Raw genomic sequence first — 115,343 nt, forward strand, 5'->3', positions numbered from 1 at the left:
AATTTGGCCCGTCCCGCGCAAGAAATCGAGTACTTGCGCGGCAATTTCTTCCTCACGCATCGCTGCTTCGATGTGAACGATCTCCCCCTCACGCGCCGCGTCCTTCGGCAGAGCCTGAAAAACACCCGCGCGAGCCGTAGCCATCTGCGGCCGGTATTGCTTGCAGAGGATGGTCGCCATCATCTTCTCCGAGAACGCCGGTCGGCTTGCCAGCAGCAGCCTCGATGGAGGCGGCTCCACATCAAGCTGCGTCGTGTCGGCGGTTAGCCCCGTGGGCAGGTGCGTCGCGATCGCGCCTGCCAAGTCCCGGCCCGTGGCAGTCGCGCCGAACAGAACGATTTCGGGCTTCGCTTCCTCGATCAGCTTCAAGCAGACTCGACTATATGGCCGAGTCCTGTAAACGCGAAGCTCTGGCGCTTCGCACAAATACACCCGATCCGCGCCGTAATGAACGGCTTCCTCTGCAAGGTGAGCTACCCCATCGCCGATAACTAGCGCCATAAGCGGCACATCAAGCTTCGCCGCCAGTTTCTTGCCCTCGCCTAGCAGCTGCCAAGAAACTTTCTTTGCTTCACCGTCTCTTTGCTCTACGACGATTAAAACACCTCGATAAGCCGACCAATCTGGCATGGAGTGATCGGTTTGTTCGGCTGACTGTTCATTTGACATTCGATTTCCCACTTTCCCTTATGAAGTCCAGCCTAAACGCTCAGGGAGCTCTTTCTCCCACAATTGATCAGCTAATTGCTCCGCCGCCGCATCTGGCGTCTCATAGACGATCATTCTTGTTTTGACTGCCTTTACTTCAGGCACCCACGTTTTCGCTACAATTGTCGGTGATCCTTTTAGCCCGATTTTCGCCCGTTCCAAATCTGGGAAATCTGCAGTCGTCCAAATGACTGGCTTATAACGAGCCGCTCGGATCATTCCTGGCATAGAAGCTCGCCGGATCCTATTTAACTCTTTAAGCGCTGTAATCAACACTGGCATGCTTGTCTCTACGACTTCAATGCCATCTTCCAAAAGGCGATGCACCTGCACTTTGCGCCTAAACTCGTCAACTTCAACCACTTTATTGACATAAGTAAGCTGCTCCAAGTCTAATCTGCATGCGACCCCTGGACCCACTTGCCCCGTGTCACCATCCAACGTTTGTTTACCGCAGAAAACAATATCGATCGGCCCCCACGTCTCCGCGATTTTGCGAATTGTACGAGCAACCACATAAGACGTAGCCAGCGTATCCGCACCGGCAAAACCGCGATCCGTAACCAAGACAGCTTCATCAGCGCCTAACGAAATGCATTCTTTTAGGCCTTTCTCTGCCGGTGGGGGTCCCATCGTTACGACAGTGATTCTTGCACCCTGTTCGTCCTTGATTCGCAATGCTTCTTCCAAGCCATGCATATCATAGAAGTTAACAATGCTGGGTACCCCTTGGCGAATCAACGTATTATTTTTAGGATCAATCCGTATTTCCCTGCTGTCAGGAACCTGCTTGATACACACAACAATATGCAGCATCTTTGTATCCTCCAGTTCAATAGCGAAATCGTACCCTGCATCCTTCCTCACTTCTCTCATGAGCTCATCCACGTACAGCTGCATCTTTGTGAATTTTGTCACGTAAGATTACATGTCCAATTGCTTATAGACCGTTATGCTTACAAGATAACCTACAACATTATATGCGTAATTGGCTGAAGTATGACACACTCTTTTATTCAAGTTTCCACTCCTTTTTTACTTTAAATAGAATTTTACTCAAAATATTTCGAAATGGTTCCTGCAAATGAGCAGGTCATACATTACGCACAAAAACGCCTCCAAAACCACTAACCAAGTGGAGATGGAGACGTTTAGAGATAGGAAAATTACCGTGTTATTTGACTTGCCATAATGCTGGTACGTTCGCGGGCTCCCAACCAGTTAATGAAGTATGCGGTTGGCGGCATTCATATACGACATTGTTGTAGGTGACAAGATCACCTGCAAGGTATGCCTTATTGACGATCCAAGCCGATGCGCCTGTATCTGCACTGGTCGTAGCGCTTAGCGAACTGCTAGCAGCCGAGAGATTGCCTGCGGCATCGCTTGCCTTCACAGTAAACGTATAGGCTGTGCTCGCCGTTAATCCAGTAACCGTGTAGGTTAACGATGATCCCGAAACTGTTGTCACTAACGCCGTACCACGGAACACTTGGTAACCCGTGACACCTACATTATCGGTCGAAGCGTTCCAGGCAAGCGCGAGGCTAGAGGACGTCGTTGCCGTTACACGAAGGTTTCCAGGCGCTGTCGGTGCTTGGGTATCTATTGTCCCTCCTGTGGTCGTAGCACTAATCGTATTGCTTGCTGATGAAATATTGCCAGCAGCATCTTTAGCTTTTACCGAATAGGTATAAGCTGTATTAGCCGTTAACCCGCTATCCGTATAGCTTAAGGTTGTGCCTGACACAGTCGCCACTAACGCCGTACCTCGATATACTTGGTAGCCAGTCACTCCCACATTGTCTGTAGAAGCATTCCATCCAAGCGTAACACTTGTAGATGTAGTAGCAGTAGCTAGCAAATTGCTAGGACTTGTTGGTGCTGTTGTATCCGTGCCTGTTCCATTATTGACTAGGTTTACATCAATAACATTATAGAAAGCGTTGCCTGTATCTGCAATTTCCCATACACCTAGAATCAAATAATAGCCACTACGATCTGTCGGTACATTACATTCATGGTTGACCGTTTGGCCAGGAATAGCGCCACCATCGTTCACATAGCAGAAAGGAGTTGGATCGAGGTCAGCCCTGGCAAGCGGTTTATTGGGATCCCAGCCTTTTTTCGTGATATAGTACTTCCACTCCGAAGTGGCGTGACGGGCAGTCAAATGCCATGTGAATGTATTTTTACCGCCGTTCATCGTTACTTTTTTCCATCGATCAGGGGTTTGCGCATAAAGTTCTGGATATTTACCCGCACCTGCAATTTTACCATCTTCAGGCCCTGATTGCGGAAAAGAACCGATGGCTTCCAAGCTCTGAGGTTCGTATTGAATTTGACCGCAGTTCGTGTTTTGACCTTGTTGACATAAGGATGAGCGGCTCGCAGGCGACTCCAAATAACCATGTGCTGACGCGTTTCCTGCAAATATTCTTGTAAAAGCCGCTACTCCTAATATCAGAACGAATGCCACAAGAAGTTTTAACCCTATTGATTTCGAATACTGCGATGCAATAGCCACATTAACTTCCTCCTTTAGAGCGAATGGGATGCAAGATTTGAAAGCGCCTTCTCGAGACTGTAATCTATTAAATCCTCCTTCCCTGCGTGTGAGCGTAAAAGTCTTACAACACATATATTATTCCAATTAAGTTTACTATTAAAAGGATAAATATCCACTTTATGGGGATATTTATCAGCCAACTGTCAAAGCTAATGAACGGCACGTCAAACAACCAAGACATTTCGCCTTGGTTCCGACACCTATCCTTCCATCGTGCTAGCTCTAGTACGTCATCATTTGCTCAAACGCCAAATCCGCCATGTAAGCTTTAGCAAGCTCGGATTTTCCAGAGGTTAAGAACATTCGAACAAGTGAACTGCTTGTCAACATATTTGCCATGATAGGTGACAAATATATGGTATCCGCATTTGTAGTTGTTCTCATATATTGCTCAAGTTTTAACTCGTATTCAAGGTCTGTAGCATTGCGAATTCCCCTAATGACAGCCTTAATTCCGTTATTATTCACATAATCGGCTACAATTCCCTCGAAAGCAATGATTTTAATATTTCTGCCTTCCGGAATAGATAATCGCACCAATTCTGTGCGTTGTTCAATCGTAAAATGATGCTTCTTCGACCTGTTATTTGCAACGAGAATATGCAGCTCATCGAATAAACTAGTCGCTCTTTCAATAACCGATGTATGACCTAATGTAATCGGATCAAAGCTTCCTGCATACGCGACTCTCATCCTTGTTCCTCATTTACCACGACCGAATCTCGAATTGTTTCAAAGGTAATTGGCTTATAGTCCCAATGCTCCACACAAACGTTAAAATAATTTAAACCTTCGTATTTCTGACCATGAATGTGGCCGTGAACATTCACAAAAGGCATGTGCTTGTTCATATACATAGGTTCATGCGTCAGAAAAAAGAAATTATTATAAATAATCGGATGCTCACTCACCTCGTCGAAACCCGCTTCCAACCACCAAGTTCTCGACCTGCCTCGATCATGATTACCTAGAATAAGCACTTTGTAGCCATGAAGCTGACTAACGATATCCTTTGTTCTTTCATTATTAAGAAATGAAAAATCGCCAAGATGAAACACCTTATCCTCTTTATTCACGGCGGAATTCCAGCTTTCAATCATCTTGCTGGTCATCTCTTCCGCATCACGAAAGGGTCTAGATTCAAAATCAATGATGTGTTTATGTCCAAAATGATGATCTGATGTAAAAAAAACATTTCCCATCTCATTTCCACCTTCCTGTAAAATCGATCATCAATGCTTAAGATAACTTATCATTGTAAACTAATCGTTGCTAGTTCGCATCAGATTGTTTCTTTAAACTTTGATTATACGAACCATTCGCTAATAAGTACAAGGTGGTATAGAACATCAACATGACAAGTCCAACCAGTAGACAAAAAATAAGAGATTCTTTATTCATCGTCTTATCGATAACCTGAAGCAGCCGATTGTTTAATAAAGCATCCCAGCTATTCAAGCGGTACTCCCTGCCTAGTAAAATGCCATACCCCGTTAATAATGAGGCTATTGCAATCATAACCCATGATAAGAATCGATTAAACCTTACCATACATACGCGTTGAAAAAAATACATGGAGCTGCATCCAAGGAAAATGCCGATCCACGAGAACAACACCATGATAAAAAAATCATACCAATAAGCAAAAGATAATCTGCCGTTTTGTATATAAATAGATTTTCTTACCGTCAAATGGATAAGGTCCGTAATGATATAGGGGGCATTTGGAAGAAAAAGAATCCACAGTCCACCAAGCAGTACAATGAACAGTGAAGTTAGTTTAGTAGCTTTCTGGCTATGTATGCGAGAGGCAGCTAAAGAAATAACATAGGGAATCCAGGCTAAAAATAAGTTCCAAAGTAAAAAATCATAATACGTTTTATTTCTAAACAAATAATAAACAACGATGCCTATGGTCGTTAAGATCCCCAAGAATACAGTTAAATTACGTGCATTCAATGCTTTCAACAATTCCCCTACTTTCATTGGCTGCTAGAGTCTTGATAAAGCTCTTCTTTCCGCTTGCGGTTTGCAACCTTCACATACGCCAACAACTTTACCCATTTCCGTCACGTAAAATGATAAACGCTTTACTTTCTTATGACAAAATGAGCAGGCCTTTTTACCCTCTTTCCCTATGCTCTTTTTTTTACGATTGATCGGGATGACTTTGTTGGTGGCAACCTTATTTCTCGCTTTAAACACAAGTTTATAAATAGCAATAATCATAAAAATACTAATAAGGATAATAACAGTTTGAACCATTTTTTTATCCTCCAATCTTATTCGTCCCTGTTTGAGTCATGTCGTGTTTTCCTTATCGCTCTTAACCCTATAATACCATGTTTAACCATATAGATCATGAGTCCTATTTCGCATATAAAATAACACTTCTTAATGATCCTTTCGTTCATAGAACTAATTAGATCATCGAGAAGTGCTTCTTTGATAATTATTTTCTGCACATTTCAGTAACGTACCCTTTTTTGAAGATATAATCCCACTGCTGCCTACAGTCTATTCGTTCAACGTCTCTTCTTCTACTTCGTATATGCACCGGAATCTTTCAGTTTCAGGATATTGCTCGCCCAAGCTGTTGATTATAAAGCCAATGCTTCGATAAAACTCAACGGCTTCCTCATCCGTTTCCGCAATAAGGGTAACAGGCTTCATTTCTTCAATGGTTTCCAAAATAATCCCACGACCGAAACCAACACCCCTGCTCTCCGGCCCGACAGATAAGTGCGTAATTACCAACTCCCGCTCCTTATTCAAACGAAAACCGATGATACCTACCATAACGCTTTCTGATTCATAGCCAAACAATAATAGACTATCATCAGTTTCGTACTGCTGAATGGTTTGTTCCAATCTGTCTGGGTCAGGGAATACACTATAACTTAGCAGCTCCTGAATGAGCTCCTCATGCAATCTTAATTTCACATTAGTAAGCATACCTATCCACTTCTTTCTCATAGCTTCTTACACCGAATCTTAATTAAAGCATTTTTATACGAATAGGTCTAGAGCAGGATCATGAATTCTTAGCGAATAAGCTAAGCTTAAATAAGCTCTCGCAGCTTAAGCAGATGATCGATATGAGCGATCGGTTGAATCCCCTTTTCCTCCATAAGATCACTAATATTCCCATAGCTAATAAAAGGAATTCCCGCTTCCTTGGAGGCTTGCCCATCAATCCATGAGTCTCCGACTGAAATCCATTCCTTTATATGAGGGAAATGCTGCTTCGCAGCATGATAACCAGATGGCGAGGGCTTCATAGCCTCCATTTGCTCTCTCCCAACAATGAAATCGAAATACTGGATAATCCTAGTTTGCTCAAGTGCTTGTTTAGCAGCCTGATACGAATTATTCGTCACAATAACAAGCACGAATTGGGCATAGAAATCCTTTAATAATTCAGTAGCACCAGGCTCCAGTCCGGCACTTTCCATACCAAGGACCTCATGATGAACAGCAATGTTCATCATCTCTTCAAACAGCGCATGCGAGACACCCTTCTTCTTTACATACTCAATCAACATGGATGCTGTGTACGGTTGGCAAACGAAATCATTAGGTACCAATCCATTATTTTTTAAAAAGCTAGCAATCTCACTTTTCATTGCTTGAAAATCAATGTTAGACTTAAGCAGCGTATTATCCATGTCAAACATGATGCCTTTACCTTTATACATAGGCCCCATACACACTCCAATAGGATTCAAATTAATTCCAGTAGATACAATTCCACTCAGTATGAAATCCTCATTTTTCAAAATTTTATCTCATTCGACATTATTCGCTTTTATGATACAAATAACGCTATATACAGGTGAAATTGAGCCAATTATAATAAAAAACAGATTAAATTGTATACAACTAGCCTACCATTTTAGAATAAAATAGATAGCTTTTATAAGATAAAAGGAGGCATTCATGCATCACGCTTTGACTAGTCATTACAATATGTACTTAGTCCTGCTATCTTTTACAATTGCTTTACTTGCTTCTTACACATCACTTAATTTAGCTAAAAAAATGTCCACATCACAAGGGTGGCATCAGAAGCTGTGGATCCTCTACAGTTCGATTGCCATGGGAGTCGGCCTCTGGGCCATGCACTTCATCTCATTACTTTCCTATCCTTTTCCTAGCGGGATCACGTATCACATTCAAACTGTCATGATCTCCTTACTTCTCGCAATCATTGGACCCATTATTGGTTTCTTCGTGACGTTTCGTTCAAAGCTAATGCCAGCCAAATTAATTATTAGCGGAACCTTCATGGGATTCGCGATAAGTGCAATGCATTACATTGGTATGGCGTCTCTCCGTGAGGTAACGATTTCCTACCTCCCTGTTCCTTTTACATTATCAATCTTTATCTCCATCTTGGCTTCTATGAGTGCTCTCTATATTACTTCGATTCAGAACCTAAGATTCAAGATAGGCGGCATATTAATGGGAGTAGCCGTCACAGCGATGCATTACATCGGCATGTCAGCGGCGGTCATCAGTTATCCAACTGCGTTACCCGAAGGGAATATATTCGCATCGCGATTGGGACATTTCGAAATGGCGATGTTTATAGCGTTTGGAACGATTCTTCTTCTTGCCGTAAGCCTAACCAGCTCACAGAAATCCGATCAGCGTTTCGTTGATCACACCTTACTGAAAGCCTCCATACTGGACTCATCCCTCGATAGCATCATGATGTTTAATCACCGAGGGTGGATTATTGAATTTAACCCTGCGGCCGAAGCCACTTTTGGATGCTCCCGCAAAGATGCGCTAGGTCGAACTTTACTTGATTTTTTATTTCCTTTCGATCAAGATGGCCGAGGCGCAGCCACTCTGTATCGACTTCTTACCCGTAAAGATGACTCGATCTATGGAAAACGTGTAGAAATGACAGCTTACCGATCGGATCGCACCGAATTTCCTGCAGAAATTACGATTACGGGGACGCAGTTTGCAGGCAAGTCAATCTATACGGCCAATGTGCGAGACTTGACTGAGATCAAACAGTCAGAAACCCAAATAAAACAACTGGCCAACTACGATTTATTAACGAATTTGCCGAATCGCAGTCTCTTTGGCCAGCTCTTTCTTGAAGCCATAGCGAATGCTAAAAGCAGCAAAACAACCCTAGCCCTTCTCAGCTTTAATCTGGATAATTTCAAGCTTATCAATGACACATATGGGCATTCGATCGGTGATCAAGTCCTGCAGAAATTCTCAGCTTTGTTATCCACTGATTTGAAACCTGGATACACACTAGCACGCTTAAATGGCGATGAATTTGTTATTTTGATGCCGCAAGAAAACTGGGAATCTACCTCCAAAATTGCTGAGAACGTAATTGAGCAACTGACGGTCCCTTTACTTGTCGAAGGGCACCAACTGTGTATTTCGACTAGTATCGGCATAGCCTTGTATCCGATAGATGGTCAGTGTTCAGAAAGTCTGCTAAAAAAAGCAGACTCGGCGATGCATGCAGATAAATTAACCGTCTACGCGTAACAAGCAGCTCCATCCAATTCCCTGATTGAGATTCAAGTATTGGATGACACTTAACAACCGTATTCACACTCCCTGTTTGTTCATGGAGCGAATCGCGAATGGAATCGCTAGCGCCGCCAAGCTGGCAATGAGTCCGAAAATGAACATACTATGAATGCCAGTAAAAAAATGGCTTGATTTGGTTAAAATTGCCCCCATAATCGTTACACTAACCGCTGTTCCAATATTACGTGAAAACAACTGTAAGGAAGTCGAAACGCCTTTTTGATGTGCCTCTACAAGCTGCTGTGAGCCGATGGTCGAAATGGTGAAAATAAGCCCGAAGGCAACGCCTAGTACCATTAATGCGATAAAAGAATACCAAAACGGTGAGTCTTGACGAAGAAAAAATAACATAAAAGCTGTTATTACAAGAAACAGATTACCTATAATGAGAAGCTTTTTATATCCGAAGCGTAGTACCCATTTGCCACTAGGCACAGCGACTGCCATCCAACCAATGGAAGTAGATAACAAAGCAATACCGCTTATAAATAGGGAATAGCCTTGTGTTTGCAGAAACAACGGCATAAAACTCGATGTGCCGAATAACGCAGCGCAGCTGAGGAATGATCCAGCAATCATGATCGCTACTGGACGATTGCGAAGTAGATTTAAGGGAACGATTGGCGCACTTTGTTTTTGCTCGTAGAAATAAAAAACAACCATTAACAACACACCTATCGTGCCGTAAATATAGTTGTAACGTTCCACAGCGGTTGTAAGCAGCAGCAGCGAAATACCACAGGCAAATAATAGTGCTCCCCCGTAGTCGATAGAAGACCGCTTGGATTGATATACTTCTTTATAAGGCAGCAAGGCAAAGAGCGCTACGAGACAAATAGGAATGTTAACGAAAAAAATCCATCGCCAGCTTAAATACGTGACGAAAAATGTACCAAGAAGGGGGGCCAGTATTGCAGATAGACCCCACATTCCCGTGAAGAAGGCTTGAACTTTACCTCGCTGCTCCACAGTAAATAAATCACCTGCGATAATGGATGGAAATGGCATCATGACACCTGCCCCTATCCCTTGAACCGCTCTGAATAGGATAAGCTGAACCATCGTTTGAGATAATCCACAGAGCACAGAGCCTCCCAGAAATAACACAATTCCCGCAGCATAAATGCGTTTGCGTCCAAAAAGATCCGACAATCGGCCTGCGACAGGTGCCAAGACAGTCGAAAGTACCATATAAGAGGTAAACGCCCAAGCATACAAGTCGTTACCGCCAATTTCATTCACAATAATAGGCATAGTCGTATTGGCAATCGTGGCATCCATGGATGCCACTAACATCGCGAGCACAATGCTGACCATAACCGTAGTTCGATTACTCATCTACTGCTCCTCCCACTCCATGTTAGTTCCAAATCTTCCTCACATTGTAACTGAAAACAAAGCCTATTGTACATAAAGCAAATCAGACACATAGCGGAAATAAACTGTCACTTCAATCTTATTGCACAATATACTGAAAAGCTGTGGAATTAAAAGTTTTTCTTTACAAAATCGATTCACATGACTTAAAATTAATCCAATTTGAATAGTGGGAATTAGAATGGGGACATGACAACATGACTTTGAGTATCTTACTGATGGGGGTGTTGGTCGGTTTTCTAGTCGGATTAACCGGTGTTGGCGGCGCATCCTTGCTCACCCCGGTGTTAGTTATGATCGGTATTCATCCTTCCATAGCAGTAGGAACCGACCTTCTCTATAACTCCATCACGAAGCTTTTTGGCACGATCCAGCATTGGCGGCAAAAAACAATCGATTTTAAGCTCGTTAAGATGCTGGCCATGGGTAGTATACCTGGCGTCATTTTAGCAGTTACTTGCCTAAAATTGTTTGAGTCGAATTATCTCAATCAAGAAATGATCATCAAGCATGCACTTGGCTATGTATTAATTCTGGTTGCGCTAGCTACTATGTTTAAAGTGTTCTTCGGGCATAAGCTAAAAGAAAATCGTTGGCAGCTCAAGAGCTTGGCGGAAAAACGCGGATTAACCATTACTATTGGAGCCGTGCTTGGCTTCATCGTGGGACTAACGTCCATCGGTTCAGGATCGTTGTACGCTATTGCGATGCTGTATTTCTTCCGCATGAGCACGGCGCAGCTCGTTGGTACGGATATCGCTCACGCATTCTTCTTAGCGACTACCGCGGGTCTTCTACATGCCAGTATGGGGAATGTCAATTACATGCTTGTTCTGAATCTGCTCATTGGCTCCATTCCTGGTGTGCTTATCGGCAGCATGCTGTCTGCCAAAGCACACACGAATTTGCTTCGTACGATTATCGCCAGCCTTGTATTACTTAGCGGTATTAAGCTACTCTAGCTGACAAATAAGTTGCTATTGATCTTTCTTTGACTACCGCAGCGTCATTTCCTTAGTAAACCAAAGTTTATAGCTCAACGCGCTTAAAATAATACTTGTAATTGCCGCTGCTGCTGTAAATGCGCACAAAATCAAAATCTGATACCGAACTGCGTCGATGGGGTTCGCGCCCGCAATGATCATTCCTGTCATCATGCCGGGCAGTTGTACAAGTCCAACGGTTTTCATACCGTCAATGGTTGGTATCATGCTCGCTTTCACTGAGCGCTGCAGCGCCTGTTGGATCGCCTGTCTAATGGACGCTCCGAGTGCCAGCAAGGCCTCAATTTCTCCACGAGAGGAGGCCACCTCTCGATTCATATGATTGAGGAACAAACCGCATACAATCATCGAAGTGCCTATCGTCATCCCGCTAATCGGGATGATATATTGTGTCGTTGGTTGAATAATACCTAAACCAAGCATTAGGGAGAGCGTTAGCGTTTCTGTCGCACCTATTGCGACTGCGATTCGCCAGTGAACACCCCGCAAGCCTTCTCCACGCTTGCCAGCATTATGAGAGGCAATGAAAATCATAACTGCAATTATCGTTACAATAAGTCCTAGATTCGCAGATTGGAAAACATAATGCAGCACATAACCAATAAAGAGCAGCTGCAGGGCGCCTCTAATTGTGCCAAAAGCGATGTCCTTCTCCAATCCAAGCTTTTGCCATCTGGATAAAGCCATCGTAAGGACAACAAAGGTCATGGTGAAGCCTAATGCTAATGTGGACATTATTCTTGTCCTCCTTCGCTGGCTCCCGATAAACCAGAACGTTCTATGACCACTGCGGTGCTACCTTCCACCAAGGTGCCGCCTTCCAATATCCAAAGGCGATTGCTAACCCTTCGTGCTTGCTGCTCTTCATGCGTTACCCACACGAGCGAAAGTCTCTCCTGCTCACACCATCTCATTAGTAAACGCTCAACAGCCTGCTTGCTCTGTCCATCTAATGCAGAGGTGACCTCATCCAAAAGCAGCAAGTCAGGTCTCAACAGCAAGGATCTTACGAGCTGAAGACGCTGTTTTTGCCCGCCGGATAGATCGGCTGCTTTTTGATTCCAATCCAGTTCGCCAAGTCCGACCTGCTCCATTAACTCAAGCGCTAGGGGTTTATCGAATTTACGCTGATGAAGTTTGCTCGCTACGGCTAGGTTGTCTGCAACGGTTGTTGGCAGCATCACTGGAAGCTGTGGGACGTAGCACACTTTTTTTCGCCAATCGCTCGGGTGCCAACCTGCTGATTCCTTACCATGCAGCGTTAGTCTGCCGCTATCGATGAGATCCAAGCGGGCTAATAGGCGGAGCAAGGTGCTTTTTCCTTGACCTGAAGGACCAAGCATAGCAATACGATCACCCATGAGAATTGTCGCATTTATTCGGTCAAACAAAGGGATTTGCCCTCTATTTGGATGTTTCTTATGTAATTGTTCAATCTCAAAAATCTTTTGCAGATGAAGTCACTCCTCAAACATTTTGCTACCTTCGTCATGACTGATAATGGTTTTCATTATAACACACCCCCTTACAAGTGGCCCATTTTATACAAAAATGGATACTGCCTACACCACGAAAGACAGATTGCTCATATTTTGTGAAGAAGACCCCACCTCGCGACAAAGGAACTACTGCTCATGCAGCGACTAATGTGCAAAGGAAAAATTCACCGTGCTACGGTAACGGAAGCGGATCTGGAATCTAATCATGTCATATGCGATTGCGGAAGCACACTGCTGGCGGACTATGATCTAAGAGCAAACTGCTTACACGTTAACTAAGGAGGCGCTTACAGCACGTGTTCAATATGGCGCAGCAACATTTCTTGTAGATGGCTTCATACACGAGGCCGCGGCGATAATCGAAGCAGGCAAAGATGAACAAGGCTGGGTTAATGTCAGCACATTGAAAGAAGCCGGACGGGTGGAAGGCAAGAAGACAATGGGATTTGAACTTGCGGAGCAGTTGTGGTCGCGCCACAGCCTGCGGGCGTACAGGCCAGCCCGATAGGCATGCGAGTGTCTGAGCCTCCGGATTTAGCGTTTATCTTATCGATCCTGGAGAAAAGCGGTCGGACAGCTTTATCGCTAAGCAAAAGCCAAATTGCCAACGCAGCCAAGTGCTTGGGCAGCCAAGGCATTTCCTCCTCGCCTGAGGGAACCGCGACTTGGGCAGGGGTATGCTCGCATGCTGCGATACAGGCTGGCTGCGACCGACCGACTCGGTCGTTGTGTTCAACACGTCTCATACGTTGAAATAAGTGATTTTGCATGCGACGACTCCCTGCCAATCATAAAGAGCTACAATGATTATCTCAATCATATACAGTAGTTGCGCGTCCGATTGGATATGCATGAAATAAGCCTTCATGAATTGAAAAAAACAGCCAAGGGCAGTCCCCTGGCTGTTCGCACGTTTAGTTATTTTCGTTATTTTCGTTAGTTCCGTTAGACCCTAATCCGTTTTCTTCATACAGTCGGTACATCGCTTGAATCAGAGGCTCGGCCGGGTCACGATTCAGCAAATAAAGCGTCATTAAATATTGTAGCGGCATTGCACACGTGTTATTTCCCTCTTCAACCACGACGAAGCCAGCCTCAAGGACAGGACCGTGTTCTTCATGAAGCTCCAAATCCACATAGATTTTCTGATCAGGGAATTCTTCACGTACCATGTTCGCACAGTAAGGAACGATATGCTTATCGAGCAATGCTTTGGCATCGTCTTCCGATTGCGGCGGATCAGGCAGCGGATGGCTATCTGGGCTCCGCAGCAAATCAACGAAGAAGGATGACAACCAAATTCCAGCATTCGGATTGTTTTGAAAATTACGCATGATTTCATTTAGGAAAAATCCGCATGAGCACGTTTTTTCATCTTTTTTAAGTGTGAAAGCAAACATTGGACCATACGTCGGATTATTGCCAATTTGCCCGTCAACTTCATAGTCTTCGTATTGATCTTTCAATACTTGTTGGATGTGCTGAAACCATGTTACGATCACTTGACCCTGTTCGAGCTCTTGATCTTGCGCTTGTTGTTCGAGATCAAGACCAGCTTGAGTCTCCGTATTTTTTTCGGTCATTGGGTTTAAAGCCTCCTGAATCATTCAAATTCGCACGAATATTTCTATTGTACCGCATTTGTCCAAGTTCAGAAAGCTATTGTTGCTAGTAGGGGCGAATTCGAACAACACCAATCTCTGAAGCATTAACAGATATCGCGTTGCCGCCCTGTCCGATGGAGGCTTTCGCCGATTGTCTTACGCGAACTTTCGTTTTTCCAATGCTGGAACTTTGTTGTTTCGTAGCTTTACGCCGCATGAACGTTCACCCTTTATCAGCTAGCTCTCTCTGATTAGAGTAGGGGATGAAGCTCAGCGCTTCTTTGCTTTTTTAAAGATTTGCACGTTGATGGCATTACTTGCCAAAGCATTTCCTTGCTGGGCAGTCGCTTTTCAGATTGGTGAATATTGATAACAATAACGTTTTTTTGCCTACACGATACTGATACGTTTTCACATGTGCACGAATCATCTGCCTCATCCTCCTTCGATGCTCACCTATCCTCACTCCTCAGGATAGGTAAGTGAAGAATAGCTTTTTCCCGACAATTGCTACATACGATTTGGTGTAGGAAGCCCAAGTATTTGTAATACTTGATGAAGTGTCTCTTTATACGCTTGTGTAATCCACAGACGATGGGAAATAAGTTCAACTGTTCCCTTCAACACAGGACAAGTGCCATAAAAATGATTAAAGAGGGCTGCCAGCTCGAAGGCATACTGGCAAATAACACTTGGCGCTAACTGCGTAATGGCATTATCCAGTGTCTCAGGCCAATAAGCGAGATGTCTGAGGAGTTTATACTCAGATTCTTCAAGCTTATCTGCATCTAACTGCCATGCTATCCCTTGCACGTGCGGCTCTCTTTTGGCTTTATCCAAAATACTATTCGCTCTTGTATAGGCATAAAGCACATAAACGCCAGAATTGCCTGTTACCTCAGTCGCTTGCTGAATATCAAGAATAACTTCGGTTTGCAAGTGGTATTTGAGCAAATAATAGCGAATAGCTGCTGCAGCGATTGATTTGCTGGATATCCCCGCTTTTCTAGAACGCTTAGCATCAATGACAATTTCCATGTGGTCGAGCAGATCGGCCACTTTGATTCCAATACCCTGACGACCGGACATGGCGTAAGAGCTTTTGCCATCAGAGATATCTATGCCTAGTCCTGCGGCTGTATCGGGACTTAAGGAAACAACGCCATAACTCACGTGTTTAAGCTGATTGGCTTGCTTCTCATAGCCGAGCACTTCGAGCGCCAGCTTAACCATTGCTTGCGGGTATTGCTGACGATGATCAATGACATTGATCACCATATCGGCACGGCCGATTGCCTTCTTGCTGCCTACTGGCGCTGTTGACCATAGACCTGTCTCCCACTTTTTATAAACAAAATCATTCTCTAGGATGCCGAATTTCCACAGGTGATAAGCAATATCCTTAGCGGTATACGTTAGAATGCCATTCGAACGCACAAGTACTTTATCTGCCTGATAGTCAGAACCCTCTATAGGATCTGCGCTGTCGCTACTGTGCTTAAGCACCCAACATCCCGTAAGCTTTCCCTCCGTTACTTTGTGAAACATGCCTGTTTGCTGCAAGAGCTTGAAAGCCGTGTCCCAGAATCCTTCCCTAACAATGCTGCTCTCCCATACAAGCACATCATAGCCGATGCCAAAATGCTTCATTTCTTCAAGTTGCTCGCGAACAATTCGTTCAGCAACGAGAGCCCCGACCCACGCAAGATTTGAATGACCTGCCTCTAACGCATGAAGCACAACTGAGCGTTCCTCCACAAGTGATGGATTTACTTGATAAATCTGATTAACCTTGGCATAGGTATCCCAGCAGAAATCACCGAAACGTTCATAAGGCTGCTCGGTTCGCGTATGTAGAATCCCTACGACCGTATCGGCTAACTGATTTCCTAAATCATCGATATAATTGTGGACCTCAACCTGATAACCCGCTTGGCGCAGCATACGCGAAAGTGAATCTCCAATGACAGAATTTCTCAAATGTCCGATATGAGCCGCTTTATTGGGATTAATAGAGGTATGTTCCACAAGCACCTTTTTGCGCGTCATTGAATCTTTCAGCGGTTTAGCCGTATGGAATTCTTGGGATGCCCATTCTTGCCAATCTACATAAAAGTTCAGAAAACCGGGCTGAGCAACAACGATTTGGGAGAACAATCGTTGTATCGATCCACTCTTCTCCATGCGTTCCTTTAACGACACCGCGATTTGCATGGGAGGCTTGTGCAGGTGTCTGGCCAGCAGCATTGCGATGTTCGTGCTGTAATCACCATGCTCCTTGTTTGCCGGATGCTCCGTTATTACTTTCAACTGTGGAGGACTCGCAAGTCCATGCTCATGCAATAGGGCGACTGTCTGAGCTTCAATTTCGGCGATTAAATCGTGATGCATCATGGTAAGTTCCTCCCAAATTTGTTGTTGAAACGCAAAAAAGCCCTCGTCTCCAATAAAGAGACGAGAGCCATTCATTCCCGCGGTACCACTCTAAGTGTCCGACCTATGGGATCGGACCACTCCTTCGATAACGGCTAAAGCCGGATCTTCCTACTATTCGTTTCAGAAGACCATCTCCCAGGCCCGTTTCGTTCTTGGCATTCGTACCGGTTCCCACCAATCCCGGCTCGCTGCGACTGTCCGACAAGAACTACTTTCCTGTTCAGTAATGTTAATTATTTAATTATGAATTTCACTGAATATTAAGTTATTTATACAGGATCGCTAAATTGTTGTCAAGACTCATATAAGCGCACATCATAAATTTATCCTTTAACCACAGCTATTATTACCTATTAAGACTTGTTTCTAGCAGCAATCGTACAAGAATGGCATCTCCACTCGCAGATACTTTCACTTCTGCATACTTTGCATTCCTTTCATAGTCATGGCCTGTTCCCTCTGGGATGAAATACGTTTCGATGCCGTATTCTACACTGTTCATGCCTCGGAGCGATCCATTCAAACGAATTTCCCCAGGACCAAGCGCTTCTCCTTTTGTATACATGCGGCGGAATTCAAAGACATCGGTAGAGGCTTTTGGAGCGAGAACAACGGTAATTTTTTTATTGGAAAAAGAGCGATCACTCCATTTTTTTCGTGGCTCTGGTTCAGAAATCGCATATCGCAAACGCACATAATCTCCCTGCATCATGGAACGAGGATCCAGTGGCTCAAGTTGAAGCTTGATCAGCTGCCCATGCGCGAGCAACCACTCACTTTTCCCTATTTGCAAAGACATCGCAATGATTTGAAGCAGTACGAGTACCATAATTAACAAACGGTTGCTTTTAACCCTACGCGAGGCTTCTTCCGAATCCTCCATTTCAGGTTGCCCCTTTCGCCTTTCATACCAAAAAGTAAGGGCCAAGATAAGAGCACCAATGATCGCAAAGCTTAAAGATTTATGAAGGAGCTTCCAGGCCAGATCATAATATTTGCACACGAGAAAAGCGACCCAAAACCCAAGCCCCCAACGATATATCCAAGTCACTTGTCGTTGTTTACTGATAATTAGCACCAAGACGATTGTGATAAAGAAAAGTACGTTACTGACATAATACCCTACAGCTTCGGTAATAAAGGTGAGCATGAAAAACGCAAACAGAAAAGAAGGAAAACTTGCGAGCAGAAGTGGTTTTTTTACATCCACATGCCGTATCCGCATACCAACTATAAATACAATAAGCAATAGTAAGACCAGACTTACAAACACCATTTCTGGCTCATCATACAGATGGTTCAGTAAAAGAGCCATGATCGTTTCGCCCACAAAGAAGAAAAAGATACGCTGCACCGTTCCCGAAATAAAAACAAAAGTGATCATACTTAAGGCTAGGAAAACAATTTGCATCAAAATGTTATCCATAGCCACGGCAGCTCCCACCCCTAATAAGAATCCGCTGCACATCAGTGTATATCTCACAAGACTATTCAGATTCTTCAGTGCGATCATCGTTATAATAGTAATCAATCCATAACCATATAGGAGATACGAAGGGTTTTCAATGTCTAAGACCAATATCACAAGGCCAATAATACACAGACTGCCTAGCAAAGTGCCTATGACAACGACGGATACAGTAACAACGCGAATGACCCATTTTGTAAAATCCCCATCATGCTTTACTTCAGGTATTGACTCACCTTCCGAGTTAACGATTAAGTTCCATGTACGAATGTACTGCACAAACTTCACATTAGCAGCAATTAGAATAATGACAAACAACAAACCAAACAAGAAAAACAGTTCATGATAAAATTTCACCGTAAGTTCAATAAATTTCAACGTAATCATAGCTGAAACCCAAAGCCCTGAAGAAAGTAGAAACATTTTATTTCTTGTCCTATACGTATATGAAATAGCTGATAGCAGAACGACCACCAAAGGCAAGTTCATCACCACGCCATATTGCTCGAACACAATTGAATTCGATAGCCACAGCATGATTGCCATACTGACTTGGAAAGAGATCCACTTTATGAAAGGAGTCTGCAGTCGTTTACGTTCAGCGAACACATACAAACAGCCATTAACAAGAGCTACTACAAGCCAAATAACAATTACAATGCCTTCCTCATTCGGATTCCCCCCCCATTCAGGGAAATAATAAAGCATATAGGCCATATGCCCTAACAGATAAGCAAGCACATAAAACGGCTGCCACCTCGTCAATAACGCAAGTAAAAGAGCGGGAATCATCCAGATAGCAAACAAACTGTAGCTGTCCGCATGAGAATTGTAGGTTTGCCCAATTAGCGCAATCCCTACGCCAAATGAAACACAACTTGCAAACAAGCTTAAACGGCTCAGAAAAGCGCGTCCACTTTTTCTAGATAACCACACCGATAATCCATAGAAGCCTAGAATAAGCAGAAAAACAGGAACAAATTTCTCAGTACGATTTAACGCCTGCCAGTTTGTTGCGTAAAAATAACCAATCGCCGTTAAAAGCAAGCTCACACCCAACACATAACCTAACCCAATCGTAACCCATTTTGATTTCATCTTCGGTGTCCTCCCCTGCCTGACTTACTTCTTCATCTTACATCATGGACAATAATTGAAAAGTACTATGTATCTCTAGTACCAAGTATTAACCCATTCTAGTTTAACTGAATCCATATGCTTGCTGATACGTATACACCTGGAAAGGAGTTGTATTTCAGATGATGTTTGATCCTATCGTGCAGCGCCAGCCAGAAACGAGAGAGGAGCTGCAAACAGCGCTGCGACAGATTGAAGCGTGGGAAAATGATCAGAAAGACCTGTGGTTTTGGGAGAAAATCGGACGAATTCCTTTTCTGTTATTGGACCGAATCACCCCTAAATTTTTACACAAAAAAGTGGAAGAAGCGTTGAATGAACTTGGCAATTACATGCAGGCCGGCGGCCGCTATTTAATTTCTGAAAAGGGAACACTGAAAAAAATTGCAACTCATGCTGTGCGGGGCGAGGCCACGGTGTTAAATAAGAGCGAGCTAACCATTGAAGAGGTGCGTTCATTACCGCTTAACGTCCTCGACGAGACAGCTCAAGAGATTATTGAAAGCAGTACGAAGATTGCGACTCTACAAGGCGCCACGACAGGCATTGGCGGTATCCTCACGCTTGCCATCGACATACCGGCCATACTTGGCCTTTCGTTAAAGGTCATTCAAGAGATCGCCATCTGTTATGGCTATGATCCCAAAGATAGACAGGAACGCATTTTCTCCATCAAATGCTTGCAATTCTCTTCCTCGGATATCGTTGGTAAGAAAGCGATTCTTGAAGAGCTTGCAGACTATTCTTCTGACAAGGAGCAGACGCAAATGATTTCCCAGCTCCAAGGCTGGCGCGAGGTATTCACTACTTATCGCGATAATTGGGGCTGGAAAAAGCTATTCCAGCTCATACCCATTGTCGGCATTGTTTTTGGCGCATGGATTAACCGGGGGACGCTGCAGGATGTCGGTGAAGCAGCCCGAATGCTTTATCGCAAGCGACGAATTTTGGAACGACTGAACAGCTTAAACTAAAGTAAAATAACAGGCTTCTGAAAGCTCCCACATTCTATACGGAAAATAAAATGGATATAAAGCACGCATCCGTTATAATGAAATAATGAACCATTTTAATTAATAGCGAATAAGGGAGCATGGCAATGGATTTCAAATTAGATCGAATTGAAAATAAAATCGAGTTTTTTCAAGCTTATGATCTTCAAACTTTGGAGAAAAAGATTGATGACCAAATTGACAATAACAAAGCGTTATTGCTAGATGTGTTCGCCATCCAGCATCATGTCGTATTCGACCCTAATGCGGGAAAAATGCTTTATAGTGCTGTCGTCCATTTCAAGGTAAAATAAAAAACCGTAGTCTTGGAAACATCCAAGACTGCGGTTTTTTGTCCGACTATAGCTTACGAGCTAAGCGGAAGGCCATGCTTCTCAAACAGATTAACCATAATAGCCCTCGCTTCCGCTTCATCTGGGCCATGAATCTCAAGGTGGTACACTTGATTACTGAAAAGTGTGATACTTAAGCCAAGAATACTTTTCACATCGATGAATCGGTTGCCAACTTTCATTACAATGCTCGATTTGAATTGGTTTGCCGCCTGATTAATTTCTACAATAGCCTTTGTTTCTAAACCGCCCATATGATCCCTCCGTCCTCACGATGTGTTTATGCTAGATCGACTTGATTTGTCTCTTCCTTCTGCTTCTTTTGCATCAACTTGCCAACAACGATAACAGCCGCAGCAAGCAGAATTGGCAGGGCATAATGCAGGACTGGATGAACGGATACCATACGAGCAGCAATCGCTTTATCGCTCATAATCATTTCTCCTGACGTATAACCGAGCAAGCCAACCCCAAGCACAACGATGATTGGAAAACGGTTCATAAGCGTCATCAACAGCTTACTACCCCAGATAATTAATGGAATACTAATGGCTAGTCCGATAATAATGAGCATCATTTGTCCGTTAGCTGCACCAGCCACGGCAAGTACGTTGTCCAGACTCATGACTAGATCGGCGATAAGAATGGTTTTGATAGCTGTCCCCAGATGTTGGCTAGAAGCAAGCTTCTCTTCCTGCTCCTCGTTTTTCATCAATTTCAGGGCAATCCAGATCAATAACAAGCCACCGATGACTTGGACGAACGGAATTTGGAGCATCCATACCGCCACAAAGGTTAATATAACTCTTAGTGCGATAGCACCAAAACTACCGAAGAAGATTGCTTTCTTCTGTTGATCGACCGGCAAATTGCGGCAAGCTAAAGCGATTACGATTGCATTATCACCACTTAATACGATGTTAATAACAATAATTTTTAACAGTCCTAAAAGCAGCCACTCCAGATCCATACTCTTCCTACCTTCCACTCTCTTTATTCTCTTGCTGATTTGGTAATGAGCAGCGTTCCCCAACGATCGAAATTCCGTGGAATAATTCGTGCGATGCTTGGAATCCTATACAGCTTGTTTCATTCATGAGCAGTTACGACAGAAGCGATTGCTGCAGAAACCGCAAGCTTCACTTTCTCATTGATCATAGACCCCCGCAGTCCAAGGCTGCTCGAAATATACCTGGAAAGCATAACACATAATTGATCGGATTAGAAAAGTCCGATTTTTCAGTCGCAACACGCCTGCTATATCATCAATTCATCAGGATGAATTGATGGTATCGGATTAGCCCTCACGAAAATAATCGGTCGTGCAGCCGTTATCTCTACGCAGCCTGGTTCAGCACGCCTCCAGTGGACAAACCGATGAAAACCTCAACACCAGTTCTAGTAAAGGAAACCCCTAATTAGGTTGGAAAGCAACTGATCATAATCAGGGCTTGACCCATTCTAACAGGGGTTTCGTTTGTCCAAATGGATTATCCTTCTTCGTTCACAAGGACATTTTTACCTCTCATTTTCAAAACTAAGGGGATCGTCAGCCACAGGACGCCAATAATCAAAAATGCGAGCGATACCGGCTTTTGCAAGAAAATCATGAAATCTCCATTGGAAATCGTAAGCGCTCTGCGCATGTTATTTTCCATCATCGGCCCGAGGATAAGACCTAGCACCAGCGGCGCCAACGGATAATCGTTCTTGGACAAGAAGTAACCGACCAGACCACAGCCCATAACGAGCAGCAAGTCAAATGTCGAGTATTGAACTGCATATACACCGAATACAGAAAAGACAACGATTAGTGGAATTAAATATTTTGTAGGTGTTTCTATGACTTTAGCGAACACTTTAACCAGCGGCATATTAAGAATAAGCAGCATCAAATTACCAACAAACATACTAGCAATAACGCCCCAGGCAAGCTGTGGGTGATCTTGGAATAGCAAGGGACCCGGCTGCACGTTGTACATAATAAAAGCGCCCATCAGAATCGCTGTCGTACCAGATGATGGGATACCCAACGTCAACAGTGGAATCATTGCTCCGCCAGAAGCCGCGTTATTAGCAGCTTCTGGCGAGGCTACGCCCTCAATCGCTCCTTTGCCAAACTTCTCTGGGTTTTTACTGATTTTTTTCTCTACAATATAGGCGAAAAAAGAAGCCAGAATCGCGCCTGCTCCAGGCAGCAGACCAATGAAGAAACCAAGCACCGAGCCGCGTGCGATCGGAGCGGCGCTGTCTTTCAAATCCTGTTTGGTTGGCAGAATCCGATTGATTTTGGCCATCTCTCCGTCATTGCCTTCTCGTTGGAGAATCGTCTTGAACACTTCACCGACTGCGAAAGTACCAACAGCAACGGTTAGGAACTCCAGACCTTGATATAATTCAGGAATATTGAACGTAAAGCGCTCCACGCCAGATACGCTATCTATCCCGATTGTTGCGAGCAGAAGGCCGAACGCGGTCATCATTAACGCTTTCACCATGGATTTGCCAGCAAGACCGCTGATAGCAAGCAAACCAAGCACCATGAGAGAAAAGTATTCGGCAGGGCCGAACTTAATCGCTACAGCAGATAAAGGACGCGCCAAGAAAATGAGGCCGATTAACGAAATGATGCCTGCCGCGAACGAACCGATCGCTGAGATCGCAAGCGCTGCGCCTGCTCTGCCCTGTTTGGCCATTTGATAACCGTCAAGTGTTGTAACGACAGATGAAGATTCGCCTGGCGTGTTCAGCAGGATAGACGTGGTCGATCCTCCGTACATCGCTCCGTAATATACCCCCGCAAGCAGGATGATGGAGCTCGTCGCTGCTTCCTCAGGCCCTAATCCTGCGGTCATCGTCGCTGTTATTGGAATTAGCAGCGCAACACCGCTCATCGGCCCGATTCCCGGAAGCACGCCTACAACGGTGCCAATTAAAACACCCAAGAAAACAAACACGACATTGTGCCACTGCATAGCAGTGCCTAGACCATGAAGTACATAGTCAACTGTACTCATCTTATATTCCCCCTATAAAGTTGCTCCCGCGAACGTTCTTCGTAAGCTAGGTTTAGAAGCCTAACCAAGCTGGGAACCCAGGAAGTGAACCATCCAGCAAGTTGACATACAGATAATAGACCCCATAAGAAAAGCCAGCTGCGATGAGCAATGAAACCCACACCCTGCCTCTTTGCATCGTTTGAAACCCGATCATTAAGAAGAGAAACGTTGTGATGACGAAGCCGACATCTTCCAAAAAATAAGCATATAAAACTGCAGAGATGAAAATAATGCCAAATCTTTTGTAATCCAAGTTTTCTTTACGCTTTTCCGCTTGCTGCTTACGAAACGTTTCATAGATAAGGCGTACGCTCAATAATGCCAAAATCGCGCCCAGAACCATTGGGAATATGTTGGCGCCTACATTACTGCCATAAGCACTTGTTGAAATACTTCTGGAGCCAATAACAAATGCTAGACCAATAGCGAAAAAAGCAATTCCGGAGTAACGATCAAATGCCGTATTCATCTCTCTGCCCCTCCTACCTTAAAGCGGTTCTTATTTTTGCATGCCAAGCGCAGTCAGGATATCTTTTAATTGCGTTTCTTGCTGGCCAAGGAAATCTTTAAATGCGTCAGCCTTCTTATAATCCGTTTCCCAATTGTTCGCTTGCAATTCTTTTTTCCAAGCGTCAGACTGAACCATTTTGCTAATTGTGTCTTCCCAGTATTTCTTAGCATCGGCGCTCATGTTCTTAGGTCCGAAGAACCCGCGCCAGATTAAGAATTCAGCATCAACGCCTTGTTCCTTCATCGTTGGCACATCTTTCATGCTTCCGCCAAGTCGTGTCGGAGCCGCTACGGCTAGTACGCGAATTTTACCGGCTTTCACGTATTGGTCTAATGAGGACGCATCCGTCCCGAGCACATCGGCATTCCCGCCAAGTAATGCAGTTACCGCTTCCCCACCTCCATCGTAGGACACATATTTGACCTTTTTCGGATCAATGCCGTACTTAAAGGCTGGCAAAATGGAAACAAGATGATCCATGGAGCCCGGAGCAGAGCCGCCCGCAACTGTTAATTTTGTTGGATCTGCTTTCATATCATCAAGCAGCGATTTCAAGTCTTTATATTTGGAATTAGCCGCTACGGCAACTGCGCCATAATCTTTTGTCAATTGGGCAAGTGGCGTTGTATCGTTGTAGCCGTAAGGGGTATTGCCCTCTTTTTTCAAATGATTAATAAGAATTGGCGGTGAGCTGACAAACAGTTTGTAGTTGTCCTTCACATCTTTGGTCGCGTATTCCGCCAAGAACACCGCGCCACCTCCGCCTGGTTTGTTTTCAACGGACACCGGCTTATCGACTGCCTTCGTCTCCGAAAGTACTTTGGCTATTGTTCGCGCAGTCATATCCCAACCACCACCCGCACCTGATGGCGCGATGATGCCGATCGCCTTCTCTGGGTATTTGGATGCCGCTTGCGTTGGGGCCGTTGATTCTTTCCCCTTCTCTGCAGTTGCGTCTGTTGGTTTATCAGTACCGCTGCCGCAAGCAGCAAGACTTACAGCCAATACACTAATCGTAGTTACTTTCCAAGAAGCTGTTAGTAGTTGTTTTATCAAAATAAACCCCTCCATATGTTTGGTTTGTAATTTTGTATGCGCTTTCTTTGAAGCGTTTTCAGAATATCACCTGTATATTATTTAGGGAAGTTTAACAAAATTAGTTGTAATAACTTCGTTTTGGACATTTTGTTCATATTGTTCACGGCGACAGAGCATTTCCATCCGTCCCAATGATAACGCTTTATGATACAATACTAGCAAAAACGGGGGGCCTAACAGGGTTATGAGGCTGCAAACGAAGCTCATCTTGATTATTTGTTCATTACTTGTATTCGTCATTGTAAGCCTGGGAAGCATGTTCTACTACATCATGACTTCTGCGCTTGAAGATCAGATCGGAACACGCGCGTTGAAAGTTGCCGAAACCATAGCCAGTATGCCCGAAATACGCCATGCTTTTCAAACGTCAGATCCTTCTCCAATCATTCAACCTATTGCTGAAAACATTCGAGAGAAAATCGATGCTGAATATATTGTGGTCGGGAACCGTGAAGGGATCCGCTACTCTCATCCGCTTCCTGAGCGAATCGGCAAAGAAATGATCGGTGGTGACAATGGGCCTGTGCTAGAAGGTGAATCCATTATTTCCAAGGCCATCGGGTCGCTAGGACCTTCTCTACGTGGCAAAGCACCGATATTTGGCGAAGGCGGTCATGTTATTGGGATTGTGTCCGTCGGCTTCCTCACCGAGGATATTGAGCTGATAACCGATGTTTATCAATCAAGAATCGAGCTGGTTTCTTTGATCGTTCTCGCTGTAGGCCTCCTCGGTTCTGTGCTCATCGCCCACAACGTAAGGCGCTCCATTCACGGACTAGAACCCAAAGAAATCGGCGAACTCTATACCGAAAAGAAAGCCATCTTAGAATCCATTCGCGAAGGGATTATAGCCGTGAACCGAGATGGCATCATTACGATGGCTAACCGTTATGCGCTGCAGCTTCTGGAGCTGCCAATCCGTGCAAAAATCACGGGGAGACACATTGAAGATGTCATCCCGAATACGCGTTTGTACGAAGTTGTACGCACCGGTGAAGCTGAATTCGATCACGAAATGCTTATTGGCGATCATGAGGTCATTGTAAACCGTGTACCCATTATTAATCGAAAAACCGGTGTCACCGGCGCTGTGTCCAGCTTTCGCAGCAAATCAGAGCTTTACCGACTTACGGAGGAACTTTCACAGGTTAAGCAATTTGCCGAAGCGCTTAGAGCTCAGACGCATGAATTTTCGAACAAGCTGTATGTGATCTCTGGGCTCATTCAGCTTGAGTCCTACCAAGAAGCCGTCGAGCTCATTTCAAAAGAAGCAAATGTGCATCAGAATTGGGTGCAGTTCATTATGAGGGAAATTCCTGATCCCATGATCGGCGGGCTGCTTATTGGCAAATTTAATCACGCCCAAGAATTAAAGCTCATCTTCGAAATCGATCACGAGAGTTCGTTTGGCGACATTCCTGAACACATCGATCGCAAATTGCTCATCACGATCATTGGAAACCTTATTGATAATGCAATGGAGGCCGTTCTTGCCAGCGGTGATGAACGGGAGCCGCACGTAAAATTGTTCTTGACGGATCTGGGAGAGGATTTAATTATTGAATGCGAGGATCGTGGAATAGGAATCCCTGAGGAAACGGCGAAGGTTGTTTTTGAGAAGGGTTTCTCAACCAAAGCAGGAGCGAATCGCGGCATCGGACTTGCTCTCGTACAGCAAGCCGCCCTCAAGCTGAACGGCTATATCACGTTTCACAAAAACCCAGGTGGCGGTACGATATTTACCGCTGCCATTCCAAAAAATTCACCTGAGAGGAGCCGCGACACCCATGAGCACGCTACTTCCGAATCCAATCATTGAAGTATTGATTGTCGAGGACGACGTGAAAATTGCCGAGATTAATCGGCGCTTCATAGAGAAGGTCGATGGCTTCCATGTTATCGGCATCGCAACGGATGAGATTCAAGCCAAAGAGCAATTGGAAATTCTAACGCCAAATCTTGTTCTGCTTGATGTTTATTTCCCGAATGCGAACGGTTTAGCTATGCTATCGTTCATTCGGCAGCACTATAGAGATACCGACGTCATTATGATTACTGCGGCCAAAGAGATCGATGCCATACGCGAAGCGGTTCGCAGCGGAGCCTTCGATTACATCATGAAACCGCTCGTCTTTAACCGACTGCAAGAAACGCTCCTGCGTTATCTAGATTTTCAACGTGAACTGCATCGCTTGAACGAAAATGGCTCTATCAATCAAAGTGACGTCGATCGCTTACTGTCAGGTTCATCCAAAAAAGATTCCGCACCAGGCGCTGCTTTCCTGCCCAAAGGCATCGACAAATTGACGCTTGTGAAAATCGTTCAAGCCATCTCCAACACGCCAGATGGCCTTACTGCCGACCAAATCGCTAAATTAATCGGGGTTAGCCGTTCAACAGGTCGGCGGTATTTAGAACACCTCGTGAGCGCAGGCGATGTTTATGCCGATGTTTCCTACGGGGTCGTCGGACGACCAGAACGGGTTTATCGGAAGAAGATAACGGGTTAGACACCTTTCAACTTAGGCATTCCCTCCCAATGCGCCCTAAATTTCGCGAATCTCCCACATTGAGTTTTAGGCCCTATAACGCTTATAATATAACGAGAAAAAAGTTTATAAGAAAAGGTGTCATTCATGAGCATATTAAACGTAGAAAGACTAAGCCACGGTTTTGGAGATCGCGCAATCTTCAACGATGTATCCTTCCGCCTACTTAAAGGAGAGCACATCGGACTCATCGGCGCAAATGGAGAAGGCAAGTCCACCTTCATGAACATCATTACAGGCAAGCTCCAGCCGGATGACGGCAAGATCGAATGGTCCAAACGGATGCGCGTTGGCTACCTCGATCAGCATGCAGTGCTTAGCAAGGGCCTAACCATTCGCGACGTCCTGAAGGGAGCCTTCAAATACCTGTTCGATATGGAACAAGAAATGAACGACATGTATGCGAAGATGGGTGATGTCTCTGAGAAGGAGCTTGAACAGCTGCTCGAAGATGTAGGAACGATTCAAGATACATTAACAAGTCAAGATTTTTATATGATCGATGCCAAGATCGAAGAAACTGCTCGCGGGTTGGGACTTACCGACATTGGTTTGGATAAGGACGTCAACGACCTTAGCGGTGGACAACGGACGAAGGTGTTGCTTGCCAAATTGCTGCTCGAAAAACCGGACATCCTCCTCCTCGACGAGCCAACAAACTATCTCGATGAACAGCATATCGAATGGCTGAAACGCTACTTGCAAGAATATGAGAATGCATTTATTTTAATTTCGCATGATATTCCTTTCCTTAACAGTGTCATTAACCTGATTTACCATATGGAAAATCAAGGGCTCAACCGTTATGTTGGGGATTATGAATATTTCCAGCAGGTTCACGAAATGAGAAAGCAGCAGCTTGAATCCGCCTATAAGCGTCAACAGCAGGAAATCGCTGATTTGAAAGACTTCGTAGCCCGTAACAAAGCAAGTGTAGCAACGCGGAACATGGCAATGTCCAGACAAAAGAAACTCGACAAGATGGATGTCATTGAGCTCGCTAAAGAAAAACCGAAGCCACAGTTCAACTTCAAGGAAGGCAGAACCTCCGGCAAGCTGATTTTTGAAGCTACGAATCTCGTTATTGGCTATGAGGATCCTTTATCAAGACCACTCAATCTCCGAATGGAGCGCGGTCAAAAAATCGCCCTTGTTGGGGCGAACGGGATCGGTAAAACGACGCTGTTACGGAGTATATTAGGCGAAATTAAGGCTTTGTCCGGCTCCATTCAGCTTGGCGAGAACCAGCAAATTGGCTACTTTGAGCAGGAAATGAAAGAAACAAATTATAATACTTGTATCGAGGAAGTATGGAAGGAGTTCCCTTCCTACTCACAATTCGAGGTACGTGCAGCACTCGCCAAATGCGGCCTTACAACCAAGCATATCGAGAGTAAAATTGCTGTGCTTAGCGGCGGTGAGAAGGCGAAAGTGCGTCTCTGTAAGCTCATCAACCGCGATACAAACTTACTCGTATTCGATGAGCCTACCAACCATTTAGATGTGGATGCTAAGGATGAGCTGAAGCGTGCTCTCAAGGCCTACAAAGGCAGTATTCTGCTGATTTCCCACGAACCTGAATTTTATCGCGATGTTGTTACAGATATATGGAATTGTGAATCATGGACGACAAAGGTATTTTAAATGACAGCCTTCGATAAACTGCGCAATTAAACAGGCGTCTCTTCTTATGAGAATTTTCATTCCCAAGGAAGAGGCGCCTATTGTATACATTTTCGAGTCCTAAGCTCAGAGCTTCAACATAAATTGAAGCTGTCTATCGTCATATCCCGGCAAATGTTCATGACCGAAATCAGGGAAGATCTCCAATTGTTTATTCGCCTTGATTTTGTTGTAAGCCGCAAACTGCGTCGAAGGCGGGCATATGGTATCGCTAAGACCGACCGCCATCAACACTTCCCCTTGAATGCGCTCCGCAAGGTGTTGAATGTCGATGTAGCCTAGCTTAAGGAACGTTTCCTTTTCATGCTTATGCTGCGGATCAAACTTACGGAAGTAATCCTTCAGCTCTACGTAAGCATCCTTGGCCAGATCCATCTCCCAGACGCGCTGATAGTCGCTGAGGAAAGGATAAACAGAGGATAACCGCTTAATCCGAGGTTCTAAGGCCGCACAGGCAATAGTCAGAGCTCCACCTTGTGAGACGCCCATAGCCCCAACACGCTCCGGGTCCACCTCTGGCATATTCATTGCAATACTTGCCAGCTGTGCGGTGTCGAGGAAGATTTGCCGAAACAGCAGCTGGTCCGGGTGATCATCCAATCCACGAATAATATGACCGTTCAACGTATTTCCTTTGATCCCACCTACATCTTCTGAGCCTCCCCCTTGTCCGCGACAATCCATGGCAAACACGGAAAAACCAAGAGATACATAGGCTAATTTGTTGGTCCAGTCTCCCGAATTATTTGAATATCCATGAAATTGAACAACTGCCGGGTGCGGTGTCTTCACGTGGTTCGGTCGGATGTATTTCGCATGAATACGAGCGCCGCCTACACCTGTGAAATAAAGATCAAAGCAATCCGCATAAGGCACATGAAATTGGCTTGGTCGAAGTTCAATTTGAGCATCAACGGCTCTCATTTCTGCGATTGCGCGATCCCAGTAAGCATCGAAGTCATCTGGACGTGGATTGCGCCCTTCATAAGTCACAAGCTTATCTAACGAAAGATCAAATAATGGCATCTGAGCAACCCCCTTTTGCTAATTTATGAGACTGTATAGTCATTAAAATCAATCTCCTTACCGTTCACAAATCTAGTAATATTCCCCACTTCATCTATCATAAACGCAATCTTTTCACCTTGTAAAGTTGTATATGTAAGTGCCTGTCCAACTTCGCCCGACTGGGCATAAATTGGCTGCTGCTGACGCATAGCATCCGCGAACTGATTCAGATCGATAATCCCTCTCGTTTGGGCATTTACAATATCCGTACACGCCAGAATGATTGCATTCGTTCTGCCCGAACTTTTAATGACAGAACGATCTGCCAGCACTTCTCGTCGATAGGGCTGCTGCACGTAAACAGCCATAAAGACATTACCACATCGGCCATAAAGTGCTTGTGGCTCTTCGATCCACTCCCCCTGCGGTAAGCAACCAATAATCTCATCGGGTTGTTCCGCTGGAATTTGATATCTTGCAACGACGACGTTGGGGTGAAAGAGAACTTCTGAAAATTCACTCTGATGGCGTAAATCCCCCTCCGCATACCACTTTCCCGGATGGAAAAAGAAAGCTCGATTTACACCTTCAACTGCGGTGATTGGCAGTGTCACATCCCAGCGATGCTGTTCGTTGTCAAATTCCAATGCACGTTCCCAAACGCCGCCAATAGCATAGTTCTCTGTGATATACACATAGCTGTGCAGACAGTCCTTTCCATATTCGGCAAGAGCAGCAGGAGGCGGTATGAGCCGTTTTACTTCGACAGGGATTGCGCGATTAAGGGCAGTTGATCTTGCCAGAGCCGGCGCTTCGTAGGACAAGAATCCAGCATATTCTGTACGCGGCATGTCCTCAGGTAAAGTGAAATCGCCGAATTGAACATAATCAAACAGCACATTTTTATCTTGTGGAATATCGTGAGGCCAGCCTCGGGAATGGGCGCCAACCCAGGCCCCCTGCAAATAATACGTTGAGCGAACATGCCATAAGTAATCAAGCATTTGCGCCAAGGCAGTTTTAATCTCCGCATGCTCAGTTAGCTCCCAAGCACAAGTAAAGGCTTGAACCCAATGCCAAAACCAGGGTAAGCCTCCATACTCCGACATCCCCATGGCAGTGATACGTTCCAACGTCAGGCATAAACTTTGGTACCCATCCTCCAGTAACTTCTGATCTTGATAAAACTGTCCAAGAATCAGCTTCGTAGCCGTATACTTTGCCTCATGATGATGATAATGCTCGAGCGGCTTCCTATAGAAATCGCTGCGATAAATATGTAGCAACGCAATCTCAAAGGACACACGCAGAGGCTCGCTAAAAACATGACGATACCGCTCATAAAAGTAAACCATTAGACTTCCCATAAGCTCAACCGGTAAGGTATTGATCGGAGCTTCTTGCGGGGTAGGCCGAAGATGCAGCGGCCAATGCCCATAAGTCGAGCTTATTGGGTTTTGGTCCTGCAGTTCCAACACCTTCATTAGAAGAGATTCAGCTTTGGTCTTCGCAGAATCTGCATCAATAAAAATTGTTAATTGTTCATCTAACGAGCCCACAAATAAATAAGAAGCATAGTAAAAGTTATCCCGTATATCATGTTCGAACAATAACCCAGAACGAAGCAGTGGCTGCTCGAAAGCTTTTCGGGCAATTTTCCCGATGATTTCTTGCTTTCTCTGATGTAGATCTAACATTTTTTCATCCCCTTAAGTAAAAATACAGCGGCATAACAACCTTCTAGTAATCCCTGTAATCGCTATAATTGAAACGTTTAAATTTATTTTAAAGGTTAACCTCTCTTGCGTCAATGCGAGCCCTTTCTATCTTTTGCCAAATATTAGTGGTTGATTACACTTGTATTTTCTTATAAAATAACCTACCGTCGGCCAAAATATAAAATCATGAAATTTGCCAAGGAATGGAGGTCCTCATCCTGATTCATATCGAACATTTGGAAAAGATATATGAGAATGTTCCTGGACGCGTTCCGGCCATTCAAAAGATTCATCTACATATCAATCGAGGCGAAATTTTTGGCATCATCGGTCATTCTGGTGCTGGTAAAAGCACCTTGCTTCGTTGTGTAAACATGCTGGAGCGGCCATCTTCCGGTACCATTCAGATTGACGGAGAAGAAATGACACGCCTCGATGCAAGACAGTTGCAGACGAAACGCCGTAAAATCGGGATGATTTTCCAGCATTTCAACCTACTTTCTTCCGCGACGGTTGCGGATAACATTGCATTTCCTTTGAAGCTTGCGGGGATGGCGACATCGGTCATTGGAACACGCATAAAGGAATTGCTTGAGTTAGTCGGTCTGCAGGAACATGCGCATAAATTTCCAAATCAGCTTTCTGGCGGACAAAAACAGCGGGTCGGCATCGCAAGAGCACTTGCTAATCATCCCGATATTCTACTTTGTGATGAGGCCACTTCCGCACTCGATCCGCAGACAACGAACTCGATCCTATCGTTACTTCTTGATATTAATAAGAAGCTAGGGATTACTATCCTGCTGATTACACACGAAATGCAAGTAATTCGCGCGATATGCGATCGGGTAGCTGTTATGGAAAACGGTCAAATCGTTGAAACGGGTAATGTCCTTGATGTTTTCTTAAAGCCGCAGCACGCGGTAACAAAAGATTTCGTTGGCCAAGTCTCAGACTTTGGATCTAGCCACGAAGAGGACGACTCCATACTGCGAACTTCACCTCGTGGAAAGCTGATTCGTATTACTTACATTGGCGCGAAAACCTATGAGCCCATCCTGTTTCAAATTGTGAAGTCAACACAAGTTTCTTTCGCTATCCTGCAGGGAACGATCTCTTCAATGAAGCATGTACCCTACGGACAGCTTGTCGTTGAATTGACCGGTGGCGATTCACATGAGATCGATGCCGTTATTACGAGGCTGAAGCAGGAAGGAATTGATGTGGAGGTAATCACCCCATGAACATGACTTGGGATATAAACTGGTCTGAAATCAGTAAAGCCACAGGAGATACCCTAGTGATGCTCGGATGGTCGCTGCTGTTCACCATCGTTATTGGCATGGCTCTAGGCATTATTCTGTTCCTGACTTCTAGAGGCCAGCTGCTGCAAAACTTGCCCTTCTATGGGGTCCTTTCACTCGTCGTCAATATCTTGCGTTCCGTTCCGTTCGTTATCTTAATGATTTCGGTCTTTCCAATTACGAAGGTGCTCGTTCATACGACTATCGGCGTGAAAGGGGCAATCCCCCCCTTAATCATTGCCGCCGCGCCGTTTCTAGCGCGGCTCGTAGAATCTGCGCTTCGTGAAATCGAGAGCGGAGTCATTGAAGCCGCGCAATCCATGGGCGCAACCCCATGGCAAATCGTCTGGCGCGTCCTACTGCCGGAAGCGCGCCCGGGTCTCATCTCAGCCGTCACCGTGACGGCTGTCGCCCTGCTTTCCTACTCTGCCATGTCTGGCGTTGTCGGTGGGGGAGGACTCGGAGATTTAGCGCTCCGCTATGGTTACATGCGATTCCGCACCGATATTATGATTGTGACCGTCATCATCCTAGTTGTACTCGTTCAAGTACTACAAACCGTCGGTGATCGACTCGTCACAAGATTTAATAAAAAATAAAGAAATAGGAGAGAAACCAACATGAAAAAAATTACAGTATCTCTTGTCGCTTTGTTCCTTATGTTTGCTTTGACAGCTTGTGGACAAAAACCGGCACAAAGTCCTTCCCCTGCTGCAAGCGCAGCCCCAGCCCCAGCCGCATCGGCAACTCCAGCCGCGGCCAAAGAAGTTACCCTTAAAGTCGGCGCATCCTCTGTCCCACACGCGGAAATTTTGAACGCAGTTAAGGCCCAATTAAAAACACAAGGCGTCAACCTTGAGGTTATCGAGTTTAACGATTATGTGCAGCCTAACGTACAAGTGTTTGAAAAACAGCTGGACGCTAACTTCTTCCAGCATCAGCCTTACCTTGATCAATTCAATACAGACAAAAACGAAAACCTGGTGAAAGTCGTTAGCGTACATATTGAGCCTTTCGGCGCGTACTCCCAAAAAGTAAAATCCGCAGCCGAATTGAAAGATGGCGCATCTGTTGCAATCCCTAACGATCCATCCAATGCTGGTCGCGCACTTGCGCTTATGGAAAAAAATGGACTAATCAAGCTGAAAGACGGCGTTGGAATTAAGGGTACAGTTAAAGATGTTGTAGAAAACAACAAAAAACTGCAAATTAAAGAGCTAGACCCAGCTATGCTGCCGCGCACTATCGGCGAATTCGATCTTGCGCTGATCAACACAAACTACGCGCTACAAGCGAATTTAATGCCAACCAAAGACGCCCTTTTCATCGAGGATAAAAACTCTCCTTACGCGAACATCCTTGTCTCCCGTCCGGATAACAAAGATGCCGAAGCGATGCAAAAACTGGCAAAGGCGCTAAACTCCGCTGACGCAAAAAAATTCATTGAAGACAAATATAAAGGTGCGATTGTACCTGCATTTTAAGACCTCACAGAGAGCCCCAGTCACTTGTACTGAGGCTCTTTCTTATTTCGTAACGATACAAGCCAGTACGCTCAAGTATTGATCTATATCGCCATGAAGCAAAAAAACCTAACGGTCAGCCGTTAGGTTTCTATTATTATAACCAGTCTTATTTTATTGTAAGAGAGAGTAAATATCCGTGTGCGCGTAGCCGTGGGCCTCAGCTACCGCCTGATAAGACACCTGGCCGCCTACCACATTAATGCCTTTGGCGATCGCTTTGTTTTCCATAGCAGCACGAACGTACCCTTTGTTAGCGATTTGTAAACCATATGGGGTAGTTACATTCGTCAATGCGAGTGTTGAAGTCCGTGCGACAGCTCCCGGCATATTAGCAACCGCGTAATGAATAACGCCGTGCTTCAGGTAAGTAGGTTGATCATGGGTCGTAATCCGGTCAATTGTCTCAATGGAGCCGCCTTGATCTATCGCTACATCGACGATGACTGAGCCTGGGCTCATCGCCTGTACCATCTCTTCTGTTACCAGACGAGGAGCTCTCGCTCCTGGAATGAGCACGGCACCTACGACTAGATCAGCGCGGCGCACAACTTCTGCGATATTGTACGGATTCGACATGACTGTTTTCACGCGTCCTTGGAATTGATCGTCCAATTGACGCAGTCGGTCTGGGTTCAGGTCCACGATCGTAACATCAGCGCCAAGTCCAGCTGCCATTTTCGCTGCGTTGGTGCCTACGATACCGCCACCGATTACTGCGACCTTAGCAGGCTCCACGCCTGGTACTCCACTCAGTAAAATCCCTTTGCCGCCATGCGCTTTCTCTAAAAAGTGAGCACCGATCTGGATGGACATACGGCCAGCTACTTCGCTCATTGGCGTGAGAAGTGGCAGGCTGCCATTGTCCAGTTGAATGGTTTCATAGGCAATCGCAGTTACTTTTTTCTCAACTAATGCATGTGTTAGTTCTGCTTCAGGGGCTAAATGGAGATAGGTATATAAAATTAAGCCTTCATGAAAATAATCATACTCTTTCGGAAGCGGTTCTTTTACTTTGACAACCATTTCTGCGGCCCATACTTCAGCAGCAGTCGCTACAATTGTTGCTCCAGCTTGTTTATAATCCTCATCGGTGAATCCGATGCTGTGTCCAGCCTGTGTTTCTACTTTTACATTGTGACCTGCTTTCGTGTAAGAAAGCACCGAACTCGGCGTCATTCCAACGCGGTACTCATTATTTTTAATTTCCTTAGGAACGCCAATAATCATCGTTATTCTCCCTCTCGTGATGACCCTTCGGTCAGATCATTCTGTACTTGTCTCCAAGTATAAAATCAATCGGATAGCGTTCCATTAGACATAATGTAACGAAACTTTACACTCTTTTTTACATTTTCACATCCGGGTACAGCAGTTGATAGGCCCGAATCCCGACCTGCAAGGCCAGCCTTTTTTCTGCAGACATGTAATCTTGACCGAGCAATTCTTCGATTTTCTCTAAACGGTAATACAAAGATTGACGAACGATAAATAGCTGCTGCGCCGCGATTTGCTTCGAGCCGTCATAGTCAAGATAAACCTTCAACGTACGCAGTAATTCACTGCCTCTCGTCATATCGTGGTCGATGAGCGGACCTAAGTAGGTCCTTACGAAGGTATGCAGGATCTGCTTGTCGGTGATATGAAACAACAGCTGGAACACACCAAGTTCATCAAAGAACAAAACTATCCTCTGTAGGGTCGGAGATAAGGAAATCGCTTGAATCGCTTCCTGATAGCCTACATACGCATTCATCATATTTCGATTCGATCTTCCGACGCCAATGACCAGCTTCACCGCTTCGTCGGCTTTCATATGCTGAAGTGACTGAAAAACATGCTGCAGCCTTTCCTTTGCAGATCGTTTCGGTGTTTGATCGAAAGCAACGACAACAAGTCGATTGTTCTTGAGCGTAATAAGCGGATAGAACGCTTGCTGCTCAAAAACAGATCGAACGGTCATCGACAGGTGGATGCCAAGCGATTCGATACCGTCACCTTCATAGGCGTTCGCGCTGCTTAGCTCGTGTTCAAATTCAATCAAACACACATGATAACTAAGTTCATTCAGCCGTTTAAAATCTTTGCCGATTAACACCTTAACCTGGTCTTCATCACGAATGCGTAGATGAAGCAGATCGTCTACCCATAAGGTCTGCGAATATAGTTTGCGTTCTTCCATGTAACGCTTACGCAGCAAATCCTGCGCAATGGACAGCGAAGCGGAATCGAGAATTAAATACTCGTACTCCTGCGGCTTCCGACTGAGTACCATAACGATATGTGCCCACGTTTTACCCATCGCACCCACAGGCTGCACAATAACTGTATTCGCATCCACTTCAATGAGCGATGGCGAAGCCGTATTGCCCGCCTCGGCGCTCTCTTGCAAGCGCCCTTCCAAAAGCTCCATCCATCGTTGGGATTCGCGACTTGTAACGTGCGGAATAAATTTTGGATGCCCCTCTGAAGGCACATAAATGACCTGTGCTTTGGTGCTGCTCTGCAGCAGCTGAAGCACATGCGTTACGCCTTGCGAAGTTAAGGTCATGCGATGGAATTCGCGCGAAATTTTTTCCAAATCTTGAAGTGTCTGATGATGTTGGTTAATAATATGCGCATGAATGTCCTGCGTTATGTCGATGAATTTCACCGCTTGCGGAAAAATAATTAGCGGGAATCCGGACGTCTCCGCGATCTCAATCCATGCTGGCGGAACCGAGCTAAGATAATGCCCCATTTCAATGCATAAGCACGACACATTTCTATTGATCAATTGTTCCAAATAGGTCATAAACAATTGCGTATCTGACTTGAATGCGGCACCCGTCGTCAGAATCATTTCACCGCCTTGCAGCAATTCTTCGAACTGAATGACCTCAATAATATGAACCCATCGTACTAAACGCTGTAAGCCTTGTTTACCTGCTGCTAGATAAGCATGCTGGAAATGAGGCCTTTCCAACACTTCTTGTACCGTTAATTGATAGCCCTGATTCAAACGTTTTCACTTCACTTTCTTCCTGAACAACTTGCCTTTGCAATTAGCATAGCAGAGAAGATGGGGAAGATGAAAGCAGAAAAGCTCACAGATGAGCTTTTGAAACCATCAACGTTTTGGTTTCACAAAAAAAGATAAACAAAAGGCAATAGTTAAAAGAGCAGCCAACGTTTCTATCGTAAGGATATAGCCCCCTATTTTCAAAAGATTCAAGGCCACAATAGGGCCAAGAGTTGCCCCTATGAATAAAATAAACATGTATAAGGTGACAGCGGCGCCGCGTGCTTCTCCCGCGATGCTTCCAATCAACGAGATCAGCGTAGGAACCGTAACTGAAATCCCAGCCACAAAAACGACACTCATGACAATTAATAGGGTAAGGCTGGAGCTAATTCCAATCGCAGCAAGACCTGCTACAGCAAATACTAATCCAACTCGCAGTATTACCTTCATTCCGAACTTTCCTACTAAACGTCCTGCGAATGGGGATAAGACCATCCCCAAAATCCCTACCGTTCTTACCATTAAAATCTGACTCGCGTTTAATCCAAAGGGGGATTGGGTTAGGTGATTTCCGAGAGCCGTGTACATCCCAACAAACGAAAGCAGGAGTGTTACGGTTATCAGATAGCAGACGAATAACGACTTGCGGACTAATATAACTCCCATCTGCTTAAATGAAGCTAGTACACTTTCTGTTGTTTGGCGAACTTCGCCTTTTGGAACGAGTCCACCCAACAATACAGCAGATAAGAAATACAAAGCGCCAAGAAAGTAAAACACATAAGGCCAGCCCAAGCTTTGGCTAATGAGACTGCTAAAAATCTGTCCAACAATTCCCGCCATCAAAAAACCAGTGCTGACAAATCCCACTGTGGTTACCCTTTTTCCCACCGGGAACATTTCTACTATGTAGGCAAGTGCAGCTGGGGCAAAAGTCGCCGCCGCTAAGCCTTGCGCCGCACGGAGCGCGATTAAACCAGACAGGTTTGTCATGAGACCCAGTGTCGGAGTAATGAATAACAATGCAACCAAACCCGAAAACATCATTTGTTTTCGGCCGAATCGATCGGATAAGGGACCGAATAATAAAAAGCCTACGGCGTAAGCGAATGAAAAAGCGCTGCTGGTCCATGCAGCAATCGCCGGAGTAACTTTGAATGTACTTACAAAATAAGAACCCATTGGTAGGGTAATATATAAACTTGACACCACGATTAGACCGCACCATACAAGTATGGCCGTTATTAATGGATACCTTTTCAAAGATGATTCACTTACTTTCCCAACTAATTCTGCCATGCTAAAAACCCCTTTTCAGACTGAATAAGTACTCTTTTTTCAAAATGACGCCATCTCAATAAATCGATTTTTTCAGCCTCCCCCAATATTTTTGCTAAACCATTTACGTAAATGACCTTCGTTAATTGTAACTTATCTACAATTATTGTCAATAAGTTTATTTGAGTAAAGGAACAAATATGGATTTTTAAAATGCTTGCAGATTGGTATTATTCCTACTAAATACAAAAAAACGATGACGTCTAGGTCATCGTTTTTTTGTATAAAATTTAGGTTCAACCTTGCTCATGCTTGATTTCTTCAATAATGATTTCACCGCTAGGAAGCGATTCGTCCAAAACGGATACAATTAATGTGAATCGCTCGTCGTTCGCTCTGCTTAGCTCCATCAATGTTGAAACTTCACTAAGCCTGAAATCCCCGTGAACGAAAATAGTGCTGCAAGAAATCTCCGAGAGAATCCGCTCCATAAGACCTTGCAGCTCTTTCTGCAGGATCGTAGTATCCGTCCTGCTTTCATCAGATCGCTCCACAATCCCATATGTTTTCTGCGAGATATGCATCGAGTAGTTAACGCCGAACTGAAATAGCACACTAAGAGGCGTCCCTTGATAGATCAATTCCATATAAGCCGATTGTCGGCCAGAGCCTTTGATAAGAATGAACATGAAATGTCTCCTGAACATAAGATGCGAACTTTCTCACAAATTTCCTTATAGTATACCTCAAACGTTTGGGTTTAAGCATCTTTTTAAAATTGTAACAAAAAAAGCGCCAGTTTCCGAGGAAACTGAACGCTTAATAGCGCATGTTTGGTTATATTGCCTTGTCAATCGCAACAGATTGCCCCGACCAAGCTTTCTGAGAGGTCCAGGGCGCTTCGGCATTACGCCAAAAGGCGTTGTCCGCTGACAAGCCAAGTGGTAAGAAGACCGCAGAACATAAATACAGACTTCCCGTAGAGATATACGGTTCACCCAGCTCAGGCTGGTGCCCACACAAGCCTATCTGTAACCATCCTGCTTCATCGAACGTACCTGGCGCTTCGATCAGCCTGCGAATAACCGCACTAAGCGCACAGCGTACTTGCGCCGGATCGTACTCCATTGGCAACTCGCCTCGCTGTGCGATCTGCGCAAGTAACTGAAACGCACCGAAGCGATAAGCGAGCGAGCGGCCTGTCACCGGGAACGTGCCCTCCGGCGAGATTGAACGCTCTAGAATCGTCGCATGGCGCATGGCCCTCGCCAAGATTGGCTCTTTCATATGCTCCCAGTCTTCCGACTCACCGCTCACACGCTCGATAATATCAACGAGCATTGGCTGGATAACAAAGCTATTATAGTAGTCCGCATGGTACTCCGGACCGTCGCTATACATACCATCTCCGAGATACCACTGCTCATGCTGCTTGAGGGCAAAATCCACACGCATAAGGTCCCACTCTTCCCCCATAACGAAGAGCGCTGTCTCTATCATCGCTGAGAAGAGCAGCCAATTACTGAAGTGCGGCTTACGCGTTCTAGTTGCCTTCAATGCTTGAGCGACATTGCTTTGAACGCGTGGGTCCAAACTTCGCCACAGCGCGTTTGGCGCTCTAAGAATCGCATGGGCTAGAAAAGCTGTATCGACAATCGGTTGCTGTCCCACTGTAAAGTTCATGTAGTCAGGTGAATTCGGATCCGTTGCCGCATCCATCGCAGCATGGACAAGCTTGCAATAATGACCATGCAATGCCTTTTCTTCTTCATCATCAGAGGAGCTCTCCAACCAAGGCGCGATGCCGACTAGTGTCCGGGTAAATGCCTCTAGATGAGCGTAAGCGAGCTGCTCTTCTTTTTTACGTTCAACGGGCATCGTTGCTCGAAGCTTTCTTGCCGCCAATGCTTCAAGAACAGGTGAGGCAATCCGATTCATTGTGCTTAGCCAATAAGCACGATCATTCATTTGAGCTGAGAGGCTACTCATACCAGTAGCCTTTGAGCCCTTTTTCTAAGCGAAGAAGCGCTTCTAAATAATAATAATCGCCCCAGATCATGTAATCATCAGGTGCATGACCGCCGCGAACACTGTAAGAACCTCGCTCAATGAAACCCTGCGCATCTGGCTTGCCGATAGTTGCATAGGTCTCAACCAGCCCCTTCATCGATAGCTCGATTGCCTTTTCTATGAATACACGATCCGCATCGCCAGCAGGCAAATGCTCCAAAAGCTCTAATGCACCTGCAACTGCAATTGCAGAAGCCGAGCTATCGCGCTTCGTATCCGCATGAATCGGTGCATTGAAGTCCCAATACACGACATGATCTTCAGGCAAACGTTCGAAGAAATAACGAGCTAACCGCTTCGAAGTTTCTAGATACAGCGGGTCTCTCGTATAGCGATAGGAAAGCGCAAACCCATATATGCCCCAAGCCTGACCTCTCGTCCACGTTGAACCATCGTGATACCCTTGTGCAGTTCCGCCATGCAGCGGCACGCCATTTTCTGGATCAAAGTAAAAAGTATGATAAGAAGAATCGTCGCCACGAACTAAATAACGACGGCTTAAATTCGCATGCGCTACCGCAACTTCTTTGTATTTTGCTTCCCCCGTCTGATCGTAAGCCCAATACAGTAGTGGCAAATTCATCAAGCAATCGATGATGATACGGCCTCCGTTCTGCTCATCTCCTTCCGGTCCCCAAGCCTGAATATATTGTCCTTTAGGTCTCCAACGTTTCAAAAGAACATCTGCCGCTTGCAGCGTTAACAATCTGGCAGTTTCATCTTTTTCAATCATCCATTGCGCTTTGGAGGATAAGGAATAAAGAAACCCAATGTCATGGTGATCGAGTACAACGTTCTTTTCTAATCTAAGCTTAAAGCTTTCTACGGTTTGACGAGCAGCCTGTTGGAACGTCTTGTCGCCTGTGTATTCGTAGCAAAGCCACAAGATCCCTGACCAGAAGCCATCCGTCCAGTCGTCATTTGGATTCAGCAAATAACGATCATTCTCGCTTACATGGGGGAATAAATCACCATAACGTTCAATATTCGCTTTTGTCTTTTCAATGGCATCTTCAATCGCATGTTTCCACATCTGCTTTCACTCCGCTCTTCTATGAGTTTGTTGTTGAACGTTCAATTAAGGTAAGAGGGACGTTAATTTCCCTAGACGCCATTTTTGAAGGATCAAAATCGTCCAAATTTTCTACAGAACCTTCTGACTCGCCCTTCTGACCAAGCTTTGTATGCAGTTTACCGATTGCCATCTTGGCTTGATAGGTATAAGGAATGTCCCAGCTTGTTAGGCCTGGGAAGCAATGCTCCGCAATATAATCATTATTAATGCCTACTATTTTTAACTGCGAGGGCAGTTCGATACCTAACTTATGGGCAGCGGAAATAATCCGTAAAGCAACATGATCATCAAAAGCAACGATGCCTACAGGCGACGGAAACTTTGCATGCAGATTTCGCAAAAAAGCATCGACTTGAAGCTCCTTCGCATCGACCATTTCATATTGTTGGATAACGCCTTCATACTGCTCAATCCCTCTGCTAAACCCAATACGGCGCTGTTCATCAACGGCTTTCGCCTTCTTGCTCCCAACGTAGCATAGCGCTTTGCAGCCACGCTCAACTAGCAGCCTGACCGATTGCTCGCAAGCATCCACGAAGCCCAAATTTACTGCGCCAAGCGCGATATCTTCTGGCCAATCCCAACCATTGATCAGAATGAGAGGCGTACCACTCTTTACAATCGATCTTGTGGATTCAAAGCCCATAGCCAAACCATGACAGATCAAGCCATCCACTCTGCGCTGAAGCAAAACCTCCAAATTCCTGCGCTCGATCTCAGGATCGAATCCACCAGAGGAGAAAACAGAAAGATGATACCCCGAATTATGCGCTTCAATCTGTAAATGCTCGGCAAGCAGCCCGTAATATCCGTTCAAGCCGGGGACGATAAGACCAAGCTCATACGTTTTGTTGCGGCTCAGCCCCGCTGCCATCGTGTTACGCCGATACCCCAACCGCTCAGCAGCCAACTCCACTTTATGAATCGTCTCTTTCGATGAACGAATCCCACCTCGATTCAGCACATTGGAGACAGTGGCAATCGAAACGCCGGCTTCTTTGGCCACCTCTACAATCGTGACTTGTTTAGGTTTACTCATTGTGCTTTCAACTCCGTTTTGTTAAACGTTTAACATTCAGTTATAGATTAAATTGAAACGTTTAACCTGTCAAGCGCAAAATACAAAAAAAAACCGGAACAGTGCCGCCATTTTCCTGTGCTTCCAGCTTTACTTGTCGTATTCGTGCTCATATTTGCTCATTTACTGTTCTATCAGCTTCTCAAAAAAAATAAAACCTCCTCCCCACTTCTTGCGTAGTACTTTTCAAGCATGACATTTTTTCAGGGTTAGGGAGGTTACTTGCTTATGACGACGACATTTGCTTTAAACCAAACGGCTTCTATCCGCGACTTCGTTTCTATGCTAGTCTGGTATTTGCGTAAGAAAAAAAGAGCGTAACTTGAAACTAATTCTGAACGACTGATCTAAAAAAGAGCTGCTTCGTTGGTAGGTTGACCTACCAATGGAGCGGCTCTTTCGGTATTTCACATAGACTTTTTATAAAATCTTTGCTAACAGCTCATAAGACTTTCTTCTACTATCATAATTGCGAATGTGTGTCATGACTAGAAACTCATCCACCTCATATTTTTCGGAGAATTCATCTAACTGGTCTTTCACAGCAGCAGGGGTTCCAACGAACATCTTGCGTTCTTGAGCAAGCATCCTTTCTTTTTGCTCCTCGGATTCAGCTGATGCCATCCAGGCAATTCCTTCTGCTGCCAAGGCTAGCGCCTCTATTTCCGTTTCCGCGCACACGACATGAACAGCTGCAATAACTTTCGGCTGCTCAGTATGACAGCGGAGCTTAAATGCCTCTCGATATGCGCAAAGAACCTCCTTGGGGTCAAGATCGCTCATAAACTGACCGAATACATACCCTGTACCGAATTGAGCAGCGAAATCAGCGCTCTTCTTGTTCGTACCCAACATCCATACTTGGGGAGCAATTGCTGGAACAGGTCTGGCTGTCACAAGCTGACCCTCCATTTCAAACCCATTGTCTAGAAACTCCATCAAAGCTTTCAGAGAATGCGGTAGTTGACGCACGTTCTCAAGGAAATTCCCACTGAGGGCGATGCTGGCATGCGCCGAACCGCCAGGTGCTCTACCGATGCCAAGATCCACTCTATCTGGGTACAATGCGGCAAGCATGCGGAAGGCTTCGGCTACCTTCATCGGCTTGTAATGCGGCAGCAGCAAAGCACCGGAACCGATGCGTATCCGATTCGTGCGCGCTCCAATATGAGCCAACAGCACTTCAGGGGACGTGCAAGCGAGTCCGTGCTTATCATGATGCTCGGCAACCCAATACCGCGCATAGCCCATCCTCTCAGCGGCTTGTGCCAGGATAACCGCTTGTTCTAACGCATAACCCGGATCAGCTGGCGCAAAAACTGGCACTAGATCTAACACGCTAAGCTTCATTAGCGCTCCCCCTTTTTTCCATAATGCACAATTCGAACAAATTGCGCCAACAAAAGAGTGAACAGGGACCCCTCCTGCTCAAAACGATTCGAGCCATTTTCGCCTCATACTTAATGCTGTGCACAGATTATTCATAAATATATTCTTGAGTCCGTGACTGTTAGCTACAACGACAAGGAGTACTCTTACACCATCTGTCCGAGGCTTGCGAGCACGCACTTATACATACAAACCCTCTGCCTGAAAGAATGACCCTAGCGTCGCTTTCACTTCCTAGCTCGGGTCAACAAGACTTATTAGTCGCTAAATCGATTCAATACTGCGAGCGAAATTACGCGAAAGATATTTCCTCACACAAGGCCGCTGATCATGTCGATATGAATAAATATCACTTTTGTAATCTTTTCAAATCTTTTCAAAGAAAAATTCAATGTCACGTTCTGGGACTGCATTGAATAAACAAATCCAGTATGAACCTCCATTGGCTACGCAGTCTATTAAAGCGCTGCTCCTTTTCCACCGTCGATGTTGATAGAAGTTCCTGTTACGTAAGAAGCCGCTTCAGAAGATAAGAAGGTGATGACATTCGCTGCTTCTTCCGTATTCCCAATCCGACCAAGTGGAATGTCATGACGAGGGTCCTTGGCGAACTCGTCCCACGTTAACTCAGGCGCGAGCCTTTGCCAGCTTTTCTCGATCTGGTCGCTGCGAATCAATCCGATGCATACCGTATTCACTCGAATCTGATCCGCTGCCAAATCTTTGCTCATCGCATTCGTTAGAGCAAGTCCCGCAGCGCGACTAACGGAAGTTGGCAACGATGAAGCAGGTGGCGTTTTCGCCGAAGAAGTCGTGATATTCACAATGGAGCCCCCGCCTGCTTGGCGCATGAATGGAATGGCATAACTGGAACAGTGAATGGCTCCGAACAATTTAAGCTCCAGATCCTGCCGCCAGGCCTCTGTCCCTACTTGCTCGAATGGCTTCGCCGCTGAAGTGCCTGCATTGTTCACAAGAATATCCAATCGACCGAATCGCTCAAAGGTTTGTTCAACGGCACGTTTGCAATCCTCTTCCGAGCTGACATCAGCTTGAACGAAGATAACCTCCCCCTTCGTCAGGTCGGTAATCTTCGCTGCCGCTTCTTCAAGCTGCTCCAGATTCCGCGCGCATATGGCTAATTTCGCCCCTTCATGTGATAAAGAAATCGCTGTGGCCAGACCGATTCCCTTACTTCCGCCGGTAATGAGTGCAACCTTCCCTCGCAGCCCTAAATCCACACTAATCGCTCCTCTCTTTTTACATGTACTCTTCCAAGCATACTCCTTTTTGAAGGGACTTCTCAAATGTCATGCGTGAAAAAAATCAAAGGCACAGTCTTTGCCGCAATTGCAGCAGAAACTATGCCTTTACTCACTGCATCAATGCTCAGGATGATAACTGCCATCCACTAGCCTCTCGTTGTAATAGCCACATGCGCGCATATAAGCCATCAAGCGCCAGTAGATCGTCATGCTTGCCCTGCTCCACAATTTTCCCATTGTCCAAAACGACGATATGATCGGCGTTTCTTACTGTTTTCAGACGATGGGCAATCACAATTACCGTTCTGCCTTGGACAAGTTCATCAATCGCACGCTGAATCTCCACTTCATTCTCAGGATCTAGGGAAGCCGTTGCTTCATCCAACAGGACGATAGGAGCATCTTTCAGCATCGCACGCGCAATCGAAATGCGTTGTTTCTCTCCTCCAGACAGCGTACTTCCGCCTTCACCCACCATTGTGTCATAGCCTAAGGGTAATCTCATGATGAAATCATGGCAGCAGGCCCGCCGGGCTACCTCTTCAATCTCGGTCTGCGTCGCTCCATTCTTGCCGAAGCGAATGTTATTACCGATTGTATCCTGGAACAAATACACGTCTTGAAACACCATTGACACTTTCGCTAGCAGCGCCTCTGGATCGGTATCGCGAATATTTTGCCCGCCAAATAATACACTACCTTCGGCTGGATCATAGAAACGAGCAATTAAGCGTAGAATCGTACTTTTACCGCTGCCCGACGGACCCACCAAAGCAGTGAACGAACCCGAAACTATCTGTAAACTTACATTTTTAAGAATCGTCTGCTCATTATAGCCAAATGTAACCTGCTTGAATTCCACATCATGTAGGGTAGACGGCTTCCTGTCTCCTGACATCACAGGTTCTTTCAACAGCTGAACAATACGCTCGCCAGCCTGCTCGTGATAACGGAACTCCGCATAATTGACAAGAGCGGTTGATAACGGATCGAAAATGCGCGTGCCAATGAGTAGAAAAGCAACGAGTGTGAGGATATCCAAACTCCCACCTAGAAGCAAGTTTACCCCGACGATGACCATGAAAGTTAGACCTGCTCGGATGCAGGCCACTGCACTCAACACGATCGGACCGAGCAGACCCTCGATTCGAATGCTTCGTTTCATCAATTCCTTGAATGACTGTTCTAACCGGACGAATCGTTCACCGGTTAAGTTGTAAGCCTTAATAACACGAATACCATTCAAATATTCTTGCAATCGGTTAGCGGCATCCATCTTGGCACGCATGTGCTGCGCGCCCAGCTTACGCTGAATGCCCGAAGTGACAAGCACGAGTGTAATCGCAATCGGGAACGCGGCAAACATCGCCAGCGCCATGTGCCAGTCCAGAAAAGAAAGTCCTGCGAACGCAAGGATTGGCATGACGAATGCACCAATCATTTGAGGCACGAGATGAGAAATCCCATGCTCCACCATTGTGAAATCTCCCATCATCATGTTAGCGAGATCGCCGGGATCACGCTTATTCAGATAGCCCAGAGACAGCTTTCTCAGATGTTCTGCCAAATTGGCACGTCCTTCGGCTGCAGTGGAATAAGCACCTCTGAACTGGGAACGGTATGCAGGAATTTCCACCAAATACAACAGGATTAAAGCCCCAGCCATAGCTGCGCATACCCACCATAAACGCATGAGGTCAAGGGTTGTACCTGGATGAACAAAAGGATCGAATATCAATCTCGCACTTTCAACTAGCAGCGCAAAAGGCAGAATGGCTACTAGATTCGAAAGTGTGGTATATAGAACAGGCTTTACCAGCTTGCTTGGATTACCCGCTGTGATATTACTTAGAATACTCAAGCGATAACACCTCCTTTTCCAATCTGCCACTGACCAGCATCTGAGTATGCATGCCACATTCTGGCGTATAATCCACCCTCGGCAACCAAGGCATCATGTTTGCCTACCTCTGCCAATTGACCGTGATTCATGACAAGAATCTGGTCAGCATCGCGAATAGAAGAGAGACGATGTGCGATGACAATGACTGTTTTCCCTTTCATCAAACCTTTGAGCGCAAGCTGCATTTCATATTCGTTCTCAGGATCTGCAAAAGCGGTCGCCTCATCCAACACCAGTATCGGCGCGTTCTTCAAAATCGCTCTGGCCACAGCAACGCGCTGTTCCTCGCCGCCAGACAAATACACGCCTCCACCGCCGATCAATGTATCATAGCCCTGTGGGAGCTTGGAAATAAACGTGTGGCATTGAGCAGCTCTCGCAGCAGCATACACTTCTTCCGCGGTAGCTGACGGACGACCTACTGCGATATTGTTATACAGCGTATCAAAGAACAGGAATGTCTCCTGGAACACGAATGAAACAGTATCCATCAGATCGCTCGTTTTCATTTCACGAATATCGAGATTGCCGATGCGTATGCTTCCTTGGTTCACATCCCAAAACCTTGGCACCAGATTGGCCACTGTCGATTTACCAGAGCCTGAGGGTCCAACCAGCGCAGTCACTTTACCTTGCTTCGCAGTAAATGAAATACCCGTGAGCGCATCGCTTCGTGTCGATATTTCATCTGAACCATAAGAAAATGTGACGTCATCGAACTGCACGTCATAGGTAGTTGGAATCCGTGGATTTATCGGTTCAGGAACAGGCTGTTCGGCAAAAATCCGATCGATCCGCTCAACCCCCTCGTTAATATCGCGAAGACTCGAAGAAATATACAGCAATTTGAACATAGGACTCGAAATACCGGGAGCCATAATAAGGAAAAACAACAGTACCGAGGCAAAGGCCACATTTCCAGGATCACGACTAAGTAAAAACACCCCAACGGGAAGAATGAACGCAGCAAATGATCCAATCAATACTTTAAATATGAGAAATCCATGCTGAAAGTGATCCGTGTAAGACGTGCAGTAATCCCGATAACCGCTCATATCTGCATAAAACTTACGAAAGGAATGCACGGTTTGACCAAATACTTTAATGGCTGGCATCCCACGAACATACTGAACCGCCGAACCGCTCATTCGCTCCAAATAATCATAGTAGAGTTTAACGTTTTTCTGTGATTCTTTCCCCATCATTAACGAAAATTGAACCGTAATACCAATGAATATGGGAATCAAACAAGCAAGCGCCAACCAAATATTCAAGTAAAACATAACTGCAATCATCAGCACAGTCGTTACGATCACATGAATCAAATCAGGCAATTGATGGGCGACAAACGTTTCCACTTTCTCTACGTTCTGCTCCAGCGTTTTTTTGACCGTGCCGGTTGAAGTCCCATTCAACCACCCTAACGGCAGCCGCCCGATATGAGCCGAAAGACGAACGCGCAAACCATATAATATGCGAAAAGCAGCCATATGCGAGCTTAACCCTCCAGCATACATAAAGAGGAGGCTGCTGAGCAGGCCAACTAACGCAGTAACACCCCAACGAATCATCTTCCCTCCATCCGCCATGGTCGGGTTAGCCGCATGCTCCAACAGTTCTTTCAATATAAAATAGACGGACACATAAGGAACCAACAAACAAATAGCGCTTAAGGACGAAAGTACAGCAGCAATAATAAGCAGTCCGCGCTTCTCATCCGCTAATTCCAGCAATCTAGCTATTTTTTTCTTCTTTGACATTCGAACGTCTCCTTTTCCCTATTACGCGATTATTGTTTATACATGTGCTATATGAGAAAGGTTATCATTCCTATCTGTGACTGTCCGCCATTCTACGGTTAAATTCGGGCGATTATGGGTGAATAACGCAAACTGTAACTCCTAGTTAAAAATAAAAATGCACACCCTCGAAAATTAAGGATGTGCATTTATTTTTACCATCTAGTTGGGTTCATTCTACCCTTGGTGATTGTTCGAAACCACTTAATTTTTGCCACTCCCCTGGATTAAAGCCATATTTCTCTCGAAAAACAGCGGCAAAGTGGCCTGGATTCGAATACCCAACGGTAATTGCCGCTTCATAAACAGTGATTTTTTCTCGCTCAAGAAGAGATTTGGCAAACGCTAGCCTCTTATCCCGCAAGTAGCCAAATACAGTCGTTTCATACAGCTCTCTAAAACCAGCTTTCAGCTTAAAGTCGCTAATACCGACTATTTTAGATAATTCCAGCAAAGAGGGCGGCTGTTCCATCTGTTTGGTAAGAATCACCGCTGCTTCACGAATTTTGTCCAAATCGGTTCGGCGTAATCCTTTACCCGTTCGCGAAGTTGAGCTTTGCGAGTCGAACAAATTGAGCTGCAAATAAGTTGCCAGCAGTTCGAGCGCTTTTCCCTCCATATATAGCCTTCGTAAGGAAGGCGTGTACGAACAATTCAGTAGTTGACGAACAATTTGCAATTCAGTCGGTTGAATGGCCTGTTGAAATATTCGAAACGACTCTGAGCCTAAAATATAAGACAAATCGAACGGCCTCTCTCCGCTGAACGATTCAGTTAGTTCACGAAATACGGATTCCGTCATCCGAAGTTCACAGGCCAACATAGGCATATTAGCTTCATAATGCATTTCTGCTTCCATATGCCGGATAAAAGACAACTGACAATGGTCATTCGGAATCTGAATATTTTTTCCGGACATTTCAATTTCACTGACGCCTTGAAGCCAGAAGCTGAGCTCAACAATTGGCAGATCGGATCGAAATCGAAAAGTTTGTGTTTCATGCATCCTGCAATCCGCTATAATGATCTCCATACCAGGCCGCAGCTTCGTTCGGCTAATAGCTCCATGGCCAATCGATTCTGGAATAAGTATGCGATCCTCATCTGTGCTAATGCTCCCAGAGCCCTTCAGAATATCCATATACAACAAGTATTGACTATCGAATTCCTCCAACACGGAAACCTCATTCGTTTTCGATGTATTCACCACCTTCGTCAGAATCTGTCTTCTTTAGCATATTCTAAATGAGAATGATTTTCAACGATCGAAGTAAGATAATTAATCTGAACATAAGAAAAATGCCTAACGGCGTCCTTGTCTAAACCCATACGTTTATGCAAAGCGAGGAGATTGGATGTGCGGTTCCAACCGCTGTTAAAGTCGTGTTCCTTGAATTTACAAGGTGGTATGAACACGACTTTAAAGGCGGCGGCTATCGCTTCTCCCCCAATACCCATCCCCTTTTTTGTTCTATTTTGAGCTGCCTTCTACTTCATTCATTTTGCTGCTGAAAGAAACCCAATAATTATTTCCATACCTGCTGCTTCGCTTAATTGGTATCGGTGTATACATCTTTGCACCATCTCACTTTGAATTAGGAATATACTATATTCATAGACAACTTCCTACCTCAAAATATGTTCGACTAAAATTATCCATTATCGACAATTTTCCCAAATATTCCTTTAGTTTACTAAAAACTTAATTATTAAGAATTGAAATTTTCAATTATTTACTTTAGTTAAGTGCAATAGATACTTGATTTTGGAGTTAAGTTAATAATTTACAATAAAAAGTAACTATTGAACTAGATACAAATTATGGATAAAATAATAATATAGTAATTGTTCAGCGATATTTAATAGATTAGAAAATAAGAAAAAAATAAGGAAAGGTAGTGATTAATGAAAAAAACTTTACGCTCTCAGTAAATATTAGCTGTGCACTACTGGCTAACACTGCATCAGCTGCAAGTTCAAATTGGTAGAATACGTCTTCTCCATATGAAAAAAGATAATTGGTAGTAACCTTACGCAGGAATTCGATTTTGATAGTTGATAGTTTTATATTCCAAATAAGATGGAGGTTGTTTAATTTGTTGATGAAAACTAAAAGAAAACTGATTACTTCAGTTATTGCAATCACCGCAGTTGTAGCAGGATCTTCTGCAGCTCTTGCAGGTATTACAACGAATGGTGCCTTTTTGAGTAGCAGATTGCAGACTGGAGGAAACTATGCATGGCTAGCTGATGCTAGCACCACTTACAATTGTTTGGCCTATGCAAAGGGTGATACTAGTCTTTGGGATTGGCCATGGGGGTCGGCAAATCCAAATTCTACACAAGTTGATACGTATTTAGGTTATTCTGGTTTTACTAGTGTTGCTTTTAGTAGTAACCAAACGGGTACTAAGATTATTTCTTATGGTCTGACTTCATCATCAATTGGACATTTTGCTAAGGTAGCAGATGCTAACTATGTCAATGCAAAATGGGGAACTCTAGAACTTTTGCAGCATTTGGGATGGAATCCTTATAGTTCCTCTTCTTCGAATGGCACCTACTTGACTGGTACGTTTTATGGCGAAGCTCAAAGAAAATACGCTAAATAATAAAATATAAGGAGGAAGAAATAAATATGAAAACAATGACAAAAGTGTTTCTCTCGCTGTTTGTATTTAGTTTTATTATCACATTGCTCATAAATCAAAATGTAAAGGCCTCTATTGAAAATGAGATTGATTCCAACTTCTCGGCAATTGTTGAAAAAATTAATAAGGAATTATCTTTAAAAACGGAACTTGCCACTAGTTCAAATCCATATGATTACATCAAAGGAAGTACTGATTTTAATAAGATAGTCGGTTTAGGAAATGACGCAATTCCTTACCTGCAAAAAAAATTATCCGAAAGCCAAAATAATGGGTTACTTGAATATATTATGGCAATTGCAATTGAAGACATTGCTAAAGTAGACCTTAAGAAAAAAAAATCTAGTCTTTGGGCATCGGCAAAGGAATTCGATGACAAATGGAAGAAGCATTTAAAATCAATCCCTACATCTGTTGATGCAATAGTATCTGATACCAACTTAAATGCGGATAAAAAGATAAAAGAACTTGTTGATCTTGGTACACCAGCTCTTCCTTTTATAGGAGATAAAGTTGAAGCTGGTCATGAGGAATTATTCCCGGCAATTACTGAATTGACTAAAGATTCTAAAGTCTTAGCTACCGAGAATATTGCTGATAAGAAAGAATGGATTACGAAAAACAAATCTTCTTTCAACAAATTGAGGCAGCATGTTTTGGATCAAAAATAAATTTTTACAGGTTGAAAACCTTAACCACTAGTTAGAACTGTGGTATAGGTTTTTTTCTTTTTGCAATATCCAAGTATGTTTTCTTCTCTGAAAAATACTCCATTGTTCAGGTTACCTTTAGAAGACAGAGATCCCCATTACAATTACTTAGCATGATGATCGATCATCCATGAGAATGCGAAAGTAACCCGAAAATCATAAAAAAGTTGGAATTTGGTAAAAGGGGGCTGTTTACTTGAAGGTTTTTGTTATCACTTCTCCAAAATAATCGCCGATATGTCCTTTCTTTACCAGTAAATTAATTTCTTTGGAAGCGTCAAGGATACGACGCTTTCTTCGTATGCCAAGTGGAGGTCGTTCTGGCCTACATACCTTTATACATACGGTAAGTGGTTTGTACGGCAATCAAAACAAAGGGCGAGCTACTAATCTCCAATATTCAATTGGGTTATATCGCACGAATAATTATTTTAGTTCGATGAAACATTTTACTATTTATCAACGTGTTATGAGTGGAAGGAGGGTATAAATGGATGGGTATCGATAAAATTAAGAATGATAATTTAGTAATCTTAGTAAACAAGTACGCCGACATGGTCCTGCGCTTGGCATTTACCTACCTTGGAAACCAAGCGGATGCGCAGGATGCGTGTCAGGATGTTTTTATCAAGCTATTCAAACACCAACGCCACTTTAACGATGGAGAGCATGAGAAGGCTTGGATCATTCGAGTCACAATAAATACGTGCAAAGACATTATTAGAAGTCCGTGGAAGAAATGGTTCTCTTCTATTGAGTATCTGCCTAACAATCATACTGAAAGTATTGATGTCGTGTCATTTGTAGTTACACTCCCCCGGAAATATAGAATGGTCATTCATTTATATTATTATGAAGGCTACAAAACAACTGAGATTTCCGAGATTTTGAACATCAAAGAGAGCACGATTCGGACACAGTTGAAGCGAGCAAAGGAATTACTGAAAGAAAAGATGCTGGGAGGATCGGACGATGACGATCAGAACTAAGTATGTGAATGAGATGAATGGAGTAAAGGCGGACGAAGAGCTTAAAAAAACGATTATTAGCCAAGTCATATCGAGAGCCGATGGTTCTCTAACAGTTGCCCATAATCCTCGCAGTAAGGTTACGATATTTATTGTTACTAGCGTGATTATTTTCATCATTGCCATTGGAATTCCGCTAATTTACAATGGTGCTCAAGATAGTAGTGGTCTACCCAATTTATATAAAGGGTTGGTAGTTACTGCTTATGCGGCAGACGGTACTTCTGTAGCAGTAAGCCCCGATGTAGACTTCCCACTTGGTCAATACTCATTGATTATGAGTAGTATGCCGGGTTTTCCTTTAACAATTGCTTGTAAGGATGCAGACAATATTAGTTTGAGAACCTCAGAGGGAATGCTGTTGTTATGGAATCCTCCGGTTAATAAAGTGTTACCGATGGGGAAGGAAGCAAACGTTAAGTCAGGCACAACGATCTATTGGACTCCTTTGGTTGAAGGTGATCGTGCAGAAAAGGCTATTCTTGAGATAACCGCTTATAAAGATAAGAACAAACTCGGCAGCAGTTTGATCGAGATAAAAACGGAAGATCACATCATGTATAAAGGTAAGTTAACCTATAAATGAGGAATAAAACAAGTGAATTGTGAGGTGCAGTTGGATCACCTTGGTTCACCCGATCAAAATCTTTTACAAAATAAAGCGAAAAAGATTTGCTTTAGAGGGATCGAATTCATAACAACATTTTGCCAAAAATTCAAATAACAAAAAACCGAATAGGAAGCTGATTTCCAGCTTCCTATTCGGCCTTCTCCGACGAATTTTTACGCACTCCCAAGTTGGTAATCATGCAGCTGATGTACACAATGAATGAAGCGAACCGTTTGCGTCTTTGCGCGCATCACCACAGAATGTGTTTCTGCACGGTTGCTGTACATAAACTTAACACCACTCAAGAAATCACCAGACGTTACGCCCGTTGCAGCGAAATAAATATCTGAATCGCCGATCAAATCCTGCATGAGAAGTACCTTTGATGGATCAGCAATCCCCATATCCATACAGCGTTGATGCTCTTGCTCGTTCTCAGGCAGCAGCCTGCCTTGAATCTCACCGCCCATACAGCGCAGCGCAGCAGCTGCCAGCACGCCCTCTGGAGCTCCTCCAGAGCCAACGTGCAGATCGATTCCCGTATCAGGAAATGCGGTTGCCATTGCCCCAGCAACATCTCCATCACTCAATAAATGAATTTTGACGCCTAATCCGCGTAATAAAAGAATTTTGTCCGCGTGTCTTTTACGATCTAAGATGGAAATCGTTAATTCAGTAATATCCTTTTGAAGAAGCGCAGCCGCCTTCGCAATCGTACTCTCTAACGGGTCATCCAAGCTCAACTTGCCAGCTAAACGTGGACCCACAGCCAGCTTCTCCATGTACATATCAGGAGCATGGAGGAGCTTCCCTTTTTCAGCAATGGCTACAACGGAAAGCGCGTTGTTTCTCCCACTAGCTACAATATCAGTGCCTTCTAAAGGATCAACGGCTACATCATATTCAGGACCGAATCCATTCCCGACTCGCTCTCCAATATAAAGCATCGGCGCTTCATCCATCTCGCCTTCGCCAATGACAACCGTACCTTGGAAGGGAATAGAGCTAAAAATGGAACGCATGGCTGAAGTTGCGGCTTCATCCGCACAATGTTTGTTCCCTTTGCCCGTCCAACGGGCGGATGCCAATGCGGCAGATTCGGTAACTCTTACAATGTCCAGAGACAAATCCATGTCCATACATCCATTCACCCTTTCTATTTAGAAGTGTTGACACTTCGGTCAACGCTTTTGAATCCATCGTCACTGCTTACTGGTTGGCCAGTATCATACCAGCCGTCTCTTCAATCGCTTTCTCACTTACATCTAAGACCGTACATCCAAGCTCCCGATACAACGCTAGGGCAAATTCGATTTCTTCCTCTACTCGCTCCAGCGTCGCGTATTTCGCACCGAAGGGCAGTCCAACCGCCTTCAACCTTTCGCTGCGAATTCTCACCAATTGTTCCGCGCTCATCGTCAGCCCCATAATTTTCTTCGGATCTAATTCATAGAGCACTGAAGGCGGCTTTACCTCAGGAACTAATGGATAATTCGCCACTTTGTACCCTTTATGCGCCAAATAGATGCTTAATGGCGTCTTCGACGTTCGGGAAACCCCGAGCAAAACAATATGCGCTTGCCTCATCGCGGCAGGATCCTTACCATCATCGCTGTTAACTGTAAATTCAACCGCTTCTACACGCTCGAAATATTGTTCATCCATTTGATACAAAAGACCTGCTTTGCGCTTCGGTGAATCCTTGAATGTATCAATGAATGCTTGCATCATAGGCCCCATAATGTCGATCGCGTTGACGCCAAGTCGTACGGCTTCTTGCCGCATCATTTCTCTAAGCTCCGGTAAAACAAGTGTGTAGGCAACAAAGCCATTAACACGCGATGCTTCCTCCATCAACGTGCGGATTTCATCCTCGGTACGGATCGATCCGAACCGCTTTACTTGAACCGTACTTGCGTTAAATTGGCGTATCGTTGCCTGTACAACCGTATTCGCCGTTTCCCCTACGGAATCCGAAACAACGAAAATCGTATGCATAGTCTCTCCCACTCGAACTCCTCCTGATTAGTTCCCCATCGCTACGTCTAGCAGCAGTTTGGTCATCGTCGTTTTCGTAATTCTGCCGACCACTTCATTGTGATCCGGTCCCTCCAAAGACTTCATAACTGGAAGACTGTCGACTTGATGGAAAATCATTTTGCGAGCGGCCTCGAGCACGCTATCCTCTGGATACGCGGTGACAATATTTGGATGCCGAGTCATTACAAGTGAAATCGGCATTGAATTCGCAGCCGCGTTACCAAGTGTTACTTTGAGTAAATCTTTACGAGAAACGATGCCAACCAGGCTGCCCGTTGAATTGACAATCATCAGAGTTCCTACATTTTCAAGAAAAAGGGTGACAACTGCATCACTCACAGTGACGGTTTCCCGAAGGACAACTGGAATGCCCATCACATCTTTTACCTTCATCGCTTCAACGCTTGTAAATGGCGATTGTTCCTGCAGCACAGCAGTGCCCAGGAAATAACCGACCTTTGGTTTAGCATCCATATATCGAAGCATGACCAGCACCGCGAGGTCGGAACGAATGGTCGGGCGGCTAATGCCGAGTAATTCTGCTATGCGTTCGCCGGTAATCGGCGCATGTTTTTTTACGAGATCTATAATTTCCATCTGGCGGGATGTAAGCTCGATGATGTTTCCCTCCCTGAACAAATTCATATCATCCCTTTACATTTTTGCAAGAAAAATTATATAGGGAGCATACTCTATTGTAGCTGATCAACAAGTCAATTTAAACTTGCGGACCTGCAGCCACAATACTTGCATCGACATGACTAAATTTTTTGAAGTTGTTCACAAAACGCTGCGCTAAATCGCTCGCTTTCTTATCATAGAGCTCTTTATCCTGCCAAGTATTTCTTGGGACCAGGAGCTCGCTAGGTACCCCAGGCACATGATCCGGACAAAGCAAACCGAAGAATGGAATTGCTGAGAACGTCGCTTCCTCGATACTTCCATTAAGTGCAGCGGTAACCATTGCTCTGGTATAAGATAACCGCATACGCTCTCCAACCCCGTAAGAACCACCAAACCATCCTGTATTAATTAAATAAACATTTACTTGATGCTCGTCTATTTTCTTACCCAGCATCTCAGCATAAACGGTCGGTCGAAGCGGTAAGAAAGGCGACCCAAAGCAAGTCGAGAACGTTGCCTCTGGTTCAGTGACCCCTCGCTCTGTACCTGCTAGCTTGGACGTATAGCCAGACAAGAAATGATACATCGCTTGCTCTTTTGTCAGCTTGGAGATTGGCGGCAGAACACCTGATGCATCCGCGGTCAAAAACATAATGACATTCGGATGTCCGGACACGCCTGGAATCATCGCTCCTTCGATATACTCAACAGGGTAAGCGGCGCGCGTATTTTCAGTTAATTGCGTATTCCCGTAATCCGCGACGCCATTCGTAGGATCCAGTACGACATTCTCCAAGACTGAACCAAATCGGATGGCCTCCCAGATCTGAGGCTCTTTCTCTTCAGAGAGCCCTGCACATTTTGCATAGCAGCCTCCCTCGAAATTGAACACGCCGTTGTCGGACCAGCCGTGCTCGTCATCCCCAATAAGGCGACGGTTCGGATCGGCAGACAACGTTGTTTTCCCAGTACCAGAGAGACCGAAGAATAGCGCTACATCTCCATCTTCGCCAACGTTAGCCGAACAATGCATCGGAAGTACACCTTTTCCTGGTAAAATAAAATTTAGTACGCTAAAAATAGATTTCTTCATTTCCCCAGCATATTCCGTACCGCCAATAAGCACAATTTTTTTCTCAAAAGAGAGACAGATAAATGTTTCGGATTTCGTGCCGTCTACAGTGGGATCTGCTTTTAAACCTGGCAGGGCGATAACTGTAAACTCCGCTTTATGCGCCAGCAGCTCCTCATTGGTAGGACGAACAAAAAGCTGATGGGCAAACAAATTGTGCCAAGCATACTCATTGACAACCCGAATTGGTAATCGATATGCGGGATCGGCTCCAGCAAAACCGTCAAAGACAAACAGTTCTTTTTGCTTCATATAGCTTTGAGCTTTCTCATACAAGCGCTCAAACTGCTGCTCAGAGATCGGTTGGTTAACCTGACCCCAATCAATATCATCGATGACAGAAGATTCACGAACAATGAATTTGTCTTTAGGAGAACGTCCCGTATATTTTCCTGTGTTCACCTGAAGCGCGCCAGAGGAGGCTAATGTTCCTTCCTTACGCTGAATGCTCATGCTCATTAACTGGGCAACCGACAAATTGTAATGAACAGCACTACCTCTTGTTTGCTCAACCTCTAACTTCATGCTCATGCTCCCATTCCTCTCATCGATCATTTTATGTTAGTCATATAGTGTGTACTATTTATTATATATTGTATATTATACAACGAATAAATCAACAAAAAAATTGTTTATAGCACATAAATAATTATTTATCACCCTTATTGTGAAGATTATGACACATTTAATTTCTCTTTAATCAAATGAAAACCCCCTTGCAGTTCAAGGGGGTTTTGTTGAATTATTCGTGCCTTTCCATCAATTAAAAAATACGATGCCCATCATACCTGCTAAAGCAATGACAACGAAAGGATGCAGCTTGTACTTTACAATCCCCACAACGACACCGATCGTGATCGCCAGCATCCCTGCTTGATGCCACGAAATGAGAGGTTTATCCCCCACAGACCATCCAAAGCGAATGGCCGCGAAAACAATAAAACCAGTTACAACAGGACGAAGGCCATAGAACGACGATTTAAACCACTTATTGTTGTGCCATTTATACAAAAATGCCGCAAGGATAATAATAAGAATAAGTGAAGGTACAACCATGCCGAGAGTAGCCGCGATTGCGCCTGGTACTCCTGCGATCCCAAAACCAATTAATGTCGCGCAATTCGTTGCTATCGGGCCTGGACCTGTACCTGCTAAAGTAACAGCGTGGTTAAACGCTTCAGGCTGGAGCCATTGATGCCGCTCTACTTCATGCTGTATGACGGGAATCATGGCGTATCCCCCGCCAAACGAAATAAATCCAATTTTTAAAAATGTAATAAACAAACTCCAAAGCATAGCAGCAGCTCCTTCCTTAGATACCATCCGCAATAAAATAATCGGCGTATTTATAGGAAATTGCTGTCTTTGCCTTTTCCTTATGGAGCGGACTTCTCATCCCCCATCTATCCTTCAGATATACCACAATCAAACCGAGGAATAACCCCATAATAATAACCAAAATCGGGTGTATAGGTACAAACAATAAAACAATGACGGTACCAATCGCGGCGATCAATGTCATTTTGTCTGTAATTGAAGACTTCGCCATTTTGTAGCCTGCCGCGATAATAAGTCCGACGATGGCGGCGTGAATGCCCTCCAAAGTAGCTTGCATTTTCGGATAATGCTCTACGAATGAATAGAGTACGCTTAACATGAGTACGATAAGGAAGGTTGGAAGCGTTATGCCGATGACGGCTACAATCGCTCCTACTATTCCAGCTATGTGATAACCGACTAACGCCGATGCATTCACGCCAATCCCGCCCGGTGCCGCCCCAGCTATGGAAAGCAGCTCCGACATCTCTTCATCGTTCATCCAATCTTTTTTCTCGACAACTTCTCTTTCGATTGCGGGAATCATGGCGTAGCCGCCGCCGAACGTGACAGGACTAATTCGTAGAAACACCCAGAAAATATCACAGAGTTTTTTAAGATTTGTAATTTGCATGATGGTTGACCTCCTCTGCACTTAATTTTATTTTGAACTAAAGAAACGAAAATGTCCAATCAATAAAATTAATTATTTCATAAATTTCTCCTTATATCCGAGGTTGAATGACCAGTTCAATACCTAGAATCCCGATGAGTTCTATCAGTTTAGATCATTTTGGTTACAAGTTCGGCTTGTGATGTTATCATGTGCTTTTTCTCGCGAATATGGACACTATCCCCTTTACTCAGAGAACCAGTCGCTTAGCAAGCAATAAACAAAAACCAACACAGAACACACATAAAGACACAGAGGCTCAGGGATGAGAGCGAGATGCTCCTCTTCCTTCTATTAGCGCACACAGAGACGAAAAAGAGACGAGAGACGAAAAAAAGAACCCGCAATATCTGCTTGCGGATTCTTTTTAGACATTTATTTATTTGAGCTCAAAGGTCATTAAATCTCTTGCCATCGTAATTCGTCCCGAGTAAATGTTCTGCATCCCTTCCATATAGTCAGCCTCTGCTTCCGTGTTAGCAGCTGGAGCAGGAATATGGTGGGTGAGAACGAGATGAGCGACTCCCGCTTCACGGGCGATCTCAGCAACCTCCCATGTTGTTGAATGGTATTTGGCTGGATTCGATAAGCCGATAGTCTGCTCGGGGAATTTGGCTATAAGTGCGTCCAGCCAGATTTTGTTATATGATTCATGAATAAGTAAATCAATGCCCCTGCTGTGTGAAACCATGTTCTCGACAGGAATCGTATCGCCAGAGATAACAACAGACTTCCCCTTATATTCAAACTTATAGGCAATAGCTGGATATACGGGTCGATGATCGACTTCAAAAGCGGTAATTTTAAGTCCATCTTGTTCATAAACGACGCCTTCATTGTTCTCGAAATAATGAATATCCGCCCCTTCTCCTGTCGAGAAGTTATAATGAACCCTTAGATTCGCATCGAAATCGAAAGACTCTCTCATTTTACCAATAATCGCCTTCGTCGTCGTTGGTCCATACACGTTCATCGGGCCTTTTCGCCCCTCAAATACACGCTCGGCAGTTACATGTGTACGCCAGCTCGTTATGAACACATCAAAAAATCCAGAGTTATGATCACTATGATGATGCGTAAACAAAACGTCAGATATACGTTGGGGCATAATGCCTGCTTTGATCAATTGATCCACTGTCGCCCCCCCGCAATCGACCAGAAAAGTTTTATCTCCCGCAAGAACGGCAACGCCTGCCTTGGCTCTTCCATAAAAGGCGCGAGGCGTACCTGTCCCTAGAATGACTATTTTTAAATACTCATGAATATCTGGCAATACATTCTCTTGTCGCTGTATTTGCAAGTGATTGACCTCCCAAGACGATTACTTTTCTTTGTTGACCTCATTCAGAAGAGACAAGTCAAGAAATTTGCTGAAGTCCAATTCTTCCGCTTTAACCCCTTTTATGTACCCCGCGTCGAAGGATGCTTTGGCCTGTTCATTTATATCCTCGAGCGCAATATCTTCGGTTAATTTCAAATGATCGATAGCGGCTTTGATAAGCGCAGGTTCCATGCCTTTTCCAGTTAGCTGTTTGAGCTCATCGCTAATCAATTCATAGGCTTTCGTAGGATTTTGCCCAATAAAATCAATGCCTTGCTTGTTAGCCTTAATGGCTTTTTTGACCAGATCGCGGTGTTCACTAATAAACTTATCGCTTGCAACTAGAATAGTCAGGGGGTAGTTCCCGTTCTTGGGAGGAATCTTATTCCAGTCTACCAAAATCTCTGCTGTTCCTTCTTGAATCATTTGAGTGCCCCAAGGCTCCGGTGTTAAGGTTGCGTCCACTTCTTTTTGGCGCATGGCGACTAAGGTGTCAGCAGGCGCTCTCGTAACAATTTGCACGCCAGTAGCATCGTTAGTAATTTTCAATCCTTCTTGCTTGAGAAGCAGGCGCAGAGAAAGATCAGGCGTGCCGCCTTTGGCTGGTACTGCTACCGTTTTGCCCACTAAATCCTTCACTTCATGAATACCTGCGTCTTTACGTGTCACTAACACGGCTCCACCATGATTAGCGCCAGAAATGACTCTGATGTTTTTACTTTTCAGATACTGATTAATAACTGGACCCGGGCCCACGTACCCCAGATCAATCTGGTTGGTGGCAATCGCTGTTGCGAAGTCTGCTCCATTATCAAATGCCGTCACTTCAATTTTCACCTGTTTGCCAAAACCCTGTTGAAAATAGTTGTTATGCAGCGCTATAAACCCAGGGGCATGTGTCACATTTTTCAAAATGCCTATTTTGACAGTCGTACTCACTGCCGGGGCTGCTGCTTCCTTACTGCACGCAGCTAATATCAGGGGCAGTATAACTACCAAACTCATCAGCCAAGCTAATTTTTTCATGAAAAATCCCCCTTATCTTTGCATGTACCTCCAACTACTAGCATTAATTCTTTAGCTGAAAACGAAGCACAATCCGATCCTCTAGCCGCTTGAAGCAAAAATGATCCGAAATTGTACCGATCACCGCGATGATGATCACAATACATAGGATTGTTGCGGTATCCCCAAGTCCACGCCCATCCTGAAGCATTTGACCTAATCCGATGCCTTTGGCAATCAGTTCCCCAGCAACTAGGGCTCGCCAGGCGAATGCCCATGCAACACGAATACCTGTGATCCAATGCGGAAACGCTGCGGGCAGCAAAACTTGAAAAAACATGCGGTACCCATTCCCTGTTCCTAACATGCGTGCGGCTCTTAAATGAATCGCCGATATGTTCAGAATGCCTGTGCGACTAGCCATGGACATCGTCCACGTGGCTCCGATCGTTGTGATGAAAATAACCGAGGTGTCGGTGAGCCCAAACCAAATGATTGCAAATGGCAGCCAAGCAATACTTGGAACCGTCTGAAGCGCAACCACCAAGAAGCCTAATGTCTCGTCCACATAGCGATAGCGAGCAAACAGAAATCCGAGCATAGTTCCAAGCCCTATAGAGATGATAAATGAAAGGAGCAATCGCTGAAGACTTGCAAACGTTGCTCCGAGAAGATGTCCCTGCGTGAAGCCATCATAAAAAGCTTGAAACGTCTGCAGCGGTGACGGAAATTTCCAACCCCACTGAAATATCCTATATCCCAACTCCCACGCTATCAGCAGGAGAATTAGAAATAGCATTCTTCTTAATGCTGTACTCATTTCCGAGCTCCTCTCTGACTACTTTCTCAAGCTCATCGGTGAGAGCGTCCATAATTTTATTTTCCAGGAAATGAATGAGAGGGTCAGAGCTTACATGGGGCCTGGCCGCCTGAACAATGTATTCTTTTTTGACTCTGCCTGGCTGTGTGGCCATTACGATAACGCGATCGGATAACATAACCGCTTCACGAATGTTGTGTGTGATGAACAGAATCGTTTTACGTGTTTTCAGCCAAATTTCTTCCAAATCCTTTAGCAAAATAAATCTGGTTTGCTCGTCTAATGCGGCAAAGGGTTCGTCCATCAATAAAATGTCCGGGTCCATCACAAGCGCTCTGGCAATAGCAACCCTCTGCTTCATGCCGCCTGAAAGCTCATGCGGATAACGATCCATAAATTTGCGCAAATGGACCGCTTTTATTTGCTCCTCCGCAAGTAGATATCGTTCTTTCTTCGATAACCCTGTCTGCTTTAAGCCAAAGGCTACATTATCTAATACAGTCAGCCATGGAAACAGCCCATGCTCTTGAAAAACCACGATGCGGTCTGGGCCTGGTGCTGTTACCTTCTCGCCATTCACTTCAATGCTTCCGATATCGGAGGATTCGAAACCCGCAATTAGATTCAGCAACGTCGATTTCCCGCAGCCTGAAGGTCCGACTATGGAAACAAACTCCCCTTGCTGAATGGTTAGCGAGATTTGATCCAACGCTGTGTACACCCCACCCTTGCGCTGTGGAAAGACCTTGCTCACCTTATTAATCGTAATCATGTATGCACACTCCCAAGGGATTTCATGCTAAATACCAGAGAAGAACTGGGTAGGATCATAGATAACAATTTTCTTTTTGGCGTAATCGATAAGTCCTTTATCCCGCCATTTATTCAATGTTTCCGTAACCGTTTGTCGGCTACAACCAATCACATAGGACATTTCCTCATGACTTAGCTGGACCTGCACCTCAAACCTTTCGTCAGCTGGCTTGCCTAATTGCATGAGAAACCATGCAAGTCTCCAAGCAACAGGTCGACATATTAAAGTCTCAACCATTTTCTGCGTCTGGAGCAGCCGTCGCGCGCCGATTACCGCTAGCGAATAAGCAAACTCCGCATTTGTTTTCGCTAATTCAAGAAATTTACGTGCGTCCAAGGTCATCAGTTGACTATCATTTAAACAACGTGCATACCTTTGGCGCTGGACATTCGTCAAAAGCTCCGCATTGCCAAAAACCTCTCCTTCATAACGAAGAAATAAGGTGATCCCTTGCCCTTCCTCCGAGGATTGAGAAATTTTAATTAACCCAGATTCCACATAATGGGCTCCGTTCGGGCTATCATTCTCTTGGAAGACGAACTCATTTTTCTTGTAGACTTGAGGCACCCCGTATCTTCGAAAGACATCAACGATCACTTCTTTCGAATCATCTTTATCCTGATGGTATATAAGCTCATTATTCAGACCCATAATGTTTTCACCTCTTTTTAAATACAAGTATTCCGATGAGTTATTAAAAATATAACACAATTAATAAGCTTATAATGTCGGATATCCGACATTTTTATTTTTAAAATACGAACATATAAGCTGATACGGTTGAAGATTAGAACAAATAGAGATGTCTGAAATATTACTTTGACAGGCATATAACTTTGCTTTATTCACTATGTATTTCAGTCTCAAACGCTTAGAGCAGGAAGATAACATTACCTCCTATTGGGGCGATGAAACGCAAGGCGGACGAAGAAAATACTATCACCTCACGGACAAAGGAACTCAAACTTATACAGTCAATCGGAGCAACTGGGAATATGCCAAAAAATATTGGAACTCCTCATTTAAGGAAGGTGGAAGGAAGAATGAACAACCGACTTAAGATGTATTTGGATGATGTTTAAATCGATTCAAGTTCATGACGGAAAGTTTTTCGGATTTATCAGGCATTTGTATGGATAACCTAACTTTGCTGCCATACACCAGTATTCAAGTAAGTGATACATTGTAAATTTCCGTGCTTTGTCTTCATATTCGGCAACTTGAACGATAGAATTAACTTCTTCTGGCGTTAATATGGATTGAAGGATGGATAGAATCGTGGTGTAATTATTGTATTGTTTATCCTGAAGCTTTATAAGTATATTCACTTTAAGTGGACAAATTGGCGCGTCCTCCATAAAACAAAGCCCAAGGCAACCGTGTTTTCCCTACGGTAATGGTCGTCGAATCATAAGTAAAAGGTTCTTAGAGATACCTAGATGGCGTTTGGTTGTACGATTGCATTTGAATAGAAGCCTATGAAACAACTGCTTAAAGAGCTCATAAAGCACCTCACTCGCATTGGAAGAAAAAGAGGAGAAGCGAACAGGAATCAGACCGCTCAATATCGCTTTCCCGACACCCGATCGATAGCTATCCCATTCCCCCAGAGCAGCATGCATAAAAAATAATAGTAGTTGGCTGGCTGTAAACTTCCTAGCGGTATCTTTGTAATTCAATGTTTGCAAAATTTGTTTCACATCTTCTTCTGTCAATAAGGTTTGAACTAGCTTGGTAAACGTGATAGACTTTTTCAAGAGGTCGCCTCTCTCAAATCGTATTGTGTGGTGCAAACGATTTTACAGAAAGAGCGGCCTTTTCAATATATTTCTAACTTATTTTGGTTAATCAACAGACGTGACCATGAACATTAGAATTTGAGATCAACCTGCTCCATGCGCTAAGGTCTGCGCTAGATCTTGAGCTTGATCGAGACCATACTCAATCGGTATGAATTTATCGAGCTGCAAGTCCTGTGATTGATAGTGTTAAGATGGAATATCTCGAAGGAAAAAAGATAGACCTGACTAAATAAAGCCAACGACAGACCCTCCTAGGAGTTGACATCATACTATGATTGTGGAAAATCACCTTATACTTTGGAATCATGTATCGCTGAAAATAGTTGATGTGCAGCGGACCGAGCTGCCGATTGGCGAGTATTTGCACACATCCCAGCTTTCGTCGAGTGCTCTATTATACACGATAAAAGGTCGTGCTCGGCTCCTGCTGGACGGGGATGAGCACCATGTGGAGAATGGATATGTTTGTCACTCCGGCAAAGGCACAGTTCTTACTATCATGGACATCACCGACCATTTTGAATATTATATCATTCAGTATAAGGCCTCTCTACCGCTGCCGTGCAGCCAAGATCTGCTTCAATTGCTGGCTCGCACGGAACCGTTTGAGATCCAATATGGTTTTGTGGTCAGTCATGCTGCTCCGCTACTCATCTCCTTGTCCCGTATGGAGCGGGAATGGGACCAGCCGGAAGCGATGGCGAAGCTGCAGGTGAAATCGTTATTTTATCAGTTCATTTGCGAGCTGATGGGACAACTGCAGCACCGGCGATTGGAGCAAGCTTCACCGGATATGGTACTGCAGGCTGTCAGATATATGGATGAACACTATTCCGAACCGATCACAGCAGACACACTTGCAACGCTATTGAATTGCAGCTCTCGGACAATGCAGCGGATGTTCAACAAGCGGCTGGCTCTTGGGCCAATTGACTACCTGATGCAGATCCGTATAGACAAGGCCAAGGAATTACTTTGTCGTACGAATGCAGGGCTCAAGAATATCGCCGAAGCAGTCGGTTATGTGGATAGCTACTATTTCAGCCGATTATTTAAGCGTTACACGGGCGTTTCTCCAAGCACATATCGAGAATCGATGCATCAAGCCAGAGGTGATGAACCGGAGAATGTTACTGTAATCGCGCCTAAGCTGGAAACAGTTAGCAGCGAAAAGAAAGCGGCGTCAGATCCACAGGATGCTGCTTTCCGTCGCTCATTGCGGACGATCATTCATCTTAAAGGCGAGCTGCTGCTCCAGCGGCAGCCTGAGAAAATTGCTGTGCTGGATCCCCAGTTTATGGACCATATGCTGGCTCTAGGTGAACAGCCGGCTGGTAGCGTCATGGTAACCGGAGATCTTAGTAGCTTTCCTGAGTATCTGATCGGCAGGCTCCGTGCGGTCCAGGCCTTGGGAACGATGGATGAACCCGATCTGGAAGCACTGCGTGCTTTGGCGCCCGATCTGATCATCTGTACCGAGTTCCAGAAGAACATTTATGGAAGCCTCACGCATATAGCGCCGACCATCATGCTCGAGCGAAATCGCGATTGGAGAGAAACATTGCGAACCATCGGGCGGATTATGGGCAAGAAACTTGAGGCGGAACAGGTCATACAGCAGTATAAACGCAAAATCAGTGGGCTGAAATCGCTACTTGCAGCCAAGCTGCATGGGCAGTCGGTAACGATGATCCGGCCGCGGGACAATACCATTAGACTGCATACATGTGCTCATCGTACGGCGGCGATTCTATACAGCGATCTGGGGCTGCATCCGCCGAAGCTAGCGGTTGACCGCAAAAGGACCAGTTCAATGATATCTTTGGAGGGGTTGCCGGAGCTGGATGCAGACCATTATTTCATATTGACCGACAACAAATTTAAAGCTTGGTCGGATGAGATCCAGACCACGACTACATGGAAAAGTCTGCGCGCCGTGCAGCAGCATCATGTTTATCACGCCAAAGCGAGCATTTGGATTGCTTATTACGGCCCTATCGCGATGAATCAGGTGGTCGATCAAGTGACGGAAGTTTTCTTGGATGCAAAATGATCCATTTCTTATACAAACACTGTTGGTTCCGGATCCGCCGATCCGAGCAACAGTGTTTTTGTGTCGCCACAATCCATGGATATTGGCGCAAATATCCATTGAAGATAACGGAACGAGTCGTTATAGTGTTGTAAGTGATGATGAGTTTCATTCTCAATAAGAAAAAAGTGGAGGAATTATATAATATGTATCCAAAAATCAAGTTTGTATGGACCATTAGCCTGTTAGTAAGTTTGGTTATGTTTCTGGGCGCATGCTCAGACAGCTCAAATCAAGGTAACAATAACGCTGGGGTAGGAACGACGAATCAAGCTCAAGCCAAAAATAATGAGTCCGTAAACAGCAACTCCGTAGTGAAGCCCGTCCTCGCAGCACCGGCTACTATCCAGCATCTGAAGGGTGAAATGACGTTTGAGAACGTACCAAAAAAAATTGTCGTGTTGGACGTTCAGTACGCGGATCAAATGCTGGCGCTGGGCATTAAGCCGGCGGGCAGCGTAGTAGCCGAAACCGACAACGGACTCCCTCCATATTTGGGTGATAAGATGGGCAATATCCCGTTACTTGGAACATATTTGGAACCGAATCTGGAAGGAATCATTGCAATAGAACCGGATCTCATCATCGCTACGGATTACCATAATAAGATATACGAAAATTTAGTGAAAATCGCACCGACGATTATACTACAGCGCAATGAGGATTGGCAGACCGTACTGTTGAAGTTTGGGCAAATCTTGAATAAGCAACAAGAGGCACAGGAGATGGTTAATGGTTACAAACAAAAAATAAGCGATCTAAAAACTGCATTGGCAAATAAAATGAAGGGCCAAACGGTTGCCTTGATCCGGCCTAGAGATAAAATGATTCGTCTCCAAACGACATCACATCGAACTTCACAGATTCTGTACGACGATCTGGGCCTGACTCCACCCCAAATGGCAATCAACGGTAAGGATACAAGTGTAATGATTTCACTTGAAGTTATCCCAGAATTGGCTGCCGATCATATGTTTCTGCTTCAGGACGATACGAATTTGGAGCTAACGACTAAATTTCAGGACACTTCGATCTGGAAAAATCTGAAGGCGGTTAAGGACAACCATGTATATGTGGAAAACACGGCGCAGTGGATCGGTTATTATGGACCTATTGCCATCAATTTAATTGTCGATCAGATCGCTGATGCGCTCAAATAAATCCTTTTGAACAGAGAATAATAGGGGGTTTTTGTGTATGAACAAGCAGTCGCGGCTCGCGCTGGATGAATGGGATTACTTGAGCCGACATTTTGGCTTGTGTGAATATGTTGCAACCCGTCCTGTTTATTCGGTGAGAGCTTTGGACTTGCTCGACGTGGAGATGTGCTCCGATTATCTGGACCGGCTGACAGTGCTTCTACAGTCCCCGTCGAGGACGATCACAGCTTCGCAGTTTTTTAAAAGGTACGCCACCTTAACCGCTGTTCCGCTGCTGTACGCCATGACAGTGTACAACAAGGGATTGGATTTATCTGCCGAAAATTGCTCTCTTGAATCTTCACCGGGTCACTCCTGGCTGGAGTATGTCAGTCTTGCCGATATTGATGCTGTAATGCCCGAAGCTAGCGAACGGCATATTTGGCGCAATACGGTTATTCTAGCTCTTTTTGCCGGGAATATAGGGAAATTAATAGCGGTCATATCTAGAGTGGCCAACGTACCAAAATCGATATTATGGGAAAATGTTGCGGTTCGTGTGTTCTCACTATACGAGAAAAGAATCGGGGTAACGGGTGAACAGCAAGAGCATTCCCGAGCAGACTTTCAGTATCTGATTTATCAGGCTCCTGGTGCTTTATTCGGGGAAAAACAAAACCCGTTAAGCCGCTTTTATAGCAAACCGACATTCTCATCAGTTTCTAATACGCCTATGCGGGTTCGCAAAACCTGCTGCTTCTACTATGAGGTCTCCAGTGTCGAAGAATACTGTTCCAACTGCCCGAAGTTGAGGAGCTAAGGGATACGAGTGTTGTTCTTCCAATAAGAGCATAAGCATTAAAAACTAGCGTCTCCCAGCTCCCCGGGCGGCGCTTTATCTGCTGTTGATTTCTTAATCTTTTTGTTTCAAAGCAGTTGAACAGGTAGCCCACGTCTTACCCTTGGGCTGTCTTTCCCCTCCACTCCCCCACCTGAAAATTTCCCAATCGCGGAAGCTTAATGAAAAATTTAAACCATCCTTCTCTATACTCTAGACCCATTTGTCCCCCATGTAGCTCTATAATATTTTGGGCTATGGATAACCCTAAACCTGATCCTTGTGAGTTAAAATAATCATTTCGCGAAGGCTCTGCTTTATAGAAACGTTCAAATAACCGCAGCTCCTGCTCTCTCGATATCGGTTCGCCCTGGTTCTCCACCGCGATATAAATATGATCTTTCTCCTCCGCAAGCATGATAACAATTTCACCAGGCTTGAAGGAAAACTTCAAGGCATTCATGAGTAAATTATCGATGGTACGAACAAATTTTTCTACGTCTACCATTCCATATACCTGCTTAAATTCCCATAATTTTTCGATTTTTAACGCATGCTCATGTGCAATTGGCTCGAACTCCATCATGATTTGCTCTAATAATCCGCTTAAATCTACCCTTCGAAAAGACAATTGCGCAGCGCCGCTTGTCAGACGGGTATATTCAAATAAATCATCTATGAGTTTTTTCAATTGCTGCGTTTTGTTAAACGTATTGTTTACATAGCGTTTATGCTCTTCAAGATTTTGATAGTCATCATTTTTCATCAAATTCAGATATCCGATCATACTTGTCAGCGGTGTTCGCAAATCATGAGAAACATTCGTAATAAGCTCCATTTTCGATATTTCAATTTGCCTTTCGCGCTGCATCATTAGCTGCAATTGTTCAGCCATATAATTAATGTTCTGAGCGATAACCCCCAGCTCGTCTTGACTTGTTATCGGCACTCGACAGTCCAAATTGCCACTTGCAATGGACATTAAGCCGTCGGATAATGTTTTTAAATACCGGACAATCGGCCGTGTAAGTAAAAAAAAGAAGAATACAAACACAATCACAAGATACAATAAACCCGTACCTTTAGACCCCGTAAGAATCTTTAGCGTATTGTCGATCATAAATGTAACAAGCACCGCAAGGATGAAACTGAGAAGAGCTAGCCAAAACAATCTTCCCCGAATATTCTTGTTCCAGTTCAGTACCGAAAAGAGGTTTTTATTCAATTTTATATCCCACTCCCCACACCGTTTTGATGTACTGAGGTTCACGTGGATTATCTTCAATCTTCTCGCGAATATTACGAATATGAACCATTACCGTATTATCTGATAAAAATTTATCTTCTTTCCATACGCTTTGATAAATTTTTTGTATATTAAAAACTTGCCCACGGTGGCTTGCCATCAGCTCCAGAATGGAAAACTCAAGTGGAGTTAATGATATTTCCTTCCCCCTCGCAGTAACAAGATGGCGCTTTTTATCGATGATCAAACCTTCAATTTCAATCACTGACTTATCTGTGCCCTTGCCTCCACTAACTGCTGCCAACGTCTGCCTGCGAAGCTGCGCTCTGACTCTGGCAATTAGCTCCAACGGATTGAACGGTTTTGCCACGTAGTCGTCAGCGCCTGTCGTTAACCCCGTAATTTTATCAATGTCTTCACTCTTGGCCGATAACATAATGATAGGGGCGCTAGTCATTTCCCTGATTTTAAAACAAGCTTTAATTCCGTCCATCACCGGCATCATAACATCCAAAATGATGAGATCGACGGCTTCTCTGCCAATGAGTTCCAATGCTTGTGCACCGTTCTCAGCCTCATGTACGCGGTAACCTTCATTTTGCAAGTAAATGCGGATGACATCCCGAATCTCCAAATCGTCATCGGTTACTAACACAGTCTGGGTCATTTTGCTTTCCTCCTTATCAACAAATAGATTGCAAGCAATGCAAACGGCAGCCAAATGAATCGTAATCCATAGTCATAAATAAGGGTGCCTAGGTTCTGAGCATGATCACCAACCCAATAGCCTAACGTAAAAAATAGCAACGTCCAAACAAACCCAGTGGTGTAAGAAAAAGCAGCATAGCGCCGAAACGACATGTGACTTAAACCAACCAGATAAGGCATGACATGCCGGATAATTGGAAAAAAATAACTAATACCTATTGCAAAGTTACCATATTTTCGAATAAGTTTCTCAGAAAACTCAATATACCTACTCATTTTTTTCTTTTTGCGTAAACGCTCCATCATCGACGCGCCAAGAGTACGCCCTAATACATAGCCTAAGGACAACCCAGAAATTACACCCAGATAGGTCAATATAAAAGCTGGCAGGGGCTGTAAAATACCACTTGCGGCTACTGCTCCTCCTGTCATCACAACAACCTCATCAGGAATCGGCATCCCAACAATGCCAAGCCATAACGCTAAAAATAGCGCTGCATACCCATATTGTTGTATAAATGAAAGCAGCGTGTCATAATTCATAGCTCGTAATCTCCTCAGAAGGCTCTTTACGTTTTCGGCAAACATACACAAAAGCAGGAGGCATATTAAAAGGAACGAAATGGATTTGTTCAATATCAAAGTGCCTCGCCAGCTGTATTTTCATCTGCAGCGTATACTGAAAAGCAATAAACAAACCTTCCGGCTTAAGCGTTGCTAAGATTTGACTCATCAGTTGCTCTCGCAGTAACTGAGGAAAATTGAAAAATGGTAAACCGCTTATCATGCAATCCAAGCGTGCAATACCTTCTTGCTTCAAAGCCGCTTGCAGCTTGCAAGCATCATCGTAACAAGCATAATCAAGGAATCGACTCGTTAATTGCTTGCGTAAGAACGGGTCCTTTTCGAACAATAGAACCTTCGCGGGCTGATCACTGACCCTTGCTATAAATTTGGTTATTGCCCCCGTACCCGCTCCAAGTTCAGCTACATAATTGACATCCTGCCAAGGGACCGCTGCAACCATCTTTTTAGCCAAAAACCTAGAACTAGGCGTTACGCTGCCTATTTGCTTGGGCGCTCTTGCGAATTTATATAAAAACAACAGTTTTTCTTCAATTCCTTTCATCATGGCCGTTCTCACCCTTCCTCACTTCTGATGTCCTCATCTTACCTGGTCATTCTTCAGAAAGAGCGAAGGAATTGTTTAATTTATTCTAAATAATTCCTGAAGTTCACAAACTAATAAAGCCATTAAAATCATGCTATGATAGTAGTAATAGTTACCAATATCATGAAATCTTGCAACTCGGCCATACTTAGCAGAAGGTGATGAAGACTTATGTGGAAACCTGATCGATCCTCTAAAAAACCGATCTATCAACAAATCGTAGCAAATATGGAACGCAGAATATCATTTGGAGAATTTCCGCCTGGGAGTGTCCTCCCCTCAGAAAGAAAATTAGCTGATCAGCTTAGTGTAAATCGCAGTACCATTGTACAGGCTTATGAAGAACTTAGGGCTTCTGGGTTGGTTGAACGTACAAAAGGGAGCGGTACACGGGTGTGCACGCATAAATGGGGGATATCCCCGAAACAAACGCCGAATTGGAAGCAGTATGTAGAAGGCAGTACTTTCCTGCCCAATCTTCCTTTCATACGTCGTATCCGAGAGGAGCTTCGAGTACGGGATTCCGTGATTGATTTTGCAAGCGGAGAATTATCACCAGATTTATTTCCCAATGCGATTATCCGAGAGCTGTTGCAAAAACAACCGTTCCAAGAGAACTTAGGCTATGACAATCCTCAGGGATTCTCGCCACTAAGGAAAAGCTTGGTCACCTTTCTCCAGCAGCATTTGCAGATTCAAAGTACGGATTCATCCATATTAATTACTTCTGGCTCCCAACAATCTCTTTATTTAATTACGCAATGCTTGTTAAGCCCCGGGGATGCGGTTGCCATCGAAGATCCTTCTTATTGCTATTCTCTCCCTATGTTTCAATCAGCCGGACTACGCTTATTCGGCTTGCCCGTGGATGAGCAGGGCATTAATCCCGAAGATATTATCCCGCTGTACCGCCAACATCGCATTCGGATGATCTTCGTGAATCCTAATTTCCAAAACCCTACCGGAAGTGTTATGTCTCATCATCGGAGATTGAGGTTACTTGAGATCGCGGCTGAACTGGGCATCCCCATTGTGGAAGACGATCCATTCACCTTAACGGCATTTGAAGGAGCCCCCCCTCCCACTTTGAAATCCATGGACACGACTGGAAATGTGCTATATGTCGGTTCCCTTTCCAAAATTGCCGCATCAGGCTTGCGCATCGGCTGGTTAATCGCTCCTCAAGCGGTTGTCAACCGCCTAACGGATGCGCGGCAGCAAATGGACTTTGGCCTAAGCATCATTCCTCAGTGGGTAGCGAAGGAATTTATTTCAAACGGCCATTTTGAGCATCAAATCATCCAACTGCGCAAGGCCTTGTTACAAAGGAAAAATGAACTAGTATCGGGATTGCAAGCCATTATGGGCACTACGGTCACTTTCACCCCTCCTCAAGGAGGACTGAATCTCTGGTGTAAGCTTAACTGTCAGGTCGATGATTACAAATTGCTTGACGAAGCGATAAAAAGGGGTGTCTTGTTTATGCCAGGAAGTATTTACGGGTCGGATCATGGTTATATTCGCCTAAGCTTTGCAAGACCCTTAATTGAACAAATGATTCCAGGTTTAAAACAGTTACAAACAGCCATTCAAATTCATTGCAAATGAAAAAGACTCCCTCTTTTCTCACTTGTTAGTGAAAGAAAGGGAGTCTTGATTATATTAGAGTTCTTATATAGGCTACTAAGGCGAGCAGACCTAGCACAATAGCAATGACATAGAGCGAAGTAAGCCGTAGCCACTTGACGCCTGTTTTTTGGAAATATGTTTGATCCCCTTCTCGGTTTCGCCGGGAAAAGCCGATCCAAAGTGTTCCGCCAAGCCCAATTAATAAAATAATAGAAAACAAGGCATAGTAAATGTAGGGATTAATCATAGAATGACCTTCCTTCGTAAATGACTGTTCGATTAATAAGTAAAGAATACATGAAAATGGAACTTTATTCACCATCCAATTGGTTGATTTCCATACCATCCACTTTAGACTACGACATTTGCTACGTCCATTATGTTATAATGCTGAATATCAAATTGTTGGAGGATCTTTTGGATGAAACTTTATGTAGTTCTCTCGTTCAATGAGGATGGCATGGAAAATGTGTATGTAGGCCCAGATGAGGAAAAGGCGCTATCCCTGAAAACCGAAGATTTTGAAAATTGCGATGCGCTATTCGTGGAAATCTGGGAAGACGGAGAGAAAACGGACGACTATCGTCTCGTTTAAAAGGATACGCAAAGAAGGGAGCTTTTTTCCCAACCGTCATTGTGATAAGAAATGACTTTAGCCTTAGAGCCGTATGGCTTTGAGGCTGTTTTTTGTGGAGTAACCTGAAACCATGCGATCGGTTGGGAAAAAATAGCCAAACCCTTGCGGCTGTAGTATTATTTGAATATAGCTATTTGGAAAACCTTGATTTTACTGCTCTTTGACCGTAACCTCATCGGCAGCCATTGCGATGACAGAGGCGGCAGAAACAGCTTTTCCGTCGATCTTGGCGGTGACCTTTCCTTTATGCTCTTTCATCGCGTTGTAGATGCCTGCTGCCGCAAACACATCGCCGCCCCAGCTGTCTATCCAAACGGTAATGTTTTGCCTTTGTAGTTGGCAAGCTCCTTACGGAACGCATTAGGTGTGGCTGCTGATATGCCAAACCATTCATATATCCACGCATCGTCGTCCGAAACGATCTCGCCCTCGATACGCAGTTCAACATCTTCTGCTTCACCCAAGTCCTTAAAACTCCAGAACGACAATTATGCCACCTCCCTTTCCATAATCATCTTGTAAAATTCGTCTGCCATCGCCTTGACATGGTCTTTCTGCTTACCAGCCTCCACCATGTTGAGTGGTTCGAGATAAATATCACCTTCAGAATCGGGCTCAAGTTCCCAAGCTTTCGAATGTCGTTTACAGACAGCCAACCCCACTGCCGACCAAGTGCATAAGACTCTGCACGGCTTTTAGCGTCTCCGCGGAGTAGGCCGTCGATCTTAAATTCCAAATAAAAACCTGCCTTTCGCTCAGCAGGTGTAAGGAGTTGCATATTAATGTTCTCTTCCCAGCGTTTAAACCAAGGCAGCATTGTATACATGACGAATTCAAGCGACTGGTGCTCAATATTGTTACTAAGTCTTCCGCCGTAAGGTCGCTCCAACTCAACTCGATCTTATCTTTAGTACCCCCACGAGCGATCCACTGTTTAAGAATCCATTTGGCTTGCCTACACCATCCCCGGATAGAATAGAACCTTCTAGAGTACGCTGAATCGCCGTTTCAAAGGCGCGTGTATATAGCGTATTAACAAAGCTAGAATCGCTTTCCAACTCACGGGTGCGAATAACATCTACCAGTACGATTGTGGCCCAACGGGTTTAGGGTTAGAGCTGAATGGTATCGGTGTGGATCTGAACTATGGGTATGGTAACGAAGGAGCTTGGAACGCGCTTAAAAAAGAGGAGGAAGAGATCATGTTAAATGTGGCTGATGCGGAAAAGATTATTGGTGTTCTAGCTTCTGTGTATGGAGTGTGCGTGGATCAATCTAGTAAAGACGAGGTTCATAGGTTGGCAAACGAGCTACGGAAAGCCTCGGGGCAGCCGGAGGAATAGAAAGACGAATCCCTTACTGACCTTAATTGGTTGGTGAGGGCTTTTTAATTTGTCATAACCACATTATTTTCAAACAAACGAAGAAGAGCCCTCTGCATAAGACGGCTCTTCTTCACAATTTTACTATAACTGAATTTTGATTGTATGCGTTGCAGTCATTCCCTATACCTTAACTGTAGCACTACTCCAAGCTTTTGGAATGAAATCTCCAAAGGCTCTAACATTATATCTCCATCCAGTAGTATATGAGAAAGTATATGATGACGGGCTTTTAGATAGTTTCTTACTTTCGAGGAATAATTCGTGAAACGGTCTGTTCTGGATCTGGTACTCTCCAATAAGCAGCATCTCCTGATGTTATCATTTCACCATTCGCACGTGTTACATAGTATTCGTTGATTAACATATATTTTGCATATGCTATTTGATACTCAAATGGATTCGTGTAGCTTAGATCTCTTGTTGTTTCCTTTGATTCCGTGGTTGATGTACTTTTGGTAACCGATAATGATTTTGTAACTGTTGTTGATAGCCCTGCAGAAATTCCTTTAAATGAAAATCCTAAATCTGCACCTATTGATATTTCTGTTGTTTCCGTCATCGATGTTTGATCTGTTCGAGAGACACCTATTGTTTCAGAATATCCATATTTTTCACTAGGTGAAAGTATTCTTTGAGTTTTTTTCTCCCAATATTGTCTTCGTACTAGAATATAGTATGGCGATTTGTTGATTTTTTGTTCAGCATTGTAATAAGGGTCTTTTACCATGAAATACGGTAAATATGTAAAATGTGTAATAACCGGAGTTGTATTCATCGGTAACTGTTCATTTAGATCGTCTGTTTTGAAATCAGGTGCTGGAGTAAAACTCCCCTTTGTTGGTGGAGTAATGGAAGCCGATCCATTTTTGACTAGTGAGAATTTTTGATTGGGCGAGCCCTGATAATTCCAGCCTATAATTAGTGCATTATCCCCTGTGTTTCCACCGCGTACATCCCATACCTGCCCATTACTTTTTACCGAAATCGCTCCCTCATTCGCTATAAAAAATTTTTGATTATCTCCATTATGAAAGTCGAATTGTACAAGGTAATTCCCAAAAAAAGAATTATATGCTAAATCAAATACTTTCCCACTATGTTTTGCAGCAAATATAGAATAATTATTATCAAGAGTAAAAATCATGAATTTTTGGTTATCTGAACCGTTTGCATGATACTGAACAACAGGATTTCCATTACCAGTGCCACCAGCTACATCAGCATATTTCCCTGCAAATGTACGAATATTATAAAAGTTAAAATCAGGAAAAGATATTCGTGCGCCACTAGCTTTTAGTTCATTAGGAATGGAATCCTCCTCATTTATCATAGGTGTATTCGTATTTTCTTTGTTATTATTTTCATTTGACATCACACAGCTCTCCTCTACAGAAAATTAACATATTGGATGGTACTCAATATGTATAAGTTAGCAAATTTAAATTAAGAACATTTCAGCTAAAAAAATATATTAATCATATTGGCCCATTGCACTAATGGAAGTAATACAGCAACCGCTGCCTCAGAAGATCAATGGTTACTTCAAAGTAATAATTGAGTAATTCAATGCGACGGGAATTAAATTGTATATATTTTCCGCTGAAGAAGATTGGGATTGGATCGCTTTCCAGGATGTCATTAAGGCGGAACTAATTAAAGAGTGGGCGGAGGACGAGATGTTCGATCCGTGATTCCGTAGTTATTTCAACGTAATCTATAAATAAAATTGATAGACAATAAAAAGATACTTGTAAAAGTTTACAAGTGCTCCAAAGGAGCCAAGCTCCGCTTCGGAACTCATTCGCCAGCAGCAGGACATCCTTGGGCGCAATGGGGAGAAGCAGCGTCTTCGCCAACGTGCCTTGCAGATTAAGACAGCTCATGCGGCGCAGATTCAGGAGGTTGATCGGCTAAATTCTATGCTGTTTGAAGCCCAGGTTCGACAAGATCGCCACGGAATTAGGGGCTAGCGTCATCTACTGTCATCATCACTCCAAAGGCTCGCAGGGTGGCAAGAAGTCGATGGATCGAGCCAGCGGCAGCGGAGTGTTTGCCCGCGATCCAGATGCGCTGATCGACCTCGTGGAGCTAGACGTAACGGAAGCGTAACAGTAGCTGTATTGAAACACTAATCTGTTTGCGTATGCCCGAATCCATGTTTGACTTTGACCGTAACAATAGCTGTATTAGGGCCTTGTTTTTAAGCGCCAAAGAAACACCGGCAAGATTTTCAGATGGTAGATTAGAAAAAAGATCAATAAATCGGATATTAGAACAAATAGGTAGTGGCATGATGCAGAACAGTTGGACCCTGAACGTAAAATATCTCCATTACGTCCTCATGATTTACGGCACGCCTACGCTTATTTATTGTCAAAAGCGACACGGGCTGATCGCTTTGTTTTACAACGTAAACTTGGCCACCGAAACGATAGATATATATAGATCTACACGAACCCGCCTGAAGAAGTGGCAGTCGGTTATGTGCAGAAGATGTGACTCATGATTCTGGTTCTCCCGGATAGGATCCTCGCATCGATCGGCGCGCCGGTGAACGGAATACATGCACTAATAGGGGTACCATCAGCAAAACGCAGATTTACAACGCTAAGAACTTCTGGACACAAAAATAGCCGGTTTTCACCACGTTAAGGGTGCAACCGACTATTTTAGGGTTCATATTCACGTATCGTCGCTTTGGTAGGTCAATACGTGGTACAGCCGAGATAACGTAAAATGGGTCACAGGATGGGGTTTATTACCAGAAATCATCACAATCAAGATAAATGTGGACTTTGTACGCTAAGGGGTACCGTCCGCAATACGTGGTTACCAGTCGAGAACAGGCTTAAGATGAACGCACAAGTAAGCTGAACCTTTCGTACGTTATAAACACTTCGGTGAGGTTTAAACTTGTTTTTATTTCTTTAAAGAGCTGCACTATAAAAGACTTCATTTTCTATCCAAATGCTCTAAAGGACTTGTTTTTATTTGTTTCAACTCTTTTTCAAATCAGCCTTGTGTCGAATGAAGGGGGGATACATGCAAGGGGAAATTTGAGGGGACTGGCGATTCTTAGTTAGCAAATAATGCTTAAGGTACGATTTGGTTGGTATAGAATAAAAAGGTTATCAAATGCCGAACGAAACTCTCAGCAGATGATAACCTTTTGGGGTAGAGTATCAATGATTTCAATAGCTACCCTCACAAATACATTATTGCGCCACTCCAAATACATTGAGTTCAGCCGCACTTGTCACTTGGTTATTGTTTACCTCGCTTAAGGAACGCAGTCTAATATAGCGACCTGTTTTGACTGCAAAGCTGACTTCTTTCAAAGTGGTATCATTTGTAAAGGTACCTGTAGCTACAGCTGTTCCCCAATTCACTCCATCACTACTGACGTAGAACTCATAGTTCTTGATCGTTCCGTTCACTTGGCCGTCTTGTCTTGGCAGGTAGCTGAATTTGGAGATGCTATAGGCTGCACCTAAATCAATTTGAATCTCGTGCGGCATTGGATCTACGGGGCTCCAGTTCGTGTGCCAAAACGTGTCTTTTTTTCCATCAAAGGCATACGTGCCCAAATTGTACCAATTATAGCTGTCTACATATTTTAGTGTCCAATTTGTTTGCGGAATCAAACTAGCTTCTCCTGCTGTTGTGACTGCCACATTCATGGCAGAATCACTTGTGCTTGTCGTCGTAATCGTTACTCCCGATTTGTTTCCAGTGTAGGTATTACTGTTCGGATTGGTGTTTGGACCAAAGGAAGCAGCATGATTATTATTCGTGTAATAGAACGGGTCTTGGTATTCACTGACGGATTGCTCAATATCAACGAAAGGATGAGGATCATTAGTGCTATTATTCATGGCTTCATCAATATGCCAAACCGCGATGCCACCAGAATCTGTTGGCAAGCTTGCATCATATCCAACTTTTTTGCGATTCTCAACTAAAAAATACGTATTATCCTTTAAGGGAATCTTTAAAACATTATAGTTATTTGGGATGGAATGTAGAGTAAAATTGCTGGTGGCATTTACTACAGTTGGTGTTACAAATCCTAATTTTACTTTTGACCAGGCATCCATATGATCGGGTGTAGCTCCAAAATCTTCCCCTTGAAGACTATTCCAGGCTCCATTAGCCATTATACTTAGACCACCCACATGATTATTAACGCCATATAGATCTGGAAGGCCAAAGGAATGGCCTAATTCATGAGCAAGGATACCAATCGTTGCCATATGACCATATTGTTTCTCACCCTGCGCCGTATACATACCTGATACTGCAACACCATCGTGATTTGTGTTGGAAGCATACGACTGATGTGCCCAAATATTTGGCACTGGATCACCACTAGCAGCCTCTTCATTACCAGCAATAACAGTTACAAGGTAGAAGCCATCTTTGGAGTCGATGACTTGATCATTATTGGTATCAAAACTAGCAAAATTCACCTCAGGATCAGCTTTAGCCAGTGCATCTGTTATAACCGTTCTAATGTCTTTTCCCGACATATCCGGATGAGTGTAATCTAATTTTACTTTAACCACCCCATCATTTTGCGTACCATATATTTCGGATGCTGGAGTGATCTGTGCTTTTCCATTACTCACTTCATTATAGTAATTCTTTACTGACTTTTGATTTGCAGAAAAGAATTTGTTGCTCCAATCGTTGTCGCTATATACGATATCAACATTTGTAAAGCCAATTAACAAAACAAGTAATTTTTTGGTTCCTGAAACTGGAGTGACAGTTCCGTCAATATTTTCTGGTAATCCCGTAAATTCTTTCGATCCTGAATGTTCAGGAGAAGATGAGGATTCTTTTTGTAGCTCATTCATGAGCTCCTGTTTTTTCTTTGCTTGAGGGTTGTATTTCTTTATCCAATTGATCAAATTGTTCTCATATACCGCTTTTTCAGGCTTCTTGTCAATTTTATATTTTTTCCCCGTCGATTTCAGATCGTCTGATGTAAGTTCAGCGTAATTCCAATACCCCTTCTGATCTTGTAAAAGTACATCGCCATCCTCTGTGCTTGCCCAATGGAACCATTCATCTCCATGTACCGTGGCTTGAAACGATTCGCCTGACGGTTGCTTTATTTTGACAACTCCATCGTATGCTGGTGCGGCAAAACCGTTCGTTTGAAAGTACAAAACACAAATCAAAGAAAAAACGGACGTGAACAGGAATTTAAAACTTCTTTGCATAAACCTTCCTCCTTTTAGAAGTTGTTATCATGTGGGAATGGTTTCCCTATAGATCCATGAAGATCTCCCCCCCTTTCAATGGTATGCGGAATATTCTGTTGATAACCGCTCCAGATTCATACATAGAATGAATCGGCAGATACATCTATACAGAGCTACCAGAATACTCTTAATTACAATATAGGTAAATTCTAAAAATATGTAAAGTTTTTTATAAAATGAAGTTTACTGTAAAATTAACCAATAAAACGGAAATGAGGAAGGTCACATGTGGAGTTCTGTCAAAAAGCATACTTTCTGAAACGGTGGAATACAGGTAGTATTCTGCATGTCATAAAGTATGTTTTTTCGTTTCGCAACATTTCAACTAACTGATATACTTTTTGACATGGATAATAGGAAGGAGTTGACCTTTTTGAAACTAGGGTACGCTCGCGTTTCTGCCAGAATGGCAGATTAAAAAATGCGTGAACTTGGCATTGAAGAACGTTACATTTTCGTTGACAAGCAGCGTTTGGAATACTTTTTATCTAGGAAAAGCTTCAGATCTACTTTGGAGTAAAGGAACGTTACGAGAGGACTTATTAAAACATATGTCTCCATTGGGATGGGAGCATATCAACTTGGCTTTGACCGTAACAGTAGGTGTATTGAAACTGCGCTCAGGTGCATCTCTGTTTATCAAGAAAGGTGTGGGTTTATGAAGGTATTACGAATAGCTAGAACTATCCCAGCTGTACTTTTAATTTTGTCATTAATGGCTGGTTGTGAAAAAAGAAGTGTCTCTGAGGAAAGAAAGCAAGTTGCTTCTGATCAAAATTATGAAAAACAATTGCAAATCGCACAGAAGCAGTTAGAAGTTGCGAATAAAATGGTTCCCGCTGAGCCAATCGTGTCCTTATCAACTGTGACGCAAATACTTACGGAGTATTACCCCATGCTTTTTAAGCAAAAGGATGAGGATTCATTATTCGAATATTACGCGCGTATGACATGGCACACCTCAGAGAAAAGTAAAGAAAAATTAAAGAAAAATATTGATAAGCACGTTGATTACTTAAAAATTAAAAAAATGTATGCAGACAAGATACTTCCCTTGAAACATGACGACCCTTATCCAGAATGTAGAGTAACTGAGATGAACATAAGCTATCAAAAAGCAAAAAAGGGAGAAGAGGGTTCTTATAAGGTTCACACAGTCTATGAACTATATAAGAAAGATCAGACAATAAGCTTTCCTGTGGATTTAACAATACCAGAAAATAGTGAATTTTTTAGTAGTTTATTTGCATCTGCTGACGATAATGAACCCTATGACTACGGAGTTCCTTCCGATGAGTTAAGTAAAACGCGAAGAGATTTTATGAACTTATTGATCGGTGCAAGAACCAGAACACTCACAGTCGAAGAAAGTAAAATTTTGTTGGAATAGTATTGTAGGTTGTGATTATAAAAAAGGTGGAAACATGCTCTTTTTGAAAAGAGTTTTTTCCACCTTTTGGTCTTTCAGAAAAAGTAATACAGTCTTTAACCGTAACAAGAAAAGAGCCCTCCATTTGGAAGACTCTGTGTGATATACTTGTTTGGTACAGCACAACCTTGGGTGCGGCATACCTCCAGAAAGGAGGTTGATGCCATGGAAACTTTCCAAACGTCACTTAATCTTGTTAAAACTAAAAAAGCTGTCCCAACCCCCCGCTAAACCTTAAATGTGCCTACAACTTCAGCTAACTCCTGCGCAGTATGGCTTAAAGAAAGCGAGGAAGAGGTAATTTCTTCAACAGAGGCCAATTGTTCTTCCGTTGATGCGGCTACGGTTTGGGCGGAGCCTGACGCGCGCTTAGCTAAGCTGCTCATTTCTTGCACAGATGCAGCAACTTCTTCTGAACTTGCTGCCATTTCTTGTGCGGAGGCCGCTACTTCTTGTACTTTTTCAGAAAGCAATCCTGAGGTGGTTACAATTTTTTCGAAAGCCTTCTCAGCTTCGGTGACTGCCGAAAGACCGTATTTAACCTCCTGCAGACTGCGCCCCATCGTTAGAACTGACTTAGCTGTATCCTTTTGGATAGCCGAGATGAGATCATTAATTTTTTGAACGGAATTCGTTGATTGTTCAGCCAGCTTCTTAACTTCATTCGCAACAACCGCAAATCCCTTCCCGTGTTCACCGGCTCTCGCTGATTCAATCGAGGCATTTAGCGCTAATAGACTTGTTTGCCCAGCGATATCGCCTATCAATTTAACAACTTCACCTATACTTTCCGAATGAATCTCTAACATCTTCATTTCTTGTTCACTTTCATCCACGGATCGGCTAATGTTATTCATTTTCTCTACGACCGATTGAATCGATTCGTTCCCTCTGTTCGCATGATTAGCAGCATCTTGTGATAGTTCTGAAACCTCAGTCGTTGTTTCAGCAATTCGCTGAATACCAACAGCCATTTCTTCCATCGCTCTACTCGTTTCCGTTGCGCTTTGCAATTGATTCTCCGAGCCTGCTGCAACTTCTTGAATAGAAATCGTAACATGCTTCGTGGCTTCCGTATTTTGCTCCGAACTGGCAAGAAGCTGTTGAGAGGACGCCGCAACCGTTGTGGAGGCATCTTGAATTTTAAATATTGTGCTTTTTAAGGTCGCTACCATCTCATTCATGGATTGAACCAGGTTACCGATCTCATCTCTCTGTTTGAGCTCCATTCTTTCTATGGACAAATCGCCTTTAGCTACTTGTCCCAACAATTCGGACACCTTGCGAACGGGTCTAGAAATCATCTTATTCATAACAATAACCAGCGTAATGCCAATAAGAACCGAAATCACAATAATTATAATGCCGCGAACAACATTGCTGTTATAAATCGTTAAGCTCTCTTGCTTGGCCTGCATAGCGCCGTCCTTATTAATTTTAACCATTTGATCTAAATTTGTTTGCATATCTTCAAATGACTTTTCAGATTCATCCATTAATTTCGTAATATCCTTCTCTTTACTTGCAGAGCCCGTTATCAAATTAATCTGCTTCCCTATTTCATCAGCTCGCTTGAACGTCTCCTGAAACTTGCTCCATTTCTCCTTTAACTGCTCCGTGTTCGCTTGATCTTCCGGACTGGCGAATGTTTTCGCATATTCATTTAATTCCGTATCGATCACTTGAAAAGTTTTTTGCGCCTCTTGCTCGTAGCTTAATTTTTTGGATGCATCCGGATGTGTCAAAATTTTAAACTGTAAAGATAGAATATGTTCCGTCATGTAGTTCACGTTATTTGCAATTTCAACGCCGCTTAACCAACTCCCTGCAATTTCTTGTGTCTTGTCTTGCATAACGCGCTCTCGATTAAGTGAAGAAGTTCCCAATCCTATTAATAAAATTAATAGGACAGAGAAAGATAGCGCTAATTTCATTCCAACCGTAAGTTTCACTTGGTTTTTAAACATGTTGTTCTCTCCCTCATCGTAGTTATACGATGTTTATCGACAAAATTAGACACAATTATTACCTTTTTTCAAAATGTCCGCCGCACAGTGTAATCCAAAGAAATATGCATTACCTCTTAATAGGTTAACCAGCATTTTTCTGAATAGCCTGTTTTATTCATTTCATTGTTTCATTGTTCGTTGCTGTAGTAAAATCGTCATATACCCACCATCTGGAAATAGACCATACGCAAGGAGCCTGCTTCTTATGAAACGATTGTTGATTTACTCCTTAGTTGTTCTTATAAGCTACATTGCTGGCCTCTTCTTTTACAGAGCAGCGTTCTATTGTCTGGGCATCCCTACAGATAGTGAATATGATTTGCTCAACACGGGATTAAGCCTATTCTTCATTTTTGTTGCTGTTCCATCCTACATTTGGATTTCCCTTTTACTTTTACACTTTAAATCTCGTTCATTCGTGTTTGATACGCTTGCATTCATACTATTTGGTTTTTTCCCGGCTACGATGGTCCCTTTTATGATTGGATTTGGTTTTGGATATTTAACCCTTTCATCCTACTTTTTCTCCGATATGGCTATTCTTCTCTATGCGTTTTTCACAGGTACAGGCTTATTCTTCTCTATTGGATCGTCTGCAGCTAAAATGTATATAAAGAAAAGTCACTCATAACTTCAAAAAAAGAATAATCAAATCCCCATTTATCAAAGGTTTGATCATTCCTCTACGGGGCTGCTTGCTTGAAGTCCAAACACAAAATGGTATATACTGTCACAATAGTTAACGCACGGAACTAAATACGGTAAAAGGAAATTATTAAAACCTATGCTCATCAAGCAATTCGCGTGGATACCTACCAAAGCTCTGGTCGTCGCTGGGATCTTATTTTTTTTGTTTACAATGATTTGTTCGTATTTGAATACAATTACCTTGATTGTTATTGATGTTAAAATCATAAGCCTATTTATCGGGGCAATTTGTTTGATTGGCGTAGCCGCATTCATCGCTGCAAGTTCGCTTTCGAGGAGAATGTACCTATCCATTCTTTTACTCGTTGCCATCGCAATAAGATTAGTTTGGATACTAGCCATTGACACACAGCCGAATTCCGATTTCCAAGTTATGTACGAATCCGCTTTACTCGCAGCCCAAGGAAGTGTCTCTTTTGGTGATTCGGAATATTTTGTTAGATGGCCTTATCAAATTGGATTTACTTTATACCAGATGCTATTAATTAAACTATTTGGAACGCCAATGATCATCTTGAAACTATTCAATCTTGTTTTCAATGTAGGAACGGCCGTGCTCCTCTATTTGATCGCGGCGAAAGTTTTTAACGAGTTTTGCGGTCGAATTGCCATGCTGCTCTTTGCGATGTATACACCTAGCATTATTTTATGCTCTGTCTTAACGAATCAACATCTTTCAATCTTTCTATTTTTTTTAGGAAGCTATTTCATCATTCATAAGGGTCTCACTTCTCGATACCATTGGATATTCATTGGATTGTCCTATGGGCTTGGTCATTTGTTCAGACCTATGGGCAGTTTTTATCTCCTTGCTTTCATTGCTTATGTACTCCTATTCAAGTTATTGCGTACTCCTAGGAAGTTTGTAGGGTCTGTTTTAGGCAAAACATTAGGCGTAGTTGTCGTTTACATCATCGTTCAGCAGCTCTTTAGCTACACGTTAATTGCCACCGGGGTAACCCACTCCAAGCTATCCAATAATGAACCCTACTGGAAGCTTGTCGTCGGATTAAATCAGCCTCACGAAGGCGCGTGGAATTCGGAAGACGCCAATTATGTCGTGCAATACGCATTTGGGAAGGAAAGAAATCAGATCGAACTTCAAATGGTTAGGGAACGATTGGCAGATAAGTCCGCACTGATCGTTCTCTTTACCAAGAAATTCAAATCCATGTGGGGGGATGGCGATCCATCCATATTTTGGAGTCTAGGGGATATCGATATTGAACATCTTAGCGTGCTTATGGTAATCCTGATGCTAACGGAAGGCATTGCTTATTTTCTTCTCGCTTTGTTTGGACTTCTTTCTTTACTTTTCCTTTTACGGAGAAATGAGTATCCAAAGCATGCTTTATTTCTATTGATGCTTCTGGGTTATGTCATCGTACACGCCTTAATTGAGATTCAAACCCGTTATCGCATTGATATCCTACCTTGCCTGTTTATTTTGCAAAGCTACGGCATTTTTGTCTTCTATACTTCCATCAAACGATTACTCATTTCGAAAAACAAGCCTCGTAAAAAAGCCATGAATCCTCCAATGACGGATTCATGACTTGCCTGCATAATTAAGTTACCGCGCGATGTTCGCTAGCCACTGCTGAGGATTCAACTGGAGGTCGTTTGCGCATGGTGGGTGCAGCGTCTGCATCTCGAATACGCAGAGCAAACAACAGTGCTACTAACAAGAATACTGCCGCACCAAGCAGCGCAACTCGATAAGCAGCCAAATTAGGCTGCTCAGCGCCGACTACGTCAACCGTGCTTGTGCCAATTGCGGCCAGCACACTGGCAAGCAGTGCCATGCCAAAAGCAGAACCAAGTCGATTCTGAACAGTGAACAACGTCGATGCCCTTCCCATAGAACTCGGGGGTATGTTGGCAAAGGAAGCGATCTGTACCGATCCTACGGCGTGACCCAGAAAAAAGCCAGCGCCAAACAATAACATTCTTGGGAACCAAGGATTGGTCGCTTGGTCAATCAGACTTAACAACACAAAGATTGCAGCCGCACACAACAGCGAAATGGTGATCAGCCGACGTGGACCCTGCCGATGATAGGACCATGGGGTAATCTGAGAAGCAAGCATGAGCCCGAGCGCTTCCGGAAAAGTTGTCAGGCCCGTGTCCAACGCTGAAGCATGTAAAGCTTCTTGATACATTAGCGGAAATACATAGAGCATCCCGAGTAAACCTGCTGCCGAGAACATTGAAATTAAGCCCATGGTTCGGAACAACCGATCGGTTAACAGACGCAGATCAAGCATTGGCTTACTTACTCGCAGTTCAACGAAGACGAGTGCCGCAATCAACAAAATCCCAACACCCCCTAGCCCAACAATCTCCGGAGAGCTCCACCCCCGCGACGAACCTTGACTAAGCGCATACACAACCAAGGATAGACCCGGTAGAGAGAGTAGAAAGCCTGGTAGATCCAAGCGTCCTGCGGCAAGCTCCTTGTGCTCCTTCAAATAAATGAATCCGAACAATAATGCCAGAATCCCAACCGGAAGGTTGACATAGAACACCCATCGCCATGAAAACTGATCCACCAGTAATCCGCTCACAATCGGGCCTAACGCAGGCGCTAGGGCAATGGGAAGGACTAGGATCCGTGATACTTTAGCTCGTTCCTGCGGTGGAAACGTTCTGAAGAGCATCGCCATCCCCACCGGAGTGAGCAGTCCGCCGCCTGCGCCTTGGATGACGCGAAACAACGTCAAAGCGCTCAGACTGTCAGCAAGTCCGCATAAAGCAGATGCTAAGGTGAATACGCCAAGCGCAAGCAAGAAAATTCGCTTGGTCCCCCATCTATCGCCTAGCCATCCCGCTACCGGGAGAAAAACCGCGAGACTTACCAGATATCCGACATTGACGGTACCTATGGCCGAAGGTGGTACAAGAAGGTCGTTACTGATCGTTCGAAGTGCAACATTCACGATCGTTGCGTCCATGGCAGCCATAAACATAGCTGCCACGTACACAATACTCACGACGACCTTGGGATTAAGTCGGATACTCATCTAACTCCCCTTTGCTAGCGCCAGCTGCGGCGTACAAGCTTTTCGGCCGCAAATCCGTCCATTGCGAGTTGATGTAATCCAGACACGTCTGCCGACTCTCTGGCTCATTAATAGCAACCCAGCCAGGTGGCACAAGGGCAAAAGCTGGCCAGAGCGAATACTGACCTTCGTCATTCCTCAGCACCAGAAAGGCCCCCTCTGTTTGTTCAAAAGGATTTGTCATAAGTTAATTCCCTCCCATATGCTTGTGATATAGAGCTGTTCATTTCGTGCAGCTTGGCTGCAAGTACGCGTCCAATTTCAGTAAGCGGACCCGGTTGACACAGGTCCTTATGTCGACAATCAATATCATGCTGTACGATTCGACCATCGATATAAGGGGTCCAAGTTTCCGGGGCAATCGGGTCGAACCAGTCTGGAATGACAGTTGACCTGAAAAACAAGAGATTCCCATGAAACGGTTTAGGAACAAAAGCAGCCAAGATGCGAACTGAATTCACATACGTCTCTTTCAAATTTAATATTGTAGATGCCTCAAGGCTGGCTAATGCGCTGCCATCACTGCGAAGAATGTCTATTGCACTAGTCATATCCAACGGCTTATCTCCCATGCTATCTGGGTCATAGCCACCTAAGGCAAGTAAAGCGATAAGAGCTTCCTGTTCATCAGGACCTTCTCGCAGAGGCAAGAAGTGACTTGGGTAGGCATCCAGCATGACAAGAAGAGGAATGTCCTCGCCTAGGTTTTGAAGTTGAACCGCGATGGCTTGGGCAACATTACCTCCAAGCGACCAGCCGAGCAGATGGTACGGTCCTTGCGGTTGAACCGAGCGAATATGTGCAATGTAATCCGCAGCCATGTCCTCAACGGTTTTAGGAAGTCCTTCCGACTGAGCAATACCGCGTGCTTGCAGCCCGTAAATCGGGTAATCCGTACCTAGAGACTTAATCAGACCCGCATAACACCAACTAAGCCCTCCCGCAGGATGTATACAAAACAATGGGAATCGCTTGCCATTCGTCCTTAGCGGGAGTAAGACATTAAGCGCGCTTTGACTTGTCCCCATCGCCAGTCGCTCAGCCAGACCAGCGACAGTCGGGGCCTCAAAGAGGTTACCAATACCCATTTCTACCCCCAACGCTTCGCGAATGCCGCTCATTAGACGGACAGCTAACAAGGAATGACCTCCCAAGTCGAAGAAGCCATCATCAATTCCTACTCGGGATAATCCCAGAACCTCAGCGAATAAATCACACAAAATTTCCTCCTGCGGCGTTCTTGGTCCTCGCCCTGTAACCGATGTGGAGAAATCAGGTGCCGGTAGCGCCTTACGATCCAGTTTACCGTTCGGAGTCAACGGCAACTGTTCAACCATCACGAAAGCAGATGGTACCATATAATCAGGCAGACTACTTGCAACATGCCGACGGAGTTCAGTGGGCTCACATGTAGCTTGAGATGCAGGAACGACATAAGCCACCAGACGTTTGTCGCCAGGCTGGTCTTCACGAACGACAACCGCAACCTGTTTCGCTTCGGAATACCGCGCAAGGACGGCCTCGATCTCGCCCAGTTCGATCCGGAAACCACGAATCTTAATTTGGTGATCGGCACGGCCCATATAATCTAGGGAACCGTCCGTAAGCCAGCGTGAAAGATCGCCCGTTCGGTACATGCGCGTACCAGGCTGACCAAATGGATTCGCAACAAAACGCTCTGCTGTCAAACCCGGACGGCCTAGGTAACCACGAGCTAAGCCTTCGCCAGCCACATAAAGCTCCCCAACGACTCCAGGAGGAACGGGCTGTAAATTAGCATCCAGCACATACACCTGAAGGTCAGGTATCGCTCGGCCAATCAGACTATTTGCCCTCAAAGCAGCGATCTGCCGATTAAGCGCATTGAAACTTACATGTACAGTTGTTTCCGTAATACCGTACATGTTAATGAGCGTTGGTGCGTGATCTAAATGACGATCATACCAGTCTTCCAGACGGCTAAGCTCCAGAGCTTCACCGCCGAAAATCACATATCGCAAAGAGAGCAACTGTCCAAGACTCGGATTTTCCTTGTCCGCTTGCATCAATTGATAAAACGCCGACGGCGTCTGATTGAGTACAGTGACCCCTTCCTCGACAAGCAATTGTAGGAATTCTAAAGGTGAACGACTAATCGTATGCGGAACGACAATCAGACGACCTCCATGAAGCAGCGGTCCCCAGATTTCCCAGACCGAGAAGTCGAAGGCATAGGAATGGAAAAGCGTCCAGATATCTTCGGTCCCGAAATGAAACCAATGTTCCGTTGAACGGAACAGTCGGACAACGTTCTGATGCGGTATCACAACGCCTTTAGGTCTTCCCGTAGAACCAGATGTGTAGATGATATATGCAGGATTGAGCGGCGACAAGGCCCCTACTCGGTCCATATCGCTTGGATCGTTATCCAGATAACGCCCTATCCTCTCTATAGTATCAGGATCATCAAGTACAACAACTGGCGCATGGCTGACCTCAGTCAGCGCGAATGCAATCTGCCTGCTCGTAATGATGCACGCAGGCGCCGTATCCTCCAACATAAAGGCGATGCGATCAGCCGGATAATCAGGGTCCAGAGGCAGATACGCTGCGCCAGCTTTGAGCACTGCCAGCAGTCCGACGACCATCTCCAGCGATCGTGGTAAAGCCAAAGCAACAATCTGCTCAGGTCCTACCCCTTGAGCAATCAACAAATGTGCAAGTCGATTCGCTCGTCGGTTTAGCTCAGCATAACTGAGTTCGACACCCTCGCATACGATTGCTGCAGCGTCTGGGCTGCGAGTAACCTGCGCTTCGAACATGAGCGGCAAATTACTTTGCGGGGCCACCTTTACAGGCTCATTCCATTCGACTAGGATCTGGTGACGTTCCTCAGGAGCAAGAAATTCCAAACGCCCAATCAGCTGATCTGGATCAGAAACCGCTGCTTCCAGCAATCGAAGGAGACGCACCATCATCATTTCGACTGTCTCTCGTTTGAATAGCTCGGTGCTGTACTCGAATAATCCGTCAATACCATCCGGTGTGCCGTCCGGTGTGCGTCGTTCACGAAGTTCCACCGTAAGGTCAAACTTTGCGGAACCAACTGTATGAATTTGCAGGCTCGTTTCCAGCCTGGGTAGTATTAAGGTAGCATCCGGCGTATTTTGGAACGCCAGCATGATTTGAAACAACGGATGTCTAGCCCGAGATCTGGCAGGATTAATTACTTCTACAAGACGCTCGAAAGGCACATCCTGATGATCGTAGGCAGCGAGATTAACCTCCCTTACTCTGCCCACAAGCTCGCGGAAGCTCGGATCTCCCGATGTGTCCGTGCGCAGCACCAACGTGTTGACAAACAAGCCTACCAGATCAGCTAGCGCATCATCGCTGCGGCCAGCGATGGGGCTGCCGATCGGAATATCGGTTCCTGCGCCAAGCCGAGTCAGTAGGGCAGTAAGACCCGACTGAAGCACCATGAATAAACTGGCCCTGCTTTCACGAGCAAGGGCGAGTAGACGACGGTGAAGCTCTGGCTCAACGTGGAAGTCTATCGTATCGCCACGATGACTAGACTCAGCTGGCCTCGGATAATCCGTAGGCAGCTCCAGTTGATCCGGCAAGCTTTTCAATGCCTTGCTCCAGAAGGTAAGCTGCCTTGCGATTAAGCTGTCTGGATCGCTTTCGTTGCCTAGCAGTTCGCGCTGCCAGAGCGCATAATCGGCATACTGCACAGGCAGCGGTAACCAAGCTGCCACCTCATCTTGACTTCGTGCTGTATAGGCCGCAGCAAGATCAGCGGCAAGCGGAGTCAGCGACCAGCCATCACCGACAATATGGTGCAAGAGAAGCAGCAGCACATGCTCATTGGGTCCAAAAACGAACAGTTGGACGCGAATCGCCGGTTCGGCCGACAAATCGAAGCTATGGCGCACAGCAGCAGCAAGTACCTCTGCGAACTCCGTTTCGTTCGTAGGGACAACATGGAGAGCAGGTCGTCCCTCGGCAGTACCCAGGATAAGTTGACGCGATGTCCCCAATGCCTCTGGGAAGATGGTGCGCAGCGTCTCGTGCCGTTCTACAACATCTTCAAGGGCGGCCTGCAGCACCTCCCGATCCAATTGTCCAGACAAGCGCATCACCAACGGAATGTTATAAGTTGGACTAGGCCCTTCTAGACAGTTAAGAAACCACAAGCGTTGTTGAGCGAAGGAAAGCGGAACTTCTTCCGGTCGAGCAACCGAGCGCACTGCGGGTCTGGCGTTCAGCCCTTGATCAAGTCGTTTCACAAGACCAGCAACGGTAGGAGCCTCAAAGAGGTTGCCGATTCCCAGTTCGACACCAAGGGCATCGCGAATACGGATCATCAAACGGGCCGCAAGCAAGGAATGGCCGCCCAGCTCGAAGAAGCCGTCATCAATACCCACTCGAGGCAAGGCGAGTACCTCTGCGAACAGATCACACAAAATTTCTTCCTGAGGTGTTCGAGGGCTTCTGCCCGTTACAGATAAGGAAAGATCAGGAACCGGCAGCGCCTTGCGATCAATTTTGCCGTTAGGAGTCAACGGCAGCTCCGTTAATAACACGAAAGCGGACGGCACCATATAATCCGGCAAACCGTCTGCGATAAATCGACGGAGCTCGGCAGACTCTGGACTAGCATTGGATGCTGATACGAGGTAAGCAACCAGTCGTTTATCTCCCGGTTGGTCTTCTCGAACCATGACCGAAACCTGAGCGATACTTTCATGCCGAGCAAGTGCAGCCTCGATCTCACCCAGTTCAATCCGGAAACCTCGAATCTTGATTTGATGATCAGCTCGACCAACATAATCAAGCGAACCATTGGCAAGCCATCTAGCAAGGTCGCCCGTACGGTACATCCTTGTGCCTGGCGTACCAAACGGATTAGCTACGAAACGCTCAGCCGTCAATCCTGGTCGCCCTAAATAACCGCGAGCTAGCCCAGCGCCAGCGATATAAAGATCCCCAATCACCCCCGGCGGAACAGGTTGTAGACTGGCGTCCAATACATAAAGCTGCGTATTCCAAATCGGCCAACCAATAGGCGGATTCCCTGCTTCCTCGTCATGAAGAAGGGCAGCTGCAGTTGACCATATCGTTGTTTCCGTCGGGCCATAAAGATTCGTAATTTGGCAGCCAAGAGCCTGTAAAGCGTGCTTAAGCCCAACCGGAAGCGCTTCGCCCCCTACGAGTACCCGCAGACCGCGAAGTGCAGGAGAATTGGTTGTCACTAATGAGTGCCACAAGGTAGGCGTAGCCTGCATCAGGGTAACGCCTGTCTCCGCGATTATTTTCGTTAAAGCCGGAGGGTCCTGAATGGTCATCTTTTGAGCGATAACAATTCCCGCCCCTCTGATAAGCGGAAGGAATATTTCCAAAGCTGCGATATCAAAAGCAATCGTAGTAACGGCGAGAAGCCGATCCTGCTCATTAAGTAAGAATTGCTCCTGCATAGCAAAGAGAAAGTTGGTTAAATTTTCATATGAAATAATGACGCCTTTAGGTCTACCAGTAGATCCCGATGTGTAGATAACGTAAGCCGAGTTTAATGGTGAGACATGCTGGGTCCGATCTGTATCGGTCAGATTGCTATCGGAAAATTGCCATAATCGCTCAATCGTGACAGCCTCATCGACTACGATCAGCGGAGCTATTAAGCCCTCGGGCAGCTTAGAGACAACAAGTGAACTCGTGATCACGCATACGGGCTCGGCATCTTCAAGCATATAAGCCATTCGATCAACCGGATAGTCGGGATCTAGCGGCAAATAGGCCGCTCCAGCCTTGAGCACTGCCAGAAGTCCAACAACCATCTCTATGGATCTTGGTAACGCCAAAGCCACAATTCGCTCTGGCCCTACACCCTGCGCAATCAATAGACGCGCAAGCCGATTTACCCGTATATTTAGCTCGCTGTAACTCAGCGTGGCGTTGTCGACAAGTAATGCAGCAGCATCTGGACTGCGAGCCACCTGCGCCTCGAATAACGCAGGTACATTCACCTGCGGCACAACATGTCGGGTCTCATTCCATGCGGCCACGACTTGATGACGTTCCTCAGGCAGGAGAAGCTCAAGCCTGCCGATCACCTGATTCTGATCGGTCTCCGCGATCGTTTCCAAGAAACGCAGGAAACGTCGTTGATGAATGGCGAGATCTTCCCTACTATACACCGCAGGGTTCGCATCCATATCAATACGCAACCCATTCCCATCTGACCTGTCATAAACGTTAATCGATATATCATCAACCGGCCCTGCCGATAGATTGTGCGTAGTGCCTCGATACCCAGCAAAGCTCAGATCATAGTCAAATGGCATAATATTAATCTGCGGACCGAACAATCTCCGGTTGTCACCAAGCAATTTGAGATCGCGACGCAATTCTTCGTGCCGGTAACCTTGATGGCGTCGTACCGCACGAATTTCTTTGGATACCTGTTTAACGAGCTCAGATATGCTCATATCTGGGCGTACCGACAAACGCAGTGGCAGCAAATTCATTACCATGCCAGGAATTCGAAGGGAAACTGAACCAAGTCGTCCCATCATAGGCAAGCCTAAGATGACATCCTGCGCACCAGTTAGACGAAAAACATAAGCAGCCGTAGTGGCTATAGCAAGATCAGACCAGTTCGCTGCAGTATTTTTGACAGCATCACGCAAGCGCTCTGCATGAGTAGGAGATAAATACGCTGTTAGACGTAGAAAGCTTCTAGATGTTCTTGGCGCTCGATCGGCCAAGCTCACAGCCTCAGGTTCATCGACAAAGCGTTCCAGCCAGAATTGACGATCCCGTTCAATCTTCTCCGATGCTCGATACGCGGAATCTTCATTCAAGATCGAAAGCAAGGAGCCAAATGTACTTTCTCCAAGCAGGAGCCCGCTTGCAAGTGCTGTATAGTTTCTCGCTACCCGCTGCGCAAGGAGCGAAAACCCAAAGCCATCCATCACAATATGATGAATACGTTGGTACCAGAAAAACCGATCAGGCCCCAACCTAAACAACGCTTCAGTAAAGAGAGGACCGCTTCTGAGATCGACAGGTTGGGACAAGTCTGCTTTCATCCATGCCTCCGCCGCTTCTTTTGGATCAGACTCTTTACTGACATCGATCACATACAGCGGCCAATCGGACGAGGGGTCCACTATTTGCCATGGCCCGTCCTCATCCTCGCCGAAGCGAACATGCAGCGTTTCAGCATCCATGACAGCCTGCCTTAATGCTGCTTCGAACAGAGCAGAGTCAATCGGACCGCTAATTTCTATACATTCGCCGGTATTATAGATTGGATTTTCTGGGTCGAGCTGTTGAGCAAACCAAATACCGGACTGTGCGCCCGACAATGACCAGCGAACCTCCTGACGATTAGGCATTGATCTCTACCTCCTTCATAAAGCATAGTAATCGATGTTTGGTATTGCCTGCTGCTGCCGAGAAGACAACAATTCCCACCATTCAATGAGCGTCGGACGTTCTGCTAGCTCAACAAAGGTGACCTCAATCCCACTGCGACGCCATTTTTCAACAAGACTCATAATCCGAACGGAATCAAGTCCCCTGTCATTAATCAGATCATCACTATCGGCGATATCTGAGGGTGACTCATAGAGAATTTGGGCTATATGTTCACGAACAAGCTCTAGCGTTAACAGTCCAAGATCCGTTGCAGCCGCTGCTTCCTCTTGGCCAGATTGCTTCTTATTTAGTTCATCTAGCAAACTTCGCGTTGTCGTTGTAACTGCGCATCGCTGAGCCGCGTAAGTCATAGCCATTTTGTGATTCTCCCAGGAGAAATCAGCTACTGCATCAATGACGAAAAAAGGCTCTATATCCTGCATAAATGCCTCGCAAGTTGTTAGCAAACATCCGATGTGGGCATATATCCCACACACAATAAGCTGATCTCTGCCCCGCTCTTGCATAATCTCAAGAAGATTCGTCTTTCGAAATGCACTATATCGCCATTTGGTTAGCTGAATGTCATGCTCATCTGGTGCAAGCTCTTCCACGATTTGTTTCTGATAAGGACCATCGTTAATCCCAGATCCCCAGAAATCTTGGAGCAAGCCCCGCTGCTCAGGCGTTTGCCCGCCAGGCTGCGCCGAGTAAACCACTGGTATTCCAAGCTGCGCACACTGGTTCTTTAGTAACTTAATATTAGCTAAGAGTTCCACAATAGGTGATTCACCTGCAGTGAAAGCATCTACGAAATAACGCTGCATATCATGGATAAGAAGAACAGCACGTTTAGGATCAGGCGTCCAGGATACCTTGTTTTCTGGCAAATCGGATGCCCCTGGCATTGGATAAGATACGATGGCAGGCAGAGCCATTAAATTCCCTCATTTCGTTTTTTACAATATTTGATTGGCAGCTATGCATGTAAGTACATAATAAACAATCTAAAATCCAGCGTTTGCAACAGACGACAGCTTCTGTGCGATCGATTCACGCAATGCCTTTTTACTAACTTTCCCGACGCCAGTCTGTGGAAAAGAGTCAATGAACTCCACACGATCTGGAATCTTATAGGCCGCCAGCCCGCGCTCTCGCAGAAAAGCTTTCAGTTCACCTGCCGTTGCAGGTCGTTCATGCAGGATCACAAAAGCACACGTTCTTTCGCCCAAAAATTCATCGGGCATGGAGACCACCGCTACATCATGTACGGCCGGATGCGCAAGTAGATGATTCTCAATCTCCTCAGCCGCAACTTTATCCCCGCCACGGTTGATCTGATCCTTGGCGCGTCCTTCCACAACTAAATACCCTGATGCAGTCAGCCTAACAAGATCGCCCGTACGGTAGAAGCCATCAAGCGTGAACGCCTTCGCATTGTGTTCTTCCGCCTTGTAATATCCACGAATGGTGTAAGGCCCACGAGTTAATAGATGCCCTGTTTGGCCCTGTTCAACCTCCTGATCATCCTCATCGACGACACGAATCTCATCGTAAGGCGACATGGGTCTGCCTTGGGTGTTCACAAGAGTTTCCTCCGGGTCATCCAAGCGAGTATAGTTTACAAGGCCTTCTGCCATGCCGAACACTTGCTGTAGGGTACAACCCAAGGTAGATCTGACTCGACGGGCGACTTCCTCACTAAACTTAGCACCGCCGACCTGCAGTACTTGAAGGCTAGATAGATCGTAATGCCGCGATGATGCTGCTTCTAGCCATATCAGCGCAAGTGGTGGTACGAGGCCAGTAATCGTAACTCGTTCCCGTGCAATAAGAGGGAACGCATCATCCGGACTTGATCTGGGTGCGAGCACGACTCTGCCACCGGCATATAACGTACCGAGTACGCCAGGCGAGCTAAGGGGATAGTTGTGTGCAACCGGAAGAACTGCAAGGTACACACTGCTCTCATCCAGTTTGCAAATATCAGCACTTACTCGCAGGCTGTAGATATAATCATCGTGCGTTCGAGGGATCAGCTTAGGTAAGCCGGTACTCCCGCCAGATAATTGAAGGAAAGCGACATCACTAGCATTTACTTCAGGCAAAATGGTAGGCTCCGTGTGTAAGTCACCTAATGCCGTAAACTCCTGCGGATCACCTACAACAATCACATTCCTCAAGGTCGGCACCTTATTCTGAGCCTGTCTGGCAAGTTCCCGGTAATCAAATCCCGAGTATGTATCCGGTATAATGTAAGCCACCGCTTCTGTAAACTCACTGAAATACGTAATCTCACTACTTCGATGTAAAGGAAGGGCGAAAACAGGCAGGGCACCTAACCGGAACAATGCGAAGCAAACCTCAAAGAACTCTGAAATATTCGGGAGTTGAACGATAACACGATCCATTGGTTTTATGCCCAACTTGCTTAAGCCCGCAGCTAAACGATCAGCTTTAGTATCCAGCTCACCGTAGCTCCAACAGCTTTCACCACTTGTGATTGCAATACGATCACCATGCTTAGAAGCTCGTGTCCGCAGCATGTCCCCGAATGTCTCACCTTGCCAGCAGCCCTCCTTCCGGTAACGATCTGCATACTCATTGGGCCACGACGGGCATCTTGACAACATCAATCATTCCTCCTTCTTTCTTCCTTACTCTGGCTTCAAGCCCATAGCAAGAAGCATCGTACCGAATTTAGCTGATGTCTCTGCGAGTTCCCCCTCTGCACTTGATCCAAGGACGACTCCCGCCCCCGCAAACAGACGTAGTGATCGATCATCCACTTCTGCACAACGAATGGTTACGATCCACTCTCCATCACCGTTCGAATCGCACCAGCCAACCATTCCCGTATAGAACCCCCGATCGAATGGTTCAATCTCTTGGATGGCTGCACGTGCCAAATCAGTCGGAGTTCCACACACCGCTGGAGTCGGATGCAGGGCTACAGCTAGCTCTAGCGATGAGATAGATGGATCGGCAAGTTCGCCTTTAATCTGACTTGAGAGATGCCACATCGTCGCCGTGTGAATCAAGGACGGAGCCGAGGGTACATCTAACTTCTTGCAATAAGGTCGAAGCGCGGCTGCTACAGCTTCTACAACTACCGCATGTTCATGCAAATCTTTGGGAGAAGAGAGCAAGGCAGCGGCCCGTCGCTGATCCTCCAAAGGATCATTACTCCGAGGTGTGGAACCCGCCAATGGATTGGAGACTACCTGTAATCCCGTTCTTGAAACGAGCAGTTCAGGACTGGCTCCAATCAATGTTCGGCAGCTTGTTACTAGGGAATCGACGCACAAGCTAGAATCATCATTTTCCTGCTTGGGTAGATCCACGGCGAACGTGTAGCCATGGGTGTTATGCCTCGCGAGGTTGCGAAGCAGTTGGTGGATATCGACCTTTGTCGGTGAAGTAAGATGCAGTGATCTGGCAAGCACAATTTTGCGGAGATCACCTTTTTCGAGTAGTGCCAGTCCTTTTTCTACACCTCGTATATAGTCGACTGGTTCTGGAACTGCTTGCATCGCATAGGCAGCTCCAACTATTCCCTCTGCTTTGTTAGGTTCAACATGTAGTGGACCTGACCATTGAATAGACTTGGGTACGACAAGTTGAGCAGGCTTCGTGTGGTCAAAAGGCACCGCCCCCACGACGATAGGCACGCCCAGATCAGCCTGCTTCGCGCCATTCAGTAGCGCTGTAACACGCGCTGGCAGAAGCTTCAAATCATTGTTTCCCTCTTGATTGTGCAGGGTTGCAAATGTCCCCTGCGCAAGCAAAGTTCGCAGCGGTGAAGCCAAGAAGAAAGTCGAGTTTGCTTTGTATTCATCTAAAAGTTGGGTGGCAGAAGCCACCGGAGCAATATCATATTTCATAGTCTCCAAAACCTCCGTTCAAATTGTTTAGACCCCCAAAGTGGCGCCGCCATCCACACACAGATCATGCATCGTGATATGTTTGGCTTGATCTGAGACAAGAAAGACAACCGCATCTGCAATAGCCGAGGGTGCCGCTATCTTTTTCAGCGGGATTCCTACTCGGTATGTATCTAGAGAACCAGCGATCACTGCTTCGGCCCCATGCTCGTCTGACCAAAGTAAGCGCTGCATGGCCGTGTCTGTCGATCCGGGGGACACGACATTGCAGCGAATGTTGTGTTGGGCGTTTTCCAGCCCAAGACATTTGGTAAATTGGGTCGAAGCGGCTTTAGAAGCTGCGTAAGCTGACATATTCATACGCGGTACGCCTGCTGCATTGGATCCGACCGTGACGACGGCCCCCGACTTACGGGGCACCATCCGCTTAATAACGGAACGGGAAACATAGAAAACACCCGTCGTATTGACTGCGAAAGTCAGCGCCCAGTCATCATTACTGAGCGTCTCGATTGAACCCATGCGCAGTATACCGGCTACGTTGACCAAAATTTCAATTGGCCCTAGGTCACGTTCGATGCGGTCCACGGCATCATCAACAGCTGCACTATCGCTTACATCCGCTGGGAAGGCAGCGGCTGAGTAACCGTTAGCGCGAAGCTCGCTTACCAGATGCTCCACTCCCTCTGCATGCTTATCTACTACAGCAACGAAGGCACCAAGCTCAGCAAGTGATCGTGCCACTGCTTCTCCAATCCCTTGCGCAGCACCTGTTATTAGAGCTACCTTGCCTTTAATTCCCTTGCAATCCATTTCTCATTTCCTTTCCTTAGAGCAAAGCCCACAATCTAAAAAAATCCTCACTCTACAAAATGAATTAGTTGATAATGATTATCATTTTCAATTAATGTAATCAATCATACTCAAATCAAGCTCTAAGGTCAAAGCTGATTTCAGCCCCTATTCGACCATTTTGGCCGATTCTCATTATTATTGATCACCTCTATTCTAAGTCCATCAAGCTTTTTTGGAATAATATCTAAATTAGTCTTTTATTTACTCTTTTTTTCGTTAATTGAGCTCTCGTAATGAGATCTTAAGAATCGCATTATGTATAAACAAGCTACTTCCTTCGAAAACGACCTCATTACGATACTCCGCTGCGTACGCTCATTTCATGCATTAACAGATAAAGAACGCCATCCAAATCGCAGAGCGCGGCTGATTAGAACAGGTAATACGGAGACATGACCTTCGTCCTCGAATTGCTTAAACTCCACACGTAATCCCTGATTAGCAAGCTTAGATAAACGTTCAGAAAGCTCTTTCGCATTGTCATTCATACGACTTTTGTGACTACTCTCTAATTCACCTACTGTGAGCAGTAAGCCGATGTCCATTGAATTCTGCTCCATACGCAAAGTAAAATGCTGCTCTTCTTCAAGAAGGATTCGTTTGTTCCAATGAATGGATGGGCTTCCTGCTATATAGCTCTGGAAGGCAGTAGGCTTCGTGAACAGCACATGCAGCACGAAGAGTCCTCCAAGCGAATGGCCAAAGATCATTTGTCTGTTGCTATCAATAGGGAAATCACGTTCGATTTCCGGCTTAAGCTCCTCTTCTATGAATGTTAAAAAAGCTTCAGCCCCGCCTTGTTCCGGCCATTCTGTCCCATCTGGTCTCTTAGGCAACTCTGAAACAGGCATTGGCAGTGTGTAATCGTAATAGCGTGCAGAAGCAAACGGAGCTTCCGTCTGATAACCGATGCCGACAACGATCGCAGGAACAACCCCTGTCTTCTCAGGGCGACGTCCTTGTAAGCGCTGAGCCTCTACCATCGTTCCGAATACCGCATTGGCATCCAGCAAATAGATGACTGGGAACCCTGTAACAGGCGGTTCTTCGTCAGGTGTGTAGACAAAGATTCGGTAGTCACTATTTCCAACTCGCGATTGCATGACACGCTGTTCTGTCCCCGGTATTGTGACCTCGGTGCTGTCTTTCACCTTATTTACGGCCTCTACATTTGTTTGGAGAGCCACCTTGTGTATTCCTCCTCTACTACTCATCCACTACACAATAAATGATAATGATTATCATTTCCAATTATAAAATACACATGCTTTACCGACCATGGATGATATCCAGAATTGCTTTTGTACGATCTCCAGAGAAAATCATCGATATCTAGTTACCGATGAGCTCTTCGCTGAAAGTGGCATTTTCAGGCCAAAGGGCATTTTAGCTATACAAAAAACTCTCCTTAAGACTACAAGTAAGGTTCATCTTATGGATGTCCTTTTGCTTATCGACCGTAAGGAGAGAATATGGGAAAAGCCAACTGTGATAGCTTCAACTTCTTTTTTTGTTCAGATAAAGCAAATAGATGAAATAAGGGACTCCAATAATAGAAACAACGATGCCCACTGGTAATTCTACCGGAGCAAAGAGCATTTTCCCGATAAAATCAGAAACCATGACCAGGAGTGCACCGACGATGCCACATACGGGGATGATTCGCTTATGCGCGTTCCCGACAAGACGCCTTGCGATATGCGGAGCCATTAAACCAATAAAACCAATGCCGCCAGAGACAGACACGCATGCGCTCACAACACCGATACTGCTTAACAATAGGATGCCTTTCTCTTTCTCCGAAGACACGCCAATACTTCTTACGCTATCTTCATCCAGTCGAAACAAATCAAGAATATAAGATCTTCTAACAATAATCGGAATCAGTATCAGCAACCACGGTAATATGGAAACAATATATTTCCAATTCGCATTGTAGATGCTGCCCGAAGTCCATACCGCTGCCATCTCAAAATCTTTGGCATTCATTTTCAACGTTAAAAAAAGCGAAATCGCCCCTAAACCGGATGCAATCGCGATCCCAGTCAATAGAAGTCGTTGCGGCTCCAACCTGCCATTTTTCCAGGAAAACACATAAATAAGAAGCGCTGCGGTCAGTCCGCCTACCAAGCCAAATAGCGGCATAGCCAGAATGGACGCCCACCCGCTTCCTTTGATCTGACCTTGATAGAAAAATAAAAAAATGACCATGGCCGCTCCGGATCCTGCATTGATTCCTAATATCCCGGGATCTGCCAACCCGTTTCTCGTTACGCTCTGAATGACTGCACCTGAAATACCTAGGCCTACTCCAACAAGCCCAGCAATGACGATCCGAGGCAGACGAAACTCAAAGATAACCAGATCCTGATCTGGTTTCGGGTCTATTCGCAGCAAGGTTCGAATAACATCCATGACCGTAATGTCGAAAGCGCCATTCGTCAAACTCATATACACGGTAAGTAAAATAAGACCACTTCCAACGATCAGCACCGTTGCATAACTTCGCTTGTAAGCACTACGCATGCTTCCCGCCTCCTCTCGTTCTTACGAGATAAAGGAAAAAAGGAACGCCAATGATCGCAGTGACAACGCCAATTGGCATCTCAAAGGGATAATTAAGAAAGCGGCTGAGCACATCGCAAAGCGCTAGGAACACCCCTCCAAGCAAACCGGCGCAAGGAATAATCCATTTGTACTCGACTCCAATCAAAAACCGTGCGATATGAGGAACAATAAGTCCTACAAAGCCGATTTTACCTGCAAGCGCTACCGATATTCCTGTAAGAATAACAACACTTAAGGTAGCCAACAGCTTAATAAGCACCGTTTTTTGTCCCAAATTCACAGCAATATCTTCACCCAGCGCAAGAACTGAGACCGATTTGGATATCCAGATTGCAATCAAAATGCCGACCACCGCAAAGGGAATCGCCAGCTTAATGAGTCCTGGGTCCATCTGATGCAGCCTCGCATTGTACCAAAAGCTAATATTTTGCGATATTTGAAAATAAGTCGATAACGCTGCGGAAATGCTGCTTAGAAACGTACCAATAATCGTACCCAAGATCGCCATTCGAACCGGCGAGAGTCCTCCCGGCAGAAGAGAGGCCAATCCGAAAACAATAGCAATACTAAGCGCCGAACCCATAAATGAGTAAACTATCATTTCCATAGAGGAAGCATTCGGCATGAAAATCATACAGATTGTAATTGCAAAAGCCGAACCGTCAGAAACGCCCATAATGGAAGGGGAAGCCAGATAATTTCTTGTTATCCCTTGCATCAGCGCTCCCGATATAGCTAGAAAAGCTCCAATCAGCAGAGCCCCGATCACTCTAGGAAATCGGGACTGCATAATAATCTGATGATTCACATTCCCCGCATCAAAATGGAACAGCGCATCACGAATCGTGCCTAGCTCAATGTGCTTAGCTCCATAAAGGATCGACAAGATCATGGTGAACACAATGAAAAACGGTGAACTGCCTATGATCAAGACATATGCAGGAATTTTTATTCGCATATCATTCGGCTCACTTCGTTTGAACTAACTTACTATTTTTCACAGCTTCCAAGAACGAAATTTTACTGTAAGCCGTACCGCCTTGTGCAATCGGATCTACCAAGTTCGTATATAAATTGCCACTCTTGTTGGCATTTATGCTTTTCCATATTGGATTACTTTTCAACTCATCGAAGATTTTAGGCGTATCTTTATTTTCTTCTTCTGAAAATTGAACGAACAGAAAATCCGGATTAATCTCAGACAATTTTTCCATTGAGATGAGTTGCTGCGCCTTCGCTTGTTTCACTTCTTCTGGAACAGTAGCCCCTAGCTCCGCATAAATGGATGGGTTGAAGAATACATCTGCCGGATATATGAACATGCTGCCTGCTCGTACGCGAATAGCCAGAACCTTTTTATCCTTTAAGACTGGTCCAATCTTTTCTTTGAGCACTTTGAGCTCATCCTTATAGGATTGCAGCGATTTCTTCGCTTCCTCCTGCTTTCCTGCAATCTCTCCAAGCAAATTCAGGTTTGTTTCCCAATCTGTAGAAATATGTGATACAGGAATCGTTGTGGCTACCTTGCTCAATTTCTCTATCGCTTCAGCTGGGAACTTAGTGCTGCTCAAAATAACATCCGGTTTAAGCTTTAGAATCGCTTCGATGTTGGGCTGGGACTTCTCCCCGATCCCTTCAACACCTTGTGTAATTTTGGCAAACATCGGCGGGAATTTACCGCCTACAGTTGAAGCTCCGGTCGGTTTAACACCAAGCACCAATGCATCTTCCATCGACTCGATCGAGCCAGCGATAACAATCTTCTCTGCTTTGGCCGGAACCACATACTCTTTACCCAAATAACTGATTTTTCTTGAAGCATTAACAGCGCTTGCTGGACTAGCGGAAGGATTGCTGCTAGCAGCAGTTTCACTTTTCGGACTTGCGGATGTTGCGTTGGTCGGCTTGACCTCCTCCTTAGCCCCACAAGCTGTTAATCCCATTATCATGACAGACGCCAAACCTAATGCCCATACTTTGTTTTTCATTGTCAATTAAACCCCTCTCTATCATCATGCCTTGGAAACATCCATTTCAGAGCTTCCGGAAATCGTTTCGTAAAATATCGCCATTCATGCGTCGCACCTTTTTCAATGTTCAGACACACGTTCTCATGCGGATAGCCATGTTCCAGAAGTAACTGAAAAACTTCTTCATTTCTAGCAACCATATCCTTTTGGATGTTCGTCTTGCCTGCTCCCTCAGCACCACCCACATACATATATACCCTGCGATCCGTCGCTCGAGGCGTTTCTTTCTTCATATAAGCCGTAAAACCTTCGAACCAAAATGACCCAGAGATCGAACCGATTCTCCCGAACACGGTAGGCTGTAAATTAGCTGCATACATAGAAATAAGTCCGCCAAAAGAGGCTCCAATCATGCCCGTATGATCTGCATCCGTTTTTGTACGATGCTCTTGGTCGATATAAGGTTTAAGTTCATCTACGATAAAAGAAACATACTCAGAACCTCTACCACCAAAATCAGGAAACCTATCCGCCAACGCTTTGGACGACCAAGGCGTATATTCGTCGATTCGATGTTTGGGCTGTATACCCACTAGTATCAATTGTTCAAGCGCTTCTTTTGCAAACATGTCCTCCAGGACGGCCAAGGAGTTACTTTGCAGAGGATCGAACAAGTCTTCCCCGTCTTGTACATAAACTACCGGAAATTTGGCTCCGATTGTCTGGTAGCTGGGTGGAAGATAGATAGCAATTCTTCTACCCTTGAATGATTGCGTCGTAATCGTCCCGTTCATCGATCATGCCTCATTATATAAAGTAACGAGTTGTGCGGCAGGTATTCGGTCTTTTGCTGCTGGAATCTGGGCTGGATATCCAATGTGCAGATTACCAATTGCTTTTTCGCCCGGCTGGATACCCATTGCTTCACGGAACGTTGGATCTTGGAGCCAACCATAAGTTTCCCAAATCAATCCAATCCCCTTCTCCCATGCAAGCAAGCTAAAATTGTGAATCACACAGCTCGTCGAAGCATAGTCTTCTTCCCGTACAATAGGATCGGAGTCTTCCTTCATGAGAACGGTCATGAACATTGGAATGGCCATAATTTTTTTGTAAAATCTTTCGCCGACTTCCTTCTTTTTTGATGGGTCAACTTCCCTGTTCTCTTTCAAGCTTCTAACAGCTTCAGCAAGCTTTTTACGTCCCTCGCCGTAGGTAACTATAAAACGCCAGGGCTGAGTCATATGATAATTGGGTACCCATACGGCGGTATCCAGTATTTCAATGACAAGATCAGGAGACACAGGACGATCCTCAAAGCTATGAACCGATCTGCGTTCCCTTAATAATTGAAATAATTCCACAACATACCCCCAAATAATTAAGCCTTAGCTGCCTTTGAAAATAATTATCATTTCACTGATAAACATTCTCATTAAGATTATAAACGACGTCCTCCTCTTCGAACATGGACAATATCCAGAAATCAATTTGGACGATCTCCATATAAGTGTCTAAGCACATCGTCGATCATCCGTTCACTGGCGCTGGCGGAATATTCTCGCCAAGGGTCTGAAGATATCACATAGGCATGATTCCTCCGAACTGCTTTTAAATCCCGCCATAATGGAGAGGTTTGAAGGGATTGCCAATGGCTTAATGACTCCGGCTCGTGGCACACATTCACTAAAATCCGATCAGGGTCGTATGCAGCCAATTCTTCTGCTGTAATCAATTGATTATAGGCTGTTGGATTGAATCCGTTAGGGCAATTCAGTTGTAAATCATGGTAAAGCACATCCCGCATCCCTCGCGTTGGACATATATTACACCTATTCTTAAAAATGCTCATAATGAGAACCGTATCGTCTCTGAGTTCCCGATTCAGCTGCTCTCTGGCAAATTTTACTTTTCGATCATATTTGTGTAGCCAAGCATCCGCTTCTTGTGAAGCGCCAACAAACTGGGCCGTCAGTTGCAGTTGCTCCCTCCAATTCTTTTCCTTCCATGGAACGAAGAATACAGGCGCTACTTTCTCCAGCTTTTCTTTCTCATGCAGATGCAGGTCATCACGGCTGCTGATCACCATATCCGGATCAGCCCGGATAAGCGCTTCAATATTCGATTCCCAGTCTTCATTGAAACGGTAAGCGCTAAGATGTATAGGAATATCCATCCGGTACATTTTATGATAGTAAGCCGTCCATTTCGGGTGAAGCGGAGCCGCGTAAGGAATCATTTTTAGTGCAAGCAATTGACCGATGATGGGAGTCGTATAGGCGACAATTTTACGACGACGGTTTTTCATATAAGCAGTTGGCGACACCCCAACCTCTTGCTTGAACTTGCGACTAAAATAGAACTCATCGTTATAGCCGACTTGGTGAGCAATATCGCGTAAGCGAGCGTCCGACTGTACCATGAATTGCTTGGCGGAGTTGACCCTTACTTCCGTAACATAATCAATGGTACTTTTCCCATAGGTCTTCTTAAATAAATCCACATAATACTTGGGACTGATTTCCGCCATACGTGCCAATTGCTCAATGTTCAAATTCTCGTGATAATGGCTATCTATATAAGCTTTGGTTCGATCCAACGCTGTTCGTGAGTCGGACTCAGGCCGAAGGCGCACATTTTTCATTATGCCATATAACAATTCCTGAAAGGTAGACTGCCCGCGAAATCGTTCTAAAGGCTGTTCACTTCGGCAATAGGTAAGCATCAAATCACATAACATGCTCATCTGATTGTCCGGGTAAACTTGGACTTCCCCTTTTAGTAGCCCCCCCTTTTTAGAGGCTGAATCCCCACTAACATCGAACTTGATCACATAGAGTTCCAATTCCTCATCTGCTCCCAAGGTTACTCCAATGGTCTGTCCTGGCAATGCGATATGTACGGCATCCTGCCTTAATCGGTAGTCATGTAAATCAACCGTTAATCGGCCCAAGCCATTCTTAACAATAATCAAGGCATGCGATTGAATGAGCTGATGCTCCATCCGACCCTCGCGCAGCCATTCGATACTCCGAAGTTTAAACCATATTTCGTCCAGAAAATCATATATAGGTTCATCATGAAGAAGTGTATGCAGCAAAATGAACACCCCTCTCAAATTTGAAAATGATAATCATTATCATATAATGAACTTAGCATATTGAAGGAATAACGGTCAAGCAGAAGCTACTACGTAAGCATATTTGCAATAAGTATACGCATGCTTCTCAATAAATAAAACGACTCTGTTCGCGTTTCCTGCGATAGAGTCGTTTTACTTATTTAAAAGCGCAAGATTTTAAAATGATGAGCAAGCATTATAAGGGGTCATGACTTACTCCAGGTGATGTCGAACCGATCTTGCTACTTTTCGATCGATTGACGATCACGATGCCCGATACGACCAAACCAAGGGCAGCAAGCACAATAAGATGCATCTCCTCACCTAACATTAATGCAGACAAGATCACACCAAAAACCGGAATTAAGAATAAATACATAGAAATGCTGCCGACTTTGTTGTATTTCATGACGTTATTCCAGAGCACGAAGCCAACCCCAGATAGAAAGGCCAAATACAACAGCATGAAGATGGTTTTCCATGTGAACTCAAACGGCAAAGGTCCTTCGAAAGCCGCCCCCACTGCGAACATTGCCACTCCACCGAGCAGCATCTGCCAGCTAGTCATATACAGGACATCAAGCTCCTTTGCTTCATTTTTGGACAGGACGTTGCCCAGCGCACCGAAAAACATCGCAATCAGCAGACAGATTTCTCCAATGCCAACTTGAAGCGTCATCTCCCCTTTGGTCATGTTGACCAATACAGCCCCACCAAAACCTAGCACTAAACCTAGTATTTTTTTTATATTTAAACGGTCATTTTTATACATAAAATGAGCAAGAAGAATTTGGAAAAACGAAGTCGTTCCTGCAATAATCGAGCCTTGGATCCCTGTGCTGGCACTCAAGCCGTAATAAAAAAAGACGTATTGGAGAAACGTTTGAAACAAACCAATTTTACTGATTTTCAACAGCGTTCCTTGCTGATACCTCACCCTTTTCCCGATTAGCACCATAAATAAAAAGATAAGCAGTGCGGCGAGGACAAAACGATATCCTGCAAACAGCAGCTGCCCGGACCAGTCTGCTTTTCCTATCCCTAGCTCCCCATAACTGAGTTTAACGAATGGAAAAGCACTCCCCCAAAGCAAAGTTGCTAGTGTAGCAGCCAACATTATACCTAGTGGATGCTTAAAAAATTTCTCAGAAGTCATAGCTATTCACACCTCGATGAATTTTAATCTGCTTGCATAGCTATTCATTATACATGAAAAATAGTGACTTGATCTGAAATTCAAACAATTTAATTAATCCAAAATTTTATACAATTTCCAATAACCATTAAATTCTTTGTACAACGAGGCCCATTCCGCCCCTTGATCATAAAGATAAGGATACTTTTGGTTGACGCCGTCTAAGGATAATACCGCTTGGGGATTAGGAACCAGTATAAAGTTAATCTTATGCTCCTTTGGATTAGCAAGCGAATCCATAAAATCATGATCACTTGTAATAACAAAGTTTTGTGGATGATGACTTCCCATAATAATTCGGAAGGCGCTAAATGAATCCGTTAATATCATTTGATCTGACAAGTGATCGTTGATATAAGCGGTTGCTGCCGCCCCTGCTTCTTGCTCTGCAAATAACTTATTATGCCGAAAAGCTTCATATTCATCAGACGCTATTTGGGGATTATTCATCATCATACCCATGACGACGGTACTAACAAGCATGCCAAGAATTAGCGCCGTTGATCCCATTTCCCGAAATTTCATTCGACTAATCTCATAGGGGATCCATACAGCTACAATCGGAAAAGCATACATATAATAACGAATCCACGCCGCAGTCCCTCCTTTAAGCAATAAGATAACTTGCATGAAGGGAATCGAAGTAGCTAGAATGAGCAGCATAAGAAAATCCCATTTGAATAAACGGCGCTCGACAATGCGTATTACAAAAATGATCAAAAGCGGTATGCAGAAATACCATAAACGCTCAGCAACAAAGAGTAGCGTTGGAATCGGATTGTTCATCAAGGATGTGAATTTTTCATCACCCTTTAAAAGGACGGCCTGTCCTAGATTTCCGTAAGTCGAAGTCAGGAAATACAACCCATCCCCCTTAATCGTGTAATTGAAGAAAATCCATAACAATCCTGAGAAAACAACTGGGGTTAGCAGAAGCGTCAGTGTTCCTTCCACTTGTTGAAGTCGTTCCTTTATAGGGGAATGTTTGGTCCGCAATACCCAGACCACAACAACTATCGCCATTGCCGCCCCAAAAAATACGGTTTCATAACGCGTCCAAAAGGCAAACGAAAGTGCGAGTGCAGCAATAACTAAATGTCTCGCACCATCACTATGCATCCAGATTAGAATTTGAAAAACGGCTAAATTAATAAAATAAATAAAAATAACCTCTGTTAGTCCATTAGCACCGTAATAGAAAATATAAGGATTAAAAGCATAAAGAAAGGCTATTGCGAGACTTAGCCACTTATTCACACCGAACTGCAAGCCTGCTTTCACAATTAGTGCTGCAGTTAAAGCGGCAAACAAACTGGAAACAATGACTGCAGCTAATCCATACGAAGCAAGTCCAGGAAATAAAGGATAAAAGATAAGTACGATCATTTCCATGAAACTTGGAAGGGGATTCCAAATAAATCCGATGTTCGCAAGGCTCGGTTCACGGCTATACAGAACATAGAAAGCGTTAGCCACGCGGCTCGATGCATCGCCTGACATGAATCCATAGACGGCAGTTAAATAATAGCCCACAGCAAGCTCTAAAAATAAAACTACACTAAATATGCCATAGATTGGTCGTTTCCACACAATAGACATTCCAGTTCACCTATCCATTACTATTAATTACTTACATCGCCTTGTCGTGAGTCGATACTGTAAGGTGCGTATCCGTTGTTGAGTGCCCGTGTGTCGTTTTCTCCCAGTAAAACGGCTTTGTAATGAGTTGAATAGCTGCTTTAATCGCGGCTATACTCATTAACACCCAATAAATCGGTGCCAATAATGTATATTTGATAAGCGAAACTAATCGCAGGCATTAAATGATATTTAGTCAATAGGTCCTCATACTGAGTGGGCCAATTCTCTGCCTCTAATCGTCCAAGTAAATAACCTAAGCGGAACGCAAATACACCACAATTCCACAATGCTCCAAGACTGATCAAGTTAGATGCTTCCACATTAGAAGGTTTTTCTACAAATCTATCTACCTTTAAAAGTGTTGCATGCTTTTGAAAAGGTTCTGTGAGTATATAACCAAATTTTTCCGAAGGATGCGTGGGATTCAGACCAATAAGCCCAATGTTGGCTTTAGATACTTCAAATTCAATCGCTAATTGTTTAATAGAAGCATAGAAACCTTCATCTGCGTCAACATCAACAGGCATTACAACAATGACTTCGTCGTCTCTCACATTTTTGTGCGTATGTAAAAAGCTAGATGCTAAACTGATAGCTGGAAATGTATCTCTTTTAACAGGTTCGAGCACAAGAGGAACTTCATCTCCGAGTTGAGATTGGATGACTTCTTGTTGTATGCCACTCGCAGTTATAACAACTGAGTCGGCGAGATCATTCACATTCAAATGCGCCCAAACACGCTGAAGCATAGATGTTTGACATTCATGCATAGGATTATCTGTACCCATGACCTTGATAAATTGCTTAGAACGATAATCGTTGGACAGCGGCCACAATCGTTTACCAGATCCACCAGATAAAAGTATTATCTTCATCTCGTTCTCCCTCTAGCTTTCCTCTAGCTTTTCATGAACGATCCTTAACTTCGCAGTTAATCCACAATTAGCAATTAGGACTTTAGACTCTGCAATAGTAAAAAAGTCACGTTTATAATATTTTCCAATATATATATTTTGGGACTTGTCATCATATAGGTAATTAAACCTACTTCTAGAATTAGCCTAAAGTAAACTACACCGGCAAATATCAAATCGTTGATGATGTTTGTTAGCTTTCTTGTAACATTCTGCGCGTAGGCTCCCTGTTCCCGTCCACGAACCCGCTGACAATACCATATCCTGAAGCTAGAGTCGCCTCCCCTTCCGCCCAATGCCCCTACATGCCATAAAAAAAGATCCCCTATACGGGGATCACAATACGCATTTATGGGTAAGCGAGACCTTCTCAGCACTCTGGGTTGGGCTACTGGATTCGTTGTAAGACTGCCTAACTTAACAATTGCTTACTCATTTTGAAATTAACTAATTCAATTCCCCTTCGTTCTACTGTTTGCGACTGCGTTATTCGGTACCGTTGGCGTTCAAAAAATGGTCTAGCCGTGATACTCGCCTCTGTCTCCATTTCAACTAGACCAAGTCTTCTTGCTTCGGATTCAAGTATGTTCAACAGAGTTGAAGCAATACCTTGTCTTTGAAAATCTTTGTGAATGTATAGTCGATCTAAATGACCCTCATGCGTCATGTCTGAAAAGCCGACGATTTTACCATTGATTTCGGCAACATAGGTGATATTTAACTTCATTAATTGTTTCCAAGTTTTCAGCTTGAGCTCCAATTCATCTTTAGGTGCCCAAGCATCAAGCTGCTCTGGCGAATAATCCTTTTTATTTATCGTATACACGGTTTCATAGAATAACGAGATTATTTGGCTAATATCGGTATCACGGAACTTTCTGATTTCCATTTGTATCCTCCAAATTAAATCCAGTATTTTCACTTTTGCGATCTTGCTGTCTTACTTGGGAAACCCCATTTTCTACTTTTCATTATGCTATACTAAGCAAATCAATTTCCAAAAAACTTGAATTCACCACCTTTATTAAGGAGAAGTGATTACTTATGCATACCGTCATCGAACCCAAAATTTTATATTTTGGAACCTCAGTCGTACTCATCAGCACGTTAAACGAAAATGGAACCCCCAATCTGGCACCTATGTCCTCCGCATGGTGGCTAAACCAATCCTGTATGCTCGGATTGAGCAGCAAATCTCAAACGGTTCAAAATTTGCTGCGCGAAAGGCAATGTGTTCTAAATCTTCCTTCAACGGATTTAATTCCCGCGGTGGAGCAGTTGACTCTGCTTACGGGAAGCAATCCCGTACCAGAATCTAAAGCGAAGAGAGGTTATCAGCACGAAGCTGATAAATTCGGCATCGCTAAGCTTACTCCTCTACCCTCACAACTGGTTCAAGCACCACGAGTCGCCGAATGCCAAATCCAGTTAGAAGCAACGGTTGAAAATGTGTACGCTTTTGAGCAGCCAAGCTCTTTAGCTGCTATTGAACTGCGTATTGTCCGTGTCCATGTCGACGAAAAGTTACTGATGGATGGACATGCCAATTACATTGATCCTTCGAAGTGGAAACCGATGATCATGAATTTTTGCGAATACTTCGGACTCGCTGACCAACTTTCGACTTCAAGGCTAGCTCCAGTATTTGGCCCCTCTTCTGATAGTAATTCAGCTAAATAATTTAGACAAACTTGGCATGATTGCATTCAATTCCCGTTAAGCTGCCCGCTGTCGATAAAGAAAGGAGCCGACGCTAAGCAAACTCCTCTACGATAGTCTCAATGCAGGTTAAAGGTTAAAACAAGACACCTCAAAAAGGATGCCACCGAGTGCCTTGAAATACAAGGTATAACCGTTCCTAATTTTCCTTGGTCCATGGTCCATATGAA

Annotated in this window: 107 protein-coding genes, 1 pseudogene and 1 other annotated feature (2 of these 109 cut by a window edge); of the genes and pseudogenes, 28 read left to right on the plus strand and 80 right to left on the minus strand. The window is 44.6% G+C overall.

What is annotated here, in order from left to right:
- The 9 genes from GK047_RS09710 to GK047_RS09750 all read right to left on the minus strand — a co-directional run.
- Positions 1-669: the 5' portion of an electron transfer flavoprotein subunit alpha/FixB family protein gene (locus GK047_RS09710; RefSeq protein ID WP_163944838.1), read on the minus strand. Its footprint begins 477 nt before the window's first position; only the first 669 of its 1,146 coding nucleotides appear in the window; its start codon is at positions 667-669; its stop codon lies beyond the left edge, outside the window.
- A gap of 18 nt (positions 670-687) precedes the next feature.
- Positions 688-1,524, minus strand: a complete 837-nt coding sequence (locus tag GK047_RS09715; protein WP_163945320.1) for an electron transfer flavoprotein subunit beta/FixA family protein — start codon at positions 1,522-1,524, stop codon at positions 688-690.
- Positions 1,525-1,882: 358 nt separating this feature from the next.
- On the minus strand, positions 1,883-3,235 hold the full coding sequence (locus GK047_RS09720) for a lytic polysaccharide monooxygenase (protein ID WP_481855954.1): 1,353 nt from the start codon (positions 3,233-3,235) through the stop codon (positions 1,883-1,885).
- Between the two features lie 264 nt (positions 3,236-3,499).
- A complete protein-coding gene (coaD, locus tag GK047_RS09725) occupies positions 3,500-3,970 on the minus strand; it encodes a pantetheine-phosphate adenylyltransferase (RefSeq protein WP_163944845.1) in 471 nt (156 codons plus the stop codon).
- Positions 3,967-4,479 (minus strand): metallophosphoesterase, encoded by a 513-nt coding sequence (locus GK047_RS09730; RefSeq protein ID WP_163944848.1) that lies wholly within the window; start codon positions 4,477-4,479, stop codon positions 3,967-3,969. Before GK047_RS09730 ends, coaD begins: the two co-directional genes overlap by 4 nt.
- Before the next feature lie 70 nt (positions 4,480-4,549).
- Complete coding sequence (locus GK047_RS09735; RefSeq protein WP_163944851.1) at positions 4,550-5,263, minus strand: DUF1361 domain-containing protein; 714 nt, start codon at positions 5,261-5,263, stop codon at positions 4,550-4,552.
- A 6-nt stretch (positions 5,264-5,269) separates the two neighbouring features.
- A complete protein-coding gene (locus GK047_RS09740; protein ID WP_163944854.1) occupies positions 5,270-5,542 on the minus strand; it encodes a hypothetical protein in 273 nt (90 codons plus the stop codon).
- Between the two features lie 252 nt (positions 5,543-5,794).
- On the minus strand, positions 5,795-6,253 hold the full coding sequence (locus GK047_RS09745; RefSeq protein WP_240343864.1) for a GNAT family N-acetyltransferase: 459 nt from the start codon (positions 6,251-6,253) through the stop codon (positions 5,795-5,797).
- 86 nt (positions 6,254-6,339) lie between these two features.
- A complete protein-coding gene (locus GK047_RS09750) occupies positions 6,340-7,056 on the minus strand; it encodes an HAD family hydrolase (protein WP_240343865.1) in 717 nt (238 codons plus the stop codon).
- Between the two features lie 160 nt (positions 7,057-7,216).
- Here GK047_RS09750 and GK047_RS09755 point away from each other — a divergent pair, with 160 nt between their 5' ends.
- A complete protein-coding gene (locus GK047_RS09755; protein ID WP_163944866.1) occupies positions 7,217-8,803 on the plus strand; it encodes a sensor domain-containing diguanylate cyclase in 1,587 nt (528 codons plus the stop codon).
- Positions 8,804-8,866: 63 nt separating this feature from the next.
- On the opposite strand, the gene GK047_RS09760 is transcribed toward GK047_RS09755, so the two are convergent.
- Positions 8,867-10,186, minus strand: coding sequence for an MFS transporter (locus GK047_RS09760; RefSeq protein ID WP_163944868.1), 1,320 nt, complete (start codon positions 10,184-10,186; stop codon positions 8,867-8,869).
- Positions 10,187-10,422: 236 nt separating this feature from the next.
- Between GK047_RS09760 and GK047_RS09765 the strand changes: the two genes are divergently transcribed.
- Positions 10,423-11,187, plus strand: coding sequence for a sulfite exporter TauE/SafE family protein (locus tag GK047_RS09765; RefSeq protein ID WP_163944870.1), 765 nt, complete (start codon positions 10,423-10,425; stop codon positions 11,185-11,187).
- Positions 11,188-11,220: 33 nt separating this feature from the next.
- On the opposite strand, the gene GK047_RS09770 is transcribed toward GK047_RS09765, so the two are convergent.
- Together GK047_RS09770 and GK047_RS09775 are read right to left on the minus strand one after the other, a co-directional pair.
- A complete protein-coding gene (locus GK047_RS09770) occupies positions 11,221-11,964 on the minus strand; it encodes an ABC transporter permease (RefSeq protein WP_163944872.1) in 744 nt (247 codons plus the stop codon).
- Complete coding sequence (locus GK047_RS09775; RefSeq protein ID WP_481855972.1) at positions 11,964-12,683, minus strand: ABC transporter ATP-binding protein; 720 nt, start codon at positions 12,681-12,683, stop codon at positions 11,964-11,966. The genes GK047_RS09770 and GK047_RS09775 overlap by 1 nt, the downstream gene beginning before the upstream one ends.
- A 180-nt stretch (positions 12,684-12,863) precedes the next feature.
- On the opposite strand from GK047_RS09775, the gene GK047_RS09780 reads away from it, so the two are divergent.
- Positions 12,864-13,007 carry a hypothetical protein gene (locus GK047_RS09780; protein ID WP_205516620.1) on the plus strand — a complete coding sequence of 48 codons (144 nt, stop codon included), beginning with the start codon at positions 12,864-12,866 and terminating at the stop codon, positions 13,005-13,007.
- Positions 13,008-13,123: 116 nt separating this feature from the next.
- Here GK047_RS09780 and GK047_RS09785 read toward each other — a convergent pair whose 3' ends face one another.
- From GK047_RS09785 to GK047_RS09800, 5 genes are all read right to left on the minus strand, one after another.
- Positions 13,124-13,474, minus strand: coding sequence for a hypothetical protein (locus GK047_RS09785; protein ID WP_205516622.1), 351 nt, complete (start codon positions 13,472-13,474; stop codon positions 13,124-13,126).
- Between the two features lie 168 nt (positions 13,475-13,642).
- Complete coding sequence (locus GK047_RS09790; RefSeq protein WP_163944880.1) at positions 13,643-14,311, minus strand: hypothetical protein; 669 nt, start codon at positions 14,309-14,311, stop codon at positions 13,643-13,645.
- A gap of 85 nt (positions 14,312-14,396) precedes the next feature.
- A complete protein-coding gene (locus tag GK047_RS29195) occupies positions 14,397-14,549 on the minus strand; it encodes a hypothetical protein (protein WP_205516624.1) in 153 nt (50 codons plus the stop codon).
- A 293-nt stretch (positions 14,550-14,842) separates the two neighbouring features.
- Positions 14,843-16,726, minus strand: a complete 1,884-nt coding sequence (locus GK047_RS09795) for an arginine--tRNA ligase (RefSeq protein WP_163944883.1) — start codon at positions 16,724-16,726, stop codon at positions 14,843-14,845.
- A 53-nt stretch (positions 16,727-16,779) separates the two neighbouring features.
- Positions 16,780-17,001, minus strand: a binding site (T-box leader).
- Positions 17,002-17,114: 113 nt separating this feature from the next.
- Positions 17,115-19,334 carry a GDYXXLXY domain-containing protein gene (locus GK047_RS09800; protein WP_163944886.1) on the minus strand — a complete coding sequence of 740 codons (2,220 nt, stop codon included), beginning with the start codon at positions 19,332-19,334 and terminating at the stop codon, positions 17,115-17,117.
- Positions 19,335-19,495: 161 nt separating this feature from the next.
- Here GK047_RS09800 and GK047_RS09805 point away from each other — a divergent pair, with 161 nt between their 5' ends.
- Together GK047_RS09805 and GK047_RS09810 are read left to right on the plus strand one after the other, a co-directional pair.
- Positions 19,496-20,347 carry an EcsC family protein gene (locus GK047_RS09805; RefSeq protein ID WP_240343866.1) on the plus strand — a complete coding sequence of 284 codons (852 nt, stop codon included), beginning with the start codon at positions 19,496-19,498 and terminating at the stop codon, positions 20,345-20,347.
- Between the two features lie 125 nt (positions 20,348-20,472).
- Entirely contained in the window at positions 20,473-20,679 is a 207-nt protein-coding gene (locus GK047_RS09810) for a YrzA family protein (RefSeq protein ID WP_163944890.1), read from the plus strand.
- A gap of 53 nt (positions 20,680-20,732) precedes the next feature.
- On the opposite strand, the gene GK047_RS09815 is transcribed toward GK047_RS09810, so the two are convergent.
- The 5 genes from GK047_RS09815 to GK047_RS09835 form a co-directional block, all read right to left on the minus strand.
- Entirely contained in the window at positions 20,733-20,972 is a 240-nt protein-coding gene (locus tag GK047_RS09815) for an HPr family phosphocarrier protein (RefSeq protein ID WP_163944894.1), read from the minus strand.
- A 26-nt stretch (positions 20,973-20,998) separates the two neighbouring features.
- Positions 20,999-21,688, minus strand: coding sequence for a TerC family protein (locus GK047_RS09820; RefSeq protein WP_205516698.1), 690 nt, complete (start codon positions 21,686-21,688; stop codon positions 20,999-21,001).
- 520 nt (positions 21,689-22,208) lie between these two features.
- Positions 22,209-23,735 carry a tripartite tricarboxylate transporter permease gene (locus GK047_RS09825; protein WP_163944897.1) on the minus strand — a complete coding sequence of 509 codons (1,527 nt, stop codon included), beginning with the start codon at positions 23,733-23,735 and terminating at the stop codon, positions 22,209-22,211.
- 52 nt (positions 23,736-23,787) lie between these two features.
- Positions 23,788-24,246, minus strand: coding sequence for a tripartite tricarboxylate transporter TctB family protein (locus GK047_RS09830; RefSeq protein WP_163944901.1), 459 nt, complete (start codon positions 24,244-24,246; stop codon positions 23,788-23,790).
- 30 nt (positions 24,247-24,276) lie between these two features.
- On the minus strand, positions 24,277-25,359 hold the full coding sequence (locus GK047_RS09835; protein WP_205516630.1) for a tripartite tricarboxylate transporter substrate binding protein: 1,083 nt from the start codon (positions 25,357-25,359) through the stop codon (positions 24,277-24,279).
- 211 nt (positions 25,360-25,570) lie between these two features.
- Here GK047_RS09835 and GK047_RS09840 point away from each other — a divergent pair, with 211 nt between their 5' ends.
- The 3 genes from GK047_RS09840 (at position 25,571) to GK047_RS09850 (ending at position 29,579) form a co-directional block, all read left to right on the plus strand.
- Positions 25,571-27,205, plus strand: a complete 1,635-nt coding sequence (locus GK047_RS09840; RefSeq protein WP_163944906.1) for an ATP-binding protein — start codon at positions 25,571-25,573, stop codon at positions 27,203-27,205.
- Positions 27,174-27,896, plus strand: coding sequence for a response regulator (locus GK047_RS09845; RefSeq protein WP_163944909.1), 723 nt, complete (start codon positions 27,174-27,176; stop codon positions 27,894-27,896). Before GK047_RS09840 ends, GK047_RS09845 begins: the two co-directional genes overlap by 32 nt.
- A 126-nt stretch (positions 27,897-28,022) precedes the next feature.
- A complete protein-coding gene (locus GK047_RS09850) occupies positions 28,023-29,579 on the plus strand; it encodes an ABC-F family ATP-binding cassette domain-containing protein (RefSeq protein WP_163944912.1) in 1,557 nt (518 codons plus the stop codon).
- Between the two features lie 105 nt (positions 29,580-29,684).
- Here GK047_RS09850 and GK047_RS09855 read toward each other — a convergent pair whose 3' ends face one another.
- Entirely contained in the window at positions 29,685-30,644 is a 960-nt protein-coding gene (locus GK047_RS09855) for an acetylxylan esterase (RefSeq protein ID WP_163944915.1), read from the minus strand.
- A 23-nt stretch (positions 30,645-30,667) separates the two neighbouring features.
- Positions 30,668-32,323: a hypothetical protein gene (locus GK047_RS09860; protein WP_163944918.1), complete on the minus strand. Its 1,656-nt coding sequence runs from the start codon at positions 32,321-32,323 to the stop codon at positions 30,668-30,670.
- Between the two features lie 239 nt (positions 32,324-32,562).
- Here GK047_RS09860 and GK047_RS09865 point away from each other — a divergent pair, with 239 nt between their 5' ends.
- From GK047_RS09865 to GK047_RS09875, 3 genes are read left to right on the plus strand one after another with little or no spacing between them, the layout of a single operon-like run.
- Positions 32,563-33,588, plus strand: coding sequence for an ATP-binding cassette domain-containing protein (locus tag GK047_RS09865; protein WP_240343890.1), 1,026 nt, complete (start codon positions 32,563-32,565; stop codon positions 33,586-33,588).
- The gene (locus tag GK047_RS09870; protein WP_481855957.1) at positions 33,585-34,247 is read left to right on the plus strand and encodes a methionine ABC transporter permease; all 663 of its coding nucleotides are present in this window, start codon (positions 33,585-33,587) and stop codon (positions 34,245-34,247) included. Before GK047_RS09865 ends, GK047_RS09870 begins: the two co-directional genes overlap by 4 nt.
- 21 nt (positions 34,248-34,268) lie before the next feature.
- On the plus strand, positions 34,269-35,132 hold the full coding sequence (locus GK047_RS09875; RefSeq protein WP_163944924.1) for a MetQ/NlpA family ABC transporter substrate-binding protein: 864 nt from the start codon (positions 34,269-34,271) through the stop codon (positions 35,130-35,132).
- Positions 35,133-35,285: 153 nt separating this feature from the next.
- Here GK047_RS09875 and ald read toward each other — a convergent pair whose 3' ends face one another.
- The 12 genes from ald to GK047_RS30325 form a co-directional block, all read right to left on the minus strand.
- Positions 35,286-36,401 (minus strand): alanine dehydrogenase, encoded by a 1,116-nt coding sequence (gene ald / locus GK047_RS09880; RefSeq protein WP_163944927.1) that lies wholly within the window; start codon positions 36,399-36,401, stop codon positions 35,286-35,288.
- Between the two features lie 118 nt (positions 36,402-36,519).
- The gene (locus GK047_RS09885) at positions 36,520-38,172 is read right to left on the minus strand and encodes a PucR family transcriptional regulator (RefSeq protein WP_163944931.1); all 1,653 of its coding nucleotides are present in this window, start codon (positions 38,170-38,172) and stop codon (positions 36,520-36,522) included.
- A gap of 108 nt (positions 38,173-38,280) precedes the next feature.
- Complete coding sequence (locus tag GK047_RS09890) at positions 38,281-39,474, minus strand: MFS transporter (RefSeq protein WP_163944933.1); 1,194 nt, start codon at positions 39,472-39,474, stop codon at positions 38,281-38,283.
- A gap of 275 nt (positions 39,475-39,749) precedes the next feature.
- On the minus strand, positions 39,750-40,142 hold the full coding sequence (locus GK047_RS09895) for a hypothetical protein (protein WP_163944935.1): 393 nt from the start codon (positions 40,140-40,142) through the stop codon (positions 39,750-39,752).
- A 148-nt stretch (positions 40,143-40,290) separates the two neighbouring features.
- Positions 40,291-41,442 (minus strand): DUF2264 domain-containing protein, encoded by a 1,152-nt coding sequence (locus GK047_RS09900; protein WP_240343867.1) that lies wholly within the window; start codon positions 41,440-41,442, stop codon positions 40,291-40,293.
- Positions 41,435-42,556 (minus strand): glycoside hydrolase family 88 protein, encoded by a 1,122-nt coding sequence (locus GK047_RS09905; protein WP_163944937.1) that lies wholly within the window; start codon positions 42,554-42,556, stop codon positions 41,435-41,437. The genes GK047_RS09900 and GK047_RS09905 overlap by 8 nt, the downstream gene beginning before the upstream one ends.
- 19 nt (positions 42,557-42,575) lie before the next feature.
- Positions 42,576-43,637, minus strand: a complete 1,062-nt coding sequence (locus tag GK047_RS09910; protein ID WP_163944939.1) for a LacI family DNA-binding transcriptional regulator — start codon at positions 43,635-43,637, stop codon at positions 42,576-42,578.
- Between the two features lie 459 nt (positions 43,638-44,096).
- Positions 44,097-45,026: an MsnO8 family LLM class oxidoreductase gene (locus GK047_RS09915; RefSeq protein WP_163944940.1), complete on the minus strand. Its 930-nt coding sequence runs from the start codon at positions 45,024-45,026 to the stop codon at positions 44,097-44,099.
- A gap of 497 nt (positions 45,027-45,523) precedes the next feature.
- Complete coding sequence (locus GK047_RS09920) at positions 45,524-46,306, minus strand: SDR family oxidoreductase (RefSeq protein ID WP_163944942.1); 783 nt, start codon at positions 46,304-46,306, stop codon at positions 45,524-45,526.
- Between the two features lie 148 nt (positions 46,307-46,454).
- Positions 46,455-48,191 carry an ABC transporter ATP-binding protein gene (locus GK047_RS09925; protein WP_163944944.1) on the minus strand — a complete coding sequence of 579 codons (1,737 nt, stop codon included), beginning with the start codon at positions 48,189-48,191 and terminating at the stop codon, positions 46,455-46,457.
- On the minus strand, positions 48,188-49,993 hold the full coding sequence (locus tag GK047_RS09930) for an ABC transporter ATP-binding protein (RefSeq protein WP_163944947.1): 1,806 nt from the start codon (positions 49,991-49,993) through the stop codon (positions 48,188-48,190). Before GK047_RS09930 ends, GK047_RS09925 begins: the two co-directional genes overlap by 4 nt.
- A 211-nt stretch (positions 49,994-50,204) precedes the next feature.
- Entirely contained in the window at positions 50,205-51,239 is a 1,035-nt protein-coding gene (locus GK047_RS30325) for a helix-turn-helix domain-containing protein (RefSeq protein ID WP_163944949.1), read from the minus strand.
- Between the two features lie 895 nt (positions 51,240-52,134).
- On the opposite strand from GK047_RS30325, the gene GK047_RS09940 reads away from it, so the two are divergent.
- The 4 genes from GK047_RS09940 (at position 52,135) to GK047_RS09955 (ending at position 55,007) form a co-directional block, all read left to right on the plus strand.
- Positions 52,135-52,644, plus strand: coding sequence for a DUF7689 domain-containing protein (locus tag GK047_RS09940; RefSeq protein WP_481855974.1), 510 nt, complete (start codon positions 52,135-52,137; stop codon positions 52,642-52,644).
- 26 nt (positions 52,645-52,670) lie between these two features.
- Entirely contained in the window at positions 52,671-53,354 is a 684-nt protein-coding gene (locus GK047_RS09945; protein ID WP_163944955.1) for a hypothetical protein, read from the plus strand.
- Positions 53,355-53,887: 533 nt separating this feature from the next.
- Positions 53,888-54,382 (plus strand): RNA polymerase sigma factor, encoded by a 495-nt coding sequence (locus GK047_RS09950; RefSeq protein WP_163944958.1) that lies wholly within the window; start codon positions 53,888-53,890, stop codon positions 54,380-54,382.
- The gene (locus GK047_RS09955; protein ID WP_163944961.1) at positions 54,366-55,007 is read left to right on the plus strand and encodes a hypothetical protein; all 642 of its coding nucleotides are present in this window, start codon (positions 54,366-54,368) and stop codon (positions 55,005-55,007) included. Before GK047_RS09950 ends, GK047_RS09955 begins: the two co-directional genes overlap by 17 nt.
- 197 nt (positions 55,008-55,204) lie before the next feature.
- On the opposite strand, the gene glpX is transcribed toward GK047_RS09955, so the two are convergent.
- The 11 genes from glpX to GK047_RS10010 all read right to left on the minus strand — a co-directional run bounded on the left by glpX (position 55,205) and on the right by GK047_RS10010 (position 65,428).
- Positions 55,205-56,170, minus strand: a complete 966-nt coding sequence (glpX, locus tag GK047_RS09960; protein ID WP_163944964.1) for a class II fructose-bisphosphatase — start codon at positions 56,168-56,170, stop codon at positions 55,205-55,207.
- 70 nt (positions 56,171-56,240) lie between these two features.
- Entirely contained in the window at positions 56,241-57,029 is a 789-nt protein-coding gene (locus tag GK047_RS09965; RefSeq protein ID WP_163945342.1) for a pyruvate, water dikinase regulatory protein, read from the minus strand.
- A 27-nt stretch (positions 57,030-57,056) separates the two neighbouring features.
- Positions 57,057-57,668 carry a helix-turn-helix transcriptional regulator gene (locus GK047_RS09970; protein WP_163944966.1) on the minus strand — a complete coding sequence of 204 codons (612 nt, stop codon included), beginning with the start codon at positions 57,666-57,668 and terminating at the stop codon, positions 57,057-57,059.
- Between the two features lie 121 nt (positions 57,669-57,789).
- Positions 57,790-59,358 carry a phosphoenolpyruvate carboxykinase (ATP) gene (gene pckA / locus GK047_RS09975; protein WP_240343868.1) on the minus strand — a complete coding sequence of 523 codons (1,569 nt, stop codon included), beginning with the start codon at positions 59,356-59,358 and terminating at the stop codon, positions 57,790-57,792.
- Positions 59,359-59,586: 228 nt separating this feature from the next.
- Positions 59,587-60,123 carry a chromate transporter gene (locus tag GK047_RS09980; protein ID WP_163944973.1) on the minus strand — a complete coding sequence of 179 codons (537 nt, stop codon included), beginning with the start codon at positions 60,121-60,123 and terminating at the stop codon, positions 59,587-59,589.
- Positions 60,124-60,139: 16 nt separating this feature from the next.
- Positions 60,140-60,778, minus strand: coding sequence for a chromate transporter (locus GK047_RS09985; RefSeq protein WP_163944975.1), 639 nt, complete (start codon positions 60,776-60,778; stop codon positions 60,140-60,142).
- 418 nt (positions 60,779-61,196) lie between these two features.
- Positions 61,197-62,117 (minus strand): MBL fold metallo-hydrolase, encoded by a 921-nt coding sequence (locus GK047_RS09990; protein WP_163944978.1) that lies wholly within the window; start codon positions 62,115-62,117, stop codon positions 61,197-61,199.
- A 21-nt stretch (positions 62,118-62,138) separates the two neighbouring features.
- The gene (locus tag GK047_RS09995) at positions 62,139-63,164 is read right to left on the minus strand and encodes an ABC transporter substrate-binding protein (protein ID WP_163944993.1); all 1,026 of its coding nucleotides are present in this window, start codon (positions 63,162-63,164) and stop codon (positions 62,139-62,141) included.
- A gap of 43 nt (positions 63,165-63,207) precedes the next feature.
- Complete coding sequence (locus tag GK047_RS10000) at positions 63,208-63,963, minus strand: ABC transporter permease (protein WP_240343869.1); 756 nt, start codon at positions 63,961-63,963, stop codon at positions 63,208-63,210.
- Positions 63,896-64,735 carry an ABC transporter ATP-binding protein gene (locus GK047_RS10005; RefSeq protein ID WP_163944995.1) on the minus strand — a complete coding sequence of 280 codons (840 nt, stop codon included), beginning with the start codon at positions 64,733-64,735 and terminating at the stop codon, positions 63,896-63,898. The genes GK047_RS10000 and GK047_RS10005 overlap by 68 nt, the downstream gene beginning before the upstream one ends.
- 27 nt (positions 64,736-64,762) lie before the next feature.
- Positions 64,763-65,428 carry a Crp/Fnr family transcriptional regulator gene (locus GK047_RS10010; RefSeq protein ID WP_163944998.1) on the minus strand — a complete coding sequence of 222 codons (666 nt, stop codon included), beginning with the start codon at positions 65,426-65,428 and terminating at the stop codon, positions 64,763-64,765.
- Positions 65,429-65,627: 199 nt separating this feature from the next.
- Between GK047_RS10010 and GK047_RS10015 the strand changes: the two genes are divergently transcribed.
- Positions 65,628-65,837 (plus strand): helix-turn-helix transcriptional regulator, encoded by a 210-nt coding sequence (locus GK047_RS10015; RefSeq protein ID WP_163945001.1) that lies wholly within the window; start codon positions 65,628-65,630, stop codon positions 65,835-65,837.
- 34 nt (positions 65,838-65,871) lie between these two features.
- Here GK047_RS10015 and GK047_RS10020 read toward each other — a convergent pair whose 3' ends face one another.
- Together GK047_RS10020 and GK047_RS10025 are read right to left on the minus strand one after the other, a co-directional pair.
- Complete coding sequence (locus tag GK047_RS10020) at positions 65,872-66,135, minus strand: hypothetical protein (RefSeq protein ID WP_163943848.1); 264 nt, start codon at positions 66,133-66,135, stop codon at positions 65,872-65,874.
- Between the two features lie 30 nt (positions 66,136-66,165).
- On the minus strand, positions 66,166-66,534 hold the full coding sequence (locus GK047_RS10025) for a hypothetical protein (RefSeq protein ID WP_163945004.1): 369 nt from the start codon (positions 66,532-66,534) through the stop codon (positions 66,166-66,168).
- 316 nt (positions 66,535-66,850) lie between these two features.
- Here GK047_RS10025 and GK047_RS10030 point away from each other — a divergent pair, with 316 nt between their 5' ends.
- The 3 genes from GK047_RS10030 (at position 66,851) to GK047_RS10040 (ending at position 70,630) form a co-directional block, all read left to right on the plus strand.
- The gene (locus GK047_RS10030) at positions 66,851-68,632 is read left to right on the plus strand and encodes an AraC family transcriptional regulator (protein WP_163945006.1); all 1,782 of its coding nucleotides are present in this window, start codon (positions 66,851-66,853) and stop codon (positions 68,630-68,632) included.
- A 137-nt stretch (positions 68,633-68,769) separates the two neighbouring features.
- Positions 68,770-69,831, plus strand: a complete 1,062-nt coding sequence (locus tag GK047_RS10035; RefSeq protein WP_163945009.1) for an ABC transporter substrate-binding protein — start codon at positions 68,770-68,772, stop codon at positions 69,829-69,831.
- A gap of 37 nt (positions 69,832-69,868) precedes the next feature.
- Positions 69,869-70,630 (plus strand): IucA/IucC family C-terminal-domain containing protein, encoded by a 762-nt coding sequence (locus GK047_RS10040; RefSeq protein ID WP_163945348.1) that lies wholly within the window; start codon positions 69,869-69,871, stop codon positions 70,628-70,630.
- 136 nt (positions 70,631-70,766) lie between these two features.
- On the opposite strand, the gene GK047_RS10045 is transcribed toward GK047_RS10040, so the two are convergent.
- The 4 genes from GK047_RS10045 to GK047_RS10060 are packed head-to-tail and all read right to left on the minus strand — an operon-like array spanning position 70,767 to position 73,731.
- Positions 70,767-71,873 (minus strand): HAMP domain-containing sensor histidine kinase, encoded by a 1,107-nt coding sequence (locus GK047_RS10045; RefSeq protein ID WP_240343870.1) that lies wholly within the window; start codon positions 71,871-71,873, stop codon positions 70,767-70,769.
- Entirely contained in the window at positions 71,866-72,561 is a 696-nt protein-coding gene (locus tag GK047_RS10050; RefSeq protein ID WP_163945012.1) for a response regulator transcription factor, read from the minus strand. Before GK047_RS10050 ends, GK047_RS10045 begins: the two co-directional genes overlap by 8 nt.
- On the minus strand, positions 72,558-73,145 hold the full coding sequence (locus GK047_RS10055) for a DedA family protein (protein ID WP_163945016.1): 588 nt from the start codon (positions 73,143-73,145) through the stop codon (positions 72,558-72,560). The genes GK047_RS10050 and GK047_RS10055 overlap by 4 nt, the downstream gene beginning before the upstream one ends.
- The gene (locus GK047_RS10060) at positions 73,135-73,731 is read right to left on the minus strand and encodes a class I SAM-dependent methyltransferase (RefSeq protein ID WP_163945355.1); all 597 of its coding nucleotides are present in this window, start codon (positions 73,729-73,731) and stop codon (positions 73,135-73,137) included. Before GK047_RS10060 ends, GK047_RS10055 begins: the two co-directional genes overlap by 11 nt.
- Before the next feature lie 213 nt (positions 73,732-73,944).
- On the opposite strand from GK047_RS10060, the gene pdxR reads away from it, so the two are divergent.
- Entirely contained in the window at positions 73,945-75,381 is a 1,437-nt protein-coding gene (gene pdxR / locus GK047_RS10065; protein WP_163945019.1) for a MocR-like pyridoxine biosynthesis transcription factor PdxR, read from the plus strand.
- 49 nt (positions 75,382-75,430) lie between these two features.
- Here pdxR and GK047_RS10070 read toward each other — a convergent pair whose 3' ends face one another.
- Positions 75,431-75,649, minus strand: coding sequence for a hypothetical protein (locus GK047_RS10070; RefSeq protein ID WP_163945023.1), 219 nt, complete (start codon positions 75,647-75,649; stop codon positions 75,431-75,433).
- Positions 75,650-75,823: 174 nt separating this feature from the next.
- On the opposite strand from GK047_RS10070, the gene GK047_RS29200 reads away from it, so the two are divergent.
- Positions 75,824-75,997, plus strand: a complete 174-nt coding sequence (locus GK047_RS29200; protein ID WP_205516637.1) for a hypothetical protein — start codon at positions 75,824-75,826, stop codon at positions 75,995-75,997.
- Between the two features lie 192 nt (positions 75,998-76,189).
- On the opposite strand, the gene GK047_RS30575 is transcribed toward GK047_RS29200, so the two are convergent.
- From GK047_RS30575 to GK047_RS30585, 4 genes are read right to left on the minus strand one after another with little or no spacing between them, the layout of a single operon-like run.
- Positions 76,190-76,327, minus strand: a complete 138-nt coding sequence (locus GK047_RS30575) for an ATP-dependent Clp protease proteolytic subunit (protein ID WP_481855962.1) — start codon at positions 76,325-76,327, stop codon at positions 76,190-76,192.
- Positions 76,328-76,344: 17 nt separating this feature from the next.
- Positions 76,345-76,527, minus strand: coding sequence for a hypothetical protein (locus tag GK047_RS30580; RefSeq protein ID WP_481855963.1), 183 nt, complete (start codon positions 76,525-76,527; stop codon positions 76,345-76,347).
- A 23-nt stretch (positions 76,528-76,550) separates the two neighbouring features.
- Entirely contained in the window at positions 76,551-76,928 is a 378-nt protein-coding gene (locus tag GK047_RS10080) for a phage portal protein (RefSeq protein ID WP_205516639.1), read from the minus strand.
- A gap of 1 nt (position 76,929) precedes the next feature.
- Complete coding sequence (locus tag GK047_RS30585) at positions 76,930-77,097, minus strand: hypothetical protein (RefSeq protein WP_163945025.1); 168 nt, start codon at positions 77,095-77,097, stop codon at positions 76,930-76,932.
- Between the two features lie 144 nt (positions 77,098-77,241).
- Between GK047_RS30585 and GK047_RS10090 the strand changes: the two genes are divergently transcribed.
- Positions 77,242-77,382, plus strand: coding sequence for an N-acetylmuramoyl-L-alanine amidase (locus GK047_RS10090; protein WP_163945029.1), 141 nt, complete (start codon positions 77,242-77,244; stop codon positions 77,380-77,382).
- A 283-nt stretch (positions 77,383-77,665) separates the two neighbouring features.
- Here the strand turns inward: GK047_RS10090 and GK047_RS10095 are convergent, their stop codons facing one another.
- The gene (locus GK047_RS10095; RefSeq protein ID WP_163945031.1) at positions 77,666-78,796 is read right to left on the minus strand and encodes an RICIN domain-containing protein; all 1,131 of its coding nucleotides are present in this window, start codon (positions 78,794-78,796) and stop codon (positions 77,666-77,668) included.
- Between the two features lie 554 nt (positions 78,797-79,350).
- On the opposite strand from GK047_RS10095, the gene GK047_RS10100 reads away from it, so the two are divergent.
- Entirely contained in the window at positions 79,351-79,533 is a 183-nt protein-coding gene (locus tag GK047_RS10100; RefSeq protein WP_163943851.1) for a hypothetical protein, read from the plus strand.
- Between the two features lie 1,106 nt (positions 79,534-80,639).
- Here GK047_RS10100 and GK047_RS10105 read toward each other — a convergent pair.
- Entirely contained in the window at positions 80,640-82,652 is a 2,013-nt protein-coding gene (locus GK047_RS10105; RefSeq protein WP_163945034.1) for a M6 family metalloprotease domain-containing protein, read from the minus strand.
- Between the two features lie 509 nt (positions 82,653-83,161).
- Between GK047_RS10105 and GK047_RS30590 the strand changes: the two are divergent.
- Together GK047_RS30590 and GK047_RS10115 are read left to right on the plus strand one after the other, a co-directional pair.
- A pseudogene (locus tag GK047_RS30590) lies at positions 83,162-83,356 on the plus strand (Tn3 family transposase); the annotation flags it as partial.
- Positions 83,353-84,084 carry a hypothetical protein gene (locus GK047_RS10115; RefSeq protein WP_205516645.1) on the plus strand — a complete coding sequence of 244 codons (732 nt, stop codon included), beginning with the start codon at positions 83,353-83,355 and terminating at the stop codon, positions 84,082-84,084. The pseudogene GK047_RS30590 and the gene GK047_RS10115, both read left to right, overlap by 4 nt.
- A gap of 266 nt (positions 84,085-84,350) precedes the next feature.
- Here the strand turns inward: GK047_RS10115 and GK047_RS10120 are convergent, their stop codons facing one another.
- On the minus strand, positions 84,351-86,090 hold the full coding sequence (locus GK047_RS10120) for a methyl-accepting chemotaxis protein (protein ID WP_163945036.1): 1,740 nt from the start codon (positions 86,088-86,090) through the stop codon (positions 84,351-84,353).
- 247 nt (positions 86,091-86,337) lie between these two features.
- On the opposite strand from GK047_RS10120, the gene GK047_RS10125 reads away from it, so the two are divergent.
- Positions 86,338-86,763 (plus strand): hypothetical protein, encoded by a 426-nt coding sequence (locus tag GK047_RS10125; protein ID WP_163945039.1) that lies wholly within the window; start codon positions 86,338-86,340, stop codon positions 86,761-86,763.
- A 153-nt stretch (positions 86,764-86,916) separates the two neighbouring features.
- On the plus strand, positions 86,917-88,395 hold the full coding sequence (locus GK047_RS10130; RefSeq protein ID WP_163945041.1) for an ArnT family glycosyltransferase: 1,479 nt from the start codon (positions 86,917-86,919) through the stop codon (positions 88,393-88,395).
- 13 nt (positions 88,396-88,408) lie between these two features.
- Here GK047_RS10130 and GK047_RS10135 read toward each other — a convergent pair whose 3' ends face one another.
- The 18 genes from GK047_RS10135 to GK047_RS10220 form a co-directional block, all read right to left on the minus strand.
- The gene (locus GK047_RS10135; RefSeq protein WP_163945044.1) at positions 88,409-89,863 is read right to left on the minus strand and encodes a DHA2 family efflux MFS transporter permease subunit; all 1,455 of its coding nucleotides are present in this window, start codon (positions 89,861-89,863) and stop codon (positions 88,409-88,411) included.
- Complete coding sequence (locus GK047_RS10140; RefSeq protein WP_163945057.1) at positions 89,847-90,086, minus strand: MbtH family protein; 240 nt, start codon at positions 90,084-90,086, stop codon at positions 89,847-89,849. Before GK047_RS10140 ends, GK047_RS10135 begins: the two co-directional genes overlap by 17 nt.
- The gene (locus GK047_RS10145; RefSeq protein ID WP_163945060.1) at positions 90,070-97,284 is read right to left on the minus strand and encodes an amino acid adenylation domain-containing protein; all 7,215 of its coding nucleotides are present in this window, start codon (positions 97,282-97,284) and stop codon (positions 90,070-90,072) included. The genes GK047_RS10140 and GK047_RS10145 overlap by 17 nt, the downstream gene beginning before the upstream one ends.
- A 15-nt stretch (positions 97,285-97,299) precedes the next feature.
- Positions 97,300-98,244 carry an isochorismatase gene (locus GK047_RS10150; RefSeq protein ID WP_163945063.1) on the minus strand — a complete coding sequence of 315 codons (945 nt, stop codon included), beginning with the start codon at positions 98,242-98,244 and terminating at the stop codon, positions 97,300-97,302.
- A 69-nt stretch (positions 98,245-98,313) separates the two neighbouring features.
- On the minus strand, positions 98,314-99,939 hold the full coding sequence (locus GK047_RS10155) for a (2,3-dihydroxybenzoyl)adenylate synthase (protein WP_163945066.1): 1,626 nt from the start codon (positions 99,937-99,939) through the stop codon (positions 98,314-98,316).
- 24 nt (positions 99,940-99,963) lie between these two features.
- Positions 99,964-101,190, minus strand: coding sequence for an isochorismate synthase DhbC (gene dhbC, locus GK047_RS10160; RefSeq protein ID WP_163945069.1), 1,227 nt, complete (start codon positions 101,188-101,190; stop codon positions 99,964-99,966).
- Between the two features lie 27 nt (positions 101,191-101,217).
- Positions 101,218-102,003, minus strand: coding sequence for a 2,3-dihydro-2,3-dihydroxybenzoate dehydrogenase (locus tag GK047_RS10165; protein ID WP_163945072.1), 786 nt, complete (start codon positions 102,001-102,003; stop codon positions 101,218-101,220).
- 362 nt (positions 102,004-102,365) lie between these two features.
- Positions 102,366-103,259 carry an alpha/beta hydrolase gene (locus GK047_RS10170; protein ID WP_163945075.1) on the minus strand — a complete coding sequence of 298 codons (894 nt, stop codon included), beginning with the start codon at positions 103,257-103,259 and terminating at the stop codon, positions 102,366-102,368.
- Positions 103,260-103,542: 283 nt separating this feature from the next.
- Entirely contained in the window at positions 103,543-104,571 is a 1,029-nt protein-coding gene (locus GK047_RS10175; protein WP_163945078.1) for a FecCD family ABC transporter permease, read from the minus strand.
- Positions 104,564-105,571, minus strand: a complete 1,008-nt coding sequence (locus GK047_RS10180; RefSeq protein WP_163945081.1) for a FecCD family ABC transporter permease — start codon at positions 105,569-105,571, stop codon at positions 104,564-104,566. Before GK047_RS10180 ends, GK047_RS10175 begins: the two co-directional genes overlap by 8 nt.
- A 10-nt stretch (positions 105,572-105,581) precedes the next feature.
- Positions 105,582-106,601, minus strand: coding sequence for an ABC transporter substrate-binding protein (locus tag GK047_RS10185; RefSeq protein ID WP_163945096.1), 1,020 nt, complete (start codon positions 106,599-106,601; stop codon positions 105,582-105,584).
- 2 nt (positions 106,602-106,603) lie between these two features.
- Positions 106,604-107,377 carry an alpha/beta hydrolase gene (locus GK047_RS10190; RefSeq protein WP_163945100.1) on the minus strand — a complete coding sequence of 258 codons (774 nt, stop codon included), beginning with the start codon at positions 107,375-107,377 and terminating at the stop codon, positions 106,604-106,606.
- A gap of 3 nt (positions 107,378-107,380) precedes the next feature.
- On the minus strand, positions 107,381-107,947 hold the full coding sequence (locus tag GK047_RS10195) for a nitroreductase family protein (protein ID WP_163945103.1): 567 nt from the start codon (positions 107,945-107,947) through the stop codon (positions 107,381-107,383).
- 122 nt (positions 107,948-108,069) lie between these two features.
- A complete protein-coding gene (locus GK047_RS10200; protein WP_240343871.1) occupies positions 108,070-109,683 on the minus strand; it encodes an ABC transporter substrate-binding protein in 1,614 nt (537 codons plus the stop codon).
- Positions 109,684-109,900: 217 nt separating this feature from the next.
- A complete protein-coding gene (locus tag GK047_RS10205) occupies positions 109,901-110,860 on the minus strand; it encodes a DMT family transporter (protein ID WP_163945106.1) in 960 nt (319 codons plus the stop codon).
- A gap of 93 nt (positions 110,861-110,953) precedes the next feature.
- The gene (locus GK047_RS10210; protein ID WP_163945109.1) at positions 110,954-112,498 is read right to left on the minus strand and encodes a glycosyltransferase family 39 protein; all 1,545 of its coding nucleotides are present in this window, start codon (positions 112,496-112,498) and stop codon (positions 110,954-110,956) included.
- Positions 112,499-112,638: 140 nt separating this feature from the next.
- The gene (locus GK047_RS10215; RefSeq protein WP_163945112.1) at positions 112,639-113,415 is read right to left on the minus strand and encodes a sugar phosphate nucleotidyltransferase; all 777 of its coding nucleotides are present in this window, start codon (positions 113,413-113,415) and stop codon (positions 112,639-112,641) included.
- A gap of 451 nt (positions 113,416-113,866) precedes the next feature.
- On the minus strand, positions 113,867-114,343 hold the full coding sequence (locus GK047_RS10220) for a GNAT family N-acetyltransferase (RefSeq protein ID WP_163945115.1): 477 nt from the start codon (positions 114,341-114,343) through the stop codon (positions 113,867-113,869).
- Positions 114,344-114,498: 155 nt separating this feature from the next.
- Here GK047_RS10220 and GK047_RS10225 point away from each other — a divergent pair, with 155 nt between their 5' ends.
- Positions 114,499-115,134, plus strand: a complete 636-nt coding sequence (locus GK047_RS10225) for a flavin reductase family protein (RefSeq protein WP_163945117.1) — start codon at positions 114,499-114,501, stop codon at positions 115,132-115,134.
- 108 nt (positions 115,135-115,242) lie between these two features.
- Here the strand turns inward: GK047_RS10225 and GK047_RS10230 are convergent, their stop codons facing one another.
- Positions 115,243-115,343: the 3' portion of a VOC family protein gene (locus tag GK047_RS10230; protein WP_163945120.1), read on the minus strand. The gene runs 268 nt beyond the window's last position; 101 of the gene's 369 nt are visible here — the last part of the coding sequence; its start codon lies beyond the right edge, outside the window; its stop codon occupies positions 115,243-115,245.

It is taken from the genome of Paenibacillus sp. SYP-B3998 (assembly GCF_010820665.1).
GTDB lineage: Bacteria > Bacillota > Bacilli > Paenibacillales > NBRC-103111 > Paenibacillus_E.

What these genes read in the sequence shown, in the direction of transcription:
- GK047_RS09995 (WP_163944993.1), bottom strand. Translation starts at nt 63,164, where the DNA reads ATGAAAAAATTAGCTTGGCTGATGAGTTTGGTAGTTATACTGCCCCTG.
- ald (WP_163944927.1), bottom strand. Translation starts at nt 36,401, where the DNA reads ATGATTATTGGCGTTCCTAAGGAAATTAAAAATAATGAGTACCGCGTT.
- GK047_RS10225 (WP_163945117.1), top strand. Translation starts at nt 114,499, where the DNA reads ATGCATACCGTCATCGAACCCAAAATTTTATATTTTGGAACCTCAGTC.
- GK047_RS10000 (WP_240343869.1), bottom strand. Translation starts at nt 63,963, where the DNA reads ATGAGTACAGCATTAAGAAGAATGCTATTTCTAATTCTCCTGCTGATA.
- GK047_RS09940 (WP_481855974.1), top strand. Translation starts at nt 52,135, where the DNA reads ATGAAAACTAAAAGAAAACTGATTACTTCAGTTATTGCAATCACCGCA.
- GK047_RS09890 (WP_163944933.1), bottom strand. Translation starts at nt 39,474, where the DNA reads ATGGCAGAATTAGTTGGGAAAGTAAGTGAATCATCTTTGAAAAGGTAT.
- GK047_RS10215 (WP_163945112.1), bottom strand. Translation starts at nt 113,415, where the DNA reads ATGAAGATAATACTTTTATCTGGTGGATCTGGTAAACGATTGTGGCCG.
- GK047_RS10210 (WP_163945109.1), bottom strand. Translation starts at nt 112,498, where the DNA reads ATGTCTATTGTGTGGAAACGACCAATCTATGGCATATTTAGTGTAGTT.
- GK047_RS09870 (WP_481855957.1), top strand. Translation starts at nt 33,585, where the DNA reads ATGAACATGACTTGGGATATAAACTGGTCTGAAATCAGTAAAGCCACA.
- GK047_RS09770 (WP_163944872.1), bottom strand. Translation starts at nt 11,964, where the DNA reads ATGTCCACATTAGCATTAGGCTTCACCATGACCTTTGTTGTCCTTACG.
- GK047_RS10220 (WP_163945115.1), bottom strand. Translation starts at nt 114,343, where the DNA reads ATGGAAATCAGAAAGTTCCGTGATACCGATATTAGCCAAATAATCTCG.
- GK047_RS09800 (WP_163944886.1), bottom strand. Translation starts at nt 19,334, where the DNA reads ATGAAATCAAAATGGGTTACGATTGGGTTAGGTTATGTGTTGGGTGTG.
- GK047_RS10135 (WP_163945044.1), bottom strand. Translation starts at nt 89,863, where the DNA reads ATGAGTATCCGACTTAATCCCAAGGTCGTCGTGAGTATTGTGTACGTG.
- GK047_RS10205 (WP_163945106.1), bottom strand. Translation starts at nt 110,860, where the DNA reads ATGACTTCTGAGAAATTTTTTAAGCATCCACTAGGTATAATGTTGGCT.
- GK047_RS09790 (WP_163944880.1), bottom strand. Translation starts at nt 14,311, where the DNA reads ATGACCGAAAAAAATACGGAGACTCAAGCTGGTCTTGATCTCGAACAA.
- GK047_RS09955 (WP_163944961.1), top strand. Translation starts at nt 54,366, where the DNA reads ATGACGATCAGAACTAAGTATGTGAATGAGATGAATGGAGTAAAGGCG.
- GK047_RS09915 (WP_163944940.1), bottom strand. Translation starts at nt 45,026, where the DNA reads ATGAAGCTTAGCGTGTTAGATCTAGTGCCAGTTTTTGCGCCAGCTGAT.
- GK047_RS10060 (WP_163945355.1), bottom strand. Translation starts at nt 73,731, where the DNA reads ATGAAAGGAATTGAAGAAAAACTGTTGTTTTTATATAAATTCGCAAGA.
- GK047_RS09795 (WP_163944883.1), bottom strand. Translation starts at nt 16,726, where the DNA reads ATGATGCATCACGATTTAATCGCCGAAATTGAAGCTCAGACAGTCGCC.
- GK047_RS10140 (WP_163945057.1), bottom strand. Translation starts at nt 90,086, where the DNA reads ATGACAAATCCTTTTGAACAAACAGAGGGGGCCTTTCTGGTGCTGAGG.
- GK047_RS09845 (WP_163944909.1), top strand. Translation starts at nt 27,174, where the DNA reads ATGAGCACGCTACTTCCGAATCCAATCATTGAAGTATTGATTGTCGAG.
- GK047_RS09850 (WP_163944912.1), top strand. Translation starts at nt 28,023, where the DNA reads ATGAGCATATTAAACGTAGAAAGACTAAGCCACGGTTTTGGAGATCGC.
- GK047_RS10170 (WP_163945075.1), bottom strand. Translation starts at nt 103,259, where the DNA reads ATGAGTAGTAGAGGAGGAATACACAAGGTGGCTCTCCAAACAAATGTA.
- GK047_RS09910 (WP_163944939.1), bottom strand. Translation starts at nt 43,637, where the DNA reads ATGAGTAAACCTAAACAAGTCACGATTGTAGAGGTGGCCAAAGAAGCC.
- GK047_RS10130 (WP_163945041.1), top strand. Translation starts at nt 86,917, where the DNA reads ATGCTCATCAAGCAATTCGCGTGGATACCTACCAAAGCTCTGGTCGTC.
- GK047_RS09825 (WP_163944897.1), bottom strand. Translation starts at nt 23,735, where the DNA reads ATGAGTACAGTTGACTATGTACTTCATGGTCTAGGCACTGCTATGCAG.
- pckA (WP_240343868.1), bottom strand. Translation starts at nt 59,358, where the DNA reads ATGAGCATGAAGTTAGAGGTTGAGCAAACAAGAGGTAGTGCTGTTCAT.
- GK047_RS09980 (WP_163944973.1), bottom strand. Translation starts at nt 60,123, where the DNA reads ATGCTTTGGAGTTTGTTTATTACATTTTTAAAAATTGGATTTATTTCG.
- GK047_RS09950 (WP_163944958.1), top strand. Translation starts at nt 53,888, where the DNA reads ATGGGTATCGATAAAATTAAGAATGATAATTTAGTAATCTTAGTAAAC.
- GK047_RS09745 (WP_240343864.1), bottom strand. Translation starts at nt 6,253, where the DNA reads ATGAGAAAGAAGTGGATAGGTATGCTTACTAATGTGAAATTAAGATTG.
- GK047_RS10180 (WP_163945081.1), bottom strand. Translation starts at nt 105,571, where the DNA reads ATGCGAATAAAAATTCCTGCATATGTCTTGATCATAGGCAGTTCACCG.
- GK047_RS10115 (WP_205516645.1), top strand. Translation starts at nt 83,353, where the DNA reads ATGAAGGTATTACGAATAGCTAGAACTATCCCAGCTGTACTTTTAATT.
- GK047_RS09965 (WP_163945342.1), bottom strand. Translation starts at nt 57,029, where the DNA reads ATGCATACGATTTTCGTTGTTTCGGATTCCGTAGGGGAAACGGCGAAT.
- GK047_RS10040 (WP_163945348.1), top strand. Translation starts at nt 69,869, where the DNA reads ATGAACAAGCAGTCGCGGCTCGCGCTGGATGAATGGGATTACTTGAGC.
- GK047_RS09860 (WP_163944918.1), bottom strand. Translation starts at nt 32,323, where the DNA reads ATGTTAGATCTACATCAGAGAAAGCAAGAAATCATCGGGAAAATTGCC.
- GK047_RS09760 (WP_163944868.1), bottom strand. Translation starts at nt 10,186, where the DNA reads ATGAGTAATCGAACTACGGTTATGGTCAGCATTGTGCTCGCGATGTTA.
- GK047_RS09805 (WP_240343866.1), top strand. Translation starts at nt 19,496, where the DNA reads ATGATGTTTGATCCTATCGTGCAGCGCCAGCCAGAAACGAGAGAGGAG.
- GK047_RS29200 (WP_205516637.1), top strand. Translation starts at nt 75,824, where the DNA reads ATGAAACTTTATGTAGTTCTCTCGTTCAATGAGGATGGCATGGAAAAT.
- GK047_RS09930 (WP_163944947.1), bottom strand. Translation starts at nt 49,993, where the DNA reads ATGTCAAAGAAGAAAAAAATAGCTAGATTGCTGGAATTAGCGGATGAG.
- GK047_RS09895 (WP_163944935.1), bottom strand. Translation starts at nt 40,142, where the DNA reads ATGTTCATTCTTATCAAAGGCTCTGGCCGACAATCGGCTTATATGGAA.
- GK047_RS09815 (WP_163944894.1), bottom strand. Translation starts at nt 20,972, where the DNA reads ATGGGCGGTTTAGAAACAAAGGCTATTGTAGAAATTAATCAGGCGGCA.
- dhbC (WP_163945069.1), bottom strand. Translation starts at nt 101,190, where the DNA reads ATGAAATATGATATTGCTCCGGTGGCTTCTGCCACCCAACTTTTAGAT.
- GK047_RS09905 (WP_163944937.1), bottom strand. Translation starts at nt 42,556, where the DNA reads ATGTGGAAACATGCGATTGAAGATGCCATTGAAAAGACAAAAGCGAAT.
- GK047_RS10030 (WP_163945006.1), top strand. Translation starts at nt 66,851, where the DNA reads ATGATTGTGGAAAATCACCTTATACTTTGGAATCATGTATCGCTGAAA.
- GK047_RS09985 (WP_163944975.1), bottom strand. Translation starts at nt 60,778, where the DNA reads ATGCAAATTACAAATCTTAAAAAACTCTGTGATATTTTCTGGGTGTTT.
- GK047_RS10190 (WP_163945100.1), bottom strand. Translation starts at nt 107,377, where the DNA reads ATGAACGGGACGATTACGACGCAATCATTCAAGGGTAGAAGAATTGCT.
- GK047_RS09765 (WP_163944870.1), top strand. Translation starts at nt 10,423, where the DNA reads ATGACTTTGAGTATCTTACTGATGGGGGTGTTGGTCGGTTTTCTAGTC.
- GK047_RS09855 (WP_163944915.1), bottom strand. Translation starts at nt 30,644, where the DNA reads ATGCCATTATTTGATCTTTCGTTAGATAAGCTTGTGACTTATGAAGGG.
- GK047_RS10070 (WP_163945023.1), bottom strand. Translation starts at nt 75,649, where the DNA reads ATGATTAATCCCTACATTTACTATGCCTTGTTTTCTATTATTTTATTA.
- GK047_RS10155 (WP_163945066.1), bottom strand. Translation starts at nt 99,939, where the DNA reads ATGTTGTCAAGATGCCCGTCGTGGCCCAATGAGTATGCAGATCGTTAC.
- GK047_RS10150 (WP_163945063.1), bottom strand. Translation starts at nt 98,244, where the DNA reads ATGGCTCTGCCTGCCATCGTATCTTATCCAATGCCAGGGGCATCCGAT.
- GK047_RS10005 (WP_163944995.1), bottom strand. Translation starts at nt 64,735, where the DNA reads ATGATTACGATTAATAAGGTGAGCAAGGTCTTTCCACAGCGCAAGGGT.
- GK047_RS10010 (WP_163944998.1), bottom strand. Translation starts at nt 65,428, where the DNA reads ATGGGTCTGAATAATGAGCTTATATACCATCAGGATAAAGATGATTCG.
- GK047_RS10105 (WP_163945034.1), bottom strand. Translation starts at nt 82,652, where the DNA reads ATGCAAAGAAGTTTTAAATTCCTGTTCACGTCCGTTTTTTCTTTGATT.
- GK047_RS09730 (WP_163944848.1), bottom strand. Translation starts at nt 4,479, where the DNA reads ATGGGAAATGTTTTTTTTACATCAGATCATCATTTTGGACATAAACAC.
- GK047_RS09875 (WP_163944924.1), top strand. Translation starts at nt 34,269, where the DNA reads ATGAAAAAAATTACAGTATCTCTTGTCGCTTTGTTCCTTATGTTTGCT.
- GK047_RS09835 (WP_205516630.1), bottom strand. Translation starts at nt 25,359, where the DNA reads ATGGAGGGGTTTATTTTGATAAAACAACTACTAACAGCTTCTTGGAAA.
- GK047_RS09740 (WP_163944854.1), bottom strand. Translation starts at nt 5,542, where the DNA reads ATGGTTCAAACTGTTATTATCCTTATTAGTATTTTTATGATTATTGCT.
- GK047_RS09900 (WP_240343867.1), bottom strand. Translation starts at nt 41,442, where the DNA reads ATGAGTAGCCTCTCAGCTCAAATGAATGATCGTGCTTATTGGCTAAGC.
- GK047_RS09840 (WP_163944906.1), top strand. Translation starts at nt 25,571, where the DNA reads ATGAGGCTGCAAACGAAGCTCATCTTGATTATTTGTTCATTACTTGTA.
- GK047_RS10185 (WP_163945096.1), bottom strand. Translation starts at nt 106,601, where the DNA reads ATGAAAAACAAAGTATGGGCATTAGGTTTGGCGTCTGTCATGATAATG.
- coaD (WP_163944845.1), bottom strand. Translation starts at nt 3,970, where the DNA reads ATGAGAGTCGCGTATGCAGGAAGCTTTGATCCGATTACATTAGGTCAT.
- GK047_RS10035 (WP_163945009.1), top strand. Translation starts at nt 68,770, where the DNA reads ATGATGAGTTTCATTCTCAATAAGAAAAAAGTGGAGGAATTATATAAT.
- GK047_RS10055 (WP_163945016.1), bottom strand. Translation starts at nt 73,145, where the DNA reads ATGAATTATGACACGCTGCTTTCATTTATACAACAATATGGGTATGCA.
- GK047_RS10015 (WP_163945001.1), top strand. Translation starts at nt 65,628, where the DNA reads ATGTATTTCAGTCTCAAACGCTTAGAGCAGGAAGATAACATTACCTCC.
- glpX (WP_163944964.1), bottom strand. Translation starts at nt 56,170, where the DNA reads ATGGACATGGATTTGTCTCTGGACATTGTAAGAGTTACCGAATCTGCC.
- GK047_RS09735 (WP_163944851.1), bottom strand. Translation starts at nt 5,263, where the DNA reads ATGAAAGTAGGGGAATTGTTGAAAGCATTGAATGCACGTAATTTAACT.
- GK047_RS09715 (WP_163945320.1), bottom strand. Translation starts at nt 1,524, where the DNA reads ATGCTGCATATTGTTGTGTGTATCAAGCAGGTTCCTGACAGCAGGGAA.
- GK047_RS09830 (WP_163944901.1), bottom strand. Translation starts at nt 24,246, where the DNA reads ATGAATACGGCATTTGATCGTTACTCCGGAATTGCTTTTTTCGCTATT.
- GK047_RS10095 (WP_163945031.1), bottom strand. Translation starts at nt 78,796, where the DNA reads ATGTCAAATGAAAATAATAACAAAGAAAATACGAATACACCTATGATA.
- GK047_RS10175 (WP_163945078.1), bottom strand. Translation starts at nt 104,571, where the DNA reads ATGCGTAGTGCTTACAAGCGAAGTTATGCAACGGTGCTGATCGTTGGA.
- GK047_RS09945 (WP_163944955.1), top strand. Translation starts at nt 52,671, where the DNA reads ATGAAAACAATGACAAAAGTGTTTCTCTCGCTGTTTGTATTTAGTTTT.
- GK047_RS09970 (WP_163944966.1), bottom strand. Translation starts at nt 57,668, where the DNA reads ATGGAAATTATAGATCTCGTAAAAAAACATGCGCCGATTACCGGCGAA.
- GK047_RS10090 (WP_163945029.1), top strand. Translation starts at nt 77,242, where the DNA reads ATGTTAAATGTGGCTGATGCGGAAAAGATTATTGGTGTTCTAGCTTCT.
- GK047_RS10145 (WP_163945060.1), bottom strand. Translation starts at nt 97,284, where the DNA reads ATGCCTAATCGTCAGGAGGTTCGCTGGTCATTGTCGGGCGCACAGTCC.
- GK047_RS09755 (WP_163944866.1), top strand. Translation starts at nt 7,217, where the DNA reads ATGCATCACGCTTTGACTAGTCATTACAATATGTACTTAGTCCTGCTA.
- GK047_RS29195 (WP_205516624.1), bottom strand. Translation starts at nt 14,549, where the DNA reads ATGCGGCGTAAAGCTACGAAACAACAAAGTTCCAGCATTGGAAAAACG.
- GK047_RS09820 (WP_205516698.1), bottom strand. Translation starts at nt 21,688, where the DNA reads ATGGATCTGGAGTGGCTGCTTTTAGGACTGTTAAAAATTATTGTTATT.
- GK047_RS10165 (WP_163945072.1), bottom strand. Translation starts at nt 102,003, where the DNA reads ATGGATTGCAAGGGAATTAAAGGCAAGGTAGCTCTAATAACAGGTGCT.
- GK047_RS09785 (WP_205516622.1), bottom strand. Translation starts at nt 13,474, where the DNA reads ATGAGACGTGTTGAACACAACGACCGAGTCGGTCGGTCGCAGCCAGCC.
- GK047_RS10020 (WP_163943848.1), bottom strand. Translation starts at nt 66,135, where the DNA reads ATGGAGGACGCGCCAATTTGTCCACTTAAAGTGAATATACTTATAAAG.
- pdxR (WP_163945019.1), top strand. Translation starts at nt 73,945, where the DNA reads ATGTGGAAACCTGATCGATCCTCTAAAAAACCGATCTATCAACAAATC.
- GK047_RS09780 (WP_205516620.1), top strand. Translation starts at nt 12,864, where the DNA reads ATGCAGCGACTAATGTGCAAAGGAAAAATTCACCGTGCTACGGTAACG.
- GK047_RS10125 (WP_163945039.1), top strand. Translation starts at nt 86,338, where the DNA reads ATGAAACGATTGTTGATTTACTCCTTAGTTGTTCTTATAAGCTACATT.
- GK047_RS10120 (WP_163945036.1), bottom strand. Translation starts at nt 86,090, where the DNA reads ATGTTTAAAAACCAAGTGAAACTTACGGTTGGAATGAAATTAGCGCTA.
- GK047_RS09810 (WP_163944890.1), top strand. Translation starts at nt 20,473, where the DNA reads ATGGATTTCAAATTAGATCGAATTGAAAATAAAATCGAGTTTTTTCAA.
- GK047_RS10050 (WP_163945012.1), bottom strand. Translation starts at nt 72,561, where the DNA reads ATGACCCAGACTGTGTTAGTAACCGATGACGATTTGGAGATTCGGGAT.